Genomic DNA, 99,427 nt, shown 5'->3' on the forward strand with positions numbered 1-99,427 from the left:
CCGCGCCCTCGTGCGGGGGGGGCGCGTGGCCGGTCGGTGGGGTGCTCAGCTGACTGCCGCCGCGCCGGTGGGCCGCACCAGGAACAGCCCGACACCGATGCTCTGGACGGCGACGACGCCGTCCTTCAGGTACGGCAGTGCCATCCAGCTGCCGCTGTAGCCGCTGGCGTTGGAGGCCGGGTCGACATCGAAGTAGCCGACCTCGGGCAGTTTGGCCGTGGCCACGCTGGTGGTGTCGAGGATGCGCAGGCCACCACGGTAGGAGGCCTGGAAGTGCCGGTTGCCGACGGTGTAGCCGTTGTGGTTGACGAAGGTGCCGCGCGTGGCGACGTCCTTGCCCACGTACCGTGCGGCGTCGAGCCTCTCGATGTTGTAGACGAAGTCGGGGCTGCCGCCGGCGGTGCTGATCGTCTCGTCGTTGACGATCATGTGCTTGTAGTCGCTGGTGGCGAAGCCCTGGTGGATGAAGCTCGCGCCGGGGTGCGTGACGCTCGACAGCACCCTGATGTTCGCTTTGTCGGTGACGTCGAGGATCTGGAACCGCTTGCCCTGACCGGTGTAGTTGAACGCGATCTCCCGGCCGGTGAACCGGGTGTCCGGGCCGGCGTAGTTCACCACGACCGACTCGTGCGAGTAGACCTCACGGCTGTAGCAGGCCGCCAGTTTCAGGCTCAGCGGCGTCTTGATGTCGTAGATGGTCAAGCCCCTGCTGCACGTGTTCGCGCCGGACACGTACAGGAATCCGGTGGTCTGGTTGATCCACAGGGTGTGGCTGTTGGTCAGCCCGGTGAAGCGGGCGTCCGCGGTGAACGTCTGGGTGCTGGTCACGCCGCGCAATTTGTTGAGGTCGAACACCTGAATGCCGTGCGAGACCGAATCCTTGCCGATGTACGCGTAATTGCGGTACGTGCGGACGTCGCACCAGGACGAGCTGACACCGTTGGAGGACGGCAGGTTACCGAGGTATCTCGGGTTGCCCGGGTCGGTGACGTTGATGAACGAGACACCGTTCGAGCGGCAGTACAGGATGTACTGGTTGCTGTCGCGGGTGTCGGTCCAGTACCACATGCTCGACGACCCGCCGCCACCGAGCGCCGACTGCGGCAGGAAGCTGAGCAGTTCGACGTTCTTGCACGGGTACTTGTCGGCCTTGCCGTTGATGCAGGCGATCGGTGCGGCCGCGGCTATCTTCTCCCCGCTCTTCCAGGTGGGCTGGTAGATGCGCAGCAGTTCGGCCTGCTCGGCCTTGCCCTCCGGAGTGTCCGGGTCGTGCGCCGTGGCCGGTGGTCCCGCGAGTGCCAGTAGTAGGAGAGCGGTGGCGGCCAGCATCGTGCGACGTACTCCTCGGAGCATGGTCAACGCCCTTTCACACGGAGGAGCCGGCGCGTGCAGGGGTGGGGCGCGCGCCGGCGTGCGTGCCTGAACGCTAAACATCAGTTCGATTCGCGTCAATACAATGCGGTCGGCTGCGCGCCATCCGCGACGATATTCGTGCGCCAATCCCATTCCCATATCGCACAACAGATATGAGTGGCGTTATACAGAGCCGATTTCGGGGCGGCCGGTCAGCGCGGGGGCATTCTGCCGGACGGGATCGCCCGCCGGCCGGATCGCCCGGAGCCCGGTGGGCCGATCGCCGCCGGATCTCACCCGCGTTCGCTCCGGGCGCCCGGCGGGCATGCCCGCTGCCCGACGTCATGGACGGCCACGATGTTCGGGTGGGACAGACCCGCGACGGTATGGGCCTCACGCTCGAACCGGGCCGCCAGCGACGCGTCGGCGCGCAGGTCCTCGTGCAGGAGCTTGACCGCCACGGTCCGTCCGAGCCACCTGTCGAGACCGAGCCACACCTCGGCCGTGCCCCCACGACCCAGCAGCGAGCGCAGTTCGTATCGATCGTTCAGGACCCGTTGGCTCACCGGGCAACCGTGACACAGGCCGGCGGCACTCCACCCGGTCAGTCACCCGTACGCGTGCCGCCTGGCGGCGGTCAGCCGTCCTGATCCGGCAGCGGCGGGCAGTCCCGTAGCACACTCCAGCCCAGCATGCCGGTGACCCGCTGGAAACGGTCGCCGACGGTCAGGCCGCCGGTGTCGTCGATGTGGCAGGCGTACATGCCGTGGTCGTGGCTGCTGTTGCGCATCTTCGTCACGCTCACGATCCGGCCGATCTCGGCGCAGTGCTCGATGAAGCGCAGCTGGATGATGTTGTGGAACAGGTACATCAGGCCGGTGAGCGGCTCCTCGACCGGGCCGGCCATCCGGGTCTCGCTGGTGACCCAGAGCGACGCACCGGCGGCGCGGACCACACCGAGCATGCTGCGCAGGTACGCCGGGAAGCGTTCCGCCTCGCGGGCGGCCATGGCCATCTCCGCCAGGCTGTCGATGGTGACCCGCCGGATCGACCCGTCGGCGAGATTGTGCCGGATCATCGAGGCGAGGACGTCGAGATCCAGGTCGAGAGCGCCGACCGGGACATGGGCGATGACCAGCTGGCCGCTTTCCCGGGCGGCCCGGAAGTCCCATCCGAACCGGGCGGCCATCTCCTGGAGTTCCTCGGCGGTGTCCTGGAAGGTGACGTAGAGACACCGATGCCCCCGGGCGAGCCCTTCGGCAAGGAAGCCCAGGCAACCGATGGTCTTGCCGACGCCGGTGGGGCCGAGCACGACGGTGGCGTCGGCGTCGGGGATCCCGCCGCCCATCAGCGGATCGAGACCCGGGATGCCGGAGCGGATCCGTTTGCCCCGGCCCGGCATATCGGTCGGCAGGAACGATTCGATCCGCGGGTAGACCTGGATGCCGTCGTCGGTGATGTGCAGGGTGTGGGTGCCGCCCAGTGGCGCGCTGCCACGCATCTTGAGCACCCGCAGCCCGCGCCGGTCGACCGGTTCGCGGATCTGGTGCGACAGCAGCAGGATACCGTCGGCCAGCGAGGACTCGACGCCGGTCAGCAGATCGTCGTCGGTGTACTCGCCCAGGAGCAGCAGGACGGCGCCGCTGTGCGCGACCTTGCTGCTCAGGTCGTACAGCGCGGCGCGCAGGGTCCGGTCGCTGACGAAGTCACGCAGCATCAGGGTGCTGTCGATGACCACGATCGCCGGCTCGTCGTCGAGGGACTTGCGTACCACCTCGTTGATAAGCGGCTCGAGGTCGGTGACGTTCTTGCCGCGCAGCATGTCGCCCAGATGCACGTATTCGACGCGGGAGCCCAGCGCCGCGGGGTCGAAGAAGGTGAAGCCGCTCAGGTGGTCCACCAGCTTGGCGTGCGGCTCGGACAGGGTGGTGTAGTAGGTCGCCTTGTGCTCGGGGGTGGCGACGGTGAAGCAGATCTGCTGGGCCAGGATCGTCTTGCCGGTGCCGGGCGGCCCGGACACGACCACCACCGACCCCTGCTGCAGGCCGCCGCCGAGGATGAGGTCGAGATCCGCCAGGCCGGTCGCCACATTTCTCACTGGCCGTCACGTCCTTCTTTGAGCAGCCGTTCGGCGATCTCGAGCAGTTCGGCACGCTCGTACGGTTTGCCGAGGGCGGCGTCGGCATCGACCGCGAGCTGCCAGTCGGAGCTGACCGAGAGGATCGGGATGGAGGCGGTGCAGGGATCCGCCCGCAGCCGCTGGATGAGCTCCGGGCCGGCCATCACCGGCATCATCATGTCGGTCACCACGAGGTCGGGCCGGACTCTGCGGACCTCCTCGAGCGCGACGGCACCGTTGCCGGCCTCGGCCACCTGATATCCGGCCCGGGTGAGGATCCGGCGGAGCAGGAAGCGCAGGTCCGGCTCGTCGTCGACCACCAGAATCGTGCTCAACGGCCCCCCGCCCCGCTGGTCCGGTCCGATGCGGTCACCGACCGCACCATTGCCGGGGAACCATTACCCGTTCAGTCAGGGGATATTCTTCGTAAAAGCCGCGAATCGGCGAGCGGGCCGGAGCGCGTCCGGCCCGCCCTGCCGGAATCAGGAGGCGTAGGTCTCGAACTCGGCGACCTTGGGCGTACCCGAAGAGCTTGTGATCCTGAGGGTGAGCTTGGTCAGCGAGGTCGCCGGGATGCTGATCGCACCCGCCCCGGTGCCCGACTTGAGCACCGCCCCGGTCGTGCCGTTGACGAGCTGGTACGCGCCGATCGACGAACCGGCCGCCGGGACGATGACGACCCTGGAGACCTTGACGGCGGTACCCCACTTGATCGAGATGTCGCCGGTCGCGCCGCTGGGCGACCAGAAGGTGCCCGTCCTGCCGTCACGGACGTTGCCGTAGCTGGTGCCGCTCGCCTTGCTGGAACCGTCGGTGCCCGCACCGAGGCTGAGGTTCGTGCCGGCGGGCGCGGCGGGCGCAGCGGTCGCCGAGGCCGTCGGTGCGGCGGTCGGCGACGTGGTGGGCGCGGCGGTCGGGGTCTTGGTGGCGCTGGTGGTGGGGTTGGCCGTCGGCGTGGACGTCACCGCGCACTTGCCGTCGGACACCTTCAGGCCGGTGCCGGCACCCGCCGTCCGGGCCACGACGGTCGGTACGCAGGCCGCGGTGTCGACGGTGAACGCGTACGGAACGGTGACGCTGGTGGTGGACGTCATGCTCGGTCCGGCCGGTTTGTACTCGCTGCCCGCCGCCGACCAGGTCACGTTGTCGAGCACGTTGCCGGAGGTGTGCCAGGTGCCGGCCGCGCTGGTGTAGAAGGTGCCGAGGACGTCTTTGGAGTCCTGGAAGTAGTTGTTGTCCACCTTCGCCTTCGCCCCGGCGCGGGAGTTGATGCCCGACTCGTTCAGCTTGACGTAGTGGTTGTTGAACATGTGCGCCACCCCGCCGCGCAGCAACGGCGTACGGGAATCGAGGTTCTCGTACTTGTTGTGGTGGAACGTGATGAAGCTGTTGCCGGTGTCGGTCTCGCTGGAGCCGATCAGGCCGCCACGGCCCGAGTTGCGCAGGATGCTGTACGACAGCGTGACGAATTGGGTGTCGTCCTTCATGTCGAACAAGCCGTCGAAGCCCTCGGACTCGCCGCCGGACGCCTCGAGCGTGGTGTGGTCCACCCAGACATTGCGGACCGTGCTCTCCATGCTGATCGCGTCGCCGCCGTTGGACAGCGGCGAACCCGACTTCTTGACGTTCTTCACCGTCACGTTGCGGACCACGATGTTGCTCGAGTCGCGGATGTGGATGCCCAGCTGGTCGAACGTGGCGCCGCTGCCGGCACCGACGATCGTGACGTTCTTGATCTCCTTGAGCTCGATCCGGTCCGCGGCGGTGTTGCAGCTCGCGCCCGACACCTTGGTCGTGTTGCCGTGGTTGATCGTGCCCTCGACCTCGATGGTGATCGGGGTGTCGGCCGCCGCCCGCTTGCACAGCGCCTCATGGATCTGGGTGCCGGTGGTCGCCCGGACCGTGGCGCCGCCCGCGCCGCCGCTGGTGCCGCCGTTCTCGCTCGCGTAGCCGGTGGCGACGTTGGTCGCGGCCGACGCGTTCTCCTGCGGCAGGCCCAGGGCGACCGCGGCGCCCACCGCCGCCACACCGGCGACGGCGGAGAGCTGCAGTGCGGTAGATCGTTTCATCTCGGTCACCTGAATTCGTCGCGCGCCCGGGGGGTGGTCGCGCTTGGGGATTGACGAACAGATGTGGTCCGGGATGCCCGATCGGTTGCTCAAGATCCAGTGTGACGGCCGTCACGTTCGGCGCTTGGCGAGGTACGGCAGCGCGAACAGGTACAGCCCGGTGAAGAAGAGCAGGGCAAGCGGGAACAGCGGCAGGTAGGACACCCAGAGGATCGGGTCCCGCTGTGCCAGGGCCACCGTGGTGGCCACGACCGTGATCGTGAAGACGACGGCCAGCCAGCGGTGAAGCTGCCGTACCCACCTGTTCCCGTTCATCGTTGCTCTCCCTCACGAGGCGCTGTTGTCGCTGGTCAGGCTAGTTTCGGGCGGCCGGGGAGGGCTTCTCGATTCCTGACCGATCGGGCGTGCCCGCCGCCGCGGTGCGCTGCAGCATCCGTGGCGTCACCGTCCGGTACGAACCCGGGTCGACCGGCAGCAGCCACTGCAGGGCGCGGGTCGGACCGCCGACGTTGAGACCGAGCTCGTCGAGGACCTCGTCGACGTTGTGCATCGAGAACGGGATGATGTTGGTGCCGCGGGCGTGCCGGCCGTCGGTGCGCCGCGTCATCCACGCCAGGCGTGCCCGTACGTCCTCGCGCATCTTCTCCTCCGGCGGCAGGGTGAGGCCACCGCGCAGGTGGGCGGCCGTCCAGACCGCGGCCATCTCCGCGCTGAGCGGGCTGAAGAACGACGAGTTGTACCCGGCGAAGGTGAGGTGCGGTACGTCGAGGGGGAGGATGTGCCGGTACAGCTGGAAGTTGCCCGCCCCGTCCTCGAGCCGCGCGTGCACGGCCGGGTCGAGGAACGGCACGTGCTGCCGGAACCCGGTGCCGCAGATGATCAGGTCGGCCGGCAGAACCGTCCCGTCCGCCAGCCGGGCGGCCGGCTGCCCGCCCTCGGTCACCAGTTCACTGATCACCTGGTCGCGGTGCACGGTGATCCGTCCGTCGGCGACCCGCTCGAAGAAGCCCTCGGTCGCCAGGCCCACGGTGCTGCGGGCGATGTCCTCGAAGCTGCCGTCCGGCACCAGGCCGAGCTCGGCGAGTTTGAACTGCCTGGTCGCGACCGAGCCGACGCTCTGCACCATGGCGTCGCGGACACTACGGCCGGGACCGTGCAGGAACCGCTCGAAACCCTTCAGGCCGATGTACCGGAACAGTGCCTCGCCCATCCGGGTGAGCAGCAGGTACTTGTAGTTGAGCAGGCCACCGATCCTGCGGGGCATCTTCCACAGCAGCTGACGGGCCACGACAGCCGTCCGGGCGGCGATCTCGCTGACCGGCACGGCCACGTCGCAGGACGACTTGCCGTACCCGACGATCAGCACGTTGCGGTCCCGGGCCGTCTCCACGTCGTGGAACCCGCTCGCCGGCAGGACCCGCCCACCGGCCGCGGTGAAATCGTCCAGACCGGCGAAGGACGGCACGGCCGGGTCGCTGAAGATGCCGTTGGCCACGACCAGGTGGTCGAACCGCTCACGGGTCACCGGCTCCGGCCCGCCGGTGGGCCGGGACGCGATCAGCCACGCCGACTCGTCGTCGGCCAGTTCGGCCGAGACCACTTCGGTGGACAGGCGCAGGACGCTGCCGAGCGCGAACCTCTCCACGTACCGTTCGAGATACTGCTGGACCTGTTCGCCGGTCGGCCACTGCGGGAAGTGCGCGGGCATCGGCAGGTCGCTGAGACGGTAGGTGCCCTTGTCGTTCTGCGTACGCAGCCCGGGGTAACGGCGCGTGCGGCTCCACACCCCGCCCACGTCCGGCGCCTGTTCGAACACGGTCACGTCGAAGCCGCTCTGCCGCAGCACCTTGGCCGAGCTCAAACCGGCGAAACCGGCGCCGACAATGGCTATTTTCATAGCGTTCCTTCCGTGGTGACCGATGGCCCTCTGGAACCTAACGACCACGCGCGAATGACAGACTCCGGGCATGAAAAACGGTCTTCGGGTACGTGAGGGCGGCGCGGACGGCCCGCTGCTTCTGCTGCTGCACGGCCTCGGCGCGACCGGCGCCGTGTGGTCCGGCTGGGAATCCGTCCTCGCGCGGCGGTGGCCCGGCCGCTGGGTGGCGCCGGACCTTCCGGGGCACGGCGGGTCGGCGGAACTGGCCGGCTACACGTTCCAGGCCCTGGCCGACGCGGTGCGCCCGCTGGTCGACCCGGACGGCCGGACCGTGGTGCTGGGCCACTCGCTCGGCGGCGTGCTGGCCTTGACCCTGGCCGGGCAGGTGCCGCTCGCCGGGGTGGTCGGGCTGGGCATCAAGGTCGCCTGGACCGGTGCGGAACTCGACCGGGCGGGGGCGCTGGCCCGGCGGCCGGTGACCTGGTTCGACGCGGAGGCCGAGGCGATCACCCGGCACCTGCGGGTCTCCGGGCTGGCCGGTCTGGTCGCGCCGGAGGACGAGGCGGCGCGCGACGGCGTCCGCGAGGAGGGCGGCCGGTGGCGGCTCGCGCTCGATCCGCGCGCCTTCGGGGTGGGTGCCCCGGACATGGCCGGCCTGGTGGACCGCTCACTGTCACCGGTGGTGCTGGCACGCGGCGAGAACGACCCCATGAACACCGACGACCAGATCACATTCCCCGGCGTACGGGTGAGCACGCTGGCCGGGCTCGGCCACAACGCCCACGTCGAGGACCCGCAGCGGTGCATGGACCTTCTCGGTCAGCCGGAGTCCGGCCCGAGCCGGAGGTGACTGGTGATCCGGTAGCGGTCGCCGCGGTAGACGGACCGGGTGAACTCGACGATCCGCCCGCCGTCGTCGCGGGTGGTGCGCTCGAACAGCAGGGCCGGTGAATGCAGCGGGACGCCGAGCAGCCCGGACTCGTCGGTATCGGTGACCGTCGGCTCCACGGTCTGCACCGCCTCGGCCGGGTTCACCCCGTGGTGTTCCCGCAGCCGCCGGTAGAGCGAGCCGGCCACGAAGTCCCCGGCGGCGATGCCGGGCACCAGGCCGGCCGGCAGCCGGATCTGTTCGATGGCCATCGGCTCGCCGTCGACGATCCGCAGCCGGCGCACGTACAGCAGGGTGTCGGCGGGGGAGACCTGCAACCGCCGGCCGAGCCGGGCGCCGGCCGGTTCGGTGCGGAAGTCGAGGACCTCGCTCGTCCAGTCGCCGTCGGCCGGCGGAACCGGTTCCCCGAAGCCGGACGGAACCTCCTGGGAGATCTTGTGAGGGCTGGTGAAGGTGCCGCGTCCGTGCTGGCGCACGAGCAGGCCGGTGCGGGCCAGGTCGTCGATGGCGGCCCGCACGGTCGGCCGGGAGGCCCGCAGCAGTTCGGACAGCATGCGCTCCGACGGCATCGGGTCGCCGGGCGCCCGCGCGTCGATCAACTCCCGGAGTCTGTCCCGAACTTCAGCGCGCCGCATACCGTCCCCATCGCCCAGTGGTCAGCAATGCCTGTGGTCAGCATCGCCCCGTGGTCAGCATCGCCCCGTGGTCCGCATTGTCCAGTGGTCCGCCGGAGCAGTCTCGCGGTTCGAGGCACACCCTGTCGACCCCCGCGGATTGCACTGTTAAGAAAGTTTCGGGATGGGTATTGACGTTTACCACTGGTATGGCCCACGGTTGCTTGCCATACCACTGGTCACCGCTGAAGTAAGGAGCCCACCCCCATGGGTCAGACCCCGATACGCAAGATCGCCATCGGTACGACCATGGCCGCGACCGTGGCGGCCCTCACCGGTATCGGCATCGCGGCCGCCCCGACCGGCAGTGCCGCCGTCAGCTGTGGCGTGCTGTTCGACGACTTCAACTACTCCTCGCGCACCGACCCGGCGCTCGGCCAGCGGGGGTGGAGCGTCCGTACCAGCGCCGGCGGCCCCGGCGTGAGCGGTGCCCGCTGGCTCGCCGACAACGTGTCCTTCCCGACCGTCGACGGGCAGAAGGCCGTCCAGCTGCGTGCCGTCACCGACGGCACCGCGGCCGGCACCTCGCACGCGGAGTTCTCGCAGAGCAACCGCCGCTTCTTCGAGGGCACCTACTTCGCCCGGATCAAGTTCGCCGACACCCCGGTCAGCGGCGCGGACGGCGACCATGTGAACCAGACCTTCTACACGATCTCCCCGCTGGCCGCCCCGCGCGATCCGCTCTACTCCGAGATGGACTTCTCCGAATACCTGCCCAACGGCGGCTGGGGCGAGCCGGGCCCGATCAACTACCAGACCACCTGGTACACGTACGTCGCCGACCCGTGGTTCGCCGACAATGTGCACAGCAAACAGTCCCGCAGCATCGCCGGCTGGCACGACGTGATGGCCACCGTCTCCGGCGGCCACGTGAAGTACTACATCGACGGCGCCCTCGTCGGCGACCACTCCGGCAAGGTCTACCCCCGGCAGAACATGTCGATCGACTTCAACCAGTGGTTCATCGACCTGGCCGGGCACACCGGCGGCGCCAGCACCTGGCTCCAGTCCGTCGACTACGTCTACCACGCCAAGAAGCAGGTGCTCAGCCCCGCACAGGCGTCGGCCGCGATCAACGCGTACCGCTCGGCCGGCACCACGCATGCCGACAACGTCGTCACCACCAACGACTGCGACGCCGGCACACCGCCCACCAACCCGCCGACCACACCGCCGGCGACCGGCGCGACGATGCTACAGTCCAACTTCAGCGGCCGCTGCATCGACATCCCCGGCGGCGTGCCGAACGCCGGCTCCCGCCTGCAGACCTGGGACTGCAACGGCACCGACGCCCAGAAGTGGACGTTCCAACCCGACGGCACGCTGCGCGCGATGGGCAAGTGCATGGATCCGGCCGGCGGTGCCCTCACCAACGGCACCCCGATCCAGCTGACCGACTGCAACACCAACCCGGTCCAGCGATTCACCCTCACCTCCGCCCGGACTCTGCTGAACGTCTCCTCCGGCCGCTGCGTCGACATCAAGGACTGGGTCGGCTCCAACGGCGCGGTTCTGCAGCTCTGGGACTGCGCGGGTACTGCCAACCAGATCTGGGGCAAGATCTGATCCGTCGCCTGCCCCGCGGGGATGGCCGGGCCGCGGCGTGGCCCGGCCATCCCCGCCGGACCGCCTGTCATGGGGTGCCGGCCTCCGCCTCGCCGCACGTTCGTGGTGGGCGCAGGACTCCGCCCGCCACAGGCGGACGGGCTTCGGCTCGCCCCGCCCGGAAGTGCGCAACCGTAGGATGGGCCGGTGGGATGGGAGGCACTTCGGTACTGGGGTGAGGACTCCACCCGCATCGAACCCCTTGCCGGTGGAGTCGCCAACGACGTATGGAGTGTCCGCGTCGGCGGGCGCCTCGCCGTCGGCCGTCTCGGTACCAGGAGCGACGCGGATCTGGCGTGGGAGACCGAGCTCCTGCAGTACCTCGACCGCGCGGGTCTGGCCGTGCCGGCGCCGATCCCGGCCACGGACGGACGGCTGTTCGCCGGCGGTCTGGTGGTCATGACCTACCTGGACGGCGGACCGCCCGAGACGCGGGACGACTGGCGCCGCGTAGCCGCTACGCTGCGGCTGCTGCATCGGCTGACGCAAGACTGGCCACAGCGACCGGGCTGGCGGTCGTCCGTCGACCTTCTGCACGCCGAGTCCGGGACGAAGATCGATCTGGGCGCGATGCCCGCCGAGGGTGTGGCCCGATGCCGAGCCGCGTGGGCCCGGCTCGCCGGACGCCCGACATCCGTCGTCCACGGCGACCCCAACCCCGGCAACATCCGCATGACCGCGGACCGCGTAGGGCTGATCGACTGGGACGAGTCACACGCCGACGTCCCCGACCTCGATCTCGTACTGCCCGGCAATGCCGCCGGCCTCGAGGACACCGCGTACGACATCGCCGCGCAGGCGTCAGCCGCGTGGGAGGCCGCCGTCTGCTGGGACGACGACTACTCGGTGAAGCGCCTCGCCGAGGCCCGCCCGGTCTGACGACGCCTTCGAGCCGGGCGCCCGGCGACGCCGGCCACTGACTTGCCGCTGCCTCATCGCATTTCACTGCTCATCGCGGCCCGCTGTTCGCCGCAGCCCGGTCCGCTGCTCGCCGCATCCCGACTGCTCGCCGCGCGTCCCGGCTGCTCGCCGCGTCGCGCCGGCCATCGTGCGCCGGTCACCGCGGTCCGCCGGTGGCCCCCCGACGGCCGGTCGCACCGGCCGGATCACTGCACGCCGAGCACCCGGTGCCCCACCGCGATGGACTCGCCGGAGATCGCCGCGGCCTGGGCCGAGACCAGGAACGTGACGAGCGCGGCGACCTGCTCGGGTGTGGAGTCGCCGGGTGCACCCGCGCGCGGGGCCGGGTCCGGTGTCGCGGTGACCGTACCCGGATTGACGACGTTGACCGTGACCCCGGTCCCGGCGACCGAGTCGGCCAGGGCCTTCGACGCGACGATCACGGCGGCGTTGCGGACGGCGCCGGTCACCGAGCGGCTCAGGAACGCGTTCTGGCCGCTGATGTTGACGACGCGCCCGAAACCGGCCCGGCGCATGAACGGCAGCACCGCGCCGACGACACGCAGATAGCCGACCGTCTTCGCGTCGAACGCCTCCAGCACCTGCCCCGGATCCTGGTCCTTGGCCGGATCGAGGGTGTGTGCCGGCGGCGCGGCGGCATTGACCAGGATGTCGACGGCACCCTCGGCCGCGATCAGCCGGCCGATGGCGGCGGTCACCGAGGTCGCGTCGCGGGTGTCCAGGGTGATCGTGGCTACGTCGCCGCCGAGTTCGGCGGCTGCCTTCTCGAGTTTGTCCGCCGAACGCGCGGCCAGCACCACCCGGACCTTCTCGCGGACCAGCGCGGCGGCGACCGCCCGGCCGATCAGGCCACTGCCGCCGACGATCAGAGCGGTACGCCCCGCAATGCCGAGATCCACTGATGTCCTCCTCCACGAGCCGGCTGGGAACCTGCCCGATCATGCCCGTTCGCCGTCGGAATCATTGCTCCTCGGCGCCGCTTCGCCGTAGCCCCGAGCCGTGGTGAAGGTCGCGCCGGGTGGAGGTGAAAGCGGCTCCGGGTCGAGGCGAAGGCGGCCCCGGTTAGAGGTGAACGTGGCTCCAGGCCGTGGTGAGGGTGGCGCCGGGCAGACGTGAAGGCGACGCCGGGCAAAGGTGAAAGCGGCTCTGGTCCGTGATCAAGGGGGCGCCGGGTCGGGGTGAGAGCGGCGCCGGGCCGTGGTACGGGCGGGCCTGGGCCGTGGTGCACGGAGGCCCGGGCCGTCGGACCCGGGCCCACAGGACTCGGCATGCCGGGCCCGCGCCAGGGCCGGAGCCGCGTCAGCGATGGCCGGCGCTCAGCGGATGCGCTGGGCGAGCTTGGCGACAGCGCCCCCGACCACCAGGCTGACCACCGGGGTGGCCATGGCCGGCAGGCGGGTCTTGCGCATGACGTAGGCGGTGGCCGCGCTGGTCACGACAGGCAGTGCGGTCCTCACGGCAGTGCTCACGGCGGAGTTCATCGCGGATCGGGTCCCTTCGGGTCGCTGGCAAGCCGGCCGGAGGAGCAAGCCGGCCGGCACGGCTTGCGATACCCAGCGTCCCCGGATCTACGCACCCCGGCCTGTCCCGCCGGGAGTGAATTTCCGGCCACCGGACGGTTCGCCGCTGGCCGGCGGTAGCACCGCGCGGCCTGAGCGTGGCGTGTGTGCCATCAGACCGTGTCGTCGAACCGCGCCGTCAGACCGCGCCGCCCGAGCGTGCCAGTGCGGGCTGATCGATGTACCGGTCCTCGTACGCCTCAGCCGTCATCGGGCGACCGAAGTGGTACCCCTGAGCCAGCCGGTAGCCGACCCCGTGCAGGTGCTCGGCCTGTTCGGCGGTCTCCACGCCCTCCGCGACGGCGTCGATGCCGAAGTCCGTGGTGAAGCCGATGATGTTCTTGACGATGATGGCTCCGGCCCGGCCGGCGGTGTCGCCGCTGACGAAGGACTTGTCGACCTTGAGGACGTCGACCGGGCAGGTGAGCAGCAGGCTGAGCGACGAGTGGCCGGTGCCGAAATCGTCGAGGGCGATACGCAGACCGAGGGTCTTGAGCCGGTGCAGCTGCTCGACGGCGGTGTCGGCGTTGAGGACGGCGGTCTCGGTGACCTCGATCAGCAGGCGTCGGGTGTCGGCGCCGGTGGTCTGCAGGATGTCGGCGACCGTGTCGACGAAGCCGGGGTCGGCCAGTTGCCGGGCCGAGACGTTCACGCTGATCCGGGTCGGCGCGGCGGCACCGTAGCGGGCGGACCAGGCGGCGCTCTGCCGGCAGGCCTGCGCGAAGACCCAGGCACCCAGTTCGCTGATCACACCGATGCGTTCAGCGACCGGGATGAAGACGTCGGGCGGCACCAGTCCCCGTTCGGGATGCTGCCAGCGCAGCAGCGCCTCCACACCGGTCGCCGTGCCGCCGGGCAGGCTGACGATCGGCTGGAAGAGCAGGAAGAACTGGTCGTCGCGCAGGGCCGTGCGGAGGTCGGCGGCCAGACGGGCGGTGTCGGCGGCGGCCATGTCCATACCCGCGTCGAACCACTGCCAGCGGCTGCCGCCGGTGCCCTTGGCGGCGTACATCGCGACGTCGGCGCGGCGCAGCAGCTCAGCCGGGTCGTCACCGGGCCGGGCACCGGTGACGCCGAGGCTGGCGGCGGTGCGCAGGGTCGCGCCGTCGAGTTCCGCGGGCTGTTCCACCGCGGCGAGCAGCTGTTCGAGTAGGATCGGCAGGTCGTCGGCCGACCGTACGACGACGGCGAACTCGTCGCCGCCGAGGCGGGTGAGCAGGCCGTTGCCGCCGAGGGTGCGGGCCAGCCGTCGGCTGGTCTCCTGGATCAGCTGGTCGCCCACGCGGTGGCCGAGCCGGTCGTTGACCGCCTTGAAATCGTCGAGGTCGAGCAGGGCGACGTGGAAGGTCTCGCCGTCGGTGAGCAGCTGCTGCGTGTGCTGCTCGAACAGAGCCCGGTTGCCGGCACCGGTGAGGCTGTCGTGGGTGGCCTGGTGGGTGAGCCGGTCCTGGTATTCACGCAGCTGGGAGAGTTGCCCGTCGACGGTGCCGAGCAGACGCTGGTTGTCACGCAGAGCGAGGATCTGCCGGAGGACGACGAAGGCGGTGAGGGCCACCACGACCGACCTCCATCGTGTGAGCCTGGACCGGATCGGCGATGTCGGTACCCAGCAGGAGGGCATCGGTGACGGCGATCGCCAGGTACGGCACCAGGCTGATCCGCTGCCGGGGCCGCCGCCGCTGCGGATCCCGGTTGCCGGCGAGCTGCTGGCTGACGGCTGCCAGGTGGATGCTGAACGCCGCCACCGGGACGGCGATGAGACTGGTGGACAGGTACGGCCGGTCGATCAGGAACGGTGACAGACTGCCGAGTGCGCTGCTGACCGCGCTGCCGGTGGCCAGGATGTAGATGGCGCGCCGGTCGAGGCGTCCCGCTCCGGCGAAGGCGACCTTGACGAACGTCGCCATCGACAGGCAGGCGACGACACTGGTGGCCAGCATCGGACCGGCGGTCCCGGTCTGGGTGACCCACTGCTGGTGGTTGCGCAGCGAGAAATGCCAGATCAGCGTGCCGACGGTCAGCAGGACGATGCCCGCGTCGGCGCCGAACCGGATCCAGTCGGCGCGGCTGCGCTGCCACGACGGCAGTCGCAGCAGCGCCCACAGCACCGTGCCGAGGACGCCGAGGTAGAGGGCGAGGGCGACCGGTCCGACCCGCTGCGACGGCGCGGCGCCGCCGACGGCGTCGGCCGCGTTCGCGGCGATGCCCAGCGCGAACAGCCCGCACGCAATGGTCAGGTGCCGCCAGAACCGGCGGGTGCCCGGATCCAGGTCGGTGCGCCGGCTGACCGACCAGCACGCGTGCCCGGCCAGCGCCGCGCTCACCGGCAGCGGAAGCCAGCCCACCACCGGATGCGCCCAGACGTGGACCAGCCCGGCCGCCAGCCACACGCCGCCGAACACCACGATGATCGCGGTGGCGGCCAGCAGGCTGCGGTGGCGCCCTGGTGATGTTGGTTGCGGCACGTCGGGGTGGTCCTTCCGGAGGGCGGTTCGTACCGACACGTCGGCGCGCCCCCCGGAAATCTGAGCCGTCCGGAGTTCCTTTTCCTTGCTGTACGGCAAGTTGACCTCGGTCGATGATCTCTCTTCGGCTACCCGGGTACCGGCTGTGCGACGGGCTGGAACGCGACGTCGGACACGTCCGCGACCAGCTCGGTGAAATCGGTGCCGTAGGCGGCCGGCTCGACGATCCGCAGTACCAGCGCGAACGGCCGGTCCGCGCCGTATTTCTGGTGCAGCGCGACGTGGTGCGCGGCCAGGTAGCGGGCGGCGGCGAGGTTGCTGCCCGCGCTCAGGCCGCCGAGGAGGAACACCGGGTGCCCGCCGGCCGGGCCCCAGAACCGGGCGAGCAGGACGTAGCTGGTCTCCGGGCTCTGCGTGTAAGCGGTGCCGCCGACGGTGAACGACAGCCGCCGTTTCTCCTCCTCGCATACCTCGTACCGGACACCGCGCAGGATGGTTCGTACGTGCGTGGCGCCGCGCGGGTTGGCCCCGCCCGGACCGCCGACGCAGAATTCGGTCAGCCGGCCGATCTCTCCGGTCGGCTGGCTCTCGCCGACCCGGTCAGCGTGTGCCCCGCATTCCCGGGCGATGGTCGCCAGTTCGACCAGCGCCGCGACGTCGCGGCGGTGGACGCTGAACTCGCTCGGTGACGAGGCGTGCCGCGACACCACCATGAGGCAGCTCGTACCGGCGGTGAGACCGAAGAAGGCACGTTCACGGCCCAGCTTGCGCCGGCGTACCAGGAGACCGGCCAGCCACACGGCCGTACCGGCGATGATGCTCGCCAGCAGATTGATCAGAAGGTCGTCCACGCCTCGATGATGTCTGATGTCGTCCAAGCGCGGCGCCCGCCGTCCCCTGCGCGAGATCAAGCCCGGAAAGACGGGAGAATCGGTACGTGCGTGCCGCCCGGCTGATCAACCTCGTGCTGCTGTTGCAGTCGCGCGGCATGATGACCGCCGCCGAACTCTCCGCCGAGCTGGAGGTGTCCGAGCGGACCGTCTACCGCGACGTGCTCGCCCTGTCGGCGGCCGGGGTGCCGGTCTACGCCGAGCAGGGCCGCGCCGGTGGCTACCGGCTGGTCGGCGGGTACCGGACCCGGCTGACCGGGCTGAGCCGCAGTGAGGCGGAGGCGCTGTTCCTGGCCGGGCTGCCCGGGCCGGCCCGCGACATGGGCCTCGGCGAACCGGTCCGGGCAGTGCGCCGCAAGGTGCTCGCCGCGCTGCCGCCCGGACTACGGGACGCCACCGAGCGGGCCGGGCAGCGGTTCCACCTCGACGCGCCGGGCTGGTTCGCCGACACCGAACCGCCGCCGGTGCTCGCCGAACTGGCCCGGGCGGTGTGGCAGGACCGGGTTCTGACCATGCGCTACCGGCGGCAGGAGGAGGTGACCCGCACGGTCGAACCGTACGGACTCGTCCTCAAGAACGGCACCTGGTACCTGGTGGGCAGGGTAGGGGAGTCGCTCCGGTCGTACCGGGTCGACCGGATCGTCGCCGTCGAACCGTCCGGCCATGGCTTCGACCGGGATCCGGACTTCGACCTCCCGTCGTTCTGGGCCGGGCGGGCGGCCGAGTTTGTGCGCCAGATGCTGCGCGAGACGATCACGTTGCGGCTGAGCCCGCACGGTGTGCGCATGCTGGGGTTCGTCGCCGAGCCGTACGCCGTCCGGGAGGCCGTGGAAGCGGCCGGCGAACCGGACCCGGACGGCTGGGTACGGACCCGGTTGCCGGTGGAGTCGATCGACGTCGCCTACACGTACGTCATCCGGTTGGGACCGGAGGCCGAAGTGCTGGAGCCGCCGGACCTGCGTGCCCGTCTCGCCGACGCCGCGCGCCGCCTGGGCGAGCTCTACCGGTAACCGGTGACGTCGGCCGGCTTGCCGGGATCCTGGACCTCGACGAGGTAGCGCCACGCGTCCGGCCGGCTGCCGTCGACATCGGTGAACCCGTAGACCCGCGCCAGTTCACCGCTGGACACCGACTTGCCGTTCCATCGGGCCCGGTCGTCGTCCGCGGCGAGAGCGGCGACCGCGCGTCCCACGTAGGCGGGAGTCTCGGAGATCGCGAAGTGCGGCTCCTTCGCGCAGGCGTCGCGCCAGTTCTGCTCGGTGACGCCGTAGTGCTCCAGCATCATCTCCGAACGCAGCCACCCCGGCGTGAGAGCGACCGCGGTCGCGCCGTGTCCGGCCAGCTCGGCCGACCAGGCGAACGCCAGCCGGTTCACCGACCACTTCGCCAGATCGTAGAACGCCGACAGCCGGTAGTTGACCGCGTTGTAGGCGGTGGTGCCGTCACCGATCTCCACGACCAGGCCGCCCGGCCGGCGAATCAGCAGCGGCAGCGCGAAATGGCTGGTGATGATGTGCGTGTCGATGGCCTGGCGCAGCAGCCGCAGACCCGGTTCCAGCGGCTGCTCCCAGATCGGCTTGTGCCAGGTGGTCAGCGGGTCGCCACCCCACACGTCGTTGACCAGCACGTCCAGCCGGCCCTGTTCGGCGTCGATGCGCTGGACCAGGGATGCGACCTGGGCGTGGTCGAGGTGGTCGACGGCGACCGCGACGCCGGTGCCGCCGGCCTCGGTGACCAGTTCGGCGGTCTCCTCGATGGTTTCCGGGCGGTTCATGTCGGAGCGGGCGGCACGGGTGCTGCGGCCGGTGGCGTACACGGTGGCGCCGGCGGCACCGAGCTGCACCGCGATCTGCCGTCCGGCGCCGCGGGTCGCCCCCGCTACGAGGGCGACCCTGCCGGTCAGTGGTTTCGTCGTCATGGCGCCGATGCTCGCGGCAAAACCTGACAGGTACCGTCCGGTTTATCGAACCTGCGCCGGGTCGGTCGCTTCGAACAGCTGGCCGTTCTGCGGGAAGCCGGGCAGCGCGGACGGCTTCGGGTCGCCGGTGGACCAGCGCGGATTCCGGTCGGCCGGGTCGGCGGTCACGTCCGGCCAGAGCATCGGGAGACCGGCGGCCGCGGTCGGGATCGGGTGGTCCATGAGCTGGACGTGCAGGTGCGGTTCGGAGGTGTTGCCGCTGTTGCCGACCTCGGCCAGCTGCTGCCCGGTGCTGACCCGGTCGCCGGCCCGTACCTTCGTGGAACCGCGGCGCAGGTGGGCGTAGACCGAGTAGGTGTCGTCGTCGTGCCGGACGATGACATGGTTGCCGAGGATGGCGGAGGCGCCGGCCAGCTCACGGGCGAACGCCTCGACCGTCATCATCCAGATCAGCGGCGGCCAGGTGTCGCGGCTGCGGTGGTCGCGCCAGGAGTCGGTGACCCGCACGACCGTACCGTCGGCCATGGCCAGTACGGGTGCGCCGAAGCAGGCGAACGACTCCGGCGCGCGGGTCCGCCACGACCAGCCGATGGACGCCGGCGCGTCGGCGGACGGCTGGAGCAGGTCGACGGCGTACGCCTGCCCGTAGGCCTTGACGCCGTGGCTGGGAACGGCGGTGCCCGGTGCGTTGATGGCGATCCACCGGCCCCGCACCGGTGCGGCGAGCTCGACCGGGGCCTTGCCGGACCTCGGCGGGCGTACCACAGCGAGCGCCAGCGGTGCCGTCATGGCCAGGTAGTCGAGGGGCCACGGCACGGACAGGGCGGTCATCGCCAGGATGGTGATGAGGAACAGTCGCAGCCACCAGGTCTGCCAGCGGGCGATGGCACGCTTCATTTGCGGGCTCCCATAATCGTGGTGAGCAGGGGGACGATGCGAGCGACCGGCACCTCGTAGCGGCCGCCGCCGATGGTGTGCAGCCAGCCGGCCGCGACGAGCTGCCGCAGGTGGTGGTAGACCTGACCGCTGGTGCCCATGCCGTCGATGCGGGTCAGGTCCTGGGCGGTGCAGGCGCCGTTCAGCACGTGCCGCAGCAGCCGGATCCGCACCGGATGGGCGAGGGCGGCCAGTGCCGCGACGTGCTGTGACCAGTCGTCGTCGAGCAGGTCGGCGGTGCCGGCACTCTCCTGCCAGCGGGCGGCGCGGCCGTCGGGCAGCGTCACATGGCCGGTGATCATGGCCGCGCCGGGGGCGTCGACGCGTTCGAGCAGGCCCTGCAGCGCCCAGAACAGGTCCGGATCGGGAAGCGCTGCCGGGATGGGCCGGGCGGCCTGCTTCTCGAGCTCGGCCACGCGCCGTTCCAGCGCGTCGAGGCGGTCGGTGTCGCTCACTAATCCACTATAACGTAATTACGTAAAAGCGTACGACCGTGGTGGTGGCCGTAGCCTGAATGCCGTGGACATTGACAGCCCGCCGATCCGGATCGGCCTTGCTCTCGGCGGCGGCGCGGTGCGCGGCGCGGCTCACATCGGCGTTCTCGACGTCCTCGACCGGGCCGGCCTGCCACCCGCGATCATCACCGGGACCAGTGCCGGTGCGCTGGTCGGTGCGCTCTACGCCAGTGGCATGAGTCCCTCGGAGATCGCCAAGGTGGCGCAGACCCTGCGCTGGGCACGGCTCGTACGACCCGGACGGACGCGCAAGGCCCTGTTCGAGACGTCGAAACTCGGCCTGTTCCTGGAGACCGCACTGGGCGGCGTGGAGTTCGAGGACCTGCCGATCCCGTTCGCGGCGGTGGCCTGCGACCTGACCACCGGCCGGGAGGTCGTGATGCGCTCCGGGCCGGTGGCCAGCGCGATCCTGGCGAGCGCCGCCATCCCCGGGGTGTTCTCACCGGTGGAACGAGACGGGCACCTGCTCGTCGACGGGGGACTGGTCACCATGGTGCCCGCGGCCCTGACCCGGCGGATGGGCGCCGACATCGTGATCGCCGTGGACGTGTCCGGCCCGCTGCCGCGCCGGCCGCCCACCACCGTGCTGCACATCCTGGTGGCGGTCAGCACACTGCAGCCGGGCGGCCGGGACGCGATCGAGGAGGACGCCGACCTGGTGCTGAAGCCCGAGGTCGACGCCTACGCGTTCTGGGAGCTCAACCGGATCCCGGAGTTCGAGGAAGCCGGCCGGGAGGCGGGCGAGAAGGCGCTGCCGGTGGTACGGGCACTGCTGGCCGCGGCCGAGGCGCGCCGCGACTGGCAACGCGGGAACTGATGGTTACGCGGCCTCGTCGAGGGTGACGACGATACCGACGCCGGCCGGGCGCCTCAGGTGCAGCAGCCGGGAGAGCCCGCCGCCGATGCGGGCGGTGATGTAACGGCGTTCCAGCAGGCGGCGGGCGGTGTCGGTCGCGGATTCGGGCAGCAGCGTGGCCGTGCCCGGGACAGCGCGGGCACCCGGGGCGACCTTGCCGCGGATGTCGCAGGCGACCACCTCGACGCGGGGGTTGCGACGGATCCGTTTGACCTTCCAGGCGTCGGCGGCGGACACCGTCGTCACGGTGTTGCCCTCGGCCACGTGCCACACCGGCGTCGGCACCGGGGTGCCGTCCTTGCGGTAGGTGATGAGGTTGATCTGCTTGCTGGCGGCGATCTCCGCGGGGACGGTCATGGGCTCATTCTCGTCCCGCGGTGCTACGCCGGTCCTCGTGACGCCCGCCACCACGGCGGTGCGGAAGTCGCGTGTCCGGGCCGGCGTTGATTCCGGTGTGACTCTTGCCTTCGCTGTCCTCGGGGACTCCATCGCGTACGGGCAGGGCGCGGCGCGGCAGACCGACACCATCGGTGCGCGGCTGACCGCCGGCCTGACCCGCGACGGGCACACCGTCGACCTGCACGTCTTCGCCGTACCGGGTGCCGACAGCCGTGGCCTGGCCGCCCAGGTCAGCCGGGCCACCGCCACCGCGCCGGACCTCGCACTGGTGATCATCGGGGCGAACGACATCACCCACCTGGTGCCGCCGCGCCAGGCGGCCATGCTGCTCGGCGACGCCGTCCGCGGGCTCCGTGCCGCCGGAGCCGAGGTCGTGGTGGCGCCCGCACCCGACCTGAGCGTGGTGCCGTGGGTGCCGCCGCAGATGCGGCTGCTCGTGAGCACCGGCAGCCACACGATGCGCCAGGAGCAGATCCGGGCGGCGAGCGCGGCCGGCGCCCGGATCGCCGACATCGGTGCCGTCACGTCGGTGGCGTTCGGCGCCGACCCGGCGCTGTTCAGTGCCGACCGGTTCCACCCGTCCAGCGCCGGTTACGCCGTCATCGCGGACGCGCTGGCGCCGGCCGTCCGGGACGCCGCCGCGGCCGCGCGGGGCGTCAATCGCTGACCTTCACCGGCTGAGTCCCGGTCACGGGGCGCGCGAGCCGCGTGCCTTCTCCTGCTCCAGCAGGGCGTCGAGGTCGGTGAGGCGCCGCAACCCGCGCAGTGGCTGGGCCATCCGGTGGTTGCCGGCCAGCTCGGCCTCGTGACGCGCCAGGAAGCTCCAGTACCCGGCGGTGTACGGGCACGCGTCGTCCCCGGCGCGGACCTTCGGGTCGTACCGGCAGCCGCCGCAGTAGTCGCTCATCCGGTGCACGTAGGCGCCGCCCGCCGCGTACGGCTTGCTGCTCATCCGGCCGCCGTCGGCGTACTGGCTCATGCCGACCACGTTGGCCGTCATCACCCACTCGTATCCGTCGACGAAGCAGCGGTGGAACCAGTCGGACACCGCCCCCGGCCGCCAGCCGCGCTGCATCGCGTAGTTGCCGAGCACCATGAGCCGCGGGATGTGGTGCACCCAGCCGCGGTCGCGGACCCCGGCGAGCACGTCGGACAGGCACCGGGCCTCGACCGCGTCGGCGTTCAGGTCGGCGAACCACTGCGGTAGTTCGGTACGGGCCCGCAACTCGTTGACGGCGCGGTAGCGGGGCTCGAAGTACCAGTACAGGTGCCAGACGAAGTCGCGCCAGCCGAGGATCTGCCGGATGAAGCCCTCCACCCCGGCCAGCGGTGCCGCCCCGGAACGGTAGGCGTGCTCCGCCTCCTCGATGACTTCCGCCGGGTCGAGCAGGCCGAGATTGATCGCCGGGCTCAGCATGCTGTGCGCCATCCACGGGTCGCCGGCGAGCATCGCGTCCTCGTAGGGACCGAACATCGGCAGCCGGTGCTCGACGAAGTGGTGCAGGCGGGCCAGGGCCTCCTGCCGGGTCGCCGGGAACAGGCGGGGACCGTCGTTGCCGACGAACTCGATGCCGTCGTCGTGCTGCCAGCGGTCCAGTTCCGCGCGTACCTCGTCGTCGATCTCGTCCTCGACGATCTCCGGCGGTGCCGGGACGTCCAGACGCTCGGCACCACGCGGCGGCGGTTGCCGGTTGTCCGTGTCGAGGTTCCAGCGGCCACCGGCCGGTTCGCCGCCGTCCATCAGCACGCCGTGCAGGCGCCGGGCGTGCCGGTAGAAGTCCTCCATCCGCAGATGGTCACGGCCGCCGGCCCACGCGGTGAAATCCGGCGGGGCGGTGACGAAGCCGCGCGGCGGCAGCATCTCCACGTCCGGCAACCGCCGGACCAGGCCGCGGGCGGCACGGGAGGTGGGATGGCACACCGTCAGCGGCCGGTCGATCCCTTCGGCGTACGTCTCCGCGCGTACCAGCCGCACGTTGTCGTCCCGCGCCCGGTGCCGCAGCGCGGAGAGCACAAGGTGGGCCTTCTGCCGGTGGAAGGCGCGCCGCCGGAAGACGGCCTTCGACTCGATCAGCAGGACCGGCTGGGCGGGGTCGTCGAGGAAGTGCGGCCCCAGCTGGTCGGCGAACAGCCAGCGCGTCCTCATGTCATCATTGTGCCGTAGCCGACGGCCGCACCTGCTCAAGTTGGGCGTGGTGGCGTCGATGGAGAGAACGTGCCCGACCAGCCCGGACGTACGCCGCTCTTCGCCGACCGGGTGTTCCAGGCCGTCACGGCGCTGACGTTCGTCGATGTCGCGCTGTTCGTGCTGCAGGAGTACATCGGGCGGCTCTGGCCCTCATCCGTCGACTGGCTGCTGATGATGGCGGTCGTCGTGCCGACGCTGATGCTCTGCCGGCGGGTGCAGACCGACCCGGCGTCGGCTCCGGCGGTACGCACCTACTGGCGTACCGTCCGGATCGGTATCTATTTCTTCGTCGGTGTCATAGGACTGCGCTTCCTGCACGAGTCCGGTGCTGGCGGCTGGCTGCTGCCGGCGTCCGTGGCGCTGCACGTCGCCGGCGGTCTCGTCCTCACCTGGCCGCTGATCGGCCTGCCGCTCAGCGTCCGTAGCCGTGCGCAGAAGGTCGCCGTGTGGCTGGACCTGGGCACCCTGTCGGCGGCCGCCGCACTGCTGATCTGGCACTTCGCCGCGTCCTGCCAGTTCGCCGGCGGCCAGGTCACCATGGCCGGCGTGCTGTCCGCCGCGGTGATCATGGGTGCCGGGCTCAACGTCGTCTATCTGGGCGCCCGGGTGGTGCTCGCCGGCGTCGACTCCTTCGCCCGGCGCGGGTTGTACTGGATCGCTGCGTCGGCGCTGATCGGTGCGCTGGGCTCCGCGGTCAGCTTCCTCGATCCGCGGCAGCCCGACGGTAACCCGCTCGTCGTGGTGCTGCCGCTGGCGGCCTACGCGGCCGCCGTCGGCGCGCGGGTGCAGGTGGTGGACACCGCGGCCGGTGCCCGGCCGAGGCGGGCACCGCGTGGCTACAGCCTGATGCCGTACGTGGCGATCGCGGCCGTCGACGCGATGGTCATCCACCAGAACCTCCGGGGCACCGGTACCGGCCTGCTCATCGACATGGTCGCGGTGGCACTCACCGCGCTGGTGGTGATCCGCCAGCTCATCGCGTTCCGGCAGAACGACGCCCTGCTCGCCCGGATCGGTGTGCAGGAGAACCGGTTCCGTCTGCTGGTGCAGAACTCCACCGACATGGTGACCATCACCGAACCGGGCGGGGTGCTCACCTATGTGAGCCCGGCCGCGCACGGGATCCTGGGCACCGACCCGGGCGAGATGATCGGTACCGCCCTGGCCGGCCGGATGCACCCGGACGACGTGGCCACGGTGACCGGGCGGCTCGCGGCGGTGGCCGCGGCCCCCGGCAGCACGGCCACCTATCAGCTGCGGCTGCGGCACGCCGACGGCACGTACCGCTGGCTCGAGGTGATCAGCGCGAACCTGACCGGCGAGCCGAGCGTCGGCGGCGTCGTCAGCAACGCGCGGGACATCACCGAGACGCGTGAGGTGCGCGACCGGCTCAGCTACGAGGCCAGCCACGACATGCTCACCGGCCTGGTCAACCGGGCGCTGTTCGGCAAGCGGGTCGCCGCCGCGGTGACCGCCGCCCCGGACCGTCCGGTCAGCATCGTGCTCGTCGACCTGGACGGCTTCAAGATCGTCAACGAGACGTTCGGGCACGGCACCGGCGACGCACTGCTGGTGCACGTGGCCGAGCGCATCCGCGCCAGCGTCCGGCCCACCGACACGGTCGCCCGGCTGGGCGGCGACGAGTTCGCCATCCTCTTCGAGGGTGCCGCCGGCACCGACGTCGACCTGGTACTGACCCGCATCGCGACGACCCTGCTCGAGCCGGCCGTGATCGACGGGGAGCCGATGACCGTACGCGCCAGCTTCGGTGTGGTCGACGGGCGCGGCGGCGACGACGCCGGCGACCTGCTACGGCAGGCCGACATCGCGATGTACGAGGCGAAGGAACGTGGCGGGGGCGGCTTCGAACGTTACCGGCCGGGCATGGAGACCCGTGGTGCCGAACGCGGACGCCGGGCCGCCGCGCTGCACACCGCGATCCTCGAGGACCAGCTCGTCACGTTCTTCCAGCCGGTGGTGACGCTGCCGGACGGCCGGATGACCGGCGCCGAGGCGCTGGTGCGCTGGCAGCACCCCACCGAGGGACTGCTCGGGCCGGGTGCCTTCATCGACACGGCGGAGCAGACCGGCCTGATCGTCCCGCTCGGCGCCTGGGTGCTGCGCGCCGCGACCCGTGAGGCGGCGACCTGGCCGGGCGAACTCACCGTGTCGGTGAACGTGTCGGCCCGGCAGCTGCGCGAGAACGGCTTCCCGGACGTGGTGGCCGCGGCACTGCGCGACAGCGGGCTGCCCGCCCGCCGGCTGACCGTGGAGATCACCGAGTCGGTCGCGGTCGGTGGCGGCGCCACCGGTGACAACCTGCAGAAACTTCGGGACCTGGGCGTACGGCTGTCGCTCGACGACTTCGGCACCGGCGCCTCCACGCTCACCCTGCTCGCCACCTGCCCGGTGCACCAGATCAAACTGGACCGCTCGTTCGTGCCCGACGGCGGATCGGACGCGATCGCGACGGCCGTGGTCCAGATGGCCCACGCGTTCGGCCTGGAGGCGATCGCCGAGGGCATCGAGACGGCCGAGCAGGCAGCGCACCTGACCGGGCTGGGCTACGAACGTGCCCAGGGCTTCCACTTCGCCCGCCCGATGCCCGCCGCCGACCTGCGCGACCGTCTCGCCGGCGCCGCGGTCAGGCAGCCGGCTTCGTAGCCGGGGGAGTCCGAAGGGTGTTGCCGGCGTTCTCCTCCCGGGCGGTCACCGGTCAGGAGACGCTGTCGAACTCCCAGTAGGCCCTCAGAGCCGTGATCTTGCCCGAACCGTCGCTCCGGTAGGTGAAGACACCGGACACCTGCACGGAATGGCCGCCCGGCAACGTGATGTGGATACTGCCCACGTCGGCGACCTCGTCGCCGCACAGGTACGAGTGTTCGATCGCGAAACGCATCCGGTCGACCTGGCCGATCACGGTGTCGTAGAACCCGGCGATGGCCTCGGCTCCGTGGTGCCCGCGGCCGTCCGGGCACAGCGGCGACGGGCCGACCGGGTCCTCCACCACGGCGTCGTCGGCGAACAGCCCGAGCCAGGTGTCGCGGTCCTTCGCGCCGGCCGCCGCCTGGGAACGCCGCGCCAGGTCGCGGGCGGTCAACGTCACCGATGTCATCACAGGTCCCTTCTGCCGGACGAGCCGGAACGCCTCCGAGAGTAGAACGTGTTCTACTCTCGGGCAATCGGGAACCGCCTCGCCGGGCGTCCGGTGACCGTCAGGCCTGACGCGACGCCAGCTGCACGACCGTGATGTCCGACGGCGCGCCAACCCGCACCGGCGGTCCCCAGGCCCCGGCGCCGCGGCTGACGTACAACTGCGTGTCGCCGTACTTCTCCAGCCCCGCGAGGGTCGGGTTGGCCGCGTCGGCGATCAGCGTGGCCGGCCACATCTGCCCACCGTGGGTGTGGCCGGACAACTGCAGGTCGACGCCGTAACGGACCGCGTCGTGGATGACCACCGGCTGGTGGGCCAGCAGCACCGAGGCGCGGGACGGATCGCGGTCGCCGAGCGCCTTGACGAAGTCCGGGCCGTCACCGGAGTCCTCACCGGCGATGTCGTTGACGCCGGCCAGGTCGAAGGCGGGCATCGCGACGCGGGCGTTCTCCAGCGGCTGCCATCCGAGCTCGCGGACCTTGGCCACCCACTCGTCGGCGCCGGAGAAGTACTCGTGGTTGCCGGTGACGAAGAACGTGCCGTGCCGCGACCGCAGTCCGCGCAACGGCTCGACGGAGGCCGCGAGTTCGTCGACATCGCCGTCGACCAGGTCGCCGACGACCGCGATCAGGTCGGGCTGGGTGGCGTTGACGGTGTCGGTGACCCGCTGCGCGAAACCGCGTCCCAGCACGGCGCTGAGGTGCACGTCGCTGACCACGGCGATGCGGAACCCGTGGGCGCCGCGCGGCAGCCTGGCCAGCGGCACGGTGACCCGCTTGACGGCCGGGCCGTTGATCGTGTCCCAGGTGCCGTAGCCGACGGTGCCGAGGGCGGCAGCGGCGGCGGCTCCGCCGACCACCCGCGAGACGAACATGCGGCGGGACAGGGCGGGCGGGCCGGCGGCGGGTTCGACGGTCTCCACCTGCACCTCGGGCGTACGGGTGACGCCCTCTGCCCCGGCGAGCGCCGGAACCAGCACCGGCTCGGCGTCGCGGTGCCTCAGCCAGCGGGTCAGCAGCGGCCGGGCCACTTCACCGGCGAGCACCCCGAGCAGCAGGTAGAGGAAGACTGCCATCCACAGGTAGCCCGGCCAGGCCAGCACACTCTTGACGACCAGCGGCACCGGAAGCGACTCGCCGGTCATCGCCACCACCGCAAGCACGGGAGCCGCGGTGAACAGCACGGTCCCCGCCCGCCGCCACCGGCTGCCGTGCGCCGTGGTCGCCCCGACCAGTCGCCGCCACAGGTACCAGTGCAGCGCGCCGAACACGGCCAGGACCAGAACTGCCGCCAGCACGGCGATAACGATCATGAGTGGTGCTGTCCTTCGCTCGACTGCGGGCGAAGCTACCAGCGGGCGGCTGTCGAAACCCTGAGAAGCAGCGTTCGTATCGTTGCTCACACCCGGCGGGCGCCGTCCGGGCCGCTACCCGGTAAAGAGCCGTCTTCCTCGTCGCGCCTCCGGCCGCCCCTGATTCATTCGCCGGTGATGAGGGGCGTTCGCGTCCGGTCACCGAGACTCGTTGCCAACTGACCCCATGGGCCGAGGAGACGACGGCGATGACGGACCTGCGAACCAGATTCCTGACGGTACGGCAGGCGGCGTTCATCGGTGTCGGCGCGATGGTGGGTGCCGGCATCTTCGCCCTGCTCGGCGCGGCCGGGGAGGTGGCCGGAGCGGCCGTCTGGCTGTCGTTCCTCATCGCGGGTGTCGTCGCGGCGCTGCAGGGCTACTCCTTCGCCAAGCTGGGCGCCCGCTACCCGTCGGCCGGCGGCATGCTGGAGTACGTGACCAGGGGTTTCGGCCCCGGCCACGTCACCGGGGTGACCGCATGGCTCACCTATGCGGCCAACGCCATCGTGACCGCGATGGTGGCGGTCTCCTTCGGCAGTTACGCCAGTGCCGTGTTCACCGATGAGAACGCGGGCTGGGCGAAATTCTTCGCCGTGCTGATCATCGTGGTGGCGACCGTGGTGAACATCGTCGGATCGACGCTTGTCGCCCGCGCCCAGACCGTCATCGTCTACCTGGTCCTCGGCATCCTCGTCGTGTTCGCCGTGGTCACGCTCGCCGACATGGACCCGTCGCTGCTTGCGTTCTCCGGCTATCCGTCGCTGCGCGACATCATCTCCAGCGTCGCGCTCACCTTCTTCGCGTTCCTCGGCTTCGGCATCATCACCTTCACCACGAAGGACCTCAGACAGCCGGCTCGGCAGCTGCCCAGGGCGATGTATCTGGCGCTCGTCATCGCGGCGGTCATCTACATCGCCATCGCCTTGGGCGTCTTCGGCACCCTGACCGTCGACGAGGTGATCGCTTCCGGTGACACGGCGCTTGCCGTCGCCGCGCAGCCGTCGCTCGGTGACGCGGGCTACGTCCTGATGGCGATCACGGCTCTGTTCGCCACCGCGGGCGCCACGAATGCCGGCCTGTACCCGGCGGCCGGACTGTGCGACCGGCTGGCCGAGACCGGTCAGTTCCCCGGCGTGATGGCGCGGCGCCTCGGCGACCGGGCATCGGCCGGCCTGCTGATCCAGGCGGCGGCCTGCCTGTTGCTGGCCGTGTTCTTCGACCTGGACGCGATCGCCTCGATCGGCAGCGCGGTGGCCCTGCTCATCTTCACCTTCATCACCGCCGCCCACTTCCGGGTCCGCTCCGAGACCGGGGCCAGCACCGCGATCCTCATCCTCGCGATCGGCTCGGCGGGCATCGTGCTGCTCACGTTCACCTTCACCACGCTCATCCACGAACCGGCCTCGCTTGTCACCCTGGCCGGGATCCTGGTGCTGAGCATCGCCCTCGAACTCGGCTGGCGCCGCACCTCCGCGCGCCTGACCGCACATTAGGGAGTCGCGCGTATGAACGGTCTGCTGATGTGGGGACTCGTCCTCCCGCTACTGCTGGTGGTCGCGGGCGTTGTCGTCTGGCTCCGGCGCCGTAACGGTCCGCGCTGACGACGCGTCACTCCTCCTCGTCCTTGTCCTCCTTTTCCTCGTCCTTCTCCTTCTCCTTCTCTTCTTTTTGTTTCGGCGCCTCGACCTTGTTCCCTGCCGGTGCCGGGTCTGCCGTCGTCACCTTCTTCGGCTGCGGCGCGGCTGCGGTCAGCGGCACGGACTGTGCCACCGACAGGGTGACCCGGCATTCCGTGCTGCCGAGTTTGAACTGGCTGGGCGGTGTGCTCGAACCCCGGTAGGTGCCGCGGAGCACGGCGGTGTGGTCGCGGCCGGGCGCCAGGTCGGCGATCCGGGCGGCGACGGTCCGGCCGGTCTGCCGCCATCGGCCCGGAGTTCCGCCGGACAGCCGGTGTCCGGACGGCAGCGTGAAGGACAACGACGACTCCGGAATCGGCACCTGCCCGGAATTGGACACGTTGACCTTGGTGGTGAACCGGCCTTCGGCCGCCGCCACGACGAATCCGACCGTGCACTGAGGCTGCGGCCGCGGCTCCGGTGCGGCCACCGGCGCGGCCGGGGCGGTGCCGGCCGCCTGCGCCCGCGTCGCCGGGCCGGGTTTGTCGCCGGGCAGCATGACCGCTCCGGCGGCGCCGGCCGCCACCACCACGGCCAGGCTGGTGACGGCGAGCCGCCGGTGCCGCCGCCGTGCGCCGGGCACGGTGGCCGCCTCGGTCGTCGCCGGGTCGGCATCCCGTTCCGTCACCACGGCGGTCGGGGTGCCGTCCGGGGTGCCGGGAAGGGCGAGGATCGCCGGATCGAGACCGGCCGCCGTGGCCAGCACCGCGGCCGCCTCGGCGGCACTCGGGCGGCGTGCGGGATCCTTGCTGAGGCATCGGCGGCACAGGTCGGCCATTTCGGCCGGCAGCCCGGCGATGCGCGGCAGATCGGCCGGCTCCTGGTAACGGTGGGCCCGCAGCATCTGGGTCGCGGTCGACGCCGTCCAGGGCAGCCGCCCGGCGAGCGAGCGGTAGAGGAGCAGGCCCAATGCGTACACATCGGTCGACGGGCGGACCAGGCCGTGTTCGAGACGCTCCGGAGCCAGATAGGCCGGTGTGCCCAACAGGTGGCCGGTCTTGCGGTCGTCGTCGCCGGACAGTGCCGAGATACCGAAGTCGAGCAGTTTCACCCTGGCCCCGGACACGACCACGTTGGCCGGTTTCACGTCCCGGTGCACGACGCTGCGGTCGTGGGCGGCGGCCAGTGCCGCGGCGACCTGGGCGACGATGACGACGGCGGTCTGCCAGGGCAGCGCCCCGGCGGTCAGCAGCTGCGCCAGGGTCCGGCCCTCGGCCACCTCCATCACCAGGTACGGCAGAGCACCGGCTTCGCCGTAGTCGTACACCTCCACGATGTTGGGATGCCGCAGGCGGGCCACCGCCCGTGCCTCGGCGCGGATGTGCGTCAGCACCGCCAGGTCACGTGCCAGCCCGGGGGAGAGGACCTTGACGGCCACGTCACGGCCGAGGACCTCGTCGTGGGCACGCCACACCACCGACATGCCGCCGGCTCCGAGCCGGTCGCGTAGCCGGAAGCGGCCGTCCATCAGGTCTCCGGTGTTCATCGAGCTGATCGATGCCCTGATGTCGGGGGGTGGAAACACCCGCGCCGGTACGGGCTGACGTTCCCGGCCCCGGCGGGTAGATTCGGCCGTCGTGCTGAGTGACCTGGAACGGGTGGCGCCCGCGTTTCTCGCCCACCGGTCGGCGACCGTGCTCCCGATCGACTGGGAGTTGATCGGGAACCACTTCGGCCTCACGTACCCGGCGGACTACGTCGCCTATCGCAGCCACTACACGCACCTGACGATCGACGATTTCATGATGATCACCGGGCCGGTGCCCGGCCAGGAGCGTGGATACATCGCCGGAGTCGAGGAAAGTCTCGAGCTGGTACGCGATTTCGCCGCCGACGACATGACCGAGGGATTTCAGGCGTACCCCGAACCCGGCGGTGTGTTCCCCTGGGGCGCCTCCAACGAGGGCGACATGTTCTTCTGGCGCGTGAACGGCCCCGATCCGGACGCGTGGACGTGCGTGGTGTCCACCCGCAACGGCGACTGGTGGGAACACGACGGCGGTGCGTTGTCGCTGGTGGTCGGCCTGATCGACGGGTCGGTCGAACATTGGGGCCTGCCGCCGCAGCCCCGCCCCGACCCGCCGGTGGCCTGACACGGTCGAAAGCGGCCTCGCTGTGGTCGTGCGGGCCTAGGATCGTCGCCCATGGACAATGTGACGCACGCGCTCATCAGCGTCATGGTCGGTGAGACCGTCCATCGGGTCCTGCCGCCGTCGGCGGTGCTCAGTGACCGGGCCCGCCGTACCGTCGCCATCACCGTCATGGTGGTCGGCGGCAACCTGCCGGACGCGGACGTCATCTACACCACGTGGGCGGGCACCACGCTCGACTACCTGCTGCACCACCGCGGTCACACCCACACCGTCCCCGGCGCGCTCGGCCTGTCGCTGCTGCTCTTCCTGGCCGTACGCCTGTGGTGGTGGCGCCGCAAGGTGGTGCCGGGGCGGGCCGACATCTGGTTCCTCGCCGGGCTGTCGGTCCTGGCGACGCTGCTGCACATCGCGCTCGATCTGACCAACAGTTACGGCGTTCACCCGTTCTGGCCGCTCGACAACCGCTGGTACTACGGCGACGCCGTCTTCATCATCGAACCGCTGCTCTGGGCCTGCACCGGGGTGCTGCTGTTCGTCCTGCCGAGCCGGACCTGGCGGATCCTGATCACCGTGGTTCTCGCCGCCGGGCTGGGCCTGAGCTGGTTCAGCGGGTTCGTGCCGGCCTCGTTCGCCGCCCTGCTCACCCTGCTCACCGCCGGTCTCGTCGCGGTCAGCCGGTTCGCGTCCGCCCGGACGGCGCTGGTCTGCGGTATCACCGCCTGGCTGGCGCTGACGGCGACGTTCGTGGTCACCTCGCGGGCCGCGGAGAGCCGGTTCGAGCAGGTGCTCGCCGGCCGCTTCCCGCAGTCGCGCACCCTCGACGTGGTGCTGACGCCGATGCCGGCCGACCCGCTGTGCCGTGAGGTTCTGGCCGTGCAGACGACCGCCGATCAGTACGTCGTACGCCGCGCGTTCCATTCGCTGGCGCCCGGCTGGATCCCGGCCGGCCGGTGTGCCGAGCTGTATCCGTCCGCCGGCGGTGAGACGACCACCCGGCTCACCACGGTCGCCGCACCGTCCAGCGACGAGGTCGCCTGGGCCGGGGAACTCGCGATCCCGGCCGGCCTGCTCACCGATCTCGGCGGCGAGTACTGTGCCGTCGGCGCGCTGCTCCAGTTCGCCCGCGCCCCGTGGGCGATGCCGAGGGGTGACGGCTGGATCGTCGGTGACCTGCGCTTCGACCGCGAACCGGGGCTGGGCCTGGCCGAGGTCGAGGTCGGGCCGGCCAACGACGAGTGCCCGCGCCTGCCCGCCCCGTGGGTGCCGCCGCGGCAGGACCTCGTGGACTAGCTCACAGGGCGTAGACCTGGCCGGTCTGTGCGCCCTCGACGGACCTGACGTAGGCCTGGGCGACCCGGGCGAGCGGAACCGGCTCCATGCCGGGGAAGAAGTCGCCGTACCGCGGGAGGCTTTCGGTGAAGACCGTGGGGCTGACCGCGTTGACGCGTTGCGGGGCGATTTCGATGGCGGCCGCCCGGACGAACGCCTCCAGGGCGCCGTTGGCCATCGAGGCGGCGCTGCCGGCCGGGATCGGTTCCCGCGCCAGCACCCCCGAGATCAGGGTGAAGGAGCCACGCTCGGCGATCCGGGCGACGCCCTGCCGGACCAGCTCGATCTGGCCGTGGACCTTGCCCTGGAAGGCGGCCGTGTAGTCCTCGGCGGTCATGTCGGTGATGACCTTGAACGGTGTGTGACCACCGGCGCTGACCACCGCGTCCACCCGGCCGGCGTGCTGGTACATGGCGCTGACCTGCGCCGGATCGGTGATGTCGTACCGTAGGTCGCCGCCGCTGCGGGAGACCGCCAGGACCTCGTGGCCGCGGCCGGCCAGTTCTTTGCCCACGTACGTGCCGAGCGTGCCCGTGGCACCGACGAGAAGAATTCGCATGCGCCGACAGTAGGTTCGGAGCCGTCGACCGGGGAAATGCCGTTCGCGACGCCATTTATGCTTGCCGGTTATGAATGTGGAGTTGCGTCATCTGCGGGCGCTGGCCGCGATCGGTGACGCGGGCACCATCAGCGGTGCCGCGGAGGCCCTGCGGATCAGCCAGCCGGCGCTCTCCCGCACCCTGGAGCAGCTGGAGAGCCGGATCGGCACGCCGCTGGTGGAACGCACGACGCGCCGTCTGGCACTCACCGACGCCGGGCGGGCTCTGCACGAACGCAGTCATCTGATCCTCAACCAGGTCGACGACGCGCTGGCGGAGGCCTCGGTGGGGCCCCGGCCACTCCGGGTCGGGTTCGCCTGGGCGCTGCTCGGCGAGCGGACGACCGGAGTGCTCCGCACCTGGCGCGATCAGCATCCCGCGACGCCGGTCCGGCTGTGCCGCCGGGACGACCCGGAAGCCGCGTTGCGCCGCGGCGAGCTGAACATCGCGGTGGTCCGCACCACGCCCGCGCCGCGCGGCGATCTGATCGCGGAGGAGCTGTACCGCGAGGAACGCCTGGCCGCCGTGCCGGACGGGCATCCGCTCGCGCGGGGTACCGGTGTGCACCTGGCGGATCTCAGCGGTCAGCCGGTGGTCGTCTGCTCGACCGCCGCCACCACGACGGGGTTCTGGTCCCGGGGCCGCCAGCCGCACATCCTCGAGGTGGCCGGCGTCGACGAGTGGCTGACCACGATCGCCACCGGAGAGGCCATCGGTGTCACCACGCAGGGCACCGGGCACAGTCACCCGCATCCCGGGATCCGTTATCTCCCCATCGTGGACGCCGGTCCGGTGGCGGTCCTGCTTCTCCGGCCGCGCGTCGCGACCCACCCGGTCACCGAGGCGTTCGTCGGTCACGTGCGGAAGATGGTCGGCGTGTCGTGACAGGGCACGTACCGGCGTGCGAAGCTACCCGTCGGTAACGTTGTCGGCGGAAGTGGGCGGCATGGCGGACACGACAGAACTCGCATGGCAGGAACCGTCCGTGCTGGACCCGGCCGTGGTACGCCAGGCCTGGCGAGTGGCGGAGCCGCTGCACGGCTTGATCTACTTCGCGCCCGAGGCCCACGAACGCTACGCGGACCTGGGCCTCGACCCGCGGTCCGGCTATTTCGCGTCCCGCTCGGCGGCCATGGGCCCGGTCGGCGCCGGCCCGGTGGTGGCCGCCTTCTACAACTTCAATCCGGCCCTGGTCACCCGTGCCCTGCCGGCGGCCTGGGACCGGACGGCACCGGCAGCCGTGCTGGCGGCCCGGACGGAGGCGGCCGGGGCCGCACTGAGCCGCGCCCTCGGTGATCTGGTGGACACCGCGGAGATGCGCGAGGCGGCCGACCTGGCCCGCCGGGCCGCCGAGTCCGCCGCCGCGTACCCGGAGGGCCGGCCGCTGTTCGCCGCCCACGTCGCGCTGCCCTGGCCGGACGACCGCCCGCACGTCGTGCTGTGGCACGCCCAGACGATCCTGCGCGAGTTCCGCGGTGACGGCCACGTCGCCGCGCTGCTGATGGCCGGTCTCACCGGCCTGGAGGCGCTCGTCCTGCACGCCGCCTCCGGCGAGGTGCCCCGCCGGTTCCTGCAGCGCAGCCGGGGGTGGAGTGACGAGCAGTGGGCCGAGGCGACCGGCCGGCTGCGCGGACGTGGCCTCCTCGAGGGCGACGAGCCGGTGCTGAGCGACAGCGGACGGGCGCAGCGCGCGTGGATCGAGGCGGCCACCGATCGGCTCGCCACCCCCGCCTACACGGTCCTCGGTACCGACGGCTGCCGGCGGTTCACCGAGCTGACACGGCCGATGAGCCGCGCCGTCGTCGCCTCCGGCGCTCTCAACGTCGACAACGGGAGCAGCCGCTCCTGACCGCCGGCCGGCGATCGAGGGAGCGGAGGGGCCCGCCGGGTCCGCTGTCACCCGGCCCGGGGACGGGCACGGCGTTCGGCTGCCCGGGAACGCGGTGTGCTGATTGGCTTCACGGGGAGGCCCGTGCCGCACCGCCGAGAGGACACCCACCGTGCCGTTGCAGGTCACCGTCGTCACGCCCGCGGAGGGACCGTCCGGTGCGCGGCGGCCGCTGGAACTGCTGGAGGCCGCCCTGACCCGGGCCGGTCTGGATCTGCGGCGCTTCGACGACGAGGGCCGGTACGCCGAGCATCTGGGCATGCTCGCGCATGTCGCCCGGTCCAGTTCGGCCGTCCTGTACGTGCTGCACCTCGACGCGGCCCGGCCCGACGAGGCCGCCGTGCGGGCGGCGTCCGAGTTCGTGCTGGCGGTCCGGGTGCACAACGACCGGGTGCCGATCCTGCTGTTCGGCGAGCAGCTGACGGCGCGGCAGGTGCCCCAGTCGGTGCTGGCGCGCATCGACGGGGTGGTGAACGCCTACGAGGACACCCCCGACTTCCTGGCCCGCAAGATTCAGCGCGAGGTGGCTCACTACCTCGGCCAGCTGGCTCCGCCGTTCTTCGCGGCGCTGATGCGTTACGCCAACGACGGCGCCTACTCCTGGCACTGTCCGGGACATTCCGGCGGTACGGCGTTCCTGAAGAGCCCGGTCGGTACCGTCTTCCACGACTTCTTCGGGGAGAACCTGCTGCGTGCCGACGTGTGCAACGCCGTGGAGGAGCTCGGTCAGCTGCTCGACCACTCCGGGCCGATCGCCGACAGCGAGCGGCTGGCGGCCAAGACGTTCCGGGCCGACCATCTGTTCTTCGTCACGAACGGCACCTCCACCTCCAACAAGATCGTGTGGAACTCACTGGTCGGGCCGGGTGACATCGTGGCGGTGGACCGCAACTGCCACAAGTCGATCCTGCATGCCATCGTGCTCACCGGAGCGATTCCGATCTATCTCATGCCGACCCGCAACAAGGCCGGCATCATCGGGCCGATCCCGCGCAGCGAGTTCACCGCCGAGGCGCTGCGGGCCAAGATCGAGGCGAGCCCGCTGATCGCGGACAAGAGCAGGCGGATCCGGCTGCTCGCGCTCACCCAGTCCACCTACGACGGCATCATCTATCGCGCCGACGAGCTCCGGAACAGCCTCGACGAGGTCGTCGACGCGCTGCACTTCGACGAGGCGTGGCTGCCGCACGGCTCCTTCCATCAGCTGTACGACGGGATGCACGGTGTGGCCAACGATCGCGGGCGCACCGAGCGGACCGTCGTCTATGCCACCCAGTCCACCCACAAGCTGCTCGCGGGGCTCTCGCAGGCGTCGCAGATCCTCGTCCAGGACACCACCACCGGGCACTTCGACGACCGGGTCTTCGCCCAGGCGTACCGGATGCACACGTCCACGAGCCCGCAGTACGCCATCATCGCGAGCTGCGACGTGTCGGCGGAGATGATGGCCGGCCGGCGCGGCCGTGCCCTGGTCGAGGAGTCGATCACCGAGGCGATGGAGTTCCGCCGCACGATCATCCGGATCGGCACGGAGTGCCCGGACTGGTGGTTCGGTGTATGGGGACCGGACACCCCGCCGCGGACCGGCCTGCCGGAACGGCCCGAGTGGGAGCTGACCCGGGACGCGCGGTGGCACGGCTTCGACCGTGTCGACGACGGCTTCACGATGCTCGACCCGATCAAGGTCACGCTCACCATGCCGGGCCTCACCGTCCACGGCGAGTTCAGCGCGCCGGGGAAGCCAAGCATCCCGGGCGTGGTGCTGGCCCGCTACCTGGCCGAGCACGGTGTGGTGGTGGAGAAGACCGGCCTGTACTCGCTGTTCGTGCTGTTCACCATCGGTGTCACCAAGGGGCGCTGGAACTCGCTTGTCGCTGAGCTGCACCGGTTCAAGAGCGCGTACGACGGCAACGCGAAGATCGAGCGGCTGATGCCGGCCTTCACCGCCATGTTCCCGGGGTACGCCGGCCGGGGACTTCGCGACATCTGCGAGGCCCTGCACGCGACGTACCGCGACGCCGACCTCGCCGAACTGACCACGGCGATCTACACCGAGCCGGTCGAGCAGGTGACGCCACCGGCCGAGGCATGGACGGCGATGGCGGCCGGGCGGGTGGAGCACGTGCCGGTGGAGAGGCTCGCCGGGCGGACGACCGCGGTGCTGCTCACCCCGTACCCGCCGGGCATTCCGTTGCTGGTGCCGGGGGAGCGGATCAGCGCGTCGATCGTGCGCTTCCTGCGGCACGAGCAGATCCTCGCCGAACGCTGGCCCGGCTTCACCGGCATCACCCACGGCGTCACCGAGGAGGACGACGGCGGGCATCGTACGGTCGCCTGCCTGATCGAAGGGCCAGCGTCGAGCCCGCCGCCCGCGTGAGGCATGTGACCCGGGCGATGAGTCCGGGAGGGACCTAGACTCGGCAGGCGTGACGACTCTCGGTGTGGTCTTCCGGCCCCAGAACCCGCCCGAACGGCTCCGGCCGGTGGCCCGCGCCGCGGATGAGGCGGGCCTGGAGGAGCTGTGGCTCTGGGAGGACTGCTTCCTCGAGAGCGGTATCGCCGCCGCGGCCGCCGCGCTCGCCTGGACCGAGCGGCTGAGCGTCGGCATCGGCCTGCTGCCGGTGCCGTTCCGTAACGTCGCCGTGATGGCCATGGAGGCAGCCACGCTGCACCGGCTCTTCCCCGACCGGGCGATCATCACCGTCGGTCACGGCGTCCAGGATTGGATGGGTCAGGTCGGCGCCCGGGTCGCGTCGCCGTTGACCCTGTTGCGCGAGCACGTGAGTGCGTTGAAGGCGCTGCTGGCCGGCGAGACCGTCACGACCTCCGGGCGTTACGTGCAGCTGGACAAGGTGAAGCTCGACTACCCGCCGCCGGGGGCGGCCCCGGTCTACGCCGGCGCTACCGGGCCCAGGACCCGCGCCCTCGCCTGTGAGATCGCCGACGGCATCCTGCTGACGGCCGGGACTCCGGTGGAGGAGGTGGCGGCCGTCCGGGGCGCGGCGAAGGCGATCACGGTCTACGTGCATGCGGCCACCGGTTCTGACGCCGGCGAACGGATGGCCCGTGAACTCGATTTCTGGGGCGAGTCCGACAAGACGGCGACCACGGCGGTCGGTGGTGCCGCCGACATCGCCGCCGTCGTGAACCGTTACCGGGCCGCGGGCGCCGACGCCGTGATTCTGCAGCCCACCGCCGACGAACCCGACCTCGAGGGCTTCGTACGGTTCGTCGCGAAGGACGTCCGCGCCCTGGTCGTGTGACACAGGTGACGGATCTCAGTGGTCGCCGGCACGGGCGATGTCACCGGGGCGGTTTCCGCCGGGCTCCGGCGGGCATTGCGTTGACATGTTCCCTGCGGAGAATTTGCGCGAATGGCGCGGTGAGAACGTCGTCGACCCCGACGGCGACAAGATCGGTGAGCTCGAGGCCGTCTACGTCGACACCATCGACGACGAACCGGCGTTCGCGACGGTCCGGGTGGGATTCATCGGGCGGCATCGGCTCGTCTTCGTCCCGCTCGCCGGTGCGACCGTCAGCCCCAAGGCGCTCCGGGTCCGCTACAGCAAGAAGCTGGTCGGGGACGCACCGAGCATCGGCCTGGACGGCGAGCTGGAGGCCGGTGACGAACCCGGCGTGTTCGCCCACTACGGACTGCCCTATCAGGCCGGTGCCTCCGGCGCCCGGCGGCTCGCCCGGAGGTGACCCGGGTCAGGGTCTCCCGGCGACTGACTCCTGGCACAGATCCGCGTAGGTACGCGAGTCCTTGATCAGCTCATCGGCGAAGGCGGCGACGTCGGTGCCGATGAGCTGCCGGACGCCCCTGCCCGTGGCGGCGCCCTCCTCGAAGAAGTCGACGATCCCGGAGAGCAGAGGTCCGTCGGCGAGGTCGATCGGCCCGACCTTGAACAGGTACTTCTGCATCTCCCGGTAGACGATCCGGTAGTCCGGCGGGAGGGCCTTGACGCGGGCCACGTGTGCCCGCCACTGCTTCTTGCCCTCGATGATGTCCTGGATGCCCATGTCAGTCTCCCAGCCGGCTCAGTTTCCGGGCGACGCCGGCGTTCAGCTGTTCACGCCAGCGGTCGCGGTAGGTCCGGGCGCCCTTGCCGCCGGCCAGCGCCGTGCAGAAGGCGGGGATGTCATGGCCGAGCACCTCCTGAACGCCCTGGCCCTCCGCCGCGGCTTCCTCGAGCACTCCCAGCGCGGCGTCGAGGATGGGTGTCAGGTTGCGGCCCGCGAAGTCGCCGTACGGATAAAGGTTGCCCTTGATCTGTTCCCATGCCGCCCGGTGATCGGCCGGCAGAGCCTGCGCCCGGATCTCGAACGCGTTCCATTCCCTGGTGAGGTCGCTGCCGGTGACGGTGTCCCAGAAGCTCATCTGCCACCCTCCCTGAGCTTGTCGATGCGGGACGAGACGTACTGCCATTTCGCCCAGAACGTCGCGAGCTCCGTGCGTCCGGCGTCGTTGAGGGCGTAGAACTTGCGCGGCGGACCCACTTCGGACGGTCGCTTCGTCACCTGGACGAGGCCGTTGCGCTCGAGGCGCAGCAGGATGGTGTACACCGTCCCGTCGATGACGTCGGTGAAGCCGAGATCGTTGAGCCGGCGGGTGATGGCGTATCCGTAGGTCTCCTCGCTCCCGATGATCTCGAGCACGCATCCCTCCAGCGTGCCTTTGAGCATTTCCGTCAGGTCCTCCATCGCGGCCCCCTGTCCGGCGCCTCGGTACCCGGTACCACCGAGTACCGCTATAACGTAGCACCGAGTACCGCTATCCGGTAGTACCGAATAGCTGGGGAGTTGCGGATGGGGGCGACCACGGAACACGACCCACACCTACGGAACTCCGAGGACGCTCGCGAGGCTCGTGCACCGCCTCGCACTGCGCCGGGCACCGATCGTTGTCGGTCACGCCGACACGGCCGGGCGGCTGTCACGTACATCCCGGTGACGGGAACGTCCCGCATCTGCGGGACCCGGCGGGATTCGCCGACCTGCTGCGCACCGCGCGCCGATGGCCGACGGATGCCCGCCGGCACCCGTCAACGCAGCCGGAACTGCTGGTTCTGTGCGCCGCTGCAGCGGTACTGCTGGATGTCGGTGTCATCGGCGGTGCTGGAACCCCAGACGTCGAGGCACTTGCCGCTGTGCCGCACCACGATCTCCTTGTATCCGCCGCTACCGGGTGCCAGGCGCCACCGCTGGTTCGATCCTCCGTTGCAGCGGTACTGCCGCACGTCGGCCTCGTCCGCGTCACTGGAGCCGGACACGTCGAGGCACTTGCCGCTGTGCCGCGCGATGATCTCGTAGTAGCCGCCGCCGCGGGAGGCCAGACGCCATTGCTGGTTGTTCCCACCGTGGCAGCGGTACTGCAACACGTCGGCGTCGTCGACAGAACTCGCGCCCCGCACGTCGACGCATTTGCCGCTGTGCCGGGCGATGATCTCGTAATAGGTGTTCCCGGCCTGTACGGGTGCCGCGACGGCGCCGGCGCCGAGGCCGGTCGCGATCGTCAGAGTCAACAGGCGGATCATCCTGTTCATGGTCATCTCTACGCTCTCAGTGAGTCACGAACGACCGGTATCCGTCACGGAGTGTAGGCACCGCTGATCCGGCCGCGGGCCGGTTCGGCCAATGCCGCAGCGGGTTCAGGTCGGCCCTGCCGCAGGTGGACGACGTCCATCCCGGCCGGCGCCGGTGCTTCCGGCGGCGTCGCGTACCTGCTGAAGAATGAGCCCGGCCATCGGCCGGATCGTCTGCGTGCCGCGCCGTTCGAGGGACGGTTGCGGCCGGCCGGCTGTCCGATTTTGACCGGACACTCGAACGGATCTGCGTTCCTCCGGCGCGGGCGGGCGAAAGAATCCTGGTCTTCCGCCGAACACGAGGAGACCCACACTCATGCGTCGCATCACGCTGGGGACGATCAGCGCCCTTGCCATCGCCGCCGGCACCCTTGTCGCGGCAGCGCCGGCCCAGGCCGCGCCCGCGCTGCGGTTCCACTCCACCCAGTACGACTCGCCAGGTAAGGACACCCGGTCGAACGCCTCGCTCAACGCGGAGTGGATCGCACTGGTGAACACCGGCACCACCGCGGTCAACCTGTCCGGCTGGAAGATCGTCGACAAGTCGAAGACGTACACCTTCGGCAACGTCACGATCGCCGGCAAGGGCGGCAAGGTCTACCTGCACACCGGAAAGGGCACCAACTCCAGGACCCACCTGTACTGGGGCTCCGGCAACTACGTCTGGAACAACACCGGCGACACCGCCACCCTCCGGACGAAGGCCGGCAAGACCCACGACACCTGCAAATGGGGCAACAAGACCGGGCGTACGCGCATCGCATGCTGATCCGAATCGGTCCGGGACCATCCGACCGTGCTGGAGGTCCCGGTCACCGCGGCGGCGTCCACTCGTAGTGCCTTGACGTGGTGATCTGGTGGAAGCCGGATCGGCGCAGGATGGGCGCGCTGTGCGGGGACGCGTCGACGTGCAGGAGCCGGTAACCGCGGGCGTCCGCGTCCCGGGCGCGAGCGGCGAGTATCGCCCGGTAGACGCCACGCCCGCGCCAGTCCGGCAGCGTCGCGCCGCCGAGCAGGGCAACGAAGTCGGTGCCGGGGTGGTAGATCGACCAGGCGCTGCAGACCAGCCGATCACCGTCCTCGGCCGCCAGGACGGTGATCTGGCCGGGATCGGCGGACAACCGGGCGCCGAGATCGCCGGCGACCCACGAGCAGTCGAATCCCCACACCGCGGTCTGTTGATCGGCGATGCGGCGCAGATCGGCGGGCTCACTGATGCGCCGCAGCACCACGCCGTCGGGCAGAACCGGTTCGGCGGCGACCTCGTCGGCGTACCCGAGTAGCACCGCCGACTGCTGCTGCGGTACGAAACCGGCCGCGATGAGCCGTTCGGGAAGGTCCTCGGGTAGGTCGTGGGCCCGTACCTTCCACTCGACGCCCTGCCCGCGGGCCTCGAAGTAGTCGCGTTGCCGGGCGATCAGCCGGTCCAGGTCGGCACCGGTGAGACCGACATCGCGTGGTGCCCGGATGCGTCCCATGTGCTCGCCGACGATCCGCCGGACCGGCCCGTCGTATTCGTGGATCACCCCGGCCGGAACGACTTCGAGTGGCAGGCGCATGTGCGCGTCGTAGGCGGCCAGTAGGGCATCGATATCGGCCATGGTCACATGGTGCCGTAATGCGCCCCCGGCCGTGGACCGGCCCGCGGCGGGTCAGTGGGACAGGCGCGGGCTCGGGGCCGAAACGTGGTCCGATGGTCCGGACGGCAGGGCGCCGCGCCGCGCGTGGCTGATCCTGGCGGGCCACCGGTGGGTAGGCTGAGCCACGTGGATCAAGAAGAGCGAATCGCCATGTTCCTGGATTACGAGAACCTGGCGATCGGCGCCCGCGATCATCTCGGTGGGATGGCGTTCGACCTGCGGCCCGTCGCCGACGCGCTCGCCGAACGCGGGCGCGTCGTCGTGCGCCGGGCGTATGCCGACTGGTCCTACTTCGATGAGGACCGGCGCATGCTGACCCGCTCGCACGTCGAGCTGATCGACATCCCGCAGAAGATGGGCGCGTCCCGCAAGAACGCGGCCGACATCAAGATGGTCGTCGACGCGCTCGAGGCAGCCTTCGAACGGCAGTACATCTCGACGTTCGTGCTGTGCACCGGCGACAGCGACTTCACCCCGCTGGTGCACAAGCTACGGGAACTCAACAAGCGGGTGATCGGGGTGGGAGTCGAGCGCACCACGTCGGCGCTGCTGCCGCCGGCCTGCGACGAGTTCCTGTTCTACGACCGGCTCGACGGGGTGGAGGTGCCGGTGTCCCGGCCGCGACGCGCCCGCCCCGAGCCGGTCCGGGCACCCGAGCCGGTGAAGGTCCCCGAGCCGGTCGTGGAGCCGGTCGTGGAGGAGGCGCCCGCCCGGGACGCCGAGTCGCTTGCGACGCTGGTCGCCCAGACCGTGTCGGGTCTGCTGCGCAGCGCCGACGGCACGGTCACCGCGTCGACGCTGAAACGGACACTGCTGCGTAAGGACTCCACGTTCAGCGAGGCCGACTACGGGTTCCGGGCGTTCGGTGAACTGCTTCGCCACCTGGCCGACGGCAACGTCATCGAACTCAGCGTCGGCCAGGCCAAGGGCGACCCGGAGGTGTCACTGCCCGAACACGGCGACCGGGAGGCCGCGTTCGGGCTGCTCGCGACCGTGGTGGCCGACGTCGGGCCGGTGGCGCTGTCCGCGTTGAAGAACCGGGTGGTGAAAGCGTCGCCGGGGTTCAGCGAGAAGAAGCTCGGCTATCGCAGCTTCCTGCAGTTCGCGAAGGCGGCGGCCACCGCGGGCGCCGTCGAACTGGCCTGGAACCCCGACGCCGACGACTACCTGCTGACCGCACCGTCAGGGCGTTGACGTCCCGGCCGGAGAACTTCCGCCCGATGGTGGCGACTGCACGTCATGGCTTCAACGCGAGTGGCTGAGGACGGCACCGCCAGCCGAATTTTCCGGGGCTGTGTGGATGCGCATTCTACTGTCGAATCCGATGATATCGATGCCGCAGCCCGTGCTGCTGATCCGAGCCTTCGCCGTGCGCGCCCTGGCCTGTGTCGTGCTGGCACTGATGGTCTCCGCCTGCTCTGCCGACCCCTTACCGCAACCGCCCGCACCGGCCGGCGCGGTGGGAATAGAGGTCCCCATGGACCCCATGACCACCGACGAGATAGAACGCTTCTATAACGCGTACGCAGACCTGGTTCCCTGGTTGCGGGAGCACTACCAGCCCTCGTGGGAGCTCAGTACGTGGTACCGCATGCCTGCGGCCACGACGTGGGAGTCGATCGAGGAGCACTACACAGCGGCGCTCGGCCCCGACTGGAAAGTCGACGACAGGTATCGCTATCCCCGATATCCCGTGGACGGGGCGACTGACCTGTCAGGCCGTCACGCGCGGGTATGGAGCAACGGCGACCGGGCGGTGGCGATCATGATCAACCCGGCCGATGCCGACAGCGGCCACATCCTTCACGTGCTGCTACCGGAAGAAGACCGCCGGTAGACTTTCCGCCGGCGCCGTGATCGCCGGCGAGTGGACATCGTCGACATCTGAGCCGTCACTGGGCTCGGCGACGGCCACCCCGAACACCGCGCTTCGCGCCGCCGAATCCGCGAGCGTCGAACCGACCCCAACCCGTGATCTCGAAGTACTGGATGTTTTCCGGGTTGTGGGAACTGATTCGCAGGAAGCTCTGCACCCGTTGGAGCGAGTTGGCTGCGGAGCAGGGCTGTTCGCGGATGATGAGGACGATCCGTATGGCGATCACGTTGATCGGGCAGCCACGATGAGAGGACACAGCGATGACAAGGCAGGGACCTCTTCCTTGCTGTGCGCCCGTCCAGGTGTCCACGACGCGGTTGCAGTCGGTTGAGCCGGCGCCTCCACCGTCACGTGTCCGGTCCGGCGCCGAGGAGTTGGTCGGACTCGACGGCGGATGGTTCCGGATGGGCAGCGACGACGCCTGCGGAGGAGCGCCCGGGTCGTACTCTCCGGCTGTGCTGTCGAAGGAGCTCTTCGCGCGTTTGGTCGAAGCCCAGGGGGCGTCGGATCACCCAGGAGCGTCCCACGCCCGAGCGCTCGGACTGCTTACCGTCTTCAACTCCTTGTGGGAGTTCTACCTCTTGGCCCCGCCCGGAGACGTTCTTGTCGATCGGGATGACGGCGCCCCCGTACCCGCTACCCCTGCCGAACGAGACCTGGCGTTCGTCCAGGCCGCCCGGCGCTTCCCTGAGTTGCGCCACCTGATGCCCGAACGCCCGCCCACCGCCCGCACCTGCCCCCATTGCGGCGGCTCCGGGATGATCACCTTGAACGACGGACGGAACATTTTCTGCGGCCCACCCTGTAACACCAGTGGATGGATAGCCGAACTGTAGGACCGCCTCGCCGCGTCGCTCAAACGCCTTCACATGCCGCCGAGAAAGCGCGCTTGGCCCGGTTTCTACCGTACCCCCTCGGGGTAGGCCGGTACGCGCTGTAGCAGCCGTTGACGACCCAGCGGGCTGCTCCGCCATGGCGCCGGGTGGGGTCGGAGGTTGAACGGCAAGCTCAGGCCGAGGCGCAGGCGATGCAACGGCGGGCGAACGGGCGGGCGGCGAGCCGTTCGGCCGGGATCGGCCGGCCGCAGCCCTCGCAGACGCCGTACGTCCCCGCGCCGACCCGGCGCAGCGCGTCGTCGACCTCGGCGATCCGGTCCCGGGCCGCGGCCAGCAGGGCGGTCAGCTGGGCACGTTCGAAGCCGATGGTGGCGCCCTCCGGGTCGTGCTCGTCGTCGGCGTTGGAGTCCCGGGATGCCGAGAACAGCGCCTCCAGGCTCGCCGCAAGCGTCGTCATCTCCGCCTCGGCGTCGGCGCGCAGCCGCAACAGGTCGTCCCGAACCATCTGTGCACCCTAACCAGGTGGCGGAAGTGTGAGCGGCAGCACCACTCATGCCGGTGGGCTGCGCGCCGATGAGCAGAGGGTGAAGGACACCGCGACGGCCGATGCCGACAGCACCGCTGACCTGCTGCGAGCGCGCAGCGTGGTGAAGTCCGCGGTCATCGTGCTCGCCGCGAGCATGGTCGTCGCGCTCATCTCGTACGCCTGGGATTGGCTCGAGGTTCTTCTCAAGGGCGAGAGCCCGGAGGCGGACGAGTGGTTCGGGCTGATCGGGGTCGCCTGGTTGCCGCTCGCCGTGGCCACCACTGTGCGGCTGCTGCGTTTCAACCGCAGCCTGGCCGTGCGCGCCGAGGAGGCCGTGGAGGCGTTCCGGGACACCGTGCACACCGCGCACGGCTGGGTGTGGAAGGTCGATGCCGAGCTGCGCGTCACCTGGAGCAGCGACGGCGTGACCGAGCTGCTCGGCTACGACACGCGCGAGATCACCGGCCGCGATGTCCGGGAGCTGCTGGGCGACGACCAGGAGCCCGGTGGGCACGCCTTCGACGAGGCCGCACGCCAGGACTGGACCAGCGGCACCACCCACCGCGACGGCACGGTACGTACCCTCAGCAGCACCGCCACCCCGGTGTACGGCACGGACGGCCACATCGTCGGCTATCGCGGCTTCAGCGCCGACGTCACCCTGGAGGCGGCCGCCGCGCTGGCCGATCAGCGGGTGCGGGACGAGAACGCGCAGATCCGGGCCCGGGTCGAGCACAGCATCCGGGAGGAGAACGCGCTGCAGATCGTTCTACAGCCGATCGTCGACCTGGACCGCAACGAGATCGCCGGAATGGAGGCGCTGGCACGGTTCACCGCCGAGCCGTACCGCACACCGGACGTCTGTTTCGGCGAGGCCTGGAAGGTGGGGCTCGGCGTCGACCTGGAGCTGCGTGCCGTGGAGGCGGCCTGCCGGCGGCTTCCCGATCTGCCCGGCCGGGCGTACCTGTCGGTCAACGTCTCGGCGCAGACGATTCTCGACGAGCGTTTCCACGAACTGCTTGCGGGTCTCGGGTCCGCTGCGGGCTCCCTGGTCATCGAGGTCACCGAGCACACCGCTGTCGACAATTACGACATCCTGGCCGAAACCATGCAGCGGGTCCGCGCCACCGGGGCGCGCCTGGCGGTCGACGACGCCGGCGCCGGGTACGCCTCGATGCAGCACATCCTGCGGCTGCGCCCGGACATCGTGAAACTGGACCGCAGCATCATCGCCGACAGCGACCAGGACCCCGCCCGGCGGGCCCTGATCGGCGCGATGAGCAACTTCGGCGCGTCGCTCGGCATGACCGTGGTCGCCGAGGGCGTCGAGACCAGCGGTGAACTCGCCGTTCTCACCGAGGAGGGCCTGAACCACGCTCAGGGTTACCTGCTGAGCAGGCCGGCCGCCGACCCCCGCGTCGACTGGCCGGAACGGCACCTGGCGGCGTGACGGAGCGGGCAACACCGGTAAGACATCGACGGCCATGGACATACAAGCCTCATCGGTGAAGAGTTGGAGCCATGTCTACGAGGCGTACCTTCCTGGTGGCGGGCGCGGTGACAGCCGCCGGCGTCGCCGTCCCCGGCACGGCCGCCGCTGCTGCTCCCGACCGGGAGCTGCAGCGGATCCTCCGTGAGATCGACCCAGCGCGGATCGAGGCGATCGTCCGCAAACTGGTGTCCTTCGGCACCCGGCACACCCTGTCGGTGCAGGACGACCCGAACCGCGGCATCGGCGCGGCCCGCGACTGGATCTTCGCCGAGCTGCAGCGTCACGCCGCCGCCTCCGACGGCCGGATGACCGTCGAGCAGCAGTCGTTCATCCAGCCGGTCTCCCCGCGGATCCCGGCCCCGACCCGGATCACCAACGTGATCGCCACCCTGCGGGGCAGCGTCACCCCCGAACGCATCTACGTGGTGACCGGCCACTACGACTCCCGGGTCACCGATGTGATGGACGCGGTCAAGGACGCCCCGGGCGCCGACGACGACGCGTCCGGCGTTGCGGTGATCATGGAGCTGGCCCGGGTGCTGGCCACCCGCCGGCCGGAGTCGACGCTGGTGTTCGCCGCGGTCGCCGGCGAGGAGCAGGGCCTCTACGGCTCCGACCACATGGCCCAGCAGTACCGGGACGCGGGCGCCGACATCCAGGGCATGTTCAGCAACGACATCGTCGGCACCGGCAACGCCCACGACGGCACCCGCAACGACCCGCGGACGGTCCGGCTGTTCGTCGAGGGCGTACCGACTTCGGAGACCGCCGCGGAAGCGACCACCCGCAAGAGCACCGGCGGCGAGAACGACGGTCCCTCCCGGCAACTGGGCCGCTTCGTCAAACAGGTCGAGCCGGACGGCATGAACGTGCGGGTCGTCTGGCGCCGCGACCGCTACCTGCGCGGCAGCGACCACATCTCGTTCCTGCTGCGCGGCTATCCCGCCGCCCGCTTCACCGAGCCGCGCGAGAACTTCAACCACGAACATCAGGACGTACGGGTGGAGAACGGCATCCAGTACGGCGACCTGCCGGAGTTCTGCGACTTCGGGTACATCGCCCGCGTCGCACGGGTCAACGCCGCCGCACTGTGGTCGCTGGCGCAGGCACCCGGCACCCCGAAGGGCGTGGTCATCGACACCACCCGGCTGACCAACGACACCACCCTGCGCTGGCAGATGGGCACCGAGCCGGACCTGGCCGGATACGAGGTGGTGTGGCGCGAGACGACCGCCCCCGACTGGCAGCACTCGCTGTCGGTCGGCAAGGTCGGCACGATCACCGTCGACCTGTCCAAGGACAACGTCTTCTTCGGCGTACGGGCGGTCGACTCCACCGGCCACCGCAGTCCGGTCGCCGCCCCGAAACCGTCGTCCTGACTCCCGGCCGGACGATCACCGGCCGAGTGGGATCCGGCTCAGACGTTCGCGGGCCGCCTTGGCGGCCAGGAGCACGTTCACCGACAGATCGCCGAGCCATTTCGACTCGGCCGGCATGGACACCAGCACGAGGGCGCCGAACAGCAGGTAGTAGGGGAGTATCAGGACCCACAGCGGCCCGAGTATCTGGTCGTCGCGTAGCGGGCCGAGCACCACCCGGTTCAGCGCGCTGACGAGCGCCGCGGTGACGGCAAGGGCGAGCAGCGTCGTGAGACCCGGCCGGTGCGTCACCGCCCAGAGCGGCTGCGCCACCGGGTCGGCGAGGAGCAGGAAGACCGGCACACCCAGCAGGACGCGCACGATGCCCGGCACACCCCGGCGCCGGCGAACCTCCGGTACCGGCGGCGAGTGGCGCCCCAGGTGTTCTTCGAACGGTTTGGTCCCGGGGTAGGGACTCCCCGGATCCGGGCCGCGGAATCCCGGCGGGATGCGATGGAAGTAGCTCTCCGGCCGGCCGGAGCGGATCTCGGCCTGCCGCCAGTTCCCGGTGCCACCGCAGGCGTCACAGGGCCGTTCGGCGAGCGTCTGCGGCTGCCGCACGTCACCCGGCACGTACAGCAACCAGCCGGTGCCGTCGCAGTCGTAGCACTCGCCGTTACCGAGCGGCACCATCTGCGGGCGGTGGAACGCCGGTATCGAGTCGATCCGCGGAACCACGTAATCACTGGTGGAGAGCCCGGTGTAGAGATTGGCGCCGGGTTGGCGCCGTTGCCACTCGAGATGGAGCGCGCGCCGTTCCTGCTCCGCCTCGGCGGCGGTCTCGAAGAAGACCTGGAGGTGGTTCTTGACGATGCCGTTCGGGTTCTGCACAGCGGGCGGAATCGGTTGACCCGGCCGGTACGGGAACCCGGCGAACCGTTCCCGGCGCCACGCGTTCACATGGTGGTGGTAGATCTTCGTGGCCGGCGACGCCCATACGTCCATCGACAACCTCCCTTGTGAGGGACGCTAGGCGAGGATCCCGGAGGTCGTGGATCGAGCGTTCGGGCATCAGCCGTTGCCGATCATGTACCCGGCGCCGCCGACCTGCTGACGGTTTCCGGCACCCTGCGAGATCAGTTGACGCGGATGGACCGGATGGAGTTGCCCCAGAGCATGCGCTCGATCGGTGACGTGGCGGTCGAGGGGTCCGTGGCCGCGCCCGGAGCCAGCAGCAACGGCACGTAGTGGTCGGCGGTGGGGTGGGCGATGTGCGCACCGGGCGCCTTGGTGCGGTAGTCGGTCAGCGCGTCGACGTCGCCGCGCCGCAGGGCGTCGGCGGCCCACTCGTCGAAGGCCTCGGTGTAGCCGGCCAGAGCCGGGTTACGCATGACGGCGAAGCTGTGCGTCATGAAGCCCGACCCGATGACGAGGATGCCTTCCTCGCGCAGCCCGCGCAGCCGGCGCCCGAGATCGAACGGTTTACCCGCTGAGCTGGTGTTCATGGCATCCTCCGGGCCTGCGCTGATACTTAAAGCTTTAAGTCAACGTACGCACAGAATGCTTGAACCTGCAAGTGTTCGAGAGTGTGCCCCGCCACCCGGGCATGTTCGGCGGCGTGAAAGCGTTCCCTCTCACGACGACGAAAAGAGGTGCAGCACGATGAGCACGCAGAAGGCCATCCTGGCCGGCGGTTGTTTCTGGGGCATGCAGGACCTGATCCGCAAACGTCCCGGAGTGGTCTCCACCCGTGTCGGCTACACCGGCGGCCAGGTGGCGAACGCGACGTACCGCAACCACGAGGGCCATGCCGAGGCCATCGAGATCGTCTTCGACCCGGCGGTCACGTCGTACCGGGACCTGCTGGAGTTCTTCTTCCAGATCCACGACCCGAGCACGAAGAACCGGCAGGGCAACGACATCGGTACGAGCTACCGGTCGGCGATCTTCTACGAGACCGACGAGCAGAAGGCGATCGCCGAGGACACCATCGCCGACGTCGACGCGTCGGGGCTGTGGCCGGGCAAGGTGGTCACCGAGGTGACCGCGGCCGGACCGTTCTGGGAGGCCGAGCCGGAGCACCAGGACTACCTGGAGCGCATCCCCGACGGCTACACCTGCCACTTCGCGCGCCCGAACTGGAAACTGCCGCGTCGCGCCCAGTGACCGTCCCTCGCTGACGCCCTGCCCGGTAGTGCCAGCACTACCGGGCATTGGGCAGCCTGCCGCAGTGCCCCGGCCCGGGGATTTCGCAACGATCAATGCATGACGACCGACACCACCACCACTTCCACGAAGGTACGGGCACTGCGCGGAACCGCACTCGTGCTGACCGCGACCGTCGCCCTGGCCGGCCCGGGAACCGCTGCCGCCGCAGCCGTGCGGCCGCCCGCCGACCCGGCGATGCGCGATGTCGCCCGTCACGTACTGAAGCTCGGTGTCCCCGGATATGCGGCCCGTATCGACGACGGCCGCCGGGTCGCGGTGACGGCCGCTGGGGTGGCCGACCGCCGGACGGGACGGCCGATGACCGGCCGGGACCAGTTCGAGATCGGCAGCAACACCAAGACGTTCACCGCGGTCCTGGCCCTGCAACTGGTCGACCGGGGACAGCTGGAACTGGACGCGCCGATCGAGCGGTATCTGCCCGGCGTGGTACCGGACGGGCGCCACATCACCGTCCGGATGCTGCTCAACCACACCAGCGGCCTGTTCAACTACACCGCCGACCCGGACTTCCTCACCGAGGCCCGGCAGAACCCGCAGCACGTGCACACCGAACAGGAACTGCTCGACGTGGCGTTCCGGCACGACCCCGACTTCGCGCCCGGCACGGACTGGTCCTACTCCAACACCAACTACACCGTGATCGGGGTGCTCCTGCGCGTACTGACCGGAAAGAGCCTTCCCGATCTGGTACGCGAGCGCATCGCCGCTCCGCTGGGGCTGCGGCACACCTACTTCGCCGACCCGCGCGCCACCGGCACGGGGCGCGGCTACGCGCACGGGTACGCCATCACGTACGCCGGTCCGGAGCCCGGCTGGACCGACGTCTCGGCCTGGCCGCTCGGCGGGTTCGCGGGCGCGGCCGGTGCGATCATCTCCACCCCGGCCGACCTGTCGCGCTTCTTCTCCGCCCTGCTGCGCGGTGAACTGCTGTCAGCCGGGCAGCTCGCGCAGATGAAGACCACCGTCGCGCTGCCGGCCGACTTCGGCAAGGGCGGTTACGGACTGGGCCTGATGCGTATCGACTCGCCGTGCGGCAGTGTGTGGGGCCACGGCGGCGACACGCTGGGCCATCACAGCAGCGCGGTGACGACCGCCGACGGACGCCGCAGCGCCGTCACCGACGTCACCGCCAACCTCGGCGACGCCGCCCCCAACGACGGCGTAGCCAGGTTCGTGCGGGTCGTGACGGCCGCCGACACGGTCGCCATCTGCCGGATGCTGGGGAAGCCCGCCCCGGCCGATGTCCTCGCCGCCCTGCACGGCGAACCCGCCGGCAGCTGAGAGGGGCGCTCTCAGCACCCCACCGCGGTGAGTACGACGTGGTCCTCCCGGACGTCGCCGACCATCGCGAACTCCGACCGGTCGGCATCCATGCAGAAGGCCAGATCCGCGGAGAGATCGACGACTTCGGACGCGGGCCGCCGGGCATAGGAGCGAGCATGCTCGGCGGCGCCCGCCCGGATGCCCTCCACCAGATCATGGAGTGCGGGTGCCGACCCGCGGAGCAGGGCGTCCAGGTGTCGCGCGCAGGCCCGGTCCTCAGACGTCCGGCCGGTGCGGAGCAGGGTCCATGGCCGGCCGGCGTGGTTGCCGGCGATCCACCGGGCGGTGGCACCGACGTTGCGCGCCGACACCGCGAGCAGTGCCGCCGGATCCGGGCACCGGGTGAGCCCGAGCGTGCCGTTCGAGGTCGCCTGAACCAGACGCCGGCCATCGACCGGGGCCGTCGACATCTCGTACGGCGAGTTGCCCAGGTCGAAGTCGGCGGGTCGCAGCCCACCGGTCTCCCCGGCGAGAAGCCGATCCGGGTGCCGTCGCCGCAGAGCCCGTCCCGCCCGGGCCGACGGCGCGCACGCGATGTCCGTCACGCCTCGTTCGAACGCGACCGCAGCCGTCGTGAAAGCGCGGATGACGTCGATGACGACGACGACCCGGCCGCCCGGGATCGGGTCGTCCATTCCGATGATCGACACGGCATCGCATCCTCCGACGTCACCGTCCGGGCAGCAACGGGATTTCCGGATCCGGGGCCCGTGCCGGGTTCCCGGCCGGTGCCGGGGGATTCGTTCCCCCGGCACCGATGAGTTCCGGGAGGTCGCACGGTCCACCTTCCGGAACCGACTACCCGGGAGCGCTCATGACCTCGATCCAGCCCATCGTCAGTACGCCCGACCTGCACCGGCTGCGCGCCTTCTATGAGAAGGTGCTCGGCGCGACCCAGACCCTCCGGGTACCCGGGGACGGCCCGGAGTTCTACGTCGAGCTACGGATCGGCGCGACCACGCTGGGGCTCGTGCAGAAGGACGACACCCTGATCGGCGAACCCGTGCGGATCATCCTCAGCGCCGGCGTCGCGGACGTCGACGCGCTGCTCCCGGCGGTCGAAGCAGCCGGAGGCACCGTGCCCGGAGGAGCCAACGACATGCCGTGGGGCCAGCGGGTAGCGCACGTGCTCGACCCCGACGGCAACATGCTCAACCTGACGAAGTGGCTCTGAACGCGGCCCGCCGTCAGCCGCGTACCAGCGCGTCGTACATCTCGGCGAAACGGGCGCGCCGTTGTGCGTAGTGCTCCAGGTGCGCCGGCCGGGGCTCGTATGTCGTACCGGTCGCCCGGGACGCTCGGGGTACGTCCGGGGCCAGCACGTCGAGGGCCAGCAGTGCCGTGCCGCGCTGGGTGGCGCGCCGCCGGGTCACGTGGGTGACGGGCCGCCCCAGCACGTCGGCGAGGATCCGCAGCCACTCCGGCTGGTCGTTGCTGACCCGGCCGGCGGCGGCGACCTGCACGATCTGCGGCGCGGCCGGGTGCAGCTGGTCGGCGACCCGCGCGTACGTCATGGCGACGCCCTCGAGGATGCCGCGGAACAGCGAGTCGGCGTCGGTGGCCGCGGACACCCCGTGGAACGTGGCGCGTGCTTCGCCGGCCCAGCCGGGCGCGCGTTCACCGGTGAGGTACGGCAGCACGAGTGGCGTGGCGTCGTCCGGTGGCGCGGCGAGCACGGCCGCCGGAGCCGGGCCGAGCCGCAACGTGGCCTGTGCCCAGCTGACAGCGCGGCCGACGTCGTTGATCGCCCCGCCGAGCAGTGTCCGTCCCGCGTCGACCCGGTAGTTCCACAAGCCGGACGGCAGGGGCTCGGCGGGGCCGTCGAGCAGTACCCGCAGCGCGCCGCTGGTCGCCGTCGCCGCGGTGAGGACGGTGGCGTCGGTCGCGCCGGCTCCGATGTTGCTGGCGAAGCCGTCGGTGATGACCGGGAACCACGCGGCCCGGGCCAGGGCCGGCCAGCGTGCGGGGGTCACCGACGTGGCCGGGCGGTCCATGTCCCGTGGCGCGGAGAACAGCCCGGGGCCGGTCCCGGCCGCGGCGAGCAGCTCGGTGTCGAGTTCGCCGGTGCGACGGTCGAGCAGTCCGGACCACGCCACCGTCGACGTCCCGGCGAGTGGCAGCCCGATGAGCCGGGCCAGGACGTACTCACCCAGCGACCACCAGGCCGCGGTGCCCGCGACGACGCCGGGTTGCGTCGCCTGGAGCCAGCGCAGCCGGGGAGCGTGGTAACTGGTGTGCAGACGGGTGCCGGTGCGCTGCTGAACCGCCTGTTCGTCGAGCTCCTCCCGCAGCGCCGTGACAGCGCCCGCACTACGCGAGTCGGCGTAGGTGAGGCAGGGGGTGAGCGGGCGCCCGGCCGCGTCGACCGCGATCAGCGAGGCGGCGAAGGTGTCCATCGCGACGCCGGCGATACGGGTACCGATCCGCCGGTCGCCGGTCAGCGCGTCGAGGATCCGTTCGATCTCCGCGGTCACCTGGTCGGGATCGATGATCGAGGTTCCGTCGGGAGCGACCGTGAAGGCGTGCGGAATCTTGTGCTGCAGACCTCGGACCCGCCGGCCGGTGGCGTCGTGGACTCCGCCGCGGCTGGCGGTGGAGCCGACGTCGAGCGCGAGTACCAGCGGGTCAAGGGCTGCGTCGAGGGTGACGTCGTCGATGTCGTCGATCCTGGTCATCGAAGTACCTCATACCCAGCCGCCGCGATCGGAACACGTGACGCCTGGCGGGCGTCAGAGGGCCCGATCGAAGACGATCATGTCGTGGCCGTCCCCGTGATAGCCGTCCACCGGCCCGGTCACCGTGAAGCCCATACTGCGATGGAACGCGATCGAGCCGGTGTTCACCGGAGCGGTGATGGCGCCCACCCCGGTGCATCCGGCTGCTCGGGCGCGGGCGAAGAACTCCTCGTACAGACGCCGGCCGAGGCCGGAGCCGCGGGCGGTGGGCGCGACACCGACGAAGTGGATGTAGGCGCGACCGGTCAGCGACGGCGAGTGCAGGCCGACGAGGAAACCGGCGAGCGCACCGCCGGAGTCCCGCGCGATCAGGCTCGTACGGTGGAAATGGTCGAGGAACAAGCGCGGCAGGGAGCCGGCGATCGGGCGTCCCCACCAGTCGTCGACCACCGCGATGATCTCGTCGTAGTCAGCGGGCCGTGCGGTGCTCAGGTCCAGATCCATGATCGTGATCCTGGCCGGGAGCCGGCGACGGTGTCGAGCCGCCTCGCGCTGCCGGCGTAACGTGACCGCATGCATGCGACCCGGGTCACCCGATACATCGGCGCGCCGCGTGACACCGTCTACCAGGCTCTGATCGACGCCGACGCGATCGGCCGGTGGCGCGTGCCCGACGGCATGACCGGTCATGTCCACGAGTTGGAGTTCGAGACGCCGGACCCGGCGATGCGCGGCATCATGACGATGACCACGACACTGACCGACGCCGGTGACGGCACCGAGGTCACCATCGAGCACCACGGCATCCCCGACGCCGTCACGCCCACCGACAACGAGGCCGGTACCCGCATGGCCCTGGACGCCCTCGACCGGCTGCTGAGCGGACGCCGCCCGGTCTGATCAGTGGCCGGCGCCGGGGAGGGCGAACTCGGCCCACACGTGTTTGTCGCTCGCGGTCGCGTACCAGCCGACCTGTTCGGCGAACCGTTCGGCCAGATGCAGCCCCAGCCCACCGGTACCCGGCGCACGCGGCACACCGGTGACGGGCACGGCACCGGGTTCGTTGTCGGCCACGTCCAGGATCAGGTGGCCGTCCGCGCGCAGCAACGCCACGACGGTGGGTGGACGGCCGTGCCGCAGGGCATTGCCGGCCAGTTCCGTGGCCACCAGGATCAACCGTTCCGCGAGCTCCTCCAGGGCAGCCGGATCCGGTACGGCTCTCGCGGCAACCGCCTGCTGCAACGCGATACGCAACTGCCGCAACTGCGGCGGTTGATCCAGTACCCAGCGGGCTATCTCCTCATCGATGCCTTGCGGGCGTCGCTTCTTCCACCCCGTCATGTACCCCAAGTGCCCGCTGCGGCCGCAATGATGCCCGCCGGTCGGTGTCCCCGTAGGATCCGAGGGTGAAGAACTCGCCGGCCCCCGGCCAACCCGCCATGGGCGTCACGTCGCCGCCGGACGGCGGGCCGGCCGCCGATGACGATCTGCGGGCACTGTTCGGGCAGTCGACCGCCGTTTTCGCGTCGCTGGCGGGACCCGAGCACGTGGTCGAGACGGCCAACCCGGCCTTCTTCGCCGCCATCGGTGAGGACCGCGCCCGTACCGGAACCACGATCGTCGCCCTGATGCCGGAACTCGCCGATCAGGGCTTCATCGCGCTGCTGGACGAGGTCTACCGCACCGGGGAGCCCTACACCGGCCGGGACCGCAGGATCGTACTGGGCGCCGGAGCGCACAGCCGGGAGGCGTTCTTCGACTTCACGTACGAGCCGCGGCGCAACGCCGACGGCCACGTGACCGGCATCCGGGTGATCGGGGTGGAGACTACCCAGATCAAGCAGGCACAGCGGCTGATGGCCGAGCATCGTGCCCTGTTGGAGGAGATCGCCCGTCAGGCGCCCCTGCCCGAGGTTCTCGACGGGATGGCCCGCAGCATCGAGGAGCTGGCACCGCAGGAGGTGCTGGTCTCCGTTCTGCTCGCCGACCCCGACGGCCGGCATCTCCGCCACGGTGCGGCACCGAGCCTGCCCGGTTTCTACAACGAGGCGATCGACGGGATCGCCACCGGCGAGGGCGTCGGCTCCTGCGGCACCGCGGCGTACCGGCGCGAGCCGGTCATCGTCACCGACATCGCCACCGACCCGTTCTGGGACGATTTCCGGGATCTCGCCGGGCAGGCCGGGGTGGCGGCCTGCTGGTCCATGCCGATCCTGGCCCGCGACGGCGGCCTGCTGGGCACGTTCGCCATGTACCACCGCACTGCCCGCGTCCCGCAGGACAGTGACCTCGCGCTGGCCCGGCTCTTCGCCGGCACCGCGGCGCTCGCCATCGAGCGCCACCGCATCGAGGAGGAGAAGGCCGCCGCCGAGGCACGCGCCAGGGCGGCCCACGACGCCCTGACCGAGGTGGTCCGCGCGGAACGGCAACTGCGGGCCGAGGCCGAGCAGCGCGCCGCGGCCGCCGCGGAACTTGCCGGCCGGATGCGGGCCGCGGCCATCGCCCAGGCCACCCTGCCGCATCCCGAGCACTGCCAGCTGGGCGGCGCCCAGGGATGCACCGCCCCGGCCGAGATCAAGGTCGCCGACTCGTGGGGCGACGCGGCGTGGGGCTGTCCGGAGCACGTCGAGGAAGCGATCCTCAACGTCCGGTCGGTGTTCATCGCCAGTGAGGAACTCGGCGGTCTCGGGGCCTATCTCCGCCGCTGATGGCCGGTGGCGGGCCTGCTCACCGGCACGTGCGGACCCTCGGCGCGGGGGTTCGCTGTCACGGCTGCCGGGCGTAGTCGAGCATCGCCCGGGTGACCTCGTGCAGGAACGCCGTGGCGGCGGTCGCCTGGTCGGGTGTCATCCGTGCGGCGGCTGCCTCGATGCGTTGCAGCAAGGGGAGCAGCGCCTCGACCGCCCGCTGATGGGTGTGGTCGGCCGCGACTACGGTCTGCCGGCGCCGGTCGGAGGGGTGCGGCACCCGCCGGGCGTGACCGGCGGCCTCCAGCCGGTCGACGAGTGTGGTGGCCGAGGGCGACCGGATCCCGAGGCGGTGCCCGAGCTCGGTGGGTCCGAGCCCGTCAGGGCTGCTGAGCAGGTGATCCAGCGCTATCGCGTCGGTGACGCCGACGCCCAGCCGGCGGGCGAGTCCCTGGGTGGCTTCGCCGTTGGCGCGCAGCATGTCCCGGACGGCGAGGGCGATGTCGCTGTGGGGGGCGTCCGGGGGAGTGATCACAGGAAGATCATAAACCGCTCAGGTAACGAGACAATCTAACTACTCGCGTGTGAAGATTCATGACCATGGAGACGAATCCTCGGCCTCACCCCGTTGCCGTGACCACGCCCCTGCCCCTGAAGATCGAAGACCTTCGCAGCCGGGTCCAGGAGACGATCGAGGAGTTCCTCACCACCCGGGCACGCCTGCTCACCGAGGTCAGCGACGACTGCATGCCGCTGGTCCATTACATCGCCGACCTCATGAACGGCGGCAAACGGCTGCGCGCCGCGTTTTGCTACTGGGCGTGGCGCGCCGCCGGCGGCGCCGACGAGCCGGGCATCGTCGCCGCGGCCGCCGCCCTCGAGTTCTTCCAGGCCGCGGCTCTCATCCACGACGACATCATGGATGCCTCCGACACCCGGCGCGGCGCTCCCGCGATGCACCGCCGCTTCGCCGGCCTGCACCGCGACAACGGGTGGGCCGGCGACGCCGACCACTTCGGTGTCTCCACCGCCGTACTCGCCGGAGATCTCTGCCTGACCTGGAGCGACGAGCTGTTCACCGGCAGCGGCCTGCACCCCGCCGCTGTCACCCGCGGCCGGCCCGTCTTCGACCGCATGCGGACCCAGCTCATGGGCGGGCAGTACCTCGACCTGCTCGAACAGGCCACCGCCGGCCGGCGGCCGCAGGGTGCGCTGCAGCGCGCCCGCCGGGTCGTGCACTACAAGAGCGCCAAATACACCGTCGAACACCCGCTGCTGCTCGGCGGACGGCTCGCCGGTGCGGGCGAGGACCTGCTGACCGGGTTGTCCGCCTTCGGCCTGCCGCTCGGCGAGGCGTTCCAGCTGCGCGACGATGTCCTCGGCGTGTTCGGTGACACCGGCCGGACCGGCAAACCCGCCGGCGACGACCTTCGAGAAGGCAAACGTACGGTCCTGATCGCGCTGGCCCTCGACCGGGCCCGCACCGCCGAGCAGGCCACGATCCGGGCGCTGCTCGGCGACCCCGATCTCGACGCCGGCGGGGTCGGCGCTCTGCGGCAGGTCATCGTCGGCACGGGTGCCCTGGCCGCGGTCGAGGACATGATCGCCGGCCTGCTGCAGCGGTCGTTGTCCGCGCTGGACGGCCTGCCGGTCGACGAGAACAGCCGGTCCGTGCTCGCCGCGCTCGCGCAGGCCGCCACCGGCCGTACCTCCTGACGGCCTCTACCGCAGCAGCCGCACGAACACCTCGGCCAGTGCGGTCGCCGCGTCCTCCGGTGACCCGGTGGGCAGCACGATGTGGCTGACGGTCAGCCGGACGACGGACTCGCCGGCGACCGCCACCACGGCCGCGTCGGTGCCGGGCAGGTGCGCGGCCGCCCACTCCTCGATCACCGCGCGGGCGGCCGCGAGCACCAGACCGGACCGGGTGGTGAGGTACGGCAGCAGTTCGTCGGCGCCGCCACGTGCGCTGGTCAGGATGGATCTGATCAGCGGGTTACGGGCGGCCTCGGTCAGCGTGTACGAGATGGCCGCGTACCCGGCGGCGCGAACGTCGGCACCGTGATCCAGCAGGAGGGTACGAACGGTGGACGTGAACTGCTCGATCTCGCGTACCGCCAGTGCCTCGGCCAGCCCGGTCCGTCCCTCGAACTCGTTGTAGACCGTCTGCCGGCTGACTCCGGCGGCACGGGCCACATCGGCCATGCGGACCTTGTCCCAGCCGTGGGCCACGGCAAGGTCACGGGCCGCGCTCACCAGCGAGTCGCGGAGCCGGGCGCGGGTGGCGTCGCGGTACGAGAGGGTGGTGTCCATGGCCCGGCCAGTCTAGGACCTCCCGGCACGGGCAGGCCGATAGCCGGCGGCGGTGTTGGCGAGGCCCGCGTCTCCGCCGTAGTGGGCCAGCACCCGTGGATCCATGACGCGCCGCCAGAGCGGCGGAATCAAGGCGGTCAGCAGCATGGTGGCGTACCCGGCCGGCAGCTGCGGCGAGACGTCGAAACTGCGCAGCGCCTGGTAGCGGCGCAGCGGGTTGGCGTGATGATCGCTGTGACGCTGCAGCTGGAACAGGAACACGTTGGTGGTGAGACGGTCGCTGTTCCAACTGTGCCGGGGATCGACCTTCTCGTACCGTCCGGCGGCGTTGCGCTGACGCAGCAGCCCGTAGTGCTCCAGGTAGTTGACCGCCTCCAGCACCGAGAATCCGACCACGGCCTGCAGGATCAGGAACGGTACGACCCCGAGGCCGAAAGCCCACGTCAGCGCCGCGAAGAGGACGACCGTCATGGCCCAGGCGTTGAGGATGTCGTTGCCCGGGCGCCACGGACTGCGCCCGCGCAGCCGGTGCCGGGACGTCTCCAGGCGCCAGGCCGAGCGCAGGCTGCCGGCGACGGTCCGCGGCCAGAAGCGCCAGTAGCTCTCGCCCAGCCGGGAACTGGCCGGGTCCTCAGGGGTGGCGACACGCACGTGGTGGCCGCGGTTGTGTTCGACGAAGAAGTGGCCGTAACCCGTCGGGGCCAGCGCGATCTTCGACAGCCACCGCTCGACGGTCTCCCGTTTGTGGCCGAGCTCGTGGGCGGTGTTGATGGCGATGCCGTTGACCAGCCCGGCGGTCAGCACCAGCCCGGCGGCGCCCACGACACCCGGGTCACGGGTCCAGGCGGCACACGTCACCGCGAGGGCGCCGTACTGGGCGGGCAGGAACAAATAGGTGATCCAGCGGTAGTAGGGGGAGGCCTGCAGGGCCGGGACGGCCTCCTCGGGCGGGTTGGCGCGGTCGTCGCCGACGAGCAGGTCGATGACGGGAATCAGGCCGAGGATGACCACCGGCGTCAGCCACCATGCCCACGCCGATCCCGTGGCGGTGCCGATGAGCAGCGCGGTGAAGGGAAGGGCGGGGACCACGAGGGCGAGGGGCCAGAGCGGGCGCTTGGTGTCGCGCCACAGTGTTGCGTCGACGTCCATGGGCCAATCGTTTACACGAAAGCCATCCGTGTCAATACACCTGCTTCGGAGCTGCGAGAATATCGTTGTCGTCAACGGGCGCCGGCATGGCCGGATGGAGTCGGAGGTTGCCGTCCTGCGCCCGGCGATGCACGCCTCCTCCCGAGTTCCGTGAGGAGAGGGCTGACCGATCAGATGGAGGCCGAGGACCGGGAGCCGGTACGGCCACGCGGTGCGAACAGGGCGGCGTACCGCACGGGGCAGGCGCCGGCTGCCGGACGACGCCGGTGAGGGCTATCGTTGATCGAGCTCGGCGGCGGTCATGGCGCCCCGGTCGCGCAGCCAGTCCGCAAGCCTCCCGGCGTCGCTGCGGTGCGCCGCGTCCAGCGGGGTCAGCCGTTCCCAGCCGGGGATCCGGTTGAGCTCGGCGCCCTCGTCGAGCAGAGAAGCCGCCGCCGTTTGCTGTCCGCCGTGGCAGGCGCCCCACAGCGCGTCGCTGATCTCGGCGGGCGCCGGGCGTCGCGGGCCGGTGAGGCAGTCGTGCAGCCGGTCCATCAGGCCCAGGGCCGCCGCGTGCCACAGGGTGGTGCGCGCCCCGCGTTTGACCAGTCGTCGCGCGGCCCGCCATTGGGCGAACGCGACCGCGTCGTCCAGCGGTGTCCCGCCGCCGATCACCGCGCCGGGGGCGTCGATGTCGGCGCCCGCGTCCAGCAGCGCGTCCAGGGCATCGACGTCGTCACAGCTGGCCGCCCAGTGCAGCGGGGTCTCGGTGTGCGGCCCGATGAACCGGGCGTCCACCTCGGCGCCCGCGGCCACCAGCGCCGTCACCGTGGCGACGGCATCCGGGAAGTGCCCCGGCCAGTCGGTCACCACATGCAACAGACTCCGTGACGTCGTGCCGTCCTCGTCCACCAGCCGGGCCGTCGCCAGCCGGGGATGCTCGGCGAGCAACTCGCGCAGCACACCCCGGTCGCCGGTGCGGATCGCCCTGACGGCGGACGCGGCGACCGGATGCGCGGCGTCGAGGACCAGCATGTCGCCACGTGCTGTCACATCGGCAACCCTAGTCCTGCAGCGGCCAGACCTCGACCACGCCGCCGGCGACCGCGCAGGGAGCCTGCGACGCCAGCTCGACGGCGTCGGCGAGCGTCGGTGCCTCAATGACGGCGAACCCCGCCACCGGAAGGCCGGAGGACAGGAACGGCCCGGTCTTCGTGATCGTCCCGGTGGCCTGGTGATTGCGCACCTGCACCGGCTCCCCGGCGCGGCCCATGACGACCCCGCTGCGCTGCAGCCGCGCGTCGTGCTCGTGCGCCGCGTCCCGCGTCGCCGCGTCGGTGCTGTCGTAGCCGGCCTGATCGCCGTATCCGATCGTCACGAACCTCATAGCCGTGGCCCTTTCCTCAGACTGATTGTATTTTGCAACTGGTCCAACCGTAGGCAAACCAATTGCAAATCGCAACCGGATCGAGGTGTCATCCGCTCAGCGACTGACGGGCCGGAGCACCGGTGCGGTCAAAGGTGGTGGTGTACCAGCCGGTCGAGGGCGACCGGCCGCCCCGGTCATTCGTACGGGTCCGGCAGATTGATGACGACGACCAATGCGCACGCCATCGCCAGCAGCCAGCCGGCCATGACATACAGCGGCAGGGTCTGGTGCCGCGCGGAGCCGGGTCCGAGGCGGCGGTGCTCGAGCGCCCGCCCGGTGACGACCGTGGCCACCAGGACCGCGACGGTCAGCAGGAAGACCAGAAAGGTGTTGCGATCGAATCGGGTGACGGCGGCTGCGCCGGCGTAGACGCCCACCATGATCAGGGTGACTGTCCACCGGACCGACGGGATCCGGGACATCCACCACCAGCACAGCCAGATCGGCACAACGGTGATCACCGCGAACATGGACAGCACGACACATCGTGGCCCATCCGGGTGGCCCATGCTGTCCCGTCGGCCACGCAGCCTTCGACGGCGGCGGACACGCTCTGCAGGAGGTGACACCTGTCGAGGCCGGCACCGACCGCGGACACCCGAGATCTGCCGAACAGTGTGTGAAGGAGGAGGGCAGGTAGCAGCATCAGGCACTGGCTTCAAGGAGTTGGTGGGCAACACGCCGGCCCTTCCTCGAGCCGACGCTCGAAGTCCAGCAGCGGGGGAGCCACGATGTCGCAATGTGCACCGGTTCGGTCTGGAGCAGCCCGGTCGGGCGCGTACCGGAGACTGGTCGCGATCGAACGAGTCCTGCTGGACCCCGAGGCCCGCACGTTCAGCCGGGTGCTGGCACCCGGCGGGTCCGGTTCGCTGCTGCTCGATGTCACGGTGGCGGCCGGTGCCCGGGTGCCGGCCCGGCTGATCCACCGCTTCGATGTGTCCGGAACCGCCGACCGGACCGTGCGTGGCGCTGCGACGGAGGTCGACCGGCGTGAACCCCTGCGCCTCAGCCCTCCGCTGCGGGGCAACGGATACGCCGTGTACGGATGCTGCCGCCCGCCGTTCGTGCACCGCCTGGCCGTCATGGAACTCGGCGGCAGCACGTTCGCGGCCCAGCGGTACGCGATCGACTTCGTCCGGACCAACGGCGGTGTGGCCAGTTACGCCGGTGACCAGGACCGTAACGAGAGCTACTTCATCTTCGGCGACGGCGTCACGGCGGTGGCCGACGGCCGGGTGCTGGCGGTCCGGGAGGGCGTGCCCGCGAACACGCCGCAGAAGCTACCGCCCCGCACCGGACCCGGAAACCTGACCGGCAACTTCGTGATCCAGGACCTCGGCGGCGGGGCGTACGCGCTGTACGCCCACATGCAGAGCGGCAGCCTGCGGGTCCGGCCGGGGGACCGGCTCACCCGTGGGCAGACGATCGGCCTGGTCGGCAACAGTGGCAACTCGACCGAGGCGCACCTGCATTTCCACGTGGTCGACAGCCCGAACCTGCCGTTGGGCGTGGCCGGCGACAGTGTTCCGTACACGTTCGACCACTTCCGGCTCCAGAACCGGATCACCGGGCTGGACGGCGAACCGGAGGCGCCGGTACGGGTGGCCGCCCCGTCCGCACCGGACCGGACCGGGCAGTACCCGCTCACCGGCGACATCGTCGATTTCCGGTGAAGCCGGCGGCCGGAGGTGCCGAGGCTTCCACGGATGTCCTCGTGGCCGGTGCCGGCCCGACCGGCCTCACGCTGGCCTGCGAGCTCGCCCGTCGTGGCGTGGCGGCGCGGATCGTCGACCGGGTGCCGGAGTTCCCCACCGGCTCCCGGGGGAAGGGACTGAGCCCACGCAGTCAGGAGGTGCTGGACGATCTGGGGGTCGCCGGCCGGATCCTGGCGTCCGGTGTCAGCCACCTCCGGCACCGCAAGTACCAGGGGACCGAGGTGATCGCCGAGGTCGATCCGCAGGCCGGTCAGCTGCCCACGCCGGACGTCCCGTACCCCGCGGCCCTGATGATCCCGCAGTGGCGGGTGGAGCAGATCCTGCGCGAGCGGCTGGAAGCCCTCGGCGTCACCGTCGAACGGGGCGCCGAGCTGCGCGACTTCCAGCAGGACGCCGATGGAGTGACCACGACGGTCGGTGAGGAGCGGATCCGGGCCCGGTACCTGGTCGGCTGCGACGGTGGCCGGAGCACCGTCCGCAAGGCGCTCGGCCTGCCGATGCGGGGCGAGACACCGGACATGCAGGTCATGGCCGTCGGTGACGTCCGGGTCGAGGGGCTCGGCCGCGACGCCTGGCATCAGTGGTTCACCAACGACGGGTCGTCATGCTGTGCCCGCTGCCGGGCACCGACGTGTTCCAGATACAGGCGTCCCCCGAACTCGACGTGGACGGTGCGCCGCTCGAACCGACCCTGGAGCGGTTCCGGCAGACCTTCGATCGTGTGGCGGGGCTGCCGGGTGTGCGATTGCACGAGCTGGCGTGGTGCTCGACGTACCGCGTCAATGTCCGGATGGTCGACCGGCTCCGGGTGGACCGGGTGTTCCTCGCCGGGGACGCGGCCCACGTGCATCCGATCGCCGGTGGGCTGGGAATGAACAGCGGGATCCAGGACGCGTACAACCTGGGCTGGAAGCTCGGGCTGGTGGTTGCGGGGAAGGCCGCCCCGGCGCTGCTGGACACGTATGACGAGGAGCGGCTCCCGATCGCGAGCTGGCTGCTGGACATCACCTCGGAGCGGCTCGCCGCGGTCCTCGACGCCGTCAAGGAGAAGGGTGGTGGTCTCGACGCGGTGGCCTCGCCCGAGTTGACCCAGTTGGCGCTCCGGTATCCGTGGAGCCGGCTGTCCCGCCAGGCCGGCCGGTCCGCCCGGGTTCAGCCGGGGGACCGGGCGCCGGACGCGCCGCTGTATGACGCCGCCGGCGCGCCGATCCGCCTCTTCGATCTGTTCCGCGGTCCGCGATTCACCCTGCTCGGCATCGGTGAACACAGTGTTCCATCGCTTGACGGTGTGGATCCCGCGATCGTCGGCTCCTGGGAGGTCGGGCCGGGCGGCCTGCACGACCATGGCGGCCATGCAGCGCACGCCTACGGCGCGGACACCCTGGTCCTGGTACGCCCGGACGGCTACGTCGGCCTGATCGCCGAGCCGGGGGACGGCTGTAGCGTCCGCGACTACCTGCGCGCGCTGTGAACAGGCCGGCCGGGACCGGCCCGGGATGCGGGCGTCATCCGGCGTCGGTGGCGGCCGGCTCGATGACCAGGATGACGGCGTCCTTGGCGACCGCCGCGCCGACCCGTGCCCGCAACTCGGTGACCGTGCCGTCGACCGTGGCGGTGAGGGCGTGTTCCATCTTCATCGCCTCCACCACGGCAACCGTCTGGCCGGCCGTGACCCGGTCGCCCTCGGCGACGGCGACGACCGTGACCGTGCCCGGCATCGGCGACAGGATCGGCCCGCCCGCGCCACCGGTGGCCGTGGCGGTGCTGTCCAGCGCCTCATGGTCCTGCAGCGCCCAGGTGTGCCCGTCGCGTCCGATCCACAGCACACCGCCGGGGTCACGGGCGTACGCGTAGGTGCGGGTGACACCGTCGTGGGTGTGCCGGCCGCCGGGTGCGGTGGCGATGCGGACCGGCGGCCGTCCGTCGATGGTGATCTCGGCGTCGGCGGCCCGGCCCCGGTAACGGATCTCGATCGGTTCGCCGCCGGCGGCGCTGATCCGCCGGGTGGTCCAGGCCCGGTCGCCGAGGCGCCACCCGCCGGGGAGGTCGAACGGGTCGGCGAGCGCCGGCGCGGCCGGTTCGAGGTCGAGCATGGCCAGGCCGGTGGCGAAGCCGAGCACGTCGTCGGGCAGTCCGGTGCCGGTGAGGTCGTCGAGGCGGCGGCCGACCAGCCCGGTGTCGAGGTTGCCGGCCCGTACGTCCGGGTCGGACAGCAGCGCCCGCAGGAAGCCGATGTTGGTGCCGAGCCCGAGCAGTACCGTGCCGGCGAGCGCGGCGTCGAGGCGGTGCAGGGCCTCGGCGCGGTCCCGGCCGTGCGCGATGATCTTGGCGAGCATCGGGTCGTAGTCGGAGCCGACGACACCGCCCTCGGCGACACCGGAGTCGACGCGGACGCCGGCCGGCTCGCGCAGTGCCAGGATCCGGCCGCCGGTCGGCAGGAAACCCGCGGCAGGGTCCTCGGCGTACACCCGTACCTCGATCGCGTGGCCGTCGGGGCGGAGCTCGCCGGGCCAGGGAGCCACCTCGCCGGCGGCGATCCGCAGCTGTGCCTCGACCAGGTCCACGCCGTACACCTGCTCGGTGACCGGGTGCTCGACCTGCAGGCGGGTGTTCATCTCCATGAAGTACCAGTCGTCGGGGCGGTCCCCGGCCACGATGAACTCCACGGTCCCGGCGCCGACGTAGCCGCAGGAGCGGGCGGCGTCGCAGGCGGCCGCACCCATGGCCTGCCGCTGTGCCTCGGTGAGCAGCGGTGACGGAGCCTCCTCGACGATCTTCTGATGCCGCCGCTGCAGTGAGCACTCACGTTCGCCGAGGTGGGTGACGTTGCCGTGCCGGTCGGCGAGCACCTGGATCTCGATGTGCCGTGGCGTGGTGATGAGTCGCTCGGCCAGCAGCGTGTCGTCGCCGAACGAGCCGCGGGCCTCCCGCCGGGCACTGGCCAGAGCGGCCGGCAGGTCGTCGGGCCGGTGCACCTCGCGCATGCCCTTGCCGCCGCCGCCGGCCGACGGTTTGAGCAGGACTGGATAGCCGATCCCGGCGATCGCGGCGGTGAGCTCGTCGTCGGACAGCCCGGTGCCGTCGGAGCCGGGCACCACCGGCACGCCGGCCTTGGCGACGGTCTGCTTGGCGCGGATCTTGTCGCCCATCGCGTCGATGGCGGCGGCCGGCGGTCCGATGAAGGTCAGGCCGGCGGCCTCGCAGGCGGCGGCGAAGGCGGTGTTCTCGGACAGGAAGCCGTAGCCGGGGTGGACGGCCTGGGCGCCGGTGTCACGGGCGGCGGCGATGATGGCGTCGATCTTCAGGTACGACTGGGCGGCGGGCGCCGGCCCGATGCGTACCGCGATGTCGGCGGCGGTGACGTGCGGGGCGTCCCGGTCGGCGTCGGAGTACACCGCGACCGAGCGGATCCCGAGGCGCCGCAGCGTGCGGATGACGCGGACGGCGATCTCTCCGCGGTTGGCGACGAGAACGGTGGAGAACATGGCCCTCACATCCGGAAGACGCCGAACGCCGGTTCGGCGAGGGGCGCGTTGGCGGCGACGGACAGGGACAGGCCGAGCACGCTACGGGTGTCGGCCGGGTCGATGACGCCGTCGTCCCAGAGCCGTGCGGTGGAGTAGTACGGGTGGCCCTGGGTCTCGTACTGGGCGCGGATCGCGTCCGGGTCGGCACCGGAACCGACCGTGCCCAGCACGGTGGCGGCCTGTTCACCACCCATCACCGAGATCCGCGCGTTGGGCCACATGAACAGCAGGCGAGGCGAGTACGCCCGTCCGCACATCGCATAGTTGCCGGCGCCGAACGAGCCGCCGATCACCACGGTCAGTTTCGGCACCCGGGTCGTGGCGACGGCGGTGACCAGTTTGGCGCCGTGCTTGGCGATGCCACCGGCCTCGTACTCGCGCCCGACCATGAACCCGGTGATGTTCTGCAGGAACACCAGGGGGATGCCGCGCTGGTCGCACAGCTCGATGAAGTGCGCGCCCTTCATGGCCGACTCGGAGAACAGCACCCCGTTGTTGGCCACGATCCCGACCGGGTGGCCGTGGATGTGCGCGAACCCGGTCACCAGCGTGGTCCCGTAATCGGGCTTGAACTCGCCGAACCGGGAGCCGTCGACGACGCGGGCGATGACCTCGCGGACGTCGTAGGGGATCCGCGGATCGGTCGGCACCGCGCCGTACAACTCGGCCGGGTCGACGACCGGCTCCTCGACCGGCACGCGCTGCCACGGCGCCGTGGTCCGCGGGCCGAAGGTGGAGACGATCGACCGGACGATGCGCAGCGCGTCGGCGTCGTCGTCGGCCAGGTGGTCGACGACTCCGGACGTCCGCGCGTGCAGGTCGCCGCCGCCCAGCTGCTCGGCAGTGACGACCTCGCCGGTGGCGGCCTTCACCAGCGGCGGACCGCCCAGGAAGATGGTGCCCTGCTCGCGGACGATGACGGCCTCGTCGGACATGGCCGGAACGTAGGCGCCCCCCGCGGTGCAGGAGCCGAGCACCGCCGCGATCTGCGGGATCCGCCGCGCGGACAGTTGCGCCTGGTTGTAGAAGATCCGCCCGAAGTGGTCGCGGTCCGGGAACACCTCGTCCTGTTTCGGCAGGAACGCCCCACCGGAGTCGACCAGGTAGATGCAGGGCAGCCGGTTCTGCAGGGCCACCTCCTGTGCCCGCAGATGCTTCTTGACCGTCATCGGGTAATACGTGCCGCCCTTGACGGTCGCGTCGTTGGCCACGATCACGCACTCGCGCCCGGCGACCCGGCCGATCCCGGTGACCATGCCGGCCGCGGGCGCCTGGCCGTCGTAGAGGCCGTGCGCCGCCAGCGGGGACAGCTCCAGGAACGGCGACGACGGGTCGAGCAGGGTGTCGACCCGGTCGCGGGGGAGCAGTTTGCCGCGTTCGACATGCCGGATGCGTGACTTCTCCGGCCCGCCGAGCCGGGCTGTGGCCAGCTCGGCGTTCAGGTCGGCGACCAGGGTGCGATGGGCCTCGGCGTTGCGGGCGAACTGCTCACTGCCCTGGTCGGCACGCGTGCCCAGGACCGGATGTGCCGTCATCGGTTCTCCTTCTCGGTGCCGGTGCCGGTGCCGGTGCCTGTTCCGGCGAGCGCGGTGACGGTGCGCGAGGGGCTGGGACGGCCCAGCCGCTCGGCCATCCAGACGCTGGTCTCGACCAGTTTGCCCAGGTCGACACCGGTTTCGATGCCCAGTCCGGCAAGCTGCCAGAGCAGGTCCTCGGTGGCGAGGTTGCCGGTGGCGCTCTTGGCGTACGGGCAGCCGCCGAGGCCGCCCGCCGACGCGTCCACGGTCGTCACCCCACGCTGGAGGGCGGCGAGAGTGTTGGCGAGGGCCTGCCCGTACGTGTCGTGGAAGTGCACCGCGACGGCCGGCATGCCGATGCCGGCGGCGGTCAGCGCGTCCAGCAGTGTGCCCACCCGCCCCGGGGTGGCCACGCCGATGGTGTCGCCGAGACTGAGTTCGGTGCACCCCATCGCCATCAGGTGCCGCGCCACGCCGACCACCTGCCGGACCGGAACCTCGCCCTCCCAGGGGTCACCGAAACACATGGAGAGGTACGCTCGGACGTGCAGGCCCTCGCGACGGGCCCGCTCGACGACGGGCGCGAACATGGCCAGCGACTCGTCGACGGTCCGGTTCAGGTTGCGCCGGGCAAACGTCTCGGTGGCGCTGGCGAACACCGCGATGTCGCGGACCCCGAGGGCGAGGGCCCGGTCCAGGCCGCGCTCGTTGGGCACGAGCACCGGATAGCGAACGCCGTCGGTGAACGTGAGCCGTTGCAGCAGCTGCTCGGCGTCGGCCAGCTGAGGGACCCATTTCGGGTGTACGAAGCTCGTCGTCTCGACGACGGTGTGACCGGCGTCCACGAGCCGTTCGACGAACTCGGCCTTGACCTCCACGGGCAGTGGCAGCGCCTCGTTCTGCAGGCCGTCGCGGGGTCCGACCTCGCAGATCGTGACCCGGGCCGGCAACCCGGGCAGTGGTGTGACGCCGTATCCGCTCACAGCGGTACCTCCCGACCTAGCGCTCGCTGGGACCATAACTGACCGCACGTACGGTCAACAAGGTTATGGTGGAAGCCGCGGTGATCTTCGTATAGTGGGCGGGTGACCGGCCGGCCCGCACGCGCAAGCTCCCGCGACGCAATCCTGCGAGTGTTCGCCGAACACGTCGCCCGGCACGGCTACGCCGACACCAGCCTCGGCGACATCGCGGGCGAGCTCGGACTGAGCAAGGGCACCATCGTCCACCACTTCCGCAGCAAGGAAGCGCTGCTCGGCGAACTGCACGAGGCGTACTTCGCGCGGCGCTTCGCCGAGGCCCGGTTCATCCTCGCCGAACTCGAGGACCCGGTCGCCCGCCTCGTCGCGATGATTTACGCCCTGCTCGCCGCCCACCGCGACGACCGGGCCGCCAGCCTGGCCTGCCTGCGCGAACTGATCCGCTACTTCGAGGGCGAACTGCACGACTTCGTCCGCAAACAGCGCGTCGACTACACCCAGATCGTCGTCGACATCCTGCGGGACGGCGCGCAGCGCGGCGTACTGCAGACCACCGACCCGCGCATGACCGCCTTCCACATCTTTGGCATGTGCAACTACGCCTGGACCTGGTACCACCCGGACGGCCCGCAGAGCGTCGAGGAGATCGCCGGGCGCTTCGCCCGGGAGCTGCTCGGCGGGCTCGTCGGCACCCCGGACGCCGGTGCCGCCTTGGACGACCGGATCACCGAGGCGATCACGACCGTCCAGCGCGCCCCGGGGCGGCTACCGTCCGTCGAGGGCGCCGCGTCACGCCCCGTCGGTGTCCCCGGTGCGCGGTGACGGGGTGTCACGTCCGGTTCCGGCCTTGAACCGGAACGTCTTGTGCGTGCCGTCGCAGAACGGCTTCACCGCTGACTTGCCGCAGCGGCACAGGGCGATCGTGCCGCGCGCCGGATCGATCGGTTTGCCGTCCGGGGTGCGCAGTTCGAAGTCCCCGCGCACGATCAGCGGGCCGTCCTCGTACGGAGTGATGATCGACGTCATGGTCATGTGAATCTCCGTTTCGCGGAGCGGCAAACGGGAATTCGCCGCAACATGAAACTGCCGTCCTCGCGAGGTTCCCTGTCCAGCGCGCTCGTCGATGCTCTCGGTGGCGGCGCGTCCCACATCGCCGAGGTCGAACCGGATGGCGACGAGGACCTGCAGCTGTCGCTGTTCGTCTGCTACGAGCTGGCGTACCGGGGCTGGGACGGTGTCGACGACGACTGGGAGTGGCATCCGGACCTGCTGCGCGTCCGGGCCGGCCTGGAGCGGCGCTTCGAAGCCGGTCTGCACGACCTGGTCGGACCGGTGGCCCCCGCCGACCCGGCGACGGTGCCGCACGCGCTTGCCGACATCGTCGCCGCCGACGACGGCCCGTCACTGTCCGGGTATCTGCGCGGTCGCGCCACGTACGAGCAGTTCCGCGAGTTCGTCACGCACCGCTCGATCTACCACCTGCGGGAGGCGGACCCGCACACCTATGCGATCCCCCGGATCGGCGGTCGTGCCAAGGCCGCACTGATCGAGATCCAGCTCGACGAGTACGGCGGGGGCATCACCGGGCGCATGCATCAGGAGCTGTTCAAGCAGACGATGACGTGGTTCGACCTGGACCTGACCTACGGCGCCTACGTCGACACGGTTCCGGCGGCCACCCTGGCCGTCAACAACCTGATGTCGTTCTTCGCCCTGCACCGGGCCCGCCGCGGCGCGATCCTCGGTCACCTGGCGGCCTACGAGATGACGTCGTCCCTGCCGAACCGCGCGTACGGCAACGGCCTGCGCCGCCTCGGCGGAGACGCGAGCGCGACCGCGTTCTACGACGAGCACGTCGAGGCAGACGCCGTGCACGAGCAGATCGCCGCCAACGACCTGTGCGGCACGTTCGCCGGCAACGAGCCGGAACTCGCCGGACAGGTGCTGTGGGGCGCCCGGTGCGCGCTGGCCGTCGACAACGAGTGGGCGCAGGCGGTGCTCGACTCGTGGCAGGCCGGCGGTTCCTCGCTGCGCGAGCGGCTCACAGCGCCAGCGACGCCAGCATCGGCGGGATGAGCAGGCCCTGCGCCAGTAGCCGGCGTTGCCGGTCGGAGCCGGTGCCGTCCCGGTGAATCCGGTGCAGCCCGGCGGTGACCGTCTCCAGGTCGTCATGGCGTTTCAGGGCCGGTGTCACCCGGTCGACCAGCTCACCGACCAGATCCCAGGCTGGCTGGGCCCGGCCGGTCCGCGGATCCAGCAGGGTGCCGCTCATCCCGATGCGGGCGGCGTTGCCGTGGGCCGCGTTCAGCAGGATGTCGGAGACCGGCGGTGCGGGCGTGTCCACCGCGGTGTCCACCATGGCCCGGGTAAGCGCCGCGAGGAGCACGGCGTCGGCCGGATCGAGGCAGACGTCGGTGACCCGGACCTCGACGGTCGGGAACGTACGCGACGGCCGCGCCCACCACAGGACCATCGACTCGTCCATCATCTCGCTGGCCGCGACCAGCGCGGCGATCGTCTGCGCGGCCTCGGCGGCCGTGTCCACGTGCGGCCAGGGCCCGACCGTCGGCCAGCGGCGCAGCTGAACGCACCGCCAGCTGGCGTACCCGGTGTCGGCGCCCTGCGACAGCGGCGAGTTCGAGGCGAGGGCCTGCAGCAGCGGCAGATCGGCACGTAACCGGGTGCAGACCCGCACCGCCGCGGCCGGATCCGCGACGCCGACGTGGATGTGACAGCCGCACAGGGCGGGGTCCCGCGCGATCGGCCCGTAGTGGGCCTCGATCGCGTGGAACCGCTCGTCGTCGGCCGGCACCGGGTCGGGTTCCGCGACCGGGGTGGCACCGACCGCGACCAGTACCGCCCCCGCCGTCCGGGCCGCCTGAGCGGCGGCCCGTCGCCCGTCGCGCAACTGCTGCGCCAGCTCCTCGGTGCCGGTGCAGACACCGGTGACCATCTCCAGCATGCTGGGCCGGAACTCCCGGCGGCTACGCTCCCGCATCGCCTCCGGCAGCCCGGCGACGACGGTCTCCGCGACCGGCAGATTCACCCCGGTCCGCGGATCGAGCAGCAGGAACTCCTCCTCGACCCCGACGGTCCTCACCGCGGGCGCGTGGCGGTCAGCACGACCACGGCGATGCGCTCGGCCCGCTCGTACGCGGGACCGTCGAGCTCCTCGCCGTAGACGTCCGGATCCACCTCTCGATAGGTCCAGGTCAGGTCGGTCGGCGAGAGACGCTCGGCGACCGCGGCGCGCAGCGGGTCCCGGCCGTCGATGATGCCGGTGCCGCTGAACAGCACCAGCGCACCGCCCGGCGACAACCGTTCGGCGGCGGCGTCGATCAGCCGCAGGGACAGGTCGTGTCCGTCCGGCCCGCCGCCGTCGCGGTAGGTCCGGCCCGCCGGATCGATCATGAACGGCGGATTGGAGATGATCAGATCGAGGTCGCCGTCGATCGCGCCGAGCAGGTCGCTGCGCCGGGGCGAGACGTTGCCGACCCCGGCGAGACGGGCGTTGACCTCGGTGCAGCGCAGGGCCGTGTCGTTGATGTCGACGGCCAGGACCTCCGCCCGGGGCGCCCGCTTGGCGATCGCGATCGCTCCGGCCCCGGTCCCGCAGCCGACGTCGACCACCCGGGCCGGCGACGCGGTCCGGCCTTCGACGTGCGCGACGGCGGCATCGGCCATGCGGTACGTGTCCGGACCGAAGAACACCGAGTCGGCGGCGTCGGTGGGGAAGGCCGAATGGACGAACAGCTCACCGTCGTACGACGAGAATCGCACCCGGCTGCGCCACAACGGACCGGTGGTCTCGACGGCATCGGCGGCCCGCAGCGGCTCCAGGATCTCCGGCGGCAGCAGCTCCGGCCGGAACGGCCGGCTCCACCCGAACACACCTCGCAGGTCCAGAGCTTCGGCGTTGCCCGGCCGCCGGTTCACCCGGGCGTGCGTGGCCGGTGTGGTCGTGGTGAACTCGTAGCCACGCTCACGGAGCTCACAGCCCACGCGATGGAGTTCGTCGATCACCAGGGTGCCACGGACGGCGGGTTCACTCGGCTTCGTCATGGCAGGGCGGATGCCCCGCAACGACCGCTCTAATCGTCCGGAATCCGCTTCCGGCGGTACGGGATCGACCGCGCCCCCGGGCGGGCATGCCGGGCCGGCCCGAGAACGGATGCCGCACATCCGGCGGCTGATCGGCCGGCGCGGTGGCATCGACATGCTTTTGTCATGTGTGTGTGGGATTACCGCCATCGGGCAAGGGCAAACTTGTCTCAGGACGATCGTGAGAAGGCGGTGCGCGATGACCATGAACGTGGTTCCGGCGGTGGAGGAGCACGACGCCAGCGCGTGCGGAACCGAGATCCTGCTGCACACCATGACCGGCGCGTCGGTGGTCCGGGTCGTCGGGGACCTGGATCTGTCCACGGCGACCCGGATGCGTACGACGCTGGAGACCGCACTCGCCGTGTCCGCCTGGGTCATTGTGGACCTGCGGGGTGCCGACGCCGTCGACTCCGTCGGCCTCGGCGTGCTGATCGCGGCCCGGGAGTCGGCACGCCGGCACGGCGGTGACCTTCTGCTGGCGGCGGCGTCACCGTTCTTCGTGTCGGTTCTGAGCGCGGCCCGCCTCGACGCGTTGTTCACCGCGTTCGACACCGTGCCGCAAGCGATCACGTACGCACTGAACCCGCCGCTCAGTTCTCCGGGGCCCCGCTGACGGTGGTCAGCAAGTCGAGCAGGCCACTGATTTCCAAGGTCCGTCGGGTGATCCCGGTGGGGTTGGTCACCACGAAGCCGGCCGCCCGCCGCTGAGCGCTGTCCCGGGCGCGCGTCAGAGCGTGGATCCCGGCCGAGTCGCAGAAGTCGAGCCCCGCCAGATCGATGACCAGCCGGTGGGGGCGGTTGCCGGTGAGGGCCGCCGCGACCGCCTCGTCGAGTCCCGGCACGGTTGCCATGTCCAGGTCGCCGGTCACGACGAGACGCGTGACACGGTCGCCGTCGTGGCTTGTGGTGATCTTCATGCTGCCTCCGTCCGGCTGGATCCTGTCGCGTTGGTGCCGTCGCTGCCGCCGTCGCGGCTACCGGGGACGGGCCACAGTTCGGCGCAGACCCGCTTGCCTCCCTCGTGCGACTGCACGTACCACCGGACAGTCAGCGACTCGATGAGCCGCAGTCCCAGACCGCAGGTACCGTCGGGATCGCGGGGCCGGGGCACCACCGAGGAACCGTCGGCGACGGACACGGTGATCTGCCCGGCGTGGGACTCGACCGCGACGACGATCTCGCTGCCGCCGTGCCGGACGGCATTGGAGACCAGTTCGCTGACCACGACGGCCGCGTCGTCCAGCACGCACGATCCCGCATCCCCCATCCGCCGAGCACCGCTGTCACCGCGCTGCGTGCCCTCCCGGGGGCCGTGCTGTCCAACGGCAGGTCGAAATGGGCCGTCAGGGTACTCATACCAGCAACTCACCTCCCCGCCGTCGCCGCCACCGATCTCGAAGGCCGGCCACACCGTACGCCGCCGGCGATGGAGCCCTTCGGAGCCACGGCGGGTCTGTACCCGACCGCCAGATCGACATTCAAATCGACGCAACTTTAGCGGACCCGAACGGGGAGCTCCAGCTGAACCCGGCCATCCGGGCGGGGTCAGACGGACCCGCGCCGTACGAGTTCATCCTGAACCCGGTCATCCGGGCGGGGTCAGGCCGACCCGCGCCGTACGAGTCTCGTCGGCAGGATGAGCGACGCGGGTTCCTGTCCCGCGATCACCGCGACGAGCATGCGGGCCATCTCCCGGCCCAGGGACTGGATCGACTGGTGCACGGTGGTCAGCGGTGGATCGGTGCGTTCGGCGATGCCCAGATCGTCGAAGCCCACCACGGCCACGTCGGCCGGCACCGCCCGCCCAGCCTCGGCCAGCACCCGGAGGGCTCCGGCCGCCATCTTGTCGCTGGCGGCGAACACGGCGTCGAGATCGGGGCAGGATTCGAGCAGGGCCCGCATCGCCGTGGCGCCGCCGGCCTCGGTGAAGTCGCCCTCCGCGGTGCCGTGCGGGGTCAGGCCGGCGATGATCATCGCTTCGTGGTAACCGCGGTACCGGACCTTGCCCACCTCGGTGGACATCTGGCCGGTGATGGTGGCGATCCGGGTCCGGCCGAGCCGGACGAGATGCTCGGTGGCGAGCCGCGCTCCGCCGAGATTGTCGGAGTCGACGTACCAGCGTGGTTCGAAATGCAGCGGCCGGCCGCCGTAGACCGCGGGGAGGCCGGCCTGTTCCACGATGTGGGTCAGCGGATCGCCCTCGTGCAGGGCCATCAGCATGATGCCGTCCACACCGCGCGTGCGCAGCAGATTCGTCAGCCGGGACCGGCCCCGCCCGGAGCTGGCCAGGCACAGCAGCAGGTGCAGGTCGGTCTCCTCGAGCGCCGTGGACACGCCGACGATGACCTGGGCGAAGAACGGGTCGGCGAACAGCTCGGGATCGTCGTGGGAGATGGCGAGTGCCACGATCCCGGTCTGCCGGGTGGCCAGGGCGCGGGCCGTACGGTTGGGCAGGTAGCCCATCTCCTTGATGGCCTTCTCGACGGCCTCGCGGGTGGCGCGACTGACGTGCGGCGCCTTGTTGATCACCCGGGACGCCGCTGAGCGTGAGACCCCGGCTCGCTCCGCCACCTCGTCGAGCGTGGGCTGTCGCCGCGGGTTCGCTGCCATGCGAGGCCGGGTCCTTCCTGTCCGGTGCGGGAAACGGGCCCGTCGCGGTGGCCCGGCGGCGAGCCGCGAGCTGATCGTACCGATCGGGCGATCGTATGAAGCCGATCAACGCATATCGCTGGAAGCGGTCCCAGCGTCGAGGCCGAGCTAGACGCAGGCATATCGACCAACTCCTTGACAACTTGCACCACAGTGCCGAGCATCGATCGAGAGAAGCGGATGCCACGTAACTGGAAGCGCTTCCAGTTACAGCACGACCCTCTCCGTGGCCGTCCCCAGCCACCCGTCCCCGCCGGTGCGGCTCGGCGGTCCGGTGCCCACCGCTCCGGACGGCCCGGCACGCGACCGGTACATCCCCCGCTAGGAGACACGTCGATGAAACGACCGATCCGCTCCCGGGTGCTCGCCGCCCTGGCCCTCGTGATCCCCGCCGTCCTGCTCGGCGCGCCGGCCGCCCATGCCGACCCGGTGAGCCAGACCAGCGGCTTCTACGTCAATCCGAACTCCAGCCCGGCGACATGGGCCGCCGCCAACCCCGGTGACGGGCGGGCCGCCGCCATCCGCACCGCGATCGCGCAGAAGCCGATGGCCAGCTGGTTCGGCAACTGGAGCGGCGACATCGCGGGCGCGGTCGGCCGATACGTCGCAGCGGCCGACGCCGTCGACAAACTTCCGCTGCTAGTGGCCTACAACATCCCCGGCCGGGACGCCTGCGGCGGCCACTCCGGCGGGGGAGCGGGCAGCGTCGCCGCGTACGACTCGTGGATCTCCTCCTTCGCCGCTGCCATCGGCAACCGGCCCGCCGTGGTGGTTCTCGAACCGGACTCGCTCGGCGACTTCAGCTGCATGAACCAGGGGCAGATCAACGACCGCGTGGGGATGCTCTCCCGCGCCGTCGGCCAGTTCCGGGCCAAGGCGCCCAACACATGGGCCTATCTGGACGCCGGCAACCCCGGATGGGTGGACGCCGCGACCATGGCGCAGCGGCTCAACATGGCCGGAGCATCGGGTGCCCGCGGTTTCGCACTCAACGTGTCGAACTACTTCCCCACCGGGGACAACACCAACTACGGCAACCGGGTCGCCACCGAACTGCGGCGCTTCGGGTACAGCAAACCCTTCGTGATCGACACCAGCCGCAACGGCAACGGGTCCAACGGTCAGTGGTGCAACCCCGCCGGGCGCCGGATCGGCACCCCGACCCAGATGGGCGGCGGCGCGGAGATGCTGCTGTGGCTCAAGACTCCGGGGGAGTCCGACGGCAACTGCGGGGTCGGCGCCGGGTCCAGCGCCGGGCAGTTCCTGCCCGAGGTCGCCTATCGGATGATCTTCGGATACTGAGCGACCGCCGCCGGCCACGCCGGCAGTGAACCGGGCTGTACCGGCTGAGCAGCAGGCGAACCCCGTTGCTGCTCAGCCGGTACAGCCCGGTTGCATTCCCAGTGCCGTTCGGGCGGGCCCTCAGTCCGCCCCACTTGCACACGAACTGGCCCTGTGACGCGGTCCGCACCAATTTTCGGGGGCCGTCCATTCGGGGGAGTGATTGATGGAGTCGACACCGTCACAGGCACCGGGACACCGGCGCGGAATCATGGGACGCCTTTCCGACCTGCGGGTCAGCACGAAGATCCTGTCCGCGGTGCTGGTGGTCGCCACGATCGGCACCGGGGTGTCGTCGTACGCGGTGGTCGAGATGGCGGAGATCAACAACAGCACCGACGCCGTGTTCGAAGGCAGTCTCCAGCTGGAGACCATCGCCGAGATGCGCAACGCCTTCAACCGGGTACGGATCGACTCGCTCAACCACTTCTTCTCCGACGAGGCGGAAGCCAAGGCCGAGGCGGAGAAGTCCATCACCGCCGACCTGAAGGCGCTCGCCGACGCCGAGGCCCGGTACAAGGGATTCGCGCTCGGCCCGATCCGGGTCGCCGCCCTCGCCGACTTCGACACCAGCTGGTCAGAGTACGTGTCGGTGCTCAACGGCACGCTGCTGCCGCTGAGCCGGGACGGTAAGGACGCCGAGATCACGGCCATCCGCAAGGCGCGGATCAACCCGCTGGTCGCACAGGCACGCGAAGCCATGGACACCCTCGCGGACCAGACCCTCGTCAAGGCGAACGAAGAGAAGGCCGCGGCTCAGGAGGCTTACACCAACGCTCGTACGCTGGTCATCTCCCTGATTATCGCGGGGCTGCTGGTGGGCGTGACCGCGGCGATGGGCATCGCCCGCCTGATCACCAAGCCCCTGGCGCGGTGCGTCAAAGTGCTGATCTCCATCCGCGACGGTGACCTGACCGCCCGTACCGGGCTGACCGGTAAGGACGAGGTCGGCGTGCTGGCACAGGCCCTGGACACCTCCACCGCCGCCGTGGCCGGCATGGTTCGCCAGGTCGCCGAGAACGCCCAGCACGTCGCCGCTGCCTCCGAGGAACTGTCTGCCGTGTCGGTGCAGATGTCGCAAGCCGCCGAGGAGACGTCGGCGCAGGCCGGAACCGTGTCCGACGCCGCCGGGCAGGTGTCGCGCAACGTGGAGACCGTCGCGGCCGGTGCCGACGAGATGGGCGTGGCGATCCGGGAGATCGCGACCAGCGCCACCCAGGCCGCCGCGGTCTCCGCCCAGGCAGCCCAGACCGCCAAGCGGACCAACGGGATCGTTGCGAACCTGGGCCGGTCCTCCACCGAGATCACCAGCGTCGTCCAGACGATCACCGCGATCGCCGAGCAGACGAACCTCCTGGCCCTCAACGCCACCATCGAGGCCGCCCGCGCCGGTGAGATGGGCAAGGGCTTCGCCGTGGTCGCCTCCGAGGTCAAGGACCTCGCGCAGGAGACCGCCCGCGCCACCGACGACATCACCCGGCGCATCGGCGCGATCCAGCAGGACACCGAACACGCGGTCTCGGCCATCGGGGAGATCGCCGAGGTCACCGTCCGGATCAACGACTACGCCGCCACCATCGCCGCCGCCGTGGAGGAGCAGACCGCCACCACCAACGAGATGGCCCGCAGCGTCGCCGAGGCGTCCGGCAGCGCCGGCGACATCGCCGAGAACATCATCGGCGTGGCCCAGTCGGCCGGCGCCACCGCCACCGGCGCCACCGAGACCCAGTCGACCGCCCAGGAACTGGCCCGGATGGCAGGGGAACTGCACCAGACGATCTCCGTCTACCGCGTGTGACGGATCCGGCCCGCCCCGCCGCCCACGAATCGGACACCTCGCACGGGAGTCACCCCTTTCGGGTGAACGAGGATGTGTGGCAGATTGGTGCAGCACATAGATGGGCGGCGGGGGGCCGGTACTACATGGCATCGAAACAGGCACGATCACGGCAGCGGCGCCGAGCGACCGCATCGATCACGCGTGGCACCGCGCCGCGGGTGTTGTCCGTGGCGACGATCGCGGCAGCGGTGCTGTATCCGGCCGCCTCGGCACAGGCCGGCACACCGGTCACCGCCCGGGCCGCGGCCGCACCGCTGGCCCCGTGCGGCCCCGGCGTGGTGACGCCGGCCGACCGGGCGATCGCCGAGCAGCTGCGCCCGGCGATGAACGGGCCCCGCCTCGGCTCGTCGGTCAACGGCCGCAGCATCGCCTGCGCCCGCGCGATCGTCAGCACCGTCCAGGCCCGCGGCCTCGGCCCGCGTGCGGCCGTCATCGCGGTGACCACGGCAATCGCCGAGAGCACCCTGAACAACCACACCGTCGCCTACGACCACGACAGCGTCGGCCTGTTCCAGCAGCGGCCCTCACAGGGCTGGGGACGGCCCGCACAGCTGGTGGACGTGGAGTACGCCACCAACGCGTTCCTCAACTCGATGCTGCGCAAGCACCCCGGCGACAGCTGGATGACCGGCGACATCGGCGCGATCTGCCAGCGCGTGCAACGCTCGGCGTACCCCCTGGCGTACGCCCCCGAGGTGCACGACGCCCAGCTCATCGTCGCTCAGCTGTGGGCCCGGGCGGCGACTCCCGCACCCATGCCGGCCGCTCCCGCCCCGGCACCGTCGTCGGCGCAGCCGGCGGCACCGTCCGGCCCGTACCAGAAGGCGCTGATCATGGCGGGCACCGAACTGGGGGCCCTCACCGGACGGCACGAGCTCGCGCTGGCCGACTGGAACGCCGACAAGCACCCCGACCTGATCCTCGTCCGGGGCACCGAAACGGCCACCGGGAGCACCGAGGTCCGGATCATGGACGGCGCCACCAACTTCTCGAGCCTGCTGCTGACCACGAGCACGGCGCTCGGCCCGACCGACGAACGGTATGCGTACGCGGTCACCGACTGGAACGGCGACAACCGGCCCGACCTGCTGGTGGTGCAGAGGTCCGGCACCGCCGGCGGCGGCACCGAGGTGACCGTCCTCGACGGCGCGTCATCCTTCCGGCAGGTCCTGCTGGCCCGCACCGGTACGGCGCTGGCCGCCACCGACGAGCGGCACCAGTTCGCCGTGGCCGACTGGAACGGCGACAACCGCCCCGACCTGGTGGTCACCCAGACGTCCGGAACGGCCGGCGGCAAGATGGAGGTCCAGGTCCTCGACGGGGCCTCCGGCTTCCAGCGGGCCCTGGCGCCGGTGATCGTCACCGCGGAACCCGCGAACGCCGATCATCGGGTCGCCGTCACGGACTTCAACGGCGACAAACGGCCCGACGTCGTGGTGATCCAGAAGTCACTGACCGCTGACGGCAAGACGCAGCTGCGGGTCCTCGACGGCGCCGCGAACCTGCAGCGCCAGCAGTCGCAGGCCGACACCGCACCCGGTGTCTCCGCCCATCTCGACCTGCTGATCACCGAGTGGAACGGTGACCGCAAGCCGGACGTGATGATGGTGCAGAAGACCGGCACCGCGAGCGGCCGCACGGAACTGGTCGTCCTCGGCGGCTGAACCCGGCCCCGTCGCGGGTCCGCAGACCGCGTTCCGTTGTGGTCCGCGGTCAGTCCTGGTCCGCTCGGGGTCTTGGGTGGTCGTGTTGTGCGGTCCAGCCGTGCCCGCCCGTGCCCGCCGCTGCCCGTCGTCCGTCGCCCCGCCTTGCCGTCGCCCGGTTTGCCGCCCCCAAGCCGCGCTGGTGCCCGCCGCCCTTGCGCGCCGCTGCCGCCGTCCGTCGCCCCGCCTTGCGACCGCCCGGTTTGCCGCCTGCTGAGCGCCAGCCAACTGACCACCGGGGCGCCGGGTAGATGTCCGGCGGCAAGGCCTCGATCAGAAGCCGGTTAGCTGTCGCGATAGCGGAGGCTGTAGGCGCAGCGCTTCGTTTTTCAGAATGATACCGACATATTCGGGCATAGCGTGGGAGGTGATTGCCCCTATTGCCTGGCTTCGTGCACGGCGGGACAGAGGATCCCATGGCGCTGCTTCTGGTCACGTCGCTGTTCGTTCTGATCCTGCTGTGGGTCTCATGGAGGTATCTGCGGCGCCGTGATCCGATGTTGCGTGACGTGATGTGGATGTTCGCGTCGGTGGCGATGCTGTTCGTCCTGGGAGTGGTTCGCGTGGTGGCCGGCGCTCCGCCGCGGGCGCTGGCCGCCGTGGCGATCGCGCTGCTGCTGGCGAAGCCGTTGTTCACGTTGCGGGTGGTGAGCCGGCTGCGTCCGGTCCCGTCGTGGTGGTTGCCGGTGGCGGCGGTGGCGTGGTTGGTCACCGCGATACCGGTCCTGGTCTCGCCGGCGGGGCCGGTGCCGCGGCCGCAGCTGTGGCCGGCGGTGATCGCGTTCTTCGCGGTGGAGACGTTGGCCGCGTGTCTGCTGGGGGCGCTCGCGCGCCGTCACGGTGGGGCAGCGCGGGCCCGGTTGTGGTGTGCCGCGGCGGGTACCGGCCTCTTCGGTGTCGCGTTGCTGGTCTCCACCGGCGGTCCGGTGGCCCGGGTGGAGTCCCGGCTGCTCGCCGTGGTCTCCGGGGTGCTGTATCTGCTGGCGTTCGTGCCGCCGGGCCGGCTACGGCGCAAGTGGGCGCAGGAGGCGGCGTATGCGGTGACCCGCCGGCTGCTGGCCGCACCGCCCGACGAGCCGGCCGCCCGCACGTGGCGGACCTACTGCGGCGGCGCCCGCGAGATACTCGCAACCGACGCCGTGGTGGTGCTGATGCCGGCCGGCGGGCAGACGGTGCGGGTGGCCGGCTGCGACGACGCGCCGCTCAGTGACCTGGTGTGCACCCGCCACGGCCTCGACGAGATGCTGGCCGCGCCGGGCACCATCGACGCCCTGGCGGGATGGACCCACCCGCCGGCGGTGGCGGTGATGTTCGCGCAGGCCAGCGACACCCGGTACGTGACCGTGGCGCCGGTGCCGTGCGCGGAGGGCGCCGGTGCGGTGCTGCTGCTCGACCGCTACCGCAGCCTGTTCGCCGAAGACGACGTCGCCGCGTTCACCGAACTGGCCGTGCAGGCCGCGGCCCTGGCGGGGCGGGCGCAGGCGCTGGCGGAGCGGGAGCGGCTGGCGGTGATCGTGGAGTCGTCACACGACGCGATCATCAGCAAGTCCCTCGACAGTTTGATCACCAGCTGGAACGCAGGTGCCGAACGGCTCTACGGCTACACCCGCGACGAGGTGATCGGCCGGCACGCCTCCATGCTGTTCCCGCCGGGGCAGGAGGAGACCGAAGCGGAGTTCATGGCCCGTATCGCCGGCGGGGAGCGCATCGACCAGCAGCAGGTGAAACGCCGCCGCAAGGACGGCACCGTGATCACCGTGTCACTGACCCTGTCGCCGATCACCGACGATGACGGCCGTATCGCCGGGGTGGCGTCGGTGTCGCGGGACATCAGCGAACGCCAGCGCGCCGAGGCGATGTTCGAGGGGCTGCTGGAAGCCGCCCCCGACGCGATCATCGGCGTCACCCACGACGGCACCATCACCCTGATCAACGCCCAGGCCGAACGGCTGTTCGGCTACCGGCGCGAGGAACTGGTGGGCCAAAGCGTCGACATTCTGGTCCCCGAGCGGTTGCGCGGCGGGCACCCGCACAAACGCGACGGCTACTTCGCCCACCCGCGGATCCGCCCGATGGGCGCCGGCGCCGCGCTGGCCGCCGTGCGTAAGGACGGCAGCGAGTTCCCGGCCGAGATCAGCCTGTCCTCGGTGACCACCGACCGGGGCATGATCGTGACCACGGCGATCCGGGACGTCACCGACCGGCTGATCGCCCAGGCCGAACGCGAACGCCTGATCACCCAGGCCGAACGCGACGCCGCCGAGCACCGCCTGCAGCACACCCGTCGGCTGGAGAGCCTCGGCCAGCTCGCCGGCGGCGTGGCCCACGACTTCAACAACATTCTCGCCGTGATCAGCAACTACGCCGAGATGATCTCCGAAACCCTCAGAGACCCGGCCGCGGACCGCGCCGATCTGGCCGCCGCTGACAAAGACTGCGGCCAGATCAGCCGGGCCGCGGAACGCGCCACCCGGCTGACCAAACAGCTGCTCGCCTTCGGCCGGCGCGACATCACCCAGGCCGAGGTGCTCAGCCTCAACCACGTCATCGGCGACGTCGAGCCCATGCTGCGGCGCGCCATCGGCGAGCACATCCATCTGGTCACCACCCTGGACCGGGACCTGTGGCCGGTCCACGCCGACCCCGGGCAGGTCGAGCAGATCCTGGTCAACCTCGCCGTCAACGCCCGCGACGCGATGCCCGGCGGCGGCACCCTGTCGGTCGACACCAGCAACGCCGAGATCGGCGCCGAAGACCTCATCAGCTCGCCCCTGCCGGTGGGCCGCTATGTGCGCATCCGGATCAGCGACACCGGCAGCGGCATGCCACCGGAGGTCATCGAACGCGCCTTCGAACCCTTCTACACCACCAAACCCAAAGGGTCCGGCACCGGCCTCGGGCTGGCTACCGTCTACGGCATCGCCACCGCCGCCGGCGGCGACGTGCGCCTGTACTCCGAGAACGGCATCGGCACCACCGTCACCGTCATCCTGCCCGCCGTTGACGCCCGCCTCGACGAGACCGGCTCCGACCCCGTGGTGACCGCTGAACCGGCCGTTGGTGCCGCGCCGCAGGAGACGATCCTGATGGTCGAGGACGAGGACGATCTGCGGGTGATCACCGGACGGATCCTGACCCGCGCCGGCTATCACGTCCTGACAGCCAGCGGCGGCGAGCAGGCCATCCATCTCGCCCAGACCCATCCGGACCGGATCCATCTGCTGCTCACCGACGTGATCATGCCGAAGATGACCGGCAACGAGGTCGCCGCCCGTGTCCGCGCCATCCGGCCCGGCATCCCGGTGCTGTACATGTCCGGCTACGCCGAACCTGTGCTCACCGAGAATGGCACCCTGCCCGACGGCGTCACCATCGTCGAGAAGCCTTTCACCAGCCAGGAGCTGCTCACCCGGGTCCGCGCGTTCGTGCACCTGCACGCCGCCGGCACCACCGCAACCTTCCGGCCGATGCCGAGACGCAACAGTCCCACCAGTTGACCGCCCACGGCCGAACGACCATCTGTGCCGCTATCAGGTCTGCGGCGGTGCGGCGACCAGAGCCTCCAGCACGCCGGTGATCTGCAGGATTCGCCGTACCGGCATGGTGGGATTGATCAGCACGAACCGGCCTCCGGTAGCGCGGGCTTCGTTGCGGGCGGTGACCAGCGCGCTGATGACGGTGGAGTCGCGCCCGGCTGCGCACCGCTTCCGCTCCTCGCGCCGTGGCCGGCGCTGCGGGCCGGGTCGGCACGCCATGACTACCGGTGCCCCGGCGTAGGCGGTCGCCCTGGAATGCCGCCATGCGGACGGCGAGGCCTCCCCGTCCGCCTGTGCTAACCCTGCTGTGGGTCCGCAGGGCAGCTGTCCTGTCGCCTGGTTGTTGAGCGACAGGTTGATGCACCTACCTGACGTTTTCTAGGGCATTCAGCTGGTGCTCAACACCGCCCCAACCCGCGCTGCTGCCCGTCGCCCTGCCCGTCGCTGCCGGCCGTCCTCCGCTTGTGCGCCAGTGGCCGCCGGTGCCCGCCGCTGATGGCCGACCGCCGTTGGATCTCCCCCGGAGCTGACTGCCGGGCGCCGCTGTTCGCCGGCCGTCGGCCGGTGCCGGGCGGTGGTCGGCGTGACGGCGGCGGTTACGTTTCCTTGAGTCGAGCCTTAAGGCTTCCTTAGATCAGGTCTTTCGCCGCGATGGGCATGAATAGTGAACCGGCTGGATCTTCCGTTGTCCGGAAGATCCAGTGGGACAGCTGTCAACGAGTCGACGAGGTGAATAGTTCGTGCCCATCCCATCCAACCGGCGGACCCGCTACATCCTGACGGCCATCGGGGCCTTGGGGTTGATCGGAACCGGCTCGGCCGTGATTGTCGCGGGCGCCACCTCCGGGGACCGGGAGATCCGTCTCGCCTCGACCACCCCCGACACCACCGCCCCTGCCGACCCCGCCACGGATGCGGACACCACCGGCACGCCGGTGAGCGGAGCGCCGTCCGCCTCGGCCACGGCGTCGCCGTCCGCTACCGCGTCGGCGTCGGCCTCCCCGTCGGCGAGCGCGACGCCGAGCCGTTCGCAGTCCCGTCCGGCGTCCACGGCGAAGCGGCGCACCACGGCACCGGCCCCGCGGCCGAACAGGACGACCCAGGGGCCGTCCGGCGGCGGGGGTTCCGGCTCCTCCTCGGTCGCCGGTGAGGTGCTGCGGCTGGTCAACGCGGAACGGCAGAAGGCCGGCTGCTCGAATCTCAGCAGCGAGTCGCATCTGGTGGCGGCGGCGCAGAAGCACTCCGAGCTGCAGGCCGCGCAGAACACCATGTCGCATCAGCTGCCCGGCGAAGCGAGCATGGGTGACCGGGTGACCGCCGCGGGCTACCGGTGGCGAGGTCTGGGCGAGAACGTCGCCGCCGGTTACACCAGTGCGGCCAGTGTCATGGACGGCTGGATGAACAGCCCCGGGCACAAGGCGAACATCCTCAACTGCAACTTCGAGGAGATCGGTGTCGGCCTGGCCAAGTCGTCCTCGGGTACCCAGTACTGGACCCAGGTCTTCGCCACGCCGGCCTGACGCGGGCTGCGAAACGGCCCGGTCGCGCGGCTTTCGCCGTACGACCGGGCCGTTTTGATGCCTTTGCCTAGGGGTTGTCAGCTCGGGAACGTGTCGGGGTCCACCTCGGACGAGGAGGCGTTGCCGCCGAGGCGCGTCTTCAGGCCGATCTCCCAGATCGTGAACTGCCGGGACGTGGTCTTGAACTTCATGTTCGAGTCGAACTTGCTGAACTGGCAGTTGCGGGCGAACCGCTTGCCGTCCCAGTCGGCGCCCGACGAGGTGTACACCTGGTAGGTGCCGTCCTTGATGCGGCCGGTCGTGACCTTCTTGCTGCCCCGCACGTACACCGAGACGGCCGGCTTCTTGGACCCCACCTTCACCAGGTTGACCACGGTGTCGACGTTGTTGCCGTTGTCGATCTTCAGCTGGCCGCTGCCGCCGGTGGTGCGGGTGATGTAGCTGCCGTTGGGCTTACGGCGGTTCTGATCCTTGGTCGGCCCCGGAAGGAACGACCCGAACCGGTACTTCGCGGCCGGGTCAGCGGCGGCCAGCGCCGTGATCGCGGTCCGCAGGTCGGCGGCGCCCTCGGCCCGGCTGAGCTCGGCGCTCGCGGATCCGCCGGTGCAGACGTTGCGGCTGTCGGCGGAGCTGGACACCGCCGTCATGTCGTCCTCGAGCGCCGACAGCGCGTCGACGAGGTCACGATGCGCCGTGCCGGCACCCTCCGGCGGAGTCAGCGCCGACAGGGAGGACGACTGGGAGCTGACCGTCGTGGCGAGGGCGTCGGCGGCGCTTGACACCGCCTTGGGCGTGGTGGCCTGCCGCAGCTTGTTGATGCCGTCGGCGAGCTGCTTGTCGGCCGCGTCGAGCGCACTCTGGAACGACGCCGGATCCAGCGGCGGCGCCGCGACGACGGCCTCCGCTGTCGGGTCGGCCGCGGTCGTGGCCGTCGTGGTGGTGGTCCCGTTGCCCTTGGTCTCGGCGTTGCTGCCTCGGAACAGGGTCGGCACCAGGCACAGGCCGCCGATGACGACGATGCCCAGGGCTCCCGCGATGATGCGGGCGCGGGTGCCGAACCGGGGCGCGGCCGGGGCGGCGAAGCCGGGTGGGGGATAACCGGGCTGGCCGTAGCCGGGCTGGCCGTAGCCGGGCGGCGGGTAGCCCGGTGGCGGGTAGCCGGCACCCGGTGTCGCTCCGTACTGCGGGAACGGGCCCGCCGGAAGCACCCGGATGGCCACGGACACGGTCCGCGTCGCCTCCGTGCCGGTGGCCGGGTCGGCCCACGGCACGTCGACATTTTGCACCATGCCGTCCTGGGCGCCCGGCGGGAAATAGATCGTGACAGGCGTACCGTCCGGCGGCGTGATCGTCTTTGCGGTGCCGGCCGCGGCCTCGGCCGCGCTCAGTTCGACGACGACGTCCGCGGACCCTTCAGCGGAGCTACCCCCCGTATTCACATCCATCCCAAGAGTATTGGATGGCTGTGCAAGGAAGTCTATCGATCGAAAAGGTCGTGATCATCATGAGATCGCGACGTCGTCATAGTAGACGGTTCCCGTGTTGTCACCGGACTTGAGGTGCAGCTGGACACTCGTGGCACCGGCGGGTGCGACGGCGTCCACGGACAGTTTGGTCCAGCCGGAGGTGCCGGTCGGCAGACGGTTCGAGGTGTGCTGACTCAGCCACGTGCCGTTGATGTCGAACCAGCTCAGCGCGATCTCGGTGATCCCGGTGGCGGCGACGCCGCGGGCGTACGCCTCCGCGTGCCACGAGTGGCCACCCTGAACCGGTGTGATCGGGGAGGTGAGCAGCGACGGCAGATTGCTGCCGCTACGGGTGGTCTGGGAGAACCGGGCCGACCGTGAGCCGGTACGCGCCGACTCGGTCGTGATCACGGCGGTGCCGGCCGCGGGCTGGTAGTTGCGCCACGGCGAATCGATCGTCGCCGCCTCGAAGCCCAGATTGAGGATGCTGTTCGAGACAATGCCGGTGGTCCACGCGGTACCGGTCACCGATGCGCTGATCTTCGCGGTCGCGTCCGTGCGGTACAGCCCGAACTTGTACTGGGCGGGCATCGTGGACACCGCCGAGTTCGGCGGGATCGCACCGGAGGCGAAGTCGTTGAGGGTCCACGGCGCCACCGAGCCGACGCCGGCCACGCCGGACGCGCGGAACACCCGCGCCAGGTAGGCGGCCTGCTCACCGTCGCTGCCCGAGTGGGTGCTGACGCCGGTCTCACCGATCACCATCGGTACGGGGGCGACCGCGTTCTGCGCGCGGCGAATCTCCGCGAGCGACCGCTCCGACGCGCCGTAGAAGTGGAAGTCGTAGTAGTCCAGCGGCGTGGTGGCCAGCTGCGACTTGATGCTGGCCATCCCGGTGGCGCCGGTGCCGCCGTCGACGGAGAGGGTGAGCGGCATGGCCGGGGCGACGCTGCGGATCGCCGGGATGACCTGACGGACCCAGGTGACCGCGGCGGAGTCGTTCGGCTGGAACTCGTTCTTCACCTCGACGGCGATCACCCGCGGGTCGTTCACGTACGGCCCCAGCAGGGCCTGCGCCCAGGAGATGCTGTTGGCCACGTCGGAGTAGCCGGACCACCAGTCGAACAACGTCAGCTTGACGCTCAGGCCGCGCGCATCGGCGAGGCCGACGAACTGACCGAGCTTCTGGACGTACGCCGGAGCCGGTGCCGGATATCCGAAGGTCTGCGGGAACACGATCGCCCGCACGTTGGTGGCACCGAGCGCGGCGGCCCTGGCCAGGTCGGCGTCGATACGTACCGGGTCGAAGTTCGTCCACATGAACGTCCACCCGGCGTTCGACGGGTAGTAGTTGATGGTCTTCGCGGTCTGCACCGCGGACATCCGGCTCGCCAGGGTCGGAGGGTTGGCGTGAGCGGGGGAGAGCGGCAGCACCATGCCCAGCAGCAGGGAGCCGGCCAGGACGAGGGCGCGCAGGGGGAGACGGCGCATTGGGGGGACCGGGCCTTTCCGTAGCGATATTCTATTGACGACGGTAAGTCGGAGGGGGTTTTCCGGCAACCGGAGCCATGAATGAGGCATCTTTCCGGGCCGCAACTCTGATCACCGGCCGGGTGTTTTTCAGACAATTGCCGAGGATCCGTGGCGGAGCTCGAGCCGGATCGGATCGGCAACGTCCTTTGGTGCAGTATGCACTGGTCAGAGCGGTCTTACCTACTCGGTTCTCGAGGGGCGCGAGTCGGTTCGGGAGCGTCACGTGACGGATATGGAAGCCTTCGGCGGGCAATTCGAAAAAGATCCAGAATCGGTGTTCTCTCGATCTTTCGGCACTCACCTGATCTAATTCGGGCACAGGTCATAAACATCGGGAGGTCGACGCGTGAGCGAAAAGACGGGCTGCGCGAAACTGTCCCGGTCCGGCACCCGCCGCAGGAACTGCTGCCTCGGGCCTCAGAGACCGGCCGCGGTGCCGACCAGGGCGCCGACGCCGAAGGTCACCGCCATGGCCAGTGCACCGCCGCACACCAGGCGCAGCACCGCGCGGGCCGGATGTGCGCCGCCGAGCCGGGCGCTGAGGTAACCGGTGCCGGCCAGCGCGGCAACGACCACGGCGAAGGTCACGACAACCCGTACGCCGGCCGGCGGGACGAGGATCGCCAGCAGCGGCAGCAGCGAACCGGCGGTGAACGCGACCGCCGACGCGGCCGCGGCCTGCCAGGGGCTGGTCAGGTCGTCGGGCGTCAGGTGCAGTTCGGCGTCGGCGTGCGCGGCGAACGCGTCCTTGGCGGTCAGTTCCACGGCGACCTGCCGGGCGGTGCCGGGGCTGAGGCCCTTTCCCTCGTACAGCGCGGCGAGTTCGTCCAGTTCCTGGTCGGGGAACTCGGCGAGCTCCCGGCGCTCCTTGTCGAGCAGGGCCTTCTCGGTGTCGCGCTGGCTGCTCACCGACACGTACTCGCCGAGCGCCATCGACACCGCGCCGGCGACGAGCCCGGCGACGCCGGCGGTCAGGACGGGGCCGGTCGCCGTGGTCGCGCCCGCGACGCCGACGACCAGGCCGGCGGTCGACACGATGCCGTCGTTGGCGCCGAGCACCCCGGCTCTCAGCCAGTTCAGCCGTCCCGCGATCGACGCGTCGTGCGGCTCGCCCGGGTGGTTGACCACGCTGCCTCCTCGAGCTTCCGCGGGAGTTCCGCCCGGTAGACCGTAAACCTCGCCGGTGGACTCCCGATAACCCGTGGCGAGTCGCCGGCCCGGGGCCTGGAAACGCGCAACCGGGCGGCACCGGCACGGGCACTCGGCTCGCACCCCACGACCTGGAATCTCTTTCCCATGCCCGGCGGACATGCGCCGGACAGAGCGGGGGAGAGATTTTTTTGCGACGTGCCAAGCTGCCGATGTTCCTGACAGCTCTGACCGCCGTAATCGCGGGTGTCACCACCGTTGTGGCGCCGGCCGCGGCTGCCGCGACCGGGGAGTCCTGCACCACCGACGCCAAGCTCGTGCCGTCCTGCGGCGTGATGTGGGGCGGCGCCGCCGGCGGGTTCACCAGCAAGCCCCGCGACGTGGAGCACAAGAACTGGGAGAAGCTGAGCGGACGTACCGCGACGATCTTCCACACGTACCACAAGGGCGACGAGGCGTTCCCGACCAAGGCCGAGATCGCCATGACCAACGACCCGGCCAAGCCCCGGGTGCTGCTGCTGAACTGGAAGATCGCGTACGGCTCGAACTGGGCCAAGGTCGCCAGGGGTGAGCAGAACAAGCGCATCGACGCCTTCGCCAAGCGCATCAAGGCGTACGACAAGAAGGTCTTCCTGGTTCTCAACCACGAGCCGGAGAACGACGTCGTCGCGAAGAAGGGCTCCGGCTGGGAGGCCAAGGACTTCGCCGCCATGTACCGCCACACCATCAAGCGGCTGCGCGCCCAGGGCGCCGGCAACGTCGTGAACGTGATGGCCTACATGGGCAACGAGAAGTGGATGGCGCAGTCCTGGTGGAAGGACCTCTACCCGGGCGACGACGTCGTCGACTGGATCGGCCTGGACTCGTACGTCTCGGTGGAGAAGGGTTACTACCACTTCGGCACCTTCGCCGACCTGCTGGACCGTAAGCCCAAGGGCGGCGGCCTGGGCTTCTACGACTGGGCGACCACCAAGCACGCCGGCAAGCCGATCATGATCGCTGAGTGGGGCGGCTACCACCGCATCGGCCGGACCACCGACAAGTCCGCCGTGTACAACAGCGTCGTGCCGCAGCTGGCCAAGCGCCCCGCCATCAAGGCGATCGTGCACTTCGACACCAAGCGCGACGACCAGGGCAACCGTGACATCAGCATCGACAGCACCAAGGCGGGCCTGGCCGCGTTCCGCAAGCTGGCCGCCGACCCGATCTTCGATGTGAAGCTCGGCTGACCTCCCGCAGTGCCGCGAGCCGCCACCCCACCCGGGGTGGCGGCTCGCGCCGTCATGCCCCGGTGCGGATGATGTCCGTCAGCTCGGCCAGGGTTTTGATGCGACAGGTGGCCCGGGAGAAGTCCTGCGATGCGGTGAAGTCGTTGTGGACGACGGCGCAGTCGATCCCGGCTGCCACCGCCGAGCTCAGGCCCCGGGAGGAATCCTCCACGACGAGAGTCTCCGCGGGGGTGGCTCCGAAGCGCTTCAAGCCGGTCAGATAAGGCTCCGGGTGCGGCTTGGCGTGTTCGTAGTCCTCGCGATCGAGGACGAACTCCATGAATCGCCTGATCCGGCGTTTCTCGTGGATGAGGTCGAAGTCCGCCCGTTTTGCGGTCGTCACGATCGCCATGCGGACGTACTTCGACAGTTCGGCGAGCGTGTCGATGACGCCCTCGATCTCGATGGCCTCGGCTCGCAGGTACTCCCGGTAGTACTCGTCCCGGGTCGCACGCTGCCGGCTGATGACCGACTCGTCGGCACCGGCAGCCCTGGCCTGGGCCCAGGTGCCCCGTCCGTGCGCCATGTCCCGCAGATATCGGTCCTTGTCCAGGGTGAGGCCGATGTCGGCCAGGGCGCGTTCACCGGCTCGGAAGTACCAGAACTCGGTGTCCACCAGAACGCCGTCATGATCGAAGAGGATGTACTTCTTCACGCCGTGATCCTTCCCCATGGCCCCCGCTCACCCGGGCTGGACAACACCGTTGTCTCAGCCACGCTGAGACAACGGTGTTGTCCAGCCCGATCGTGGCTGCCGCCCCGAGGTGGTCCGGAACATCGACGGGCTGGTTAACTGGTGGCATGTTCGTGTGTCCGCGACGCCCCGGCCTCCGGCCGCTCGCGATCGTGGCCACCGTCATGGCGCTGCTCCTGCTCGCCGTGAGTCAGCTGTCCCCGCCCGGTAACTACGGCGCCGATGTCGAAAGCCCGGTCATCGCCGTCATGCAGGCCTCGTGCGGACACGAACATCCGGGCGATCAGACGCGCTCGCATCAACAGCGGCAGGGCGACACCTGGACCTCGGTCGCGCAACCGCGGCTGCGCCCACCCCTCGAGGCGGCCGGCTTCTTCCTGCCCGTCGTGCTGACCGCGCCGGGTCTCGTCGCCGCACCCGCTCCGGCCGCCGACTGTGTCACCGTCGTCGCCCCGGTGGCTGACCAGCCGGGCGTTCTGCGCATATAGCCGCCTCCTGACCCGGCTCCGCCCGCCGCGCCTGTCCGCGGCCGGCCGGAACTCGTTGCCGGGCCTCGGACCCATCCTTTGAGCACCCCTCTGCGCGCGGCTGTCGCCGCCCGCGTCCGCCGGCCCGGAAGTCCGCGCCCAGATATCAACGTCGCTCGATCACACGGTAGGTAGGTGCCGTGGTGGCCGGGCGTGCACCAACCGATCCCATCCTTCACGAAAGGGACCACGCCATGCCGACCAGCAGGACTGGAACACGCCCGTCACGGCCGAACCGGAAGGCGGGAAAGGCCGCCCGGCAGCTCACCGGCAAGCCGGGCATGAGTACGAATCTCAAAGTGACCCTGAGCGTGCTCGGGGCGGCGCTCGCGGTGCTGCTGCTGGTCGTGGCCGTCAACCTGACCGAGCCGAAGCCGCCGGCGGGCGCTGCCGATGTGGTGCGCGAAGACAGCCACCGGCTCTCCACGGCCGCCGACGGCAAGGTCACGATCGTCGAATTCCTCGACTTCGAGTGCGAGGCCTGCGGCGCCGCGTACCCGGGGGTGGAGCGGCTGCGGGCCGAGTACGGCGACCGGATCACCTATGTGGTGCGTTACTTCCCGATCGCCGGCCACCCCAACGCCTTCAACGCCGCGCACGCCGCGGAGGCCGCCGCCCGGCAGGGCAAATTCGAGCAGATGTACGTCAAACTCTTCGACAACCAGGCGGCGTGGGGTCACACCGAGGAGTCGCGGGCGCCGGTCTTCGAGGGGTACGCCGCCGAGCTCGGCCTCGACATGGCGAAGTTCCGGGCCGACGTGACGTCGACCGAGGTCGCCGAGCGGGTCAAGTCGGACGCCGCCGACGGGACGGCGCTCGGGGTGCAGGGCACGCCGACATTCTTCGTCAACGGCGAGAAGTTCACCGACCGGCCGTCGTACGAGGCGCTCAAGGCGGCCGTCGACAAGGGGCTGAGCGAGTGACGCACGACGGCACTGCACGGCCGGTGATCACCGACCGGCTGATCGGCTGGATACTCACCGTCGGCGGGCCGGCCGGAGCGCTTGCCGCGTTCGTGCTGGCGGTCGAGAAGGTGGCGCTGCTCAAGGACCCGACCTACACGCCGTCGTGCTCGATCAATCCGATCCTGTCGTGCGGATCGATCATGACGACGGCGCAGGCGGAGGTGTTCGGCTTCCCGAACCCGCTCATCGGCTTGGCCGCGTTCCCGGTCGTCGCGGCGACCGGTGCGGCCGTACTGGCCGGGGCCCGGCTGCCGCGATGGTGGTGGCTGTCGCTGCAGGCCGGGGCGCTGCTCGGGGTCGTCTTCGTGCACTGGCTGTTCGTGCAGAGCCTTTACCGGATCGGCGCGCTCTGCCCGTACTGCATGGTGGTGTGGGTTGTCATGATCTTGATCTTCTCGTATCTGACGCTGCACAACGCCGAACGTGGACACCTGCCGGCGCCCCGCCGTGTCACCGGCGCGCTGCTCGCGGTGCACAGCACGGTCCCGCTGCTCTGGCTGCTGATCCTGACCGGCCTGATCGGCGTCCGGTTCTGGGACTACTGGAGCACCCTGCTCTGAGCCGCGGCAACTTTCCCGGGCCGGGAACGGCGACCTGAATGGAGACCTCCCGGCCCGGGATGAACCGCCTGAAACCGTCAAGTGGAACGTGGGATCGCTCCCAATTATCGGATCGGCGTCGTGCTTTCGCAGTTAATGTCCGGACCGCCGTCTCACAACGTCCGGCACCCATTGAGAACACCATTCCGGAACCTTCAGGATCCCTTGGCGAGCGGAATTCCCATTCCGTGCGCGATTCCGTCCGTACAAGGGAGAAGCTTTGTCCTCGAAGTTGAAGTCACGCCGTGCCCGGGTGCTCACCGGGGCGCTGGCCGCCGTCGCCCTGAGCGTCGCCGGCATCACCCTGATCCCGTCCGCGAACGCGGCGACCCAGGCGTTCCCCAAGGGCCCGGCCCCGAGCACCAGCAGCATCGAAGCGGTTCGAGGGCCGTTCGCCACCGCGCAGACCACCGTGTCCCGGCTCGCCGCCAGCGGTTTCGGCGGCGGCGACATCTACTACCCGACCGACACCAGCGCCGGGACCTTCGGCGCGGTGGTGATCGCACCCGGCTTCACCGCCTCGAAGTCGAGCATGGCCTGGCTCGCACCGCGGCTGGCCTCGCAAGGCTTCGTCGTGTTCAACATCGACACGCTGAGCACGTCCGACCAGCCCGACAGCCGCGGCCGGCAGCTGCTCGCCGCCGCCGACTACCTGACCGGCAGCAGCAGCGTCCGCAGCCGGGTCGACGCCACCCGGGTGGCCGTGGTCGGTCACTCGATGGGCGGCGGCGGCACCCTGGAGGCGTCCCGCACCCGCCCGTCGCTGCAGGCCGCGATCCCGCTCACGCCGTGGAACCTGACCAAGTCATGGAGCCGTAACACCGTGCCGACCCTGATCGTCGGCGCGGACGGCGACTCGGTGGCATCGGTCTCGTCGCACGCCGAGCCGTTCTACAACAGCCTGCCGGCCAGCCCCGGCAAGGCGTACCTGGAGCTCAACAACGCCAGCCACTTCGCGCCGAACAGCTCGAACACCACGATCGCGAAGCACAGCATCGCCTGGCTCAAGCTGTTCGTCGACAACGACACCCGCTACCAGCAGTTCGTCTGCCCCGGCCCGCGTGCCGGCCTGGCCGTCCAGGAGTACCGCAGCACCTGCGCCAACTTCACCATCTGACCGCCGAAGCGGGCGCTGCTGCCGGATCACGCCGGCAGCAGCGCCCGCAGAGCCGGCTCGGCCATCTCGAAGCTGATCTCCCGCATCCCCAGGATGTCGCTGTAGACCACCGACTCGATCAGCCGCACATAGAGGAACGCGCGCCGGCGCATCTCCTCCGGTTCGCCGGTGAGCCCGGCCGCCTCGAAGATCTCCAACTGGGCGTCGACCGCCCGATGATGCACCCCGGTCCCCGTGGTGAGCAGCACCCGCGCCGCGGTCTGCGGCTCCTCGGCCACGAACTGCCGCAGCTGCTGCGCGCCGGCCATCAGCTCGGCGAACTGCCGGGACACCGCCAGCACCCGGTCGGCGCCCGTCCCGGTGGCCTCACCGGTCGCCTCGGCCAGGAAGATCCGCCCGATCGCCCAGAACACCTCGCCGAGCAGTGCGTCCCGGCTCCCGACCATCCGATAAAGGGTCGCCCGGCTGATCGCCAATTCACCGGCCAGCAGGTCCATATCAATGGTCGAGTGTTTCAGGTAATGCATCGCCGCGCCGCGCAGCAACGCGTCGGGATCCACCACACGACGAGGAGGCAAATCGAACTCCCTCCTATCCTTGAATGGTGTTCGGGGCCGAATCGTAACCACTGTCATACCCTCCGGCTAGGTTCCCAGGCATGCTGAACGATCTCGACGCGGTGGACTGGTCCGGGCTCGAGCACGCCTACGGGGCGGCCGACGACGTGCCCGGTCTGCTGCGTGCCCTCGCCGCCGGCGACCGTGAGGCGCTGTCCAGCCTGTACGGCAACATCTGGCACCAGGGCACGGTCTACGAGGCGACCGGCCACGCCGTGCCGTTCCTCGTCCGCATCCTCGACCTTCAGTCCGCCGACCCGGGAGACGTGCTCGGGCTGCTCGCCTCGATCGCCGAGGGGTCGTCGTACCACGCCGTCCACCGGCCGCTGCTGCCCCGCTCCCGGCGCGACGACGACGAGGTCGCCGGACAGATGGAGACCGAGCTCGGCTGGGTCGCGGCCGCGGTCCGCGCGGTGGCCGCCGGGACGCCCGTCTACCTGCGGCTGCTCGCCACCCACCCGGACGAGACCACCCGGGCCGCCGCGGCGCACCTGCTCGGGACGCTCGGCACCGGCCACGGAATCGCCGAGGAACTGCTGCGCGCCGCCGCCGGCGATCCGGCCGAGCCGGTCCGGGCAGCCGCGGTGCTGTCGTCGTACCCCTTCGGTGTCCCGGTGACCGGTTCGCTGACCGACCGCGCGGCGCTGCCCCGCCTGGCCGCCGCGATCATCACGCTGGCCCGATCCGATGCGGACACCGAAGCCCTCGAGGCGATCATCGAACGGGACGCACCCGCCTGCCTGCACACCGTCGACCGGCTCCCGACCGGCACGGCCAACGGCCTGTCCTGGGTCGCCGACGCGGTCGCACCGCACTGGGACGTGCTGACCCGGCTCCTGACCGCCTGGCTGCGCCACCCCGACGCGACCGTACGAGAGGCCGCCGCCCGCGCCGCCGAGGTGCCGCTGCACGCCTGGCGCCCGGCCGCGGGAGCACTGCTGCCGGCGTTGACCGCGGCGGCGCAGGACCCGGCCGACGCGGTCCGCGACCCGGCGCTGCGGCATCTCGCCGCCGTCGGCCGGGGCGCCGACCTGCTGTGGGCGGCCGCCGATCGGACTCCGCCGGCCGCCCGGCCGCGCGGATGGTTCGCCGAAGCCGGCCTCCCTCACATCGCGCTGACCTCGCTCGCGCGGCTGCGTGACCCGCGCGCCGACACCCGGCTCGCCGAGCTGCTGCGCGCCGGTACCCCGGAGCGCAACGAACTGGGGGACGCGGTCGACGCGCTCGGGCCGTGGGCCGTCGCGTGCCGGGAGGTGATCCTCGACGCCGTCGAGGCCGCTCCGGCCGGACACACCCGGGCATGGCTGATCCGGGCCGCCGGCCGGATCGGTGTGCCGGTCGCCGGTCTGGTGCCCATGCTGCGACGGCAACTCGCCGGTCATCCCCGGTCGGCCGGCACCCTCCTCGCCGGTCTGGGCCCGGCCGCGGCGGCCGCGTTACCCGAGCTCACCGATCTACGGTCCGGTGACGACGCCGACGATCAGCTGACCGCCGCGTACGCCCTGTGGCGGATCACCGGCGGCATCGACGACCTGCTCGGTCTGCTGCGCATCCACCTCCGCAAGCTGTGGGCGCTGGAGCTGCTGGCCGGGGTGGGTCCCGATGCGGCCGGACTCGCCGGGATGCTGCCACCGATGTTCGAGGACGACAGCGAGTGGCGCGTGATCCATGCCGCGGTCGCGTACTGGCGGCTGACCGGCGACGCCGAGCCGGTGGTGCCGGTGCTGATCCGTCTCGTCGCGCCGATCCCGTGGGGTGTGCTCGCGGTGCGTACCCTCGCCGACATCGGCCCGGCCGCGCCGGCCGCTATCCCGGTGCTGCGGGAGCACGCCGCATCGCCGTACCGGCAGGCGGGGAAGATCCCCGAGGACGACGGCTGGGCCGCTGTCTGCGCTCATGCCCTCGCCCGGGTCCGCGGGTCGGACCCGGGGCCCTGGCCCGAGGTCCCGGTGCCGGAGGCCTTCGCCTGTCCCTGACCTATCACCTGGGGTATAGCTGGGAATCCGGCCGCAGCGGGATCCGCCGGGGGTGCCCCGCCCGCCAGACTTTCTCCCATGTCCACGATCGAAACGCGGGTAGAGAATAAGAACTCCTGGTCCGAGGTCTACTGGGAGTTCGGTGGCCTGGTGGGTTGTGTGCTCGGCACGGTCGTGCACGTGACGGCCCGGAACGGCCAGTTCGATGACACCGTGCTGCGCCACTGGTACTGGCAGGTGGCCGCCGTCCTGGCGGTGGTCGGGCTTCTCGAGCTCGTCCTGCACGCGACCGATCCGGCAAGATTCTTCCGGCGGTGATGTCGAGAACGGCCACACGGCTCCGTCCCCGGTGTGAAGAGCGACCGGAATGGGTCGTACCAGCACCGAGGAGAACCTGTCATGGCGAAGTATCTGCTGCTCAAGCACTACCGGGGCAACCCGGCCGCGGTCAACGACGTGCCGATGGACAAGTGGACGCCGGAGGAGGTCTCCGCCCACATCAAGTACATGAACGACTTCGCGGCCCGGCTGGAGGAGAGCGGCGAGTTCGTCAGTGGTGACGCCCTCTCGCCGGAGGGGACGTGGGTCCGCTACGACGGGGAGGGCCGTCCGCCGGTCACCGACGGGCCGTTCGCCGAGACGAAGGATCTGATCGCCGG

The 99,427-nt window shown here is 70.6% G+C and carries 100 protein-coding genes and 1 pseudogene; 45 read left to right on the plus strand and 56 right to left on the minus strand.

The window, feature by feature from the left end:
- Positions 1–45: 45 nt before the first annotated feature.
- From AB0G04_RS37260 to AB0G04_RS37290, 7 genes are all read right to left on the minus strand, one after another.
- Complete coding sequence (locus AB0G04_RS37260) at positions 46–1,329, minus strand: choice-of-anchor B family protein (RefSeq protein ID WP_360993072.1); 1,284 nt, start codon at positions 1,327–1,329, stop codon at positions 46–48.
- Between the two features lie 317 nt (positions 1,330–1,646).
- Positions 1,647–1,919 (minus strand): hypothetical protein, encoded by a 273-nt coding sequence (locus AB0G04_RS37265; protein WP_360993074.1) that lies wholly within the window; start codon positions 1,917–1,919, stop codon positions 1,647–1,649.
- Between the two features lie 71 nt (positions 1,920–1,990).
- Positions 1,991–3,451: an ATPase domain-containing protein gene (locus AB0G04_RS37270; protein ID WP_360993077.1), complete on the minus strand. Its 1,461-nt coding sequence runs from the start codon at positions 3,449–3,451 to the stop codon at positions 1,991–1,993.
- Positions 3,448–3,807, minus strand: a complete 360-nt coding sequence (locus AB0G04_RS37275; RefSeq protein WP_360993079.1) for a response regulator — start codon at positions 3,805–3,807, stop codon at positions 3,448–3,450. Before AB0G04_RS37275 ends, AB0G04_RS37270 begins: the two co-directional genes overlap by 4 nt.
- Positions 3,808–3,954: 147 nt before the next feature.
- Positions 3,955–5,541 (minus strand): pectate lyase, encoded by a 1,587-nt coding sequence (locus tag AB0G04_RS37280; protein WP_360993082.1) that lies wholly within the window; start codon positions 5,539–5,541, stop codon positions 3,955–3,957.
- Between the two features lie 111 nt (positions 5,542–5,652).
- Positions 5,653–5,856, minus strand: a complete 204-nt coding sequence (locus tag AB0G04_RS37285; RefSeq protein WP_360993085.1) for a hypothetical protein — start codon at positions 5,854–5,856, stop codon at positions 5,653–5,655.
- 40 nt (positions 5,857–5,896) lie between these two features.
- Positions 5,897–7,438, minus strand: a complete 1,542-nt coding sequence (locus AB0G04_RS37290) for an NAD(P)/FAD-dependent oxidoreductase (RefSeq protein ID WP_360993088.1) — start codon at positions 7,436–7,438, stop codon at positions 5,897–5,899.
- A 70-nt stretch (positions 7,439–7,508) separates the two neighbouring features.
- Here AB0G04_RS37290 and AB0G04_RS37295 point away from each other — a divergent pair, with 70 nt between their 5' ends.
- Complete coding sequence (locus AB0G04_RS37295) at positions 7,509–8,270, plus strand: alpha/beta fold hydrolase (RefSeq protein ID WP_360993090.1); 762 nt, start codon at positions 7,509–7,511, stop codon at positions 8,268–8,270.
- Here AB0G04_RS37295 and AB0G04_RS37300 read toward each other — a convergent pair.
- A complete protein-coding gene (locus AB0G04_RS37300) occupies positions 8,240–8,944 on the minus strand; it encodes a GntR family transcriptional regulator (protein ID WP_360993092.1) in 705 nt (234 codons plus the stop codon). The two genes, AB0G04_RS37295 and AB0G04_RS37300, sit on opposite strands and share 31 nt — an antisense overlap.
- A gap of 246 nt (positions 8,945–9,190) precedes the next feature.
- Here AB0G04_RS37300 and AB0G04_RS37305 point away from each other — a divergent pair, with 246 nt between their 5' ends.
- Together AB0G04_RS37305 and AB0G04_RS37310 are read left to right on the plus strand one after the other, a co-directional pair.
- Positions 9,191–10,549, plus strand: a complete 1,359-nt coding sequence (locus AB0G04_RS37305) for an RICIN domain-containing protein (protein ID WP_360993095.1) — start codon at positions 9,191–9,193, stop codon at positions 10,547–10,549.
- 186 nt (positions 10,550–10,735) lie between these two features.
- Positions 10,736–11,467 carry a phosphotransferase gene (locus AB0G04_RS37310; protein ID WP_360993097.1) on the plus strand — a complete coding sequence of 244 codons (732 nt, stop codon included), beginning with the start codon at positions 10,736–10,738 and terminating at the stop codon, positions 11,465–11,467.
- Between the two features lie 227 nt (positions 11,468–11,694).
- Here AB0G04_RS37310 and AB0G04_RS37315 read toward each other — a convergent pair whose 3' ends face one another.
- From AB0G04_RS37315 to AB0G04_RS37335, 5 genes are all read right to left on the minus strand, one after another.
- Positions 11,695–12,408: an SDR family NAD(P)-dependent oxidoreductase gene (locus AB0G04_RS37315; protein WP_360993100.1), complete on the minus strand. Its 714-nt coding sequence runs from the start codon at positions 12,406–12,408 to the stop codon at positions 11,695–11,697.
- 417 nt (positions 12,409–12,825) lie between these two features.
- A complete protein-coding gene (locus AB0G04_RS37320) occupies positions 12,826–12,978 on the minus strand; it encodes a hypothetical protein (RefSeq protein ID WP_360993103.1) in 153 nt (50 codons plus the stop codon).
- Positions 12,979–13,207: 229 nt separating this feature from the next.
- On the minus strand, positions 13,208–14,626 hold the full coding sequence (locus AB0G04_RS37325; RefSeq protein WP_360993106.1) for a bifunctional diguanylate cyclase/phosphodiesterase: 1,419 nt from the start codon (positions 14,624–14,626) through the stop codon (positions 13,208–13,210).
- Positions 14,574–15,533: a hypothetical protein gene (locus AB0G04_RS37330; RefSeq protein ID WP_360993108.1), complete on the minus strand. Its 960-nt coding sequence runs from the start codon at positions 15,531–15,533 to the stop codon at positions 14,574–14,576. The genes AB0G04_RS37325 and AB0G04_RS37330 overlap by 53 nt, the downstream gene beginning before the upstream one ends.
- 128 nt (positions 15,534–15,661) lie before the next feature.
- Entirely contained in the window at positions 15,662–16,384 is a 723-nt protein-coding gene (locus AB0G04_RS37335; protein WP_360993110.1) for a hypothetical protein, read from the minus strand.
- An 86-nt stretch (positions 16,385–16,470) separates the two neighbouring features.
- Here AB0G04_RS37335 and AB0G04_RS37340 point away from each other — a divergent pair, with 86 nt between their 5' ends.
- Positions 16,471–17,433: a YafY family protein gene (locus AB0G04_RS37340; protein ID WP_360993112.1), complete on the plus strand. Its 963-nt coding sequence runs from the start codon at positions 16,471–16,473 to the stop codon at positions 17,431–17,433.
- On the opposite strand, the gene AB0G04_RS37345 is transcribed toward AB0G04_RS37340, so the two are convergent.
- From AB0G04_RS37345 to AB0G04_RS37355, 3 genes are read right to left on the minus strand one after another with little or no spacing between them, the layout of a single operon-like run.
- Positions 17,424–18,341 (minus strand): SDR family oxidoreductase, encoded by a 918-nt coding sequence (locus tag AB0G04_RS37345; RefSeq protein ID WP_360993115.1) that lies wholly within the window; start codon positions 18,339–18,341, stop codon positions 17,424–17,426. The genes AB0G04_RS37340 and AB0G04_RS37345 overlap by 10 nt on opposite strands.
- Positions 18,342–18,383: 42 nt before the next feature.
- On the minus strand, positions 18,384–19,238 hold the full coding sequence (locus AB0G04_RS37350) for a M23 family metallopeptidase (protein WP_360993118.1): 855 nt from the start codon (positions 19,236–19,238) through the stop codon (positions 18,384–18,386).
- Complete coding sequence (locus AB0G04_RS37355) at positions 19,235–19,732, minus strand: winged helix-turn-helix domain-containing protein (protein WP_360993120.1); 498 nt, start codon at positions 19,730–19,732, stop codon at positions 19,235–19,237. The genes AB0G04_RS37350 and AB0G04_RS37355 overlap by 4 nt, the downstream gene beginning before the upstream one ends.
- A gap of 64 nt (positions 19,733–19,796) precedes the next feature.
- Here AB0G04_RS37355 and AB0G04_RS37360 point away from each other — a divergent pair, with 64 nt between their 5' ends.
- On the plus strand, positions 19,797–20,609 hold the full coding sequence (locus AB0G04_RS37360; protein WP_360993123.1) for a patatin-like phospholipase family protein: 813 nt from the start codon (positions 19,797–19,799) through the stop codon (positions 20,607–20,609).
- A 3-nt stretch (positions 20,610–20,612) separates the two neighbouring features.
- On the opposite strand, the gene AB0G04_RS37365 is transcribed toward AB0G04_RS37360, so the two are convergent.
- Positions 20,613–21,005: a PPOX class F420-dependent oxidoreductase gene (locus AB0G04_RS37365; RefSeq protein WP_360993125.1), complete on the minus strand. Its 393-nt coding sequence runs from the start codon at positions 21,003–21,005 to the stop codon at positions 20,613–20,615.
- 97 nt (positions 21,006–21,102) lie between these two features.
- Between AB0G04_RS37365 and AB0G04_RS37370 the strand changes: the two genes are divergently transcribed.
- Positions 21,103–21,714, plus strand: coding sequence for an SGNH/GDSL hydrolase family protein (locus tag AB0G04_RS37370; protein ID WP_360993128.1), 612 nt, complete (start codon positions 21,103–21,105; stop codon positions 21,712–21,714).
- A 21-nt stretch (positions 21,715–21,735) separates the two neighbouring features.
- On the opposite strand, the gene AB0G04_RS37375 is transcribed toward AB0G04_RS37370, so the two are convergent.
- On the minus strand, positions 21,736–23,193 hold the full coding sequence (locus tag AB0G04_RS37375) for a cryptochrome/photolyase family protein (protein WP_360993130.1): 1,458 nt from the start codon (positions 23,191–23,193) through the stop codon (positions 21,736–21,738).
- A gap of 69 nt (positions 23,194–23,262) precedes the next feature.
- Between AB0G04_RS37375 and AB0G04_RS37380 the strand changes: the two genes are divergently transcribed.
- The gene (locus AB0G04_RS37380; protein WP_360993133.1) at positions 23,263–25,899 is read left to right on the plus strand and encodes an EAL domain-containing protein; all 2,637 of its coding nucleotides are present in this window, start codon (positions 23,263–23,265) and stop codon (positions 25,897–25,899) included.
- Positions 25,900–25,951: 52 nt separating this feature from the next.
- Here the strand turns inward: AB0G04_RS37380 and AB0G04_RS37385 are convergent, their stop codons facing one another.
- Entirely contained in the window at positions 25,952–26,350 is a 399-nt protein-coding gene (locus AB0G04_RS37385; protein ID WP_360993135.1) for a nuclear transport factor 2 family protein, read from the minus strand.
- A 100-nt stretch (positions 26,351–26,450) separates the two neighbouring features.
- A complete protein-coding gene (locus tag AB0G04_RS37390) occupies positions 26,451–27,701 on the minus strand; it encodes a metallophosphoesterase (protein WP_360993137.1) in 1,251 nt (416 codons plus the stop codon).
- Positions 27,702–27,949: 248 nt separating this feature from the next.
- Here AB0G04_RS37390 and AB0G04_RS37395 point away from each other — a divergent pair, with 248 nt between their 5' ends.
- Positions 27,950–29,236 (plus strand): APC family permease, encoded by a 1,287-nt coding sequence (locus AB0G04_RS37395; RefSeq protein ID WP_360993140.1) that lies wholly within the window; start codon positions 27,950–27,952, stop codon positions 29,234–29,236.
- A gap of 115 nt (positions 29,237–29,351) precedes the next feature.
- Here AB0G04_RS37395 and AB0G04_RS37400 read toward each other — a convergent pair whose 3' ends face one another.
- Positions 29,352–30,905, minus strand: a complete 1,554-nt coding sequence (locus tag AB0G04_RS37400) for a serine/threonine-protein kinase (RefSeq protein ID WP_360993143.1) — start codon at positions 30,903–30,905, stop codon at positions 29,352–29,354.
- A gap of 91 nt (positions 30,906–30,996) precedes the next feature.
- On the opposite strand from AB0G04_RS37400, the gene AB0G04_RS37405 reads away from it, so the two are divergent.
- Complete coding sequence (locus tag AB0G04_RS37405) at positions 30,997–31,512, plus strand: hypothetical protein (protein WP_360993146.1); 516 nt, start codon at positions 30,997–30,999, stop codon at positions 31,510–31,512.
- 51 nt (positions 31,513–31,563) lie between these two features.
- Positions 31,564–32,802 carry a metal-dependent hydrolase gene (locus tag AB0G04_RS37410; protein WP_360993149.1) on the plus strand — a complete coding sequence of 413 codons (1,239 nt, stop codon included), beginning with the start codon at positions 31,564–31,566 and terminating at the stop codon, positions 32,800–32,802.
- Position 32,803: 1 nt separating this feature from the next.
- On the opposite strand, the gene AB0G04_RS37415 is transcribed toward AB0G04_RS37410, so the two are convergent.
- Entirely contained in the window at positions 32,804–33,400 is a 597-nt protein-coding gene (locus AB0G04_RS37415) for a short chain dehydrogenase (RefSeq protein WP_360993152.1), read from the minus strand.
- Positions 33,401–33,470: 70 nt separating this feature from the next.
- Between AB0G04_RS37415 and AB0G04_RS37420 the strand changes: the two genes are divergently transcribed.
- The 5 genes from AB0G04_RS37420 (at position 33,471) to AB0G04_RS37440 (ending at position 39,033) form a co-directional block, all read left to right on the plus strand.
- Positions 33,471–34,325 carry a LysR family transcriptional regulator gene (locus AB0G04_RS37420; RefSeq protein ID WP_360993154.1) on the plus strand — a complete coding sequence of 285 codons (855 nt, stop codon included), beginning with the start codon at positions 33,471–33,473 and terminating at the stop codon, positions 34,323–34,325.
- A gap of 61 nt (positions 34,326–34,386) precedes the next feature.
- On the plus strand, positions 34,387–35,289 hold the full coding sequence (locus tag AB0G04_RS37425) for a hypothetical protein (RefSeq protein WP_360993157.1): 903 nt from the start codon (positions 34,387–34,389) through the stop codon (positions 35,287–35,289).
- A 151-nt stretch (positions 35,290–35,440) separates the two neighbouring features.
- Positions 35,441–37,705: an arginine/lysine/ornithine decarboxylase gene (locus tag AB0G04_RS37430; RefSeq protein ID WP_360993160.1), complete on the plus strand. Its 2,265-nt coding sequence runs from the start codon at positions 35,441–35,443 to the stop codon at positions 37,703–37,705.
- A 49-nt stretch (positions 37,706–37,754) separates the two neighbouring features.
- Complete coding sequence (locus AB0G04_RS37435; protein WP_360993163.1) at positions 37,755–38,591, plus strand: LLM class flavin-dependent oxidoreductase; 837 nt, start codon at positions 37,755–37,757, stop codon at positions 38,589–38,591.
- A gap of 85 nt (positions 38,592–38,676) precedes the next feature.
- Positions 38,677–39,033 carry a PRC-barrel domain-containing protein gene (locus AB0G04_RS37440; protein WP_360993166.1) on the plus strand — a complete coding sequence of 119 codons (357 nt, stop codon included), beginning with the start codon at positions 38,677–38,679 and terminating at the stop codon, positions 39,031–39,033.
- Positions 39,034–39,039: 6 nt separating this feature from the next.
- Here AB0G04_RS37440 and AB0G04_RS37445 read toward each other — a convergent pair whose 3' ends face one another.
- The 4 genes from AB0G04_RS37445 to AB0G04_RS37460 form a co-directional block, all read right to left on the minus strand.
- Positions 39,040–39,351 carry a DUF1048 domain-containing protein gene (locus AB0G04_RS37445; RefSeq protein WP_360993169.1) on the minus strand — a complete coding sequence of 104 codons (312 nt, stop codon included), beginning with the start codon at positions 39,349–39,351 and terminating at the stop codon, positions 39,040–39,042.
- A gap of 1 nt (position 39,352) precedes the next feature.
- Positions 39,353–39,709, minus strand: a complete 357-nt coding sequence (locus AB0G04_RS37450; RefSeq protein WP_360993172.1) for a DUF1048 domain-containing protein — start codon at positions 39,707–39,709, stop codon at positions 39,353–39,355.
- Complete coding sequence (locus AB0G04_RS37455) at positions 39,706–40,032, minus strand: PadR family transcriptional regulator (RefSeq protein WP_360993175.1); 327 nt, start codon at positions 40,030–40,032, stop codon at positions 39,706–39,708. Before AB0G04_RS37455 ends, AB0G04_RS37450 begins: the two co-directional genes overlap by 4 nt.
- A gap of 341 nt (positions 40,033–40,373) precedes the next feature.
- Positions 40,374–40,865, minus strand: a complete 492-nt coding sequence (locus AB0G04_RS37460; protein ID WP_360993177.1) for an RICIN domain-containing protein — start codon at positions 40,863–40,865, stop codon at positions 40,374–40,376.
- 364 nt (positions 40,866–41,229) lie between these two features.
- On the opposite strand from AB0G04_RS37460, the gene AB0G04_RS37465 reads away from it, so the two are divergent.
- A complete protein-coding gene (locus AB0G04_RS37465; protein ID WP_360993180.1) occupies positions 41,230–41,682 on the plus strand; it encodes a lamin tail domain-containing protein in 453 nt (150 codons plus the stop codon).
- Between the two features lie 43 nt (positions 41,683–41,725).
- Here the strand turns inward: AB0G04_RS37465 and AB0G04_RS37470 are convergent, their stop codons facing one another.
- Positions 41,726–42,514 (minus strand): GNAT family N-acetyltransferase, encoded by a 789-nt coding sequence (locus AB0G04_RS37470; protein WP_360993183.1) that lies wholly within the window; start codon positions 42,512–42,514, stop codon positions 41,726–41,728.
- A 165-nt stretch (positions 42,515–42,679) separates the two neighbouring features.
- Between AB0G04_RS37470 and AB0G04_RS37475 the strand changes: the two genes are divergently transcribed.
- Together AB0G04_RS37475 and AB0G04_RS37480 are read left to right on the plus strand one after the other, a co-directional pair.
- Complete coding sequence (locus tag AB0G04_RS37475) at positions 42,680–43,747, plus strand: NYN domain-containing protein (RefSeq protein ID WP_360993186.1); 1,068 nt, start codon at positions 42,680–42,682, stop codon at positions 43,745–43,747.
- A gap of 106 nt (positions 43,748–43,853) precedes the next feature.
- Positions 43,854–44,390: a hypothetical protein gene (locus AB0G04_RS37480; RefSeq protein ID WP_360993188.1), complete on the plus strand. Its 537-nt coding sequence runs from the start codon at positions 43,854–43,856 to the stop codon at positions 44,388–44,390.
- A 1,047-nt stretch (positions 44,391–45,437) separates the two neighbouring features.
- Here the strand turns inward: AB0G04_RS37480 and AB0G04_RS37485 are convergent.
- Entirely contained in the window at positions 45,438–45,770 is a 333-nt protein-coding gene (locus AB0G04_RS37485) for a TraR/DksA C4-type zinc finger protein (RefSeq protein ID WP_360993190.1), read from the minus strand.
- A 28-nt stretch (positions 45,771–45,798) separates the two neighbouring features.
- Between AB0G04_RS37485 and AB0G04_RS37490 the strand changes: the two genes are divergently transcribed.
- The gene (locus AB0G04_RS37490; protein ID WP_360993192.1) at positions 45,799–47,241 is read left to right on the plus strand and encodes an EAL domain-containing protein; all 1,443 of its coding nucleotides are present in this window, start codon (positions 45,799–45,801) and stop codon (positions 47,239–47,241) included.
- A 71-nt stretch (positions 47,242–47,312) separates the two neighbouring features.
- Positions 47,313–48,662, plus strand: coding sequence for a M20/M25/M40 family metallo-hydrolase (locus AB0G04_RS37495; protein ID WP_360993195.1), 1,350 nt, complete (start codon positions 47,313–47,315; stop codon positions 48,660–48,662).
- A gap of 15 nt (positions 48,663–48,677) precedes the next feature.
- Here AB0G04_RS37495 and AB0G04_RS37500 read toward each other — a convergent pair whose 3' ends face one another.
- Positions 48,678–49,646, minus strand: a complete 969-nt coding sequence (locus AB0G04_RS37500; protein WP_360993197.1) for a hypothetical protein — start codon at positions 49,644–49,646, stop codon at positions 48,678–48,680.
- Positions 49,647–49,777: 131 nt separating this feature from the next.
- A complete protein-coding gene (locus AB0G04_RS37505; protein ID WP_360993200.1) occupies positions 49,778–50,146 on the minus strand; it encodes a hypothetical protein in 369 nt (122 codons plus the stop codon).
- A gap of 157 nt (positions 50,147–50,303) precedes the next feature.
- Here AB0G04_RS37505 and msrA point away from each other — a divergent pair, with 157 nt between their 5' ends.
- Together msrA and AB0G04_RS37515 are read left to right on the plus strand one after the other, a co-directional pair.
- On the plus strand, positions 50,304–50,807 hold the full coding sequence (gene msrA / locus AB0G04_RS37510) for a peptide-methionine (S)-S-oxide reductase MsrA (protein ID WP_360993203.1): 504 nt from the start codon (positions 50,304–50,306) through the stop codon (positions 50,805–50,807).
- Between the two features lie 99 nt (positions 50,808–50,906).
- A complete protein-coding gene (locus AB0G04_RS37515) occupies positions 50,907–52,151 on the plus strand; it encodes a serine hydrolase domain-containing protein (protein WP_360993206.1) in 1,245 nt (414 codons plus the stop codon).
- An 11-nt stretch (positions 52,152–52,162) separates the two neighbouring features.
- On the opposite strand, the gene AB0G04_RS37520 is transcribed toward AB0G04_RS37515, so the two are convergent.
- On the minus strand, positions 52,163–52,843 hold the full coding sequence (locus AB0G04_RS37520) for a 2-phosphosulfolactate phosphatase (protein WP_360993208.1): 681 nt from the start codon (positions 52,841–52,843) through the stop codon (positions 52,163–52,165).
- Between the two features lie 164 nt (positions 52,844–53,007).
- Between AB0G04_RS37520 and AB0G04_RS37525 the strand changes: the two genes are divergently transcribed.
- Complete coding sequence (locus tag AB0G04_RS37525; protein ID WP_360993211.1) at positions 53,008–53,367, plus strand: VOC family protein; 360 nt, start codon at positions 53,008–53,010, stop codon at positions 53,365–53,367.
- A gap of 13 nt (positions 53,368–53,380) precedes the next feature.
- Here the strand turns inward: AB0G04_RS37525 and AB0G04_RS37530 are convergent, their stop codons facing one another.
- Together AB0G04_RS37530 and AB0G04_RS37535 are read right to left on the minus strand one after the other, a co-directional pair.
- On the minus strand, positions 53,381–54,868 hold the full coding sequence (locus tag AB0G04_RS37530; protein ID WP_360993213.1) for a gluconokinase: 1,488 nt from the start codon (positions 54,866–54,868) through the stop codon (positions 53,381–53,383).
- A 54-nt stretch (positions 54,869–54,922) separates the two neighbouring features.
- Entirely contained in the window at positions 54,923–55,558 is a 636-nt protein-coding gene (locus AB0G04_RS37535; protein WP_360993216.1) for a GNAT family N-acetyltransferase, read from the minus strand.
- Here AB0G04_RS37535 and AB0G04_RS37540 point away from each other — a divergent pair.
- Positions 55,442–55,768 (plus strand): SRPBCC domain-containing protein, encoded by a 327-nt coding sequence (locus AB0G04_RS37540; RefSeq protein WP_360993219.1) that lies wholly within the window; start codon positions 55,442–55,444, stop codon positions 55,766–55,768. The two genes, AB0G04_RS37535 and AB0G04_RS37540, sit on opposite strands and share 117 nt — an antisense overlap.
- On the opposite strand, the gene AB0G04_RS37545 is transcribed toward AB0G04_RS37540, so the two are convergent.
- Positions 55,769–56,209, minus strand: a complete 441-nt coding sequence (locus AB0G04_RS37545; RefSeq protein ID WP_360993221.1) for an ATP-binding protein — start codon at positions 56,207–56,209, stop codon at positions 55,769–55,771. It lies immediately after the preceding gene.
- 65 nt (positions 56,210–56,274) lie between these two features.
- Here AB0G04_RS37545 and AB0G04_RS37550 point away from each other — a divergent pair, with 65 nt between their 5' ends.
- On the plus strand, positions 56,275–57,576 hold the full coding sequence (locus AB0G04_RS37550) for a GAF domain-containing protein (protein WP_360993224.1): 1,302 nt from the start codon (positions 56,275–56,277) through the stop codon (positions 57,574–57,576).
- 58 nt (positions 57,577–57,634) lie between these two features.
- On the opposite strand, the gene AB0G04_RS37555 is transcribed toward AB0G04_RS37550, so the two are convergent.
- Positions 57,635–58,090, minus strand: a complete 456-nt coding sequence (locus tag AB0G04_RS37555; protein WP_360993226.1) for a MarR family transcriptional regulator — start codon at positions 58,088–58,090, stop codon at positions 57,635–57,637.
- A 98-nt stretch (positions 58,091–58,188) separates the two neighbouring features.
- Here AB0G04_RS37555 and AB0G04_RS37560 point away from each other — a divergent pair, with 98 nt between their 5' ends.
- Positions 58,189–59,271: a polyprenyl synthetase family protein gene (locus AB0G04_RS37560; protein ID WP_360993229.1), complete on the plus strand. Its 1,083-nt coding sequence runs from the start codon at positions 58,189–58,191 to the stop codon at positions 59,269–59,271.
- A 6-nt stretch (positions 59,272–59,277) separates the two neighbouring features.
- Here the strand turns inward: AB0G04_RS37560 and AB0G04_RS37565 are convergent, their stop codons facing one another.
- The 5 genes from AB0G04_RS37565 to AB0G04_RS37585 form a co-directional block, all read right to left on the minus strand.
- A complete protein-coding gene (locus AB0G04_RS37565) occupies positions 59,278–59,868 on the minus strand; it encodes a TetR family transcriptional regulator (protein ID WP_360993232.1) in 591 nt (196 codons plus the stop codon).
- A 12-nt stretch (positions 59,869–59,880) separates the two neighbouring features.
- Entirely contained in the window at positions 59,881–61,017 is a 1,137-nt protein-coding gene (locus AB0G04_RS37570; RefSeq protein WP_360993234.1) for an alkane 1-monooxygenase, read from the minus strand.
- 273 nt (positions 61,018–61,290) lie between these two features.
- The gene (locus AB0G04_RS37575; RefSeq protein ID WP_360993236.1) at positions 61,291–62,049 is read right to left on the minus strand and encodes an ankyrin repeat domain-containing protein; all 759 of its coding nucleotides are present in this window, start codon (positions 62,047–62,049) and stop codon (positions 61,291–61,293) included.
- A 10-nt stretch (positions 62,050–62,059) separates the two neighbouring features.
- Positions 62,060–62,383: a YciI family protein gene (locus AB0G04_RS37580; RefSeq protein ID WP_360993239.1), complete on the minus strand. Its 324-nt coding sequence runs from the start codon at positions 62,381–62,383 to the stop codon at positions 62,060–62,062.
- A gap of 176 nt (positions 62,384–62,559) precedes the next feature.
- Positions 62,560–62,895 carry a hypothetical protein gene (locus AB0G04_RS37585; RefSeq protein ID WP_360993241.1) on the minus strand — a complete coding sequence of 112 codons (336 nt, stop codon included), beginning with the start codon at positions 62,893–62,895 and terminating at the stop codon, positions 62,560–62,562.
- A 261-nt stretch (positions 62,896–63,156) separates the two neighbouring features.
- Here AB0G04_RS37585 and AB0G04_RS37590 point away from each other — a divergent pair, with 261 nt between their 5' ends.
- The 3 genes and pseudogenes from AB0G04_RS37590 (at position 63,157) to AB0G04_RS37600 (ending at position 65,611) form a co-directional block, all read left to right on the plus strand.
- Positions 63,157–64,098, plus strand: a complete 942-nt coding sequence (locus tag AB0G04_RS37590) for a M23 family metallopeptidase (protein ID WP_360993244.1) — start codon at positions 63,157–63,159, stop codon at positions 64,096–64,098.
- A 41-nt stretch (positions 64,099–64,139) separates the two neighbouring features.
- Positions 64,140–65,083, plus strand: a pseudogene (locus AB0G04_RS37595) (FAD-dependent monooxygenase); the annotation flags it as partial.
- Between the two features lie 126 nt (positions 65,084–65,209).
- Positions 65,210–65,611 carry a hypothetical protein gene (locus AB0G04_RS37600; protein ID WP_360993328.1) on the plus strand — a complete coding sequence of 134 codons (402 nt, stop codon included), beginning with the start codon at positions 65,210–65,212 and terminating at the stop codon, positions 65,609–65,611.
- A gap of 34 nt (positions 65,612–65,645) precedes the next feature.
- Here the strand turns inward: AB0G04_RS37600 and AB0G04_RS37605 are convergent, their stop codons facing one another.
- From AB0G04_RS37605 to AB0G04_RS37615, 3 genes are read right to left on the minus strand one after another with little or no spacing between them, the layout of a single operon-like run.
- Entirely contained in the window at positions 65,646–67,625 is a 1,980-nt protein-coding gene (locus AB0G04_RS37605) for a biotin carboxylase N-terminal domain-containing protein (protein ID WP_360993246.1), read from the minus strand.
- A 5-nt stretch (positions 67,626–67,630) separates the two neighbouring features.
- The gene (locus AB0G04_RS37610; RefSeq protein ID WP_360993249.1) at positions 67,631–69,202 is read right to left on the minus strand and encodes a carboxyl transferase domain-containing protein; all 1,572 of its coding nucleotides are present in this window, start codon (positions 69,200–69,202) and stop codon (positions 67,631–67,633) included.
- Entirely contained in the window at positions 69,199–70,167 is a 969-nt protein-coding gene (locus AB0G04_RS37615; RefSeq protein WP_360993252.1) for a hydroxymethylglutaryl-CoA lyase, read from the minus strand. The genes AB0G04_RS37610 and AB0G04_RS37615 overlap by 4 nt, the downstream gene beginning before the upstream one ends.
- A 102-nt stretch (positions 70,168–70,269) precedes the next feature.
- Here AB0G04_RS37615 and AB0G04_RS37620 point away from each other — a divergent pair, with 102 nt between their 5' ends.
- The gene (locus AB0G04_RS37620; protein ID WP_360993254.1) at positions 70,270–70,986 is read left to right on the plus strand and encodes a TetR/AcrR family transcriptional regulator; all 717 of its coding nucleotides are present in this window, start codon (positions 70,270–70,272) and stop codon (positions 70,984–70,986) included.
- On the opposite strand, the gene AB0G04_RS37625 is transcribed toward AB0G04_RS37620, so the two are convergent.
- A complete protein-coding gene (locus AB0G04_RS37625; protein ID WP_360993330.1) occupies positions 70,954–71,190 on the minus strand; it encodes a CDGSH iron-sulfur domain-containing protein in 237 nt (78 codons plus the stop codon). The genes AB0G04_RS37620 and AB0G04_RS37625 overlap by 33 nt on opposite strands.
- A 51-nt stretch (positions 71,191–71,241) precedes the next feature.
- Here AB0G04_RS37625 and AB0G04_RS37630 point away from each other — a divergent pair, with 51 nt between their 5' ends.
- Positions 71,242–72,240 (plus strand): iron-containing redox enzyme family protein, encoded by a 999-nt coding sequence (locus AB0G04_RS37630; protein ID WP_360993257.1) that lies wholly within the window; start codon positions 71,242–71,244, stop codon positions 72,238–72,240.
- Here AB0G04_RS37630 and AB0G04_RS37635 read toward each other — a convergent pair.
- The gene (locus tag AB0G04_RS37635) at positions 72,206–73,264 is read right to left on the minus strand and encodes a glutamate--cysteine ligase (protein ID WP_360993260.1); all 1,059 of its coding nucleotides are present in this window, start codon (positions 73,262–73,264) and stop codon (positions 72,206–72,208) included. The genes AB0G04_RS37630 and AB0G04_RS37635 overlap by 35 nt on opposite strands.
- The gene (locus AB0G04_RS37640) at positions 73,261–74,226 is read right to left on the minus strand and encodes a class I SAM-dependent methyltransferase (RefSeq protein WP_360993262.1); all 966 of its coding nucleotides are present in this window, start codon (positions 74,224–74,226) and stop codon (positions 73,261–73,263) included. The genes AB0G04_RS37635 and AB0G04_RS37640 overlap by 4 nt, the downstream gene beginning before the upstream one ends.
- Positions 74,227–74,464: 238 nt before the next feature.
- Between AB0G04_RS37640 and AB0G04_RS37645 the strand changes: the two genes are divergently transcribed.
- A complete protein-coding gene (locus AB0G04_RS37645; protein ID WP_360993265.1) occupies positions 74,465–74,881 on the plus strand; it encodes an STAS domain-containing protein in 417 nt (138 codons plus the stop codon).
- On the opposite strand, the gene AB0G04_RS37650 is transcribed toward AB0G04_RS37645, so the two are convergent.
- The 3 genes from AB0G04_RS37650 to AB0G04_RS37660 all read right to left on the minus strand — a co-directional run bounded on the left by AB0G04_RS37650 (position 74,859) and on the right by AB0G04_RS37660 (position 76,878).
- The gene (locus AB0G04_RS37650) at positions 74,859–75,185 is read right to left on the minus strand and encodes an STAS domain-containing protein (RefSeq protein ID WP_360993268.1); all 327 of its coding nucleotides are present in this window, start codon (positions 75,183–75,185) and stop codon (positions 74,859–74,861) included. The two genes, AB0G04_RS37645 and AB0G04_RS37650, sit on opposite strands and share 23 nt — an antisense overlap.
- A complete protein-coding gene (locus tag AB0G04_RS37655; RefSeq protein ID WP_360993271.1) occupies positions 75,182–75,514 on the minus strand; it encodes an ATP-binding protein in 333 nt (110 codons plus the stop codon). The genes AB0G04_RS37650 and AB0G04_RS37655 overlap by 4 nt, the downstream gene beginning before the upstream one ends.
- Positions 75,515–75,867: 353 nt before the next feature.
- Positions 75,868–76,878 carry a LacI family DNA-binding transcriptional regulator gene (locus tag AB0G04_RS37660; RefSeq protein ID WP_360993274.1) on the minus strand — a complete coding sequence of 337 codons (1,011 nt, stop codon included), beginning with the start codon at positions 76,876–76,878 and terminating at the stop codon, positions 75,868–75,870.
- A 375-nt stretch (positions 76,879–77,253) separates the two neighbouring features.
- Here AB0G04_RS37660 and AB0G04_RS37665 point away from each other — a divergent pair, with 375 nt between their 5' ends.
- The 4 genes from AB0G04_RS37665 to AB0G04_RS37680 all read left to right on the plus strand — a co-directional run bounded on the left by AB0G04_RS37665 (position 77,254) and on the right by AB0G04_RS37680 (position 85,298).
- Positions 77,254–78,219: a glycoside hydrolase family 6 protein gene (locus tag AB0G04_RS37665; RefSeq protein WP_360993277.1), complete on the plus strand. Its 966-nt coding sequence runs from the start codon at positions 77,254–77,256 to the stop codon at positions 78,217–78,219.
- A gap of 205 nt (positions 78,220–78,424) precedes the next feature.
- Entirely contained in the window at positions 78,425–80,056 is a 1,632-nt protein-coding gene (locus AB0G04_RS37670; protein ID WP_360993280.1) for a methyl-accepting chemotaxis protein, read from the plus strand.
- Positions 80,057–80,265: 209 nt separating this feature from the next.
- Positions 80,266–81,762, plus strand: a complete 1,497-nt coding sequence (locus tag AB0G04_RS37675) for a VCBS repeat-containing protein (protein ID WP_360993282.1) — start codon at positions 80,266–80,268, stop codon at positions 81,760–81,762.
- 455 nt (positions 81,763–82,217) lie between these two features.
- Positions 82,218–85,298, plus strand: coding sequence for a PAS domain S-box protein (locus tag AB0G04_RS37680; protein WP_360993285.1), 3,081 nt, complete (start codon positions 82,218–82,220; stop codon positions 85,296–85,298).
- 33 nt (positions 85,299–85,331) lie between these two features.
- On the opposite strand, the gene AB0G04_RS37685 is transcribed toward AB0G04_RS37680, so the two are convergent.
- Both AB0G04_RS37685 and AB0G04_RS37690 read right to left on the minus strand, forming a co-directional pair.
- Positions 85,332–85,556: an STAS domain-containing protein gene (locus AB0G04_RS37685; protein WP_360993288.1), complete on the minus strand. Its 225-nt coding sequence runs from the start codon at positions 85,554–85,556 to the stop codon at positions 85,332–85,334.
- A gap of 550 nt (positions 85,557–86,106) precedes the next feature.
- The gene (locus AB0G04_RS37690; RefSeq protein WP_360993290.1) at positions 86,107–86,505 is read right to left on the minus strand and encodes a hypothetical protein; all 399 of its coding nucleotides are present in this window, start codon (positions 86,503–86,505) and stop codon (positions 86,107–86,109) included.
- Between AB0G04_RS37690 and AB0G04_RS37695 the strand changes: the two genes are divergently transcribed.
- Positions 86,489–86,857, plus strand: a complete 369-nt coding sequence (locus AB0G04_RS37695) for a CAP domain-containing protein (RefSeq protein ID WP_360993293.1) — start codon at positions 86,489–86,491, stop codon at positions 86,855–86,857. The two genes, AB0G04_RS37690 and AB0G04_RS37695, sit on opposite strands and share 17 nt — an antisense overlap.
- A 77-nt stretch (positions 86,858–86,934) precedes the next feature.
- On the opposite strand, the gene AB0G04_RS37700 is transcribed toward AB0G04_RS37695, so the two are convergent.
- The 3 genes from AB0G04_RS37700 to AB0G04_RS37710 all read right to left on the minus strand — a co-directional run bounded on the left by AB0G04_RS37700 (position 86,935) and on the right by AB0G04_RS37710 (position 90,984).
- Complete coding sequence (locus AB0G04_RS37700) at positions 86,935–88,302, minus strand: hypothetical protein (RefSeq protein WP_360993295.1); 1,368 nt, start codon at positions 88,300–88,302, stop codon at positions 86,935–86,937.
- A 57-nt stretch (positions 88,303–88,359) separates the two neighbouring features.
- The gene (locus AB0G04_RS37705; RefSeq protein ID WP_360993297.1) at positions 88,360–89,814 is read right to left on the minus strand and encodes a cellulase family glycosylhydrolase; all 1,455 of its coding nucleotides are present in this window, start codon (positions 89,812–89,814) and stop codon (positions 88,360–88,362) included.
- 459 nt (positions 89,815–90,273) lie between these two features.
- The gene (locus tag AB0G04_RS37710; RefSeq protein WP_360993300.1) at positions 90,274–90,984 is read right to left on the minus strand and encodes a VIT family protein; all 711 of its coding nucleotides are present in this window, start codon (positions 90,982–90,984) and stop codon (positions 90,274–90,276) included.
- Between the two features lie 212 nt (positions 90,985–91,196).
- Here AB0G04_RS37710 and AB0G04_RS37715 point away from each other — a divergent pair, with 212 nt between their 5' ends.
- Positions 91,197–92,234, plus strand: a complete 1,038-nt coding sequence (locus AB0G04_RS37715; RefSeq protein ID WP_360993302.1) for an endoglucanase — start codon at positions 91,197–91,199, stop codon at positions 92,232–92,234.
- A gap of 52 nt (positions 92,235–92,286) precedes the next feature.
- On the opposite strand, the gene AB0G04_RS37720 is transcribed toward AB0G04_RS37715, so the two are convergent.
- Positions 92,287–92,928, minus strand: a complete 642-nt coding sequence (locus AB0G04_RS37720; protein ID WP_360993305.1) for an HAD family phosphatase — start codon at positions 92,926–92,928, stop codon at positions 92,287–92,289.
- Between the two features lie 146 nt (positions 92,929–93,074).
- Between AB0G04_RS37720 and AB0G04_RS37725 the strand changes: the two genes are divergently transcribed.
- From AB0G04_RS37725 to AB0G04_RS37740, 4 genes are all read left to right on the plus strand, one after another.
- Entirely contained in the window at positions 93,075–93,455 is a 381-nt protein-coding gene (locus AB0G04_RS37725) for a hypothetical protein (RefSeq protein WP_360993306.1), read from the plus strand.
- A gap of 320 nt (positions 93,456–93,775) precedes the next feature.
- The gene (locus AB0G04_RS37730; protein ID WP_360993308.1) at positions 93,776–94,417 is read left to right on the plus strand and encodes a thioredoxin domain-containing protein; all 642 of its coding nucleotides are present in this window, start codon (positions 93,776–93,778) and stop codon (positions 94,415–94,417) included.
- A complete protein-coding gene (locus AB0G04_RS37735; protein WP_360993311.1) occupies positions 94,414–95,019 on the plus strand; it encodes a vitamin K epoxide reductase family protein in 606 nt (201 codons plus the stop codon). Before AB0G04_RS37730 ends, AB0G04_RS37735 begins: the two co-directional genes overlap by 4 nt.
- A gap of 259 nt (positions 95,020–95,278) precedes the next feature.
- Positions 95,279–96,175 carry an alpha/beta hydrolase gene (locus AB0G04_RS37740; RefSeq protein WP_360993314.1) on the plus strand — a complete coding sequence of 299 codons (897 nt, stop codon included), beginning with the start codon at positions 95,279–95,281 and terminating at the stop codon, positions 96,173–96,175.
- A 26-nt stretch (positions 96,176–96,201) separates the two neighbouring features.
- Here AB0G04_RS37740 and AB0G04_RS37745 read toward each other — a convergent pair whose 3' ends face one another.
- Entirely contained in the window at positions 96,202–96,753 is a 552-nt protein-coding gene (locus AB0G04_RS37745) for a QsdR family transcriptional regulator (RefSeq protein ID WP_360993317.1), read from the minus strand.
- 80 nt (positions 96,754–96,833) lie between these two features.
- Here AB0G04_RS37745 and AB0G04_RS37750 point away from each other — a divergent pair, with 80 nt between their 5' ends.
- From AB0G04_RS37750 to AB0G04_RS37760, 3 genes are all read left to right on the plus strand, one after another.
- Positions 96,834–98,768: a hypothetical protein gene (locus AB0G04_RS37750; protein WP_360993320.1), complete on the plus strand. Its 1,935-nt coding sequence runs from the start codon at positions 96,834–96,836 to the stop codon at positions 98,766–98,768.
- A gap of 78 nt (positions 98,769–98,846) precedes the next feature.
- The gene (locus AB0G04_RS37755) at positions 98,847–99,086 is read left to right on the plus strand and encodes a hypothetical protein (RefSeq protein WP_360993322.1); all 240 of its coding nucleotides are present in this window, start codon (positions 98,847–98,849) and stop codon (positions 99,084–99,086) included.
- 81 nt (positions 99,087–99,167) lie between these two features.
- On the plus strand, positions 99,168–99,427 hold a 260-nt coding region (locus tag AB0G04_RS37760; protein WP_360993325.1), incomplete at its 3' end, for a YciI family protein.

The sequence above is a fragment of the Actinoplanes sp. NPDC023801 genome, from assembly GCF_040639655.1.
Lineage (GTDB): Bacteria > Actinomycetota > Actinomycetes > Mycobacteriales > Micromonosporaceae > Actinoplanes.

Bases quoted from the DNA above. Each gene is read 5' to 3' on its own strand.
- AB0G04_RS37390 (WP_360993137.1), bottom strand. From the start codon at position 27,701: ATGATCGTTATCGCCGTGCTGGCGGCAGTTCTGGTCCTGGCCGTGTTC.
- AB0G04_RS37485 (WP_360993190.1), bottom strand. From the start codon at position 45,770: ATGGTTCGGGACGACCTGTTGCGGCTGCGCGCCGACGCCGAGGCGGAG.
- AB0G04_RS37730 (WP_360993308.1), top strand. From the start codon at position 93,776: ATGAGTACGAATCTCAAAGTGACCCTGAGCGTGCTCGGGGCGGCGCTC.
- AB0G04_RS37580 (WP_360993239.1), bottom strand. From the start codon at position 62,383: ATGAGGTTCGTGACGATCGGATACGGCGATCAGGCCGGCTACGACAGC.
- AB0G04_RS37425 (WP_360993157.1), top strand. From the start codon at position 34,387: ATGGCGGACACGACAGAACTCGCATGGCAGGAACCGTCCGTGCTGGAC.
- AB0G04_RS37470 (WP_360993183.1), bottom strand. From the start codon at position 42,514: ATGGCCGATATCGATGCCCTACTGGCCGCCTACGACGCGCACATGCGC.
- AB0G04_RS37450 (WP_360993172.1), bottom strand. From the start codon at position 39,709: ATGAGCTTCTGGGACACCGTCACCGGCAGCGACCTCACCAGGGAATGG.
- AB0G04_RS37685 (WP_360993288.1), bottom strand. From the start codon at position 85,556: ATGGCGTGCCGACCCGGCCCGCAGCGCCGGCCACGGCGCGAGGAGCGG.
- AB0G04_RS37385 (WP_360993135.1), bottom strand. From the start codon at position 26,350: ATGACATCGGTGACGTTGACCGCCCGCGACCTGGCGCGGCGTTCCCAG.
- AB0G04_RS37515 (WP_360993206.1), top strand. From the start codon at position 50,907: ATGACGACCGACACCACCACCACTTCCACGAAGGTACGGGCACTGCGC.
- AB0G04_RS37590 (WP_360993244.1), top strand. From the start codon at position 63,157: ATGTCGCAATGTGCACCGGTTCGGTCTGGAGCAGCCCGGTCGGGCGCG.
- AB0G04_RS37645 (WP_360993265.1), top strand. From the start codon at position 74,465: ATGACCATGAACGTGGTTCCGGCGGTGGAGGAGCACGACGCCAGCGCG.
- AB0G04_RS37480 (WP_360993188.1), top strand. From the start codon at position 43,854: ATGCGCATTCTACTGTCGAATCCGATGATATCGATGCCGCAGCCCGTG.
- AB0G04_RS37630 (WP_360993257.1), top strand. From the start codon at position 71,242: ATGAAACTGCCGTCCTCGCGAGGTTCCCTGTCCAGCGCGCTCGTCGAT.
- AB0G04_RS37305 (WP_360993095.1), top strand. From the start codon at position 9,191: ATGGGTCAGACCCCGATACGCAAGATCGCCATCGGTACGACCATGGCC.
- AB0G04_RS37705 (WP_360993297.1), bottom strand. From the start codon at position 89,814: ATGCGCCGTCTCCCCCTGCGCGCCCTCGTCCTGGCCGGCTCCCTGCTG.
- AB0G04_RS37610 (WP_360993249.1), bottom strand. From the start codon at position 69,202: ATGACGGCACATCCGGTCCTGGGCACGCGTGCCGACCAGGGCAGTGAG.
- AB0G04_RS37280 (WP_360993082.1), bottom strand. From the start codon at position 5,541: ATGAAACGATCTACCGCACTGCAGCTCTCCGCCGTCGCCGGTGTGGCG.
- AB0G04_RS37530 (WP_360993213.1), bottom strand. From the start codon at position 54,868: ATGACCAGGATCGACGACATCGACGACGTCACCCTCGACGCAGCCCTT.
- AB0G04_RS37665 (WP_360993277.1), top strand. From the start codon at position 77,254: ATGAAACGACCGATCCGCTCCCGGGTGCTCGCCGCCCTGGCCCTCGTG.
- AB0G04_RS37755 (WP_360993322.1), top strand. From the start codon at position 98,847: ATGTCCACGATCGAAACGCGGGTAGAGAATAAGAACTCCTGGTCCGAG.
- AB0G04_RS37465 (WP_360993180.1), top strand. From the start codon at position 41,230: ATGCGTCGCATCACGCTGGGGACGATCAGCGCCCTTGCCATCGCCGCC.
- AB0G04_RS37295 (WP_360993090.1), top strand. From the start codon at position 7,509: ATGAAAAACGGTCTTCGGGTACGTGAGGGCGGCGCGGACGGCCCGCTG.
- AB0G04_RS37365 (WP_360993125.1), bottom strand. From the start codon at position 21,005: ATGACCGTCCCCGCGGAGATCGCCGCCAGCAAGCAGATCAACCTCATC.
- AB0G04_RS37625 (WP_360993330.1), bottom strand. From the start codon at position 71,190: ATGACGTCGATCATCACTCCGTACGAGGACGGCCCGCTGATCGTGCGC.
- AB0G04_RS37525 (WP_360993211.1), top strand. From the start codon at position 53,008: ATGACCTCGATCCAGCCCATCGTCAGTACGCCCGACCTGCACCGGCTG.
- AB0G04_RS37445 (WP_360993169.1), bottom strand. From the start codon at position 39,351: ATGGGCATCCAGGACATCATCGAGGGCAAGAAGCAGTGGCGGGCACAC.
- AB0G04_RS37535 (WP_360993216.1), bottom strand. From the start codon at position 55,558: ATGACCGGTCATGCCGTCGGGCACGCGCCACCGGCCGATCGCGTCGGC.
- AB0G04_RS37495 (WP_360993195.1), top strand. From the start codon at position 47,313: ATGTCTACGAGGCGTACCTTCCTGGTGGCGGGCGCGGTGACAGCCGCC.
- AB0G04_RS37260 (WP_360993072.1), bottom strand. From the start codon at position 1,329: ATGCTGGCCGCCACCGCTCTCCTACTACTGGCACTCGCGGGACCACCG.
- AB0G04_RS37415 (WP_360993152.1), bottom strand. From the start codon at position 33,400: ATGCGAATTCTTCTCGTCGGTGCCACGGGCACGCTCGGCACGTACGTG.
- AB0G04_RS37700 (WP_360993295.1), bottom strand. From the start codon at position 88,302: ATGGATGTGAATACGGGGGGTAGCTCCGCTGAAGGGTCCGCGGACGTC.
- AB0G04_RS37400 (WP_360993143.1), bottom strand. From the start codon at position 30,905: ATGAACACCGGAGACCTGATGGACGGCCGCTTCCGGCTACGCGACCGG.
- AB0G04_RS37410 (WP_360993149.1), top strand. From the start codon at position 31,564: ATGGACAATGTGACGCACGCGCTCATCAGCGTCATGGTCGGTGAGACC.
- AB0G04_RS37290 (WP_360993088.1), bottom strand. From the start codon at position 7,438: ATGAAAATAGCCATTGTCGGCGCCGGTTTCGCCGGTTTGAGCTCGGCC.
- AB0G04_RS37570 (WP_360993234.1), bottom strand. From the start codon at position 61,017: ATGGACGTCGACGCAACACTGTGGCGCGACACCAAGCGCCCGCTCTGG.
- AB0G04_RS37375 (WP_360993130.1), bottom strand. From the start codon at position 23,193: ATGAGGACGCGCTGGCTGTTCGCCGACCAGCTGGGGCCGCACTTCCTC.
- AB0G04_RS37460 (WP_360993177.1), bottom strand. From the start codon at position 40,865: ATGATCCGCCTGTTGACTCTGACGATCGCGACCGGCCTCGGCGCCGGC.
- AB0G04_RS37345 (WP_360993115.1), bottom strand. From the start codon at position 18,341: ATGACGACGAAACCACTGACCGGCAGGGTCGCCCTCGTAGCGGGGGCG.
- AB0G04_RS37505 (WP_360993200.1), bottom strand. From the start codon at position 50,146: ATGAACACCAGCTCAGCGGGTAAACCGTTCGATCTCGGGCGCCGGCTG.
- msrA (WP_360993203.1), top strand. From the start codon at position 50,304: ATGAGCACGCAGAAGGCCATCCTGGCCGGCGGTTGTTTCTGGGGCATG.
- AB0G04_RS37750 (WP_360993320.1), top strand. From the start codon at position 96,834: ATGCTGAACGATCTCGACGCGGTGGACTGGTCCGGGCTCGAGCACGCC.
- AB0G04_RS37660 (WP_360993274.1), bottom strand. From the start codon at position 76,878: ATGGCAGCGAACCCGCGGCGACAGCCCACGCTCGACGAGGTGGCGGAG.
- AB0G04_RS37725 (WP_360993306.1), top strand. From the start codon at position 93,075: ATGTTCGTGTGTCCGCGACGCCCCGGCCTCCGGCCGCTCGCGATCGTG.
- AB0G04_RS37285 (WP_360993085.1), bottom strand. From the start codon at position 5,856: ATGAACGGGAACAGGTGGGTACGGCAGCTTCACCGCTGGCTGGCCGTC.
- AB0G04_RS37650 (WP_360993268.1), bottom strand. From the start codon at position 75,185: ATGAAGATCACCACAAGCCACGACGGCGACCGTGTCACGCGTCTCGTC.
- AB0G04_RS37605 (WP_360993246.1), bottom strand. From the start codon at position 67,625: ATGTTCTCCACCGTTCTCGTCGCCAACCGCGGAGAGATCGCCGTCCGC.
- AB0G04_RS37440 (WP_360993166.1), top strand. From the start codon at position 38,677: ATGTTCCCTGCGGAGAATTTGCGCGAATGGCGCGGTGAGAACGTCGTC.
- AB0G04_RS37395 (WP_360993140.1), top strand. From the start codon at position 27,950: ATGACGGACCTGCGAACCAGATTCCTGACGGTACGGCAGGCGGCGTTC.
- AB0G04_RS37300 (WP_360993092.1), bottom strand. From the start codon at position 8,944: ATGCGGCGCGCTGAAGTTCGGGACAGACTCCGGGAGTTGATCGACGCG.
- AB0G04_RS37585 (WP_360993241.1), bottom strand. From the start codon at position 62,895: ATGTTCGCGGTGATCACCGTTGTGCCGATCTGGCTGTGCTGGTGGTGG.
- AB0G04_RS37670 (WP_360993280.1), top strand. From the start codon at position 78,425: ATGGAGTCGACACCGTCACAGGCACCGGGACACCGGCGCGGAATCATG.
- AB0G04_RS37500 (WP_360993197.1), bottom strand. From the start codon at position 49,646: ATGGACGTATGGGCGTCGCCGGCCACGAAGATCTACCACCACCATGTG.
- AB0G04_RS37540 (WP_360993219.1), top strand. From the start codon at position 55,442: ATGCATGCGACCCGGGTCACCCGATACATCGGCGCGCCGCGTGACACC.
- AB0G04_RS37545 (WP_360993221.1), bottom strand. From the start codon at position 56,209: ATGACGGGGTGGAAGAAGCGACGCCCGCAAGGCATCGATGAGGAGATA.
- AB0G04_RS37455 (WP_360993175.1), bottom strand. From the start codon at position 40,032: ATGGAGGACCTGACGGAAATGCTCAAAGGCACGCTGGAGGGATGCGTG.
- AB0G04_RS37680 (WP_360993285.1), top strand. From the start codon at position 82,218: ATGGCGCTGCTTCTGGTCACGTCGCTGTTCGTTCTGATCCTGCTGTGG.
- AB0G04_RS37640 (WP_360993262.1), bottom strand. From the start codon at position 74,226: ATGACGAAGCCGAGTGAACCCGCCGTCCGTGGCACCCTGGTGATCGAC.
- AB0G04_RS37350 (WP_360993118.1), bottom strand. From the start codon at position 19,238: ATGAAGCGTGCCATCGCCCGCTGGCAGACCTGGTGGCTGCGACTGTTC.
- AB0G04_RS37565 (WP_360993232.1), bottom strand. From the start codon at position 59,868: ATGGACACCACCCTCTCGTACCGCGACGCCACCCGCGCCCGGCTCCGC.
- AB0G04_RS37420 (WP_360993154.1), top strand. From the start codon at position 33,471: ATGAATGTGGAGTTGCGTCATCTGCGGGCGCTGGCCGCGATCGGTGAC.